Raw genomic sequence first — 111,696 nt, 5'->3', positions numbered from 1 at the left:
GCCAGGTCGTCGAGGTCGCCGGAGGTGTCGCGGGCGGCCCGGTCGAGCAGCGTCAGCCCGGCCCGTACGAGCTTGCTCTCGAGCCGGAACAGCAGCGCCGTCACCGCCTCGCCGACCTCCTCGCCGCTCAGCGTGACGCCGGGCCCGCGCAGCATCCGCAGGGCCAGCTCGGCGACCGGGCCGGGCGCGGCGGGCAGCAGCCGCAGGTAGTCGCGGACCTGTTCCTGGCCGGGGGCCGGATCGAGCAGGTCGTGCAGCCGTACGAAGAAGCGCAGGTCGGCGGCGGTGCCGCCGCGCAGGAAGCGGCTCAGGCAGCCCGCCACGAGCTGCTCGTGGCCGACCGGCGAGGCTTTGGCGAGCGCGCGCAGCCAGGACCGCCCGGCAGGGGCGTCGGCCCGGTCGTCGCGCAGCGCCCGGCCCACGCCCTCGGCCTCGAACAGCCGGGGGATCAGGTGCGGGGCGAGCGGGTCGGTGGCGAGGCGGGGCTCCATGGACGCCCAGGCGACGACCAGCGGCTCGTGCGCGGGCGGCTCGGCGCCGGTGCGGCGCAGCAGCTCCAGCGCCAGTCCGGCGGCGCCGTTGTCGAGCTGGGCGCGGGTGCCCCGCAGCCGGGCGGCCAGGCGCGTGGCGAGGTCGGCCTGCCACTCCGCGGGCCGGGCGGCGACGACCCGCAGCAGCGGCTCGATCGGCATCGTCTCGCCCCACTCGGCGAAGTCGCGCCTGAGCAGCCAGTCGGCGACTGCGGCCGTGCCGCCCAGCGTGCCCGCTCCCACGACGCGGAGGGGCGCGATCCAGACGTTGCGCCGGCTCCAGGGGACGCTGTGCCGGTGGTGGTAGTGGTCGGGACTCTCCCACCACCAGCGCTGCGCGACCTCCTCGGTCACGCCCCGGTCCACGTGCTCACTGACGAACTCCCGCCTGGCCTGCTCCTCCGCCTCCCGCGCCCGCTGCTGGGCCGCGTCGAACCGGGCGTGGGCGGCCTTGCGCGCCTCGCCGAGGTACGCGCGCAGCCGGCCGGCGATCTCGCGGCGCTCCTCCGCGCCGAGCCGCAGCACCACGTCGGCCGTCGCCGCCGCGTCACCGGCGGCGACGGCCTGCCGGACGGCGTCCCATCCGCTCGGGCTCGCGGAGATCTCGTCGGGGGGTGGGCAGGCGCGCTCGGGCGCCCGCTGAGCAGTCGTCATGGGCACGAACATTAGAGATCACCACCGACAGATCGAGAGAAGGGCTTGCCGGAGGCGAGAGCGGGTAGGAACCGGCGCGCCCGGCCTTCCGCCCGCACCGGGACGGAGGCGCCAGGCGTTCGCCGCGGATGGATGCCGAGTGGGGGAGCACGGTTGGCGCACGAGTTCCGGGTGTGGGCGCCTGAGCGCGAACGGGTGGAGCTGGTCCTCGGGGAGCGCCGGCTCCCCATGCGGCCTGCCGCCGGCGGCTGGTGGGAGCGCACGGTGGAGGAGGCCGGGCCGGGCACGGACTACGCGTACGCGCTGGACGGCGGCCCGCCGCGGCCCGATCCGCGCTCGGCGTACCAGCCGCACGGCCCGCACGGGCCCTCCAGGATCGTCGACCACGCCGCCTTCCCCTGGGCCGACGCCGCCTGGCGGGGCACCCCGCTGCCCGGCGCGGTCCTGTACGAGCTGCACGTCGGCACCTTCTCGCCCGAGGGCACCTTCGACGGCGTGATCGAGCGCCTGCCGCACCTGGCCGCGCTGGGCGTGGACGCGATCGAGCTGATGCCGGTCGCCGAGTTCTCCGGCCGCCGCGGCTGGGGCTACGACGGCGTCTCGCTGTACGCCCCCCACCACGCCTACGGCGGCCCCGACGGCATGAGACGCCTGGTGGACGCCTGCCACGCGCACGGGATCGGCGTCGTCGTGGACGTCGTCTACAACCATCTCGGCCCTTCCGGCAACTACCTGCCGGAGTTCGGCCCGTACTTCACCGGCCGCCACACCACCAACTGGGGCGACGGGGTCAACTTCGACGGGCCGGGCAGCGGCGAGGTCCGCGCGTTCGTCATCGACAACGCCCTCATGTGGCTGCGCGACTACCACTGCGACGGCCTGCGGCTCGACGCCGTGCACGCGATCGCCGACCACTCCGCCGCGCACGTGCTGGAGCGGCTCGCCGAGGAGGTCGCGGAGCTGGCCGCGCACGTGCGCCGCCCGCTGTTCCTCATCGCCGAGAGCGACCTCAACGACCCCCGCTTCGTCCGCTCCCGCGAGAGCGGCGGCTACGGCCTCGACGCCGCCTGGGCCGACGAGTGGCACCACGCCCTGCACGCGGCGCTGACCGGCGAGCGCGACGGCTACTACGCGGACTTCGGCCCGCTCGGCCTGCTCGCCAAGGCCCTGCGCCAGGCTTGGGTGTACGACGGCACGTGGTCGCCGCACCGCGGCCGGGTGCACGGGAGGTCACCGGCGGGGCTGTCCGGGCACCGGTTCGTCGCGTGCGCCCAGAACCACGACCAGGTCGGCAACCGGGCGCGGGGCGAGCGGTCCGGCGCGCTCATGAGCGAGGGACGGCTGCGGGTCGCCGCCGCGCTGCTGCTCACCGCCCCCTTCACGCCGATGCTGTTCCAGGGCGAGGAGTGGGGGGCGGGCACCCCGTTCCAGTACTTCACCGACCACGAGGACCCCGGGCTGGGCCGCGCGGTCAGCGAGGGCCGGCGCAGGGAGTTCGCGGCCTTCGGGTGGGAGCCCGGACAGGTGCCCGACCCGCAGGACCCCGCCACGTTCGACCGCTCCCGCCTGGACTGGGACGAGCCTGGCGAGGAGCCGCACGCCGGGCTGCTCGCCTGGCACCGCGAGCTGATCGCGCTGCGGCGGCGGCTGCCCGCGCTCACCGACGGCCGCCTCGACCGGGTCCGCGCCGACTGCGACGAGGCCGCCGGGCTGGTGTCCGTCGAGCGCGGGCCGGTCCTGGTCGCCGCCAACCTCGGGGACGGTACGCGGGTCGTGCCCGCCCGGGGCCGTGCCCGCCTGCTGGCCGCGTCCGATCCCGGGATCACGCTTTCCGGGGACGGCCTGACCCTGCCGCCCGACACCGTCGCGATCCTGGGAGGCTGAGCCGATGACCGACGCGTGGGGGATCGACCACGAGTACGAGGACGCCGCCGGCCGCCACCAGCGGGTGCCGCCCGAGACGGTCGCCGCCCTGCGCGCCGTCATCGGCGCCCCGCCCGACCTCGGCGGCGACGGCCCGGGGGTCCGGGGCCGCGGCGGTCCTGGGGAGCAGGGGACTCTGGCGCGGGGGCCCGGCGGTCCTGGGGAGCAGGGGACCCGGGCGCGGGGGCGCGGCGGCCCTGCGGAGCCGGAGACCCTGGTGATGCGGCGCGGCGACCAGGTCGGGGCCGCCGACCTCGTCCTGGAGGACGGCGCCGAGCTGCGCGTCGACGGCGCGCTCCCGCCCGACCTGCCGTACGGCTACCACACGCTGCGCCGCCCCGGCGAGGACACCGCGCACCGGCTCATCGTCAGCCCCGGCCGCTGCCGGCTGCCCGATCGCAGGGCCTGGGGGTGGGCCGTGCAGCTCTACGCGGCGCGGTCCCGTACGAGCTGGGGCGTCGGCGACCTCGCCGACCTGCGCAGGCTCGCGGGCTGGGCGGCGGGGCACGGCGCCGGGTTCCTCCTGGTCAACCCGCTGCACGCCACCGCGCCGGTCGTCCCCGTCCAGCCGAGCCCGTACTATCCGGCGAGCCGCCGCTTCCACAGCCCGCTCTACCTGCGGATCGAGGACGTGCCCGGCGCGGCGGCGGTCCTGGACGAGGAGACCGTGGCCCGCGGGCGCGCGCTCAACGACCGGCCCGAGCTCGACCGCGACGCCGCCTGGCGGCTCAAGCTCGCCGCGCTGGAAGGCGTCTATGCCGCCGCGCCGCCCGGCGGCGACTTCGAGCGGTGGCGGGCCGGCCGTGGCCGGGCGCTGGAGGAGTTCGCCACGTGGTGCGCCCTCGCCGAGCGGCACGGGCCGAGCTGGCGGGCCTGGCCGGCCGAGTACCGCCGCCCGGACGGCCCCGCCGTGGCCCGCTTCGCCGGCGACCACGCGGACCGGCTCCGCTTCCACGCCTGGCTGCAGTGGCTCGTCTCGCGGCAGCTCGCCACGGCCGCCGCCGAGCTGCCGATCATGCAGGACCTCCCCGTCGGCGTGGACCCGGACGGCGCCGACGCCTGGTCCTGGCAGGACCTGCTCGCCGAGGGCGTCAGCGTCGGCGCGCCCGCCGACGAGTTCAACGCGGCCGGGCAGGACTGGGGCCTGCCGCCGTTCGTGCCGTGGAAGCTGCGCCGGGCCGGGTACGCGCCGTTCGCCGAGAGCGTCCGCGCCGCCATCGCCGCCTCCGGCGGGCTGCGCATCGACCACGTGATGGGCCTGTTCCGCCTGTGGTGGATCCCTGCGGGCGAGAGCGCAGGACGGGGCGCGTACGTCCGCTACCCGGCCGGCGACCTGCTCGACATCGTCGCCCTGGAGAGCCACCGGGCCGGCGCGCCCGTAGTCGGCGAGGACCTAGGGACGGTCGAGCCCGGCGTGCGCGAGACGCTCGCCGGGCGCGACCTGCTGTCCTACCGCCTGCTCTGGTTCGAGCGGGACAACCCCGCCTCCTGGCCGGAGCGGGCGATGGCCGCCGTCACCACCCACGACCTGCCGACGGTCGCGGGCCTGTGGGACGGCGGCGACCTGGCCGAGCAGCGCCGGCTCGGGCTCGAACCCAACGAGGACGGCTCGCGCGCCCTGCGCGGCGCGCTCGCCGCCCACGGCGGCCTCGAACCGGACGCCGGCGCCGCCGACGCCGTCCTGGCCGCCTACCGGCGGCTGGCCCAGGCGCCGTCGCTGCTGCTGACGGCCACCCTGGACGACGCCCTCGCCGCGCCCGACCGCCCCAACATCCCCGGCGCCGACGGCCTGCGGCCTAACTGGCGGCTGCCCCTGCCGGTGCCGCTGGAGGAGCTGGAACGGCTGCCCCTGCCCCGCGAGCTGGGCGAACTGCTGTCCGGCGCGGTCCGCGGCAGCGCGAAAGGCGCCCTCGGGCGGTGAACGGCCCCGGTCAGCCGATGTTCCAGACGGAGGAGATCCGGTCGTTCCAGCCGCTGGGGACGAGGAACGAGCTGCCGGAGAAAGTTGATGTGCTCGTATTGACGCGCTGCCCGGCCTGAAGGCCGGAGACTCAGCCCGTACCGCGTGTGCGGCACCTCTGCGGCTTCCTGTTTCGCCGGGTCCTGCCCTCCGCTAGGCGGCGGGTCTTACAGTCCCTCCGCAGGCGTTTGGCCTGTCCGCCCGTCCGGCGGCCAGCTCGATGATCACCGCGCGTCCGGCGGCCAGAATGTTGATCGCCGCGTTGACGTCCCGGTCGTGGACCGCGCCGCACGGGCAGGTCCACGTCCGGACGTCGAGCGGCATGGAGTCGGCGACCGCCCCGCAGGCCGAGCACATCTTCGATGACGGGAACCAGCGGTCGATCCTCACGAAGAGACGGCCGTGGCGGGCGGCCTTGTAGGCGAGCATCCCGACGAACTGCGACCAGCCCGCATCATGAACGCTCTTGGCCAGCTTCGTGCGGGCCAGGCCCTTCACGCACAGGTCCTCCACGACCACCGTTTGGTTCTCACGGATGATCTGGGCGGACAGCTTGTGCGCGAAGTCCCGGCGCGCATCGGCCACCCTCGCATGCGCGCGGGCGACCTTGACAACGGCCTTCTCGCGATTGCTCGACCCCTTCGCCTTGCGCGACAAGGCCCGCTGCGCCTTCTTCAACCGGCGCTCGGCGCGCCGCAGAAACCGGGGATTGCCGATCTTCCGGCCGTCCGACAGCACCGCGAAATGCGTCAGCCCCAGGTCGATGCCGACCTCGCCGGCCGTCTCCGGCAACGGCTCATCGCCCGCCTCGACCACGAACGAGGCGAAGTACCGTCCCGCCGCGTCCTTGACCACCGTCACGCTGGAGGGCTCCGACGGCAGATCCCGCGACCACCGCACGTCCACGTCCCCGATCTTCGGCAGGCGCAGCTTCCCGCCCGCTGTGACCTGGAACCGGGCATTGCGGGTGAACCGGACCGCCTGCCGCCGGTCCCTCTTGGACCGATACCGGGGCGCGGCAACCCTCGGCCCTTTGCGCTTCCCGGCGAGGGAGGAGAAGAAGTTGCGGTAGGCGGAGTTCAGATCCGCCAGCGCCTGCTGCAGCACCACCACCGACACCTCACCCAGCCAGGCGCGCTCCGGCGTCTTCTTCGCCCACGTGATGACCCGCCTGGACAACTCGGCGTCCGAGACGTACGGCAGGCCGCCCGCGTGGGCTTGCTCCCTGGCGCGCAGAGCGTCGTTGTACACCGTCCGCGCGCACCCGAACGCCTTGGCCAGCGCCTGACGCTGACCCGGGGACGGGTAGATGCGGACGTTGTATCGAAGCTGCACCCCGTGATCCTACGGTTAGGGGTTGCGGTCGAGCATGGGAGCATCAGAACCGGTAGATACGGTGTTTTTGCCCAGCTCCTCCTCCTAGTGGTGCCAGAAGCGGAACGACCCCTGCCCGAGCCCGGTCGCCGGGCTGGTGCCCACCAGGCGCAGCGCGTCGTGGCCCACCCAGGGCCGGATGGCCGCGGAGATCGCCGCCCCCAGCTCGCCGGCGGCGATGCCCCGGCCCGTCATCGTACGCAGATCATGAAGCAGGCGATCCGGTGTCACCCGGCCAGGTGAACACGGACGGTCACGCTCCGCAACCGGATTGTTGCCGAAGGAATATGGTGACGTTCCAAAATGAGGTTTTTGCGCAAAACCACCGAGTGTTGTTCGATCTTGCTCCATCCTGGCCCGTGACGACGCCGCCACGTAAAGGAGCTCAATGATCAACCGACATCGGACGCTGCTCACGGCGGTGACCGCCCTGGTCACGCTGGGGACCGTCGCCGTCGCCCCGGCGCGGGCGTCCGCGGCCGCGCCGGTCAGCGTGACCTTCGCCGCGACGGAGGACGTCTTCGTCAGCCAGGCCGAGCCCGCCAAGAGCTTCGCCACCGCCACCTGGCTGAGCGTGTGCGGCTCCGGCTGCGGCAGCGCCACCGCGGGTCAGCGCCTGGCCCTGGCCCGCTTCAAGGTCACCGGCATCCCGGCGGACGCCGAGGACGTCAAGGTCACCCTGGACGTCGTCTCGGCCAGGACGACCGCCACCACCGTCTCCGCCCGCGAGGTCACCGGCTCGTGGACCGAGGCGGCCACGACCTGGAACACCCGCCCGACCGTGGGCTCCGAGGTGGCCGGCTCGCACAGCGGGTTCACGGCCGGGGCGACGGCCAAGCTGGACGTCTCCTCCGCCGTGGACGGCGACGGCACCTACGACTTCGCGCTCACCGGGACCTCCGACACCACGACCGTGCTCATGTCCTCCCGCGAGACCGGTGACCGCGGGCCGAAGCTGACGGTCACCTACACACCGGGCTCCGGGGACGAGCAGACCTCGGGGCCGCTGCCGTTCACGCTGCCGGGCGCGGCGGCGCTGCGGGCCTCGGGCAAGAAGGTGTTCGCGCACTACTTCACGCCCTACCCGGTCTCGCTCGACAACGCCGCTCCGGAAAACGATTACTACGCCCGCAACTACCTCAAACCGGAAGGGGAGAGCGGCAAGCACGCCGCCTACGGCGGGCTGCTGCGCGACCGGCCGGCCGGCCGCGCCCCCCTCACCGGCGACTACGCGCTGGCAGACCTCAAGACCGAGGTCAAGCAGGCCATCGCCGCAGGACTGGACGGCTTCACCGTGGACATCCTGTCGGTGACCAGCGCGCACTGGACGCGGGTGCAGAACCTCGTCAAGGCCGCCGAGGCGGTCGACCCCGGCTTCAAGATCGTGCTCATGCCGGACACGAACGGCCTGGCCTCGGTCGACGCCGCCACGCTCGCCGCGGCCATCGCCAAGCTGGCCGGCTCGAAGTCGGTCCTCCGGCTCGCCGACGACCGCCTCGTCGTGGCCCCGTTCAAGGCCGAGGGGCGGAGCGCCGCCTGGTGGGCCGACTGGATGAAGACCATGGAGAGCGCGCACGGCATCAAGGTCGCCCTGGTGCCCTGCTTCCTCGACTTCGGCAAGAACCGCGACGCCTTCGCCGCGATCAGCTACGGCTTCTCCAACTGGGGCGGCCGCAACCCCGCGGCGAACGCCAACCTGACCGCCAACATCACCACCGCCCACGGCCTGGGCAAGATCTGGATGCAGCCGGTGTCCGTCCAGGACGAGCGGCCCAACCAGGGCGTCTTCGACGAGGCCGGCAACACCGAGAACCTGCGGGCCACGTGGAAGGGCGCGATCGACGGCAAGGCCGACTGGGTGCAGCTCACCACCTGGAACGACTACTCCGAGAACACCCAGTTCGCCCCCTCCAGGAACGCCGGATGGACCTACCTGGACATCAACGCCTACTACCTGACCTGCTACAAGCTCGGCTGCCCGAAGATCACGAATGACGTGGCCTACCTCACCCACCGCGTCCAGCCGGTCGCGGCGGCGCCCGCGTACGCGCAGACCAAGCTGATGAAGCTGCGTAGCGGCAGCACCGCGGCCCGTGACACGGTCGAGGTGCTGAGCATGCTCACGGCCGCGGCCAGGGTGTCGGTCACGGTGGGCGGCACGACGCAGACCTACGACGCGCCCGCCGGGGTGTCGGCCCGGACGTTCCCGCTCAAGCCGGGAACCGCTTCGGCCACCGTCACCCGGAACTCGGCGACGGTGGCGAAGGTCGTCTCGCCGTACACGATCAGCGCGACGCCATACGTCCAGGACCTGCACTACCGCGCCGTCTCCAGCGACCGCTGAGCTGATCTACAACGTAAAGGCGGCCGCTGGGTGATCACCTTCGCCTGGCGGCCGCCAGGTCCGGTGGCGGGCTCGCGGTGATCTCGCCATCCAGCAGGGCCGTCCCCAGCGGGGTGCGGGTGTGCAGGACGGCGGTGCCGTCGCGGCGGGTCTCGATCAGCCCGGCCTCGCGCAGGACGGTGGCGTGCCGGCTGGCGGTGGCGGGGGAGACGCCCAGCATGCGGGCGAGCTGGGTGGTGGTGGCGCCGTGGTCGAGCGCCTGCAGCGCGGCCGCGCGGCTGGCGCCCATGAGCGCGCTCAGGCCCGCGCCGGTCCGCGGGGCGGCCGGCCGCCACCGGTGCCGCTGCTGGATCGGGTAGATCAGCACGGGCGGCAGCCCGGGGTCGGCCATCGACAGCGGCGTGCGCTGGCAGAAGTACGACGGCACGAGGCGCAGCCCGCGTCCGCCCAGCGTCAGGTCCTGGTCCACGACGTAGTCGACCTCGAGGACGGGCGGCGTCCAGCGCATCAGCGGCCCGAGCCCGGCGAGCAGCGCTTCGACGCCGCCGCCGAGCACGTCCCTCGCCCGGCTTTCGCGGTCGGCGGCGAACGCGGCGTCGATGGATTCCTGGAACGGGGCGACGGCGGCGGCGTGGTAGTCGCGGAGGGCGTCGGCGAGCCCGCCGACCGCGCCGGTGTCGCCCTCGGCGAGCGGCCTGGCCCAGCCGGGCAGCGGCCGGTGCCGGGCGAGTCGGCCGAGCTCGGTGGCCAGCCGCCGCCTGGGGGTGCGGCGCAGCGCCTCCAGCCCGTGGCCGAGGCCGCGGCCGGCCTCGTACGGGGTGAGGAAGTCGGGGAAGTACGGCCCGGCAGGCGCGAGCACGTCGAGCAGTTGCGCGCCGGACCGCATGCGGGCGGTCCTGGCCGGCTCGGCGTGCAGGGCCGAGAACCAGGGACGGAAGGTCAGCGGGCGCACCCGGTCGCGGAGCCGGAAGCGGGTGAAGACGACCTCCCAGAGGGGGTCGGGCTGGTCGGCGAGGGTGACGCGGGCCAGGTCGCCGGCGGTGAAATGGATCCTCAGCGTCCCCATCCGGTCCCTCACGCCTTGACTGCGCCTGTCACCTCGTACGACACCACGGGCGCACTGGACCGTCAACCCGAAATGTGGCATTTGTCGTTTTTGCGGCCAGAGGTAAAGGCTCTACCGCACGGCCCCTCCCGCCGGACACCATCGATCGCGTCGGAAGGAGGCGACCCCCCGTGAGGATCCCGCGTTCCGCCCGCCGCCTGACGGCCGCCGTGGCCGCCGTGTGCGGGCTCGTCCTGGCCCTGGCTCCCCCGGCGGCCGCCGCGCCCGCCCCCGTCACGGTCCGGCCGCTGCCCGTCAGCGCCGTCGCGCCGATGGGCGCCGAGGCCGCCGCGCAGACCGCCCGCGCCCGCGCCGGCCGGGCCCGCGCCGTCGCTCCCGCCGGCGCCGCGCGGGAAGGGCGCGCGGGGACACTGGCCGCCCGCCGTTTCCACGAGCTCCAGCTCAACCTCTGCAACAGCGGGCACGCGGGCTGCTATGCCGGGGGTCAGGCCGTCTACGAGGGCGGCGACCTGATCTACTACCTGGCGCCCGACCTGGTGACGCTCAACGAGATCTGCGCCGGCGACCTGCCGGCCTACCTGCAGCCGTCGCTCGCCGAGGCGTGGCCGGACGACTGGACGTACTCGCTGTTCTACCCGGCGCTGAACAAGCAGACCGGCGCGCCGATCACCTGCACGAACGGCGACAGCTTCGGCAACGCCGTGCTCGGCCGGGTCCCGGCCGCGCTCTGGCAGGGCGTCAACGGCTGGGCCGGCGAGTACACCACGCAGGACGGCGGCACCGAGAAGCGCACGTTCGCCTGCGCGTACGCGATCGGCGACCACCTGGCGTGCGCCACCCACCTGAGCTCGTCCAGCGAGCCGATCGCGCTGGCGCAGTGCCGGGCGCTGATGTTCAGCGCGGTGCCGGCGATCAGGTCGGCGGAGGGGATCTCGGGCCGGACCGTCGTCGGCGGCGACTTCAACCTCGAGTACGACACCTCGGACCCGGAGAACGCCCAGAACTGTGTGCCGGCCGGCCACATCCGCAAGGGCGACGGTGACGTGCAGCACGTGATCTTCAGCAACGATCTCACGTTCGGCAGCACCGGCAAGTACGGCCTGAGCCACACCGACCACGACGGCTTCCTGGTCCGCCTGACGAAGCCTTAGACGCGGCCTTGAAGGCGGGGGCGGGGGCGGGCGTGAGCCCGGGGCGCGCGGACGGCGCGACCCCGGGCTGCGCTCATGCGCCGCTCTCGGCGGCCACCGGAACCGGGACCGCGGGGACCGCATCCACGGAGTCCGAGTCCGCGGTAGTCGAGTCCGCCGGAACCGAGGCCGACGGGCGCGGGAGGACGGGATGGAGGGCCCGCCGCTCGGGACGGCGCGGGCGCGGGATCGGCAACCGGTGCGCCGCCCGGTGTCGCGGGCGCCGGCGCGGGGCGTGCGGAGTGCTCGCGGTGCCAGCAGTGCTCGGAGTGCTCGGGGTGCTCGCGGGGGAGCCGGGGCGTTCGAGGTCCGCGGGAGCCGGGGAGCCGGTTCCGGGGGAGACGCCTTCGGGGGTACGGGGGCCGGATGCCGGGGCGGAGGAGTCCAGCAGCGTCTCCTCCAGGACCTGCATGAGCATCAGGCCGATCAGGGCCAGGATCGGGATGGCCAGTGCCACGACGAGGATGATGTTCACCTCCCACGGAACGTCGCGTCTTCGCCCGCCCTGCCGGCCGGGCGTCGTGCGGCCACTACCTCGGATAATTCCAAATAAACCGGACATTTTGCGGGAACGAGGAGAGCCCTGCCCCAGGACACGAAGAAGGAGCCGACATGGCCGAGCAGCGTGACGTCATCGAGGTGCTGACGCACGACCATCGCGAGGTCGAGCAGATGTTCTCCGAGCTCGAAGACATGCGGGGCGCCATCGGCGAGCGGCCCAAGCTGCTGGCCGAGAACGTCGTCATCGAGCTCGTCCGCCACTCCGTCGCCGAGGAGCAGTACCTCTACCCGGCCGTGCGCGAGCACGTGCCCGGCGGTGACGAGCTGGCCGACGACGAGATCGCCGAGCACGCCGCGGCCGAGCGGACGATGAATGACCTCGAGCACCTGGAGCCCGGCGACGACCGGTTCTGGCCGGTGCTGGACCGGCTCATGGCCGAGGTCCGCCACCACCTCCGCGAGGAGGAGGACGAGCTGTTCCCCCGCCTGCGCGCGGCCTGCGACCAGGAACAGCTCGAAGAGCTGGGCGCGAAGGTCGAGCGGGCCAAGAAGACGGCCCCGACCCGCCCCCACCCCTCCGCACCGGACACCCCGCCGGGCAACCGCCTGCTGATGCCCGGCGCCGGGCTCGTGGACCGCATCCGCGACGCCCTCACCGGGCGCGGCCGGTCCTGACCGGGCCCGAGGTCACCACGTCCCCGGCGGGGGACCGACGATCGGCTCCGAGGGGCGGCCGTCCACGCCGACCGGGACCTCGCCGTGCAGCATGACCCGGTGCATCACGCGCGGCTGCGCGAGATGCCCGGTGTCGGCGGGCGCGAGGTGCATGGTGGCGCGGTTGTCCCAGAACGCCACGTCGCCCGGCTCCCACCGGAAGCGCACGGTGTACTCCGGGCGGGTCGCCTGCCCCAGCAGCAGCTCCAGCAGCGGCCCGCTCTCCAGCCTGGAGACCTCCGCGACGCGCTCCAGGTAGTAGCCGTTGACGAACAGCACCCGTTCCCCCGTCTCCGGATGGACCCGGACCAGCGGGTGCAGGGTCGCGATCTGGTGGGAGAGCAGGTGCCGCAGGTAGGCGTCGTCGCGGGCGCGCGGCTGGTAGCCGACGCCGAGGCGGTGCTCGGCGCGCAGGCCGTCCACGAAGCGGCGCACCGGCTCCGAGAGCCCGGCGTAGGCGGCGGCCAGGTTCGCCCACGTCGTGTCGCCCCCGTACGCGGGCACGCTCTCGGCCCGCAGGATCGTCGCGGCCGGCGGGTCGATCCGCGCGCCGTGGTCGCAGTGCCAGCCCCGCAGGTGCGAGTGCCGCCGCCGCTCCAGCCACTCCTCGCGCTCCATGCCGTACCGGCCGGCCAGCTCCAGCCGGTCGGCGGTGGTCTCGACCTCGGGGAACCCCTCGGGCGACGCCGAGCCGCGCCGGCTCAGGACGATCGGCTCGCCGAAGCGGCGGGCGAGGGCGACGTGCCCGGCGTGGTCGAGCCGCTGCCCGCGGAAGAACACCACCTTCCACCGGTGCAGCGCCTGCCTGATCGCCGCGACGGCCGCGTCGTCCGGCCCCTCCGCCAGGTCCACTCCGTCGATCTCCGCGCCGATGTGCCCCGCCACCGGCCTGACCCGTACGCCCGTCTCCGCCGTCACGCGGCATCTATACCCCGCCGCTTTGCCGGAACATGCACCCGTACGGGCGGGTCGATGGTTTTCCGTCGATCTACGACCGGGAACGGGACGATCTGCGACCCACGGACGAGACGGACGAGGCGGAGGCGGTGACATGCCGAGCAAGGAGCAGGTGCTGCGGCTGCTGGGCCTGGGGCACGGCTACGGCGAGATCGCCCGGCGGCTGGACGTCCCCGCCGGGCAGGTGTACCTCGTCGCGACCGGCATCCCGGCCGACGGCGGCGGCACCGTCACCCGCGCCCAGCGGCAGCGGCCCGGCATGCTGCGCTCCCGCACCCAGCGCCTGGTCAACCCGCGTGAGGTCAACCCCGTCGCACGGGAGGACGTGCACGCCTGGGTCCGCAGCAGGGCCCGGAGCGAGCGGGCCGCGGAAGCGGGCCGATGACGATGAAGCTACCTGGGAAGCTACCTGGCGGGCTGGGCTCCTGGCCGCTCCTGCGGCAGCTCACCGGCCCCGACCGGACCGGCCGGGGCGTGGCGGTGCGGTCGGCGCGCACCGACCACCTCACGGCGCGTACGGCCACGGCCGACCGCGTGGTCAAGTCGGTGTGCCCGTACTGCGCGGTGGGCTGCGCGCAGAACGTCTACGTCAAGGACGAGCGGGTCGTGCACATCGAGGGCGATCCCGACTCCCCGGTCAGCCGGGGCCGGCTGTGCCCCAAGGGCGCGGCCACGCTCCAGCTCACCACCGGCGAGAGCCGCCTGTACCAGGCGCTCTACCGGCCGCCGGGCGGCGCGGACTGGCAGGAGATCGACCTCGACCAGGCCATGGACATGATCGCCGACCGGGTCATCGGCACCCGGCGGGCGACCTGGGAGTGGGAGAAGGCCGGCAAGCGCACCGCCCGCACGATGGGCATCGCCAGCCTGGGCGGCGCCACGCTGGACAACGAGGAGAACTACCTCATCAAGAAGCTGCTCACCTCGCTCGGCGTGGTGCAGATCGAGAACCAGGCCCGCGTGTGCCACAGCTCCACCGTGGTCGGGCTCGGCACGTCGTTCGGGCGCGGCGGCGCGACCACGTTCATGCAGGACCTCCAGCACTCCGACTGCGTGATCATCCAGGGCTCGAACTTCGCCGAGGCGCACCCGGTCGGCTTCCAGTGGGTGATGGAGGCCAAGGCGCGCGGCGCGGTGATCATCCACGTGGACCCGCGCTTCACCCGTACCAGCGCGCTGGCCGACCTGCACGTGCCCATCAGGGCCGGCTCCGACGTGGCCTTCCTCGGCGGGATCATCAATCACGTCCTGAGCAACGAGCTGTACTTCCGCGAGTTCGTCCTCGCCTACACCAACGCGTCCACCATCCTGCGCGAGGACTACCGCGACAGTGAGGACCTCGACGGCCTGTTCTCCGGCTTCGACGCGACCCACCGCCACTACTCCAGCGAGACCTGGCAGTACGACGGCATGCTCACCGTGGCCGCCTCCGGCCGGCGCGACGAGGCCTACGACACCGACTACGACGAGCACGTGGCCGGCGGCTCCGAGACGCACGGCGCGATCGGCCACTCGATGGAGGGCACCCCGCGCCGCGACGAGACCCTGACCGACCCGCGCTGCGTCTTCCAGGTGCTGAAGCGCCACTTCGCCCGCTACACGCCGGAGCTGGTCGAGCGCGCCTGCGGCATCCCGCCGGAGCTGTTCGAGCAGGTGTGCCGCCACCTGACGGAGAACTCCGGGCCCGAGCGCACCGCCGAGTTCGTCTACGCGGTCGGCTGGACCCAGCACAGCGACGGCTCCCAGTTCATCCGCACCGCCTGCATCCTGCAGCTCCTGCTCGGCAACATGGGCCGGCCCGGCGGCGGCATCCAGGCGCTGCGCGGGCACGCCAGCATCCAGGGCTCCAGCGACATCCCGACCCTGTTCAACCTGCTGCCCGGCTACATCCCGATGCCGCACGCCCACCGGCACGAGACGCTGAACGCCTTCCTCATGGCCGACGCCGCGCACAAGGGCTACTGGGCCGACATGCCCAACTACCTGGTCAGCCTGCTGAAGGCGTGGTGGGGGCCGTCGGCCCGCGCGGACAACGACTTCCGCTTCGACTGGCTGCCCAGGCTCACCGGCAGCCACAGCACGTACGACACCGTGATGGCCCAGCTCGAAGGCTCCTGCAAGGGCTACTTCCTGCTCGGCGAGAACCCCGCCGTCGGCTCGGCCAACGCGAAGATGCAGCGCCTCGGCATGGCCAACCTGGACTGGCTGGTGGTGCGCGACTTCAGCCTCATCGAGTCGGCCACCTGGTGGAAGGACGGCCCGGAGATCGAGACCGGCGAGCTGCGCACCGAGGACATCGGCACCGAGGTGTTCTTCCTGCCCGCCGCCACCCACACCGAGAAGAGCGGCAGTTTCACCAACACCAACCGCATGCTGCAGTGGCATCACCAGGCCGTCGAACCGGCCGGCGACGCCCGCAGCGAGCTGTGGTTCATGTACCACCTGGGCCGCATCATCCGGGAGAAACTGGCCGGCTCCACCGACCCGATGGACGCGCCGGTGCTCGACCTCACCTGGGACTACCCGGTCGAGGGTGACCATGGCGAGCCGGTCGCCGAGGCCGTGCTCGCCGAGATCAACGGCTGGGACGAGCACGGCGACCCGCTGCCCGGCTACTCCGCGCTCAAGCCGGACGGCTCCACCTCGTGCGGCTGCTGGATCTACTGCGGCGTCTACAAGGACGGCGTCAACCAGGCCGCCCGCCGCAAGCCCGCCGAGGAGCAGAACTGGATCGCCGCCGAATGGGCCTGGGCCTGGCCGGACAACCGGCGGCTGATGTACAACCGGGCCTCCGCCCGGCCCGACGGCAGCCCCTGGAGCGAGCGCAAGAAGCTCGTCTGGTGGGACGCCGCCCAGGGCCGCTGGACCGGCTACGACGTGCCCGACTTCGACGCCACCAAGCCGCCGGACTACCGGCCGGCCCCGGACGCCACCGGCCACGACGCGCTCTCCGGCATCGACCCGTTCATCATGCAGGCCGACGGCAAGGGCTGGCTGTTCGCCCCGTCCGGGGTGGTGGACGGCCCGCTGCCCGTCCACTACGAGCCGCAGGACTCGCCGGTGCGCAACCCGCTCCACCCGGACCAGCAGCGCAACCCGGCCCGCATGCTGTTCCCGCACGAGCACAACCGCGCCAACCCCAGCGGCGACGACCCCGGCGCGGCGCTCTACCCGTACGTCGTCACCACCTACCGGCTGACCGAGCACTTCACCTCGGGGGCGATGAGCCGCACCGTGCCCTACCTGGCCGAGCTGCAGCCGGAGATGTTCTGCGAGGTCTCGCCCGAGCTGGCCGCCGAGCGCGGGCTCGTGCACGGCGACTGGGCCACGATCGTCACCGCCCGCAACGCCATCGAGGCGCGGGTGCTGGTCACCCGCAGGATGCCCGCCCTGCACCTGGACGGCAAGGTCGTGCACCAGATCGGGCTGCCGTTCCACTTCGGGCCGAACGGGGTGGTCACGGGGGACGCCGCCAACGAGCTGTCGTCGATCACCCTCGACCCGAACTCCCACATCCAGGAGGTCAAGGCGTTCTCGGCCGACATCCGGCCGGGCCGCCGCCCGCGCGGCCCCGGCCTGACCTGTCTCGTCCGCGACCAGCAGCTCCGGGCGGGCGTCACCGAGCACACCGGCATGGAGATCTGATGAGCGCCGACCCGGCGACCGCGAGCGGCTACACCACCCACCCGCAGCGGATGGGCTTCTTCACCGACACCAGCGTCTGCATCGGCTGCAAGGCGTGCGAGGTGGCCTGCAAGGAGTGGAACCACGTCCCGGACGACGGGATGACCTTCACCGGCATGTCCTACGACAACACCTTGAGCCTGAGCGCCGACACCTGGCGGCACGTCGCGTTCATCGAGCAGCCCGAGCCGCTCGGCCGCCAGGAGCCCGGCGTCGGCGGGATGGACTTCCGCTGGCTCATGGCCTCCGACGTGTGCAAGCACTGCACCCACGCGGCCTGCCTGGACGTCTGCCCCACCGGCTCGCTGTTCCGCACCGAGTTCGGCACCGTCGTCGTCCAGGACGACGTCTGCAACGGGTGCGGCTACTGCGTGCCCGCCTGCCCGTACGGGGTGATCGGCAAGCGGGAGAGCACCGGCGTCGCGGCCAAGTGCACGCTGTGCTACGACCGGCTCGGCGTCGGCCAGGAGCCGGCCTGCGCCAAGAGCTGCCCCACCGACTCCATCCAGTTCGGCGAGCTGGACGAGCTGCGCGAGCGCGCCGCGCGACGGCTGGAGCAGGTGCGCGCCGCGGGGGTGGACTCCGCCCGCCTGTACGGCCACGACCCGGACGACGGCGTCGGCGGCACGGGCGCGTTCTTCCTGCTGCTGGACGAGCCCGAGGTGTACGGGCTGCCGCCGGACCCGGTGGTGACGACGAGGGACCTGCCGTCGATGTGGCGGCAGGCGGGCATCGCCGCGGCCGTGCTGCTGGCCGGCATCGCCGCGGCCACATGGGGGAGCCGTACGTGAGCGAGGACCGACCGGGCGACCAGACCGACGTCCGCATGGACGACGACCTCGCGCTGCGGCCCGAGCGCGAGGCCGTCGTGGGCTCGGCGGGCGGACGCGAGCCGCGCGGCGACGGGCGGCGCGACAGGCGTGAGGGCCGGTGGCGGGGTGATCGGCGGCGCGGCGAGCGGGCGATGGTTCCTGAGGCCGACTTCCGTTCCTACTACGGGCTTCCGGTGCTCAACGAGCCGACGTGGCACGACTACGACATCGCCGGCTACCTGTTCCTGGGCGGCCTGGCGGGCGCCTCCTCGATCCTGGCGGAGGCGGCCGAGCTGACCGGCCGGCCGCTGCTCGCGCGGGCCGGCAAGGTGGGAGCCCTGTGCGCGATCGGCGGCTCCTTCTACGCCCTCATCCACGACCTCGGCAAGCCGGCCAGGTTCGTCAACATGCTGCGGGTGTTCAAGGTGACCTCGCCGATGAGCGTCGGCACCTGGATCCTCAGCGCGTACGGCCCGCAGGCCGGGCTCGCCGCGGTCACCGCCGTCACCGGCCTGTTCCCGCGCCTCGGCCGGGCCGCGAGCGCCGGGGCAGGGCTGACCGGGGCGGCGGTCGCCACGTACACGGCGGTGCTGGTCGCCGACACCGCCGTCCCGCTCTGGCACGACGGGCACCGCGAGCTGCCGCTGCTGTTCGCCGGGTCGGCCATGGCCGCGGCCGGCGGGCTCGGGCTGCTCGCCGCGCCGCTCGCCGAGGCGGGCCCGGCCCGCGGCACGGCCCTGCTCGGCACCGCGCTGGAGGCCGCCGCGGCCCTGCGCATGGAACGCCGGCTCGGCCCGGTCGCCGAGCCGCTCAAACAGGGCAAGGGCCGCCTGGCCCGGCTCGGCGAGGTGCTGTCGGCGGCGGGGGCACTGCTCGGCGCGACCGCCGGCCGCCGCAGCCGGGCCGCCGCCGTCGTCGCGGGCGCCGCGCTGCTGGCCGGCTCCGCCTGCACCCGGTTCGGCGTCTTCCACGCGGGCGTCGCCTCGGCGAACGATCCCGCGTACACGGTGGAGCCGCAGCGCGCCCGGCTGGCCGCGCGGGAACGGCAGGAGAACGGCGTGCGTGAGTAGGCGTTTCCCGGGCAGGAACCATCGCCATGGACCCCCTCGGCATCCTCGCCCTCGTCGCCCTGCTCGCCGGCATCCTGGTGGCGCTCTCGCAGAAGGTGTGGCCGGTCGCGCTGCTGTGCACCGGCCTGTTCCTCGCCGTGCTCTCCGACGCCGGGATCATCGCCGGCTGACCCCGCCGCCGGGGCGGCGGCGCTCTCCTCGGGCGAACGTGCGCCGTACGAGGTTGACGACGACCACGCCCAGCAGGAACCCCTCCATGAGCTTGCCGAGCAGCCGCCACGGCCCGCCCGGCGGCGCGTCCGCGTCGCGGCGGGCGGCCCGCCCCTTCGTGTCCCCGGCGTTGCCCATCAGGCCCCCGTTCCCCCGGCGTGCTTCTCCCCATCCGGTAGCCTGCCCCGCCTGACCGGCCGCATGCCGGGGCCGGGCGGCTCGCCACGCCAGCGACCTGGGGAAACTTGTCCCTGCTTGCCCGAGACGCGATCATGGAACTGCTTCCCCCGCCGACCTCGTCACGGGAGGAAGCCGTGCCCGCGAGCCGAATCGAGCGAACGTGACCGCCGCGCTCGGCACCGCCGCCCTGGGGTGCGGGCTGGCGGCCTCGCTGGTCTCCGCTCTCGCCTGGCATCGCGGCCGTCCCGCGGCCCTCGCCGTACGGGCCGGGCGGGCCGCGCTCGGGTGCGCGGCGCTGGCCGTGGCGCTCCAGGTGGCCGGGCTGATCGGGCACGAGCCGAGCGGGCACCAGGGGCACCGAGTGCCGCTCTCCGACACGGTGACGAGCCTGTGGTCGGCGCTCGAAGCGTCGCTGCTGCTGTGGCTGCTCGCCCTCACCGGCGTCGCCGCCGTCGCGGGGCGGCGGCACCGGCCTGGCGACCGGCTCCGGTCCGTCGCGATGGCGTCCGTCATGCTGGTGTGCGCCGTGTTCTTCGCCGTCAGCGCCCTCACCGGGCGGCCCGTCGTCCCGGCCGCCGCCGACGGGCCAGGCCCAGGCGCGCTGCTGCACCTCGGCTCGGCCGCGCTCGCCGTGCCCTTCGGCCACGGCGTGGCCTGCCTGGTGACCGGCCGGACCGAGATCGGGACGATCCGGCGCTGGACGCTGGCCGCCTGGGTGCCGCTGACCGCCGGGATCGTGCTCGGGGCGTGGTGGTCGTACCGGGCGCTGGGGTGGGGCGGCTCCTGGGAGTGGGACCCGGCCGAGAACGGGGCCCTGATGCCGTGGCTGCTGGCCACCGCGCTGCTGCACGCGGCCCCGTCACGCGCGATGCGGCCCTGGGTGGCGCCGCTGGCGCTGGCCGCGTTCCTGCTGGTGCCGCTCGGGATGTTCCTGGCCGCGAACGACGCCACGCCGCCCGGGACGGCGCTGCCGGTGACCGTGCTGCCGGTGACCGCGCTCGCGGGGGCCGCCCTGCTGGGGGTGCTGGTGGTGACGCTCGTGGGGGCCCGCGCGCTGCTCGCCCGGCGCGAGCCCCGCCACCCCGCGTGCCCGGATCCGCTGCTGCTGCTCGGCTGCACGCTGCTCGCCGTGCTGGCCGGGACGGTGCTGCTCGGTCTCCTGCTCCCGCCGGCCGTGGAGCTGCTGCGGGGCGAGCGGCCGGAGGCGGGACCGCCGTACTACGAAGGGACCCTGGTCCCCGGCCTGCTGGCCCTGCTCGCCCTGATGGGCGCCGCCGCCCGCGTCCGCCACCCGCGCGACGGCACCGCCGCGGGGGAGCGGCATGACGGCACGGCCGCGGGGGAGCGGCATGACGGCACGGCCGCGGGGGAGCGGCATGACGGCACGGCGCTGGGGGAGTGGCGCGACGGCACGGCGCTGGGGGAGCGGTTCGGGGGCGCCGCCGCAGGGGTGGGGCGTGGGCTGGCCTGGCCGCTGGGCGTGGGTGCCGGCACCGTGGCCGCACTGGCGTTCACCGGGCCGCCGCCGGTCATGGCGCTGGCCGCGTTCGGGCTGGCGGCGTTCGTGCTGGCCGCGGTCGCCGGGCGGCTGCTCGCCCGGACCGGCGGCGAGCCGATGGGGCTGCGCCGCGCGGGCGGGCTCGTGGCGCACGCCGGGATCGCCCTGGCCGCCGTCGCCGTCGCCGCCTCCTCCGGCTACGCCGAGGAGGCCACGGCCCGGGTGTGGACCGGCGGATCGGTCCTGGCGGGCGGCTACACCGTACGGCTGGAAGCGGTCGAACGCGACGCCCACGCCGCCGCGACGACGGTCACCGCCGTGGTCAGCGCCGCCCGCGAGGGCACGATCGTGGACGTCCTGCGCCCGTCGCTGACCACCTACCCCGCGAGCGGCGGCCCGCCGGTCGCCCGCCCGGCCGTCCGCAGCGTGCTCCTCCACGACCTGTACGTCTCCGTGACGGACGCCGGCGAGGACGGCAGGACGGCGGTGCTGCGCGTCGCGGTCAACCCGTTCATGAGCCTGCTCTGGGCGAGCGGCGCGATCATCGCGCTGGGCGGCCTCCTGGCGCTCATCGGCGGCCGGGGCCGCCCCCGCACGCCGCCTCCCGGCCCGGCCTCGGTGCCGCGCCCACGGCGGGCGGCGGCGATGTGACGCGGGACGGGTGGGGCCGTCAGGCGCAGGGGGTCCTGGCGTCGTCCGGGCTCGTCAGCAGCGACGCGGCGGCGGCGACGTCCTCGGTCGTGCGGAAGTGCTTGTCCAGCCCGGTCACGAGCAGGAGCCGCGACAGCCGGGGACGCAGCCCGCTGAGCACCAGCCGCCCGCCCGCGGACTCCACCGCGTTCGAGGCCCGGATCAGCGCGTTGAGCCCCGAGGAGTCGCAGAACTCCACCGCGGCCATGTCGGCCACGACCAGCGGCGGCGCGGCCTGCGCGATCGCCTCCGACAGCCCGTGCTGGAACTCGTCGGCTGAGGCGAGGTCCAGATCTCCTGCCGCGCTCAGCACGGCGACGCCGCCCTGTTGAGTGACGATCCAGGAGAAACCGGATTCATCCGCGTCTGCGTGCATCATGACGTTCCTCCGTCTTGCCGGCCTGCCTGCACCGGTGCGCGGCGGCCTGGTCCATCTTTGCACAGTGCAATAAGGGCAACGAGGACGAACGCGCACGCGCCGCCCCGCCGAGACCGGGTCACGGCTTCGTCCTCACCAGCTCGGCGAGCGCCTCCTCCAGCGTGTCCCGCGTCTCCACACCGCCGAGCGGCCGGGCCGGTTCGGGCTGGGCGGCGACGATCAGCCGGCCGCCGGCCTCGCGGGCGTGCCGCCCGGCGGCGGCGATGATGAGCAGGGCCTCGGCGTCGATCTCGCCCGCCCTGCGGGCGTTGAGCACGACGAGCGGGACGCCGCGCAGGGCCAGGGCCGTCGTCAGGCTCCGCCGCAGCACGAGCACGTCCGGCCCGGTGAACGAACCGACCAGGTCGAGGACCACGACCGTGCCGCACACCCACGGGCGCACCCGGGACGAGGTGCCCTCTCCGTGTGCGGAATCGGATGTCATCGTGAGCTTCCTCTGCGGGCACGGCGAAACGACGCCGACCAGACTTCCCGGCTCACCTGCAAGCCACCGTAGCAGAGCATTGCCTGATGCAAGAATGCCCGCCTCCGGTGCGTTCCCGCGTTTCCGCTGGTGCACATGGGGCAGTCGGCGCTCGTGCAGGACGACGGGGTACAGGACGACGTGGTGACCGTGACGCCGTGCGAGGACGGTCCGCTGCTGGTCCGGGGCGCGTTCATGCTGGTGACTCAGGACGGGGAGCCGATCGACCCGGGGCGGGCCACGGTGGCGCTGTGCCGGTGCGGGGGCTCGTCGACCAAGCCGTTCTGCGACGGCACGCACAAGGCGATCGGCTTCCGCGCCTCCAGCGCGCCGGACCCGCCCCCCGCCGCCTGACGGCGCAGCCATCGCGGCGAGTGGGCGGCGACCTTGAGCCTGCGCCCGGCGTACGGGACCCCGCCGCGCAGCGCCGCGGCGACGGCGAGCCAGCTGCACGTGCCCCGCTCCAGGATCCACACCGGGGCGAACAGCGACGCCTCCCACGGGAACATCCGCCGGCCGCCCGCGCGCCGCCGTCCCGCCTCGGCCAGCGCGACCGCGACGGCGGCCCCGGCGGCGGGCAGCCCCGGCCTGCCCCGCAGGAGCGCGGCGGCGCAGGCGGGCAGCACCGACAGGAACAGCGCCAGCCGCACCGGCTGCGCCAGGTCGTCGTACGCCTGCCGGACCCGCTGCCCCCAGAAACGGGACGCGGCGGGCGGCAGGCGGCGCACGTACAGGCCGGGTGGCGCCAGCTCGACCCCGCCGTGGGCGCGGACGGTGCGGATCAGCTCCAGGTTCTCGAACAGCACGTCGCCGTCGTAGCCGCCCATCCGCTCGAAGAAGGAGCGGCGCACGCCGAACGTGCCCGGGTAGTCCGCGCCCACGGCCCGGTTGAGCAGGGTGCGGGCGGTGTCCCAGCGGGCGTGCCAGGGCAGCGGGGAGAAGTAGTTCTGGGGGCGTACCAGGTCGGCGTGGCCGAGCAGGCGGCGGACGGCGGCGAGCCCTTCGGGGTCGTAGCGTACGTCGTCGTCGGCGATCACCACGTGCTCGGCGCGGGCCAGCCGCATGCCCGTCAGCACTCCGGCGACCTTGCCGTTGGCGCAGGTCAGGCCGGGGTCGGGCGGCACGTGGACGGCGAGCCCGCGCCAGCGGCGGGCGTGCCGGGCGAACAGGGCGGGCGGGCTGCCGTCCACGACGACGATCGCGGCGTGCCGGGACAGGCGGCGCAGGTACGCGGTCAGCTCGTCGAGGCCGTCGTCGTCGTCCCAGCGCAGCGGCAGGACGTAGGCGAGCTCCGGCGGGCGAGGGAAAGGCGTCGGACGACGGGAGGGCATCGGGCGGCTCCGGGCAGGCGGCGGACGGTCGTGTGCGTACGGCACCGGACCGCCCCGGGGGTCGGCGATGCTCCTGCCGTCTGGCGATACGGCCTGCCCGGGCACGAACCGCCCAAACGGCTATGATCTTCGCCATGACCGCCCTGCGCCCGCTCACGGACGCCGACGCCGCCGTGATCGCCTCCTGGATCGACAGCGGCGACGCGCTCGTCCTGTGGTCCGGGAAAGCCGGCTTCACCTGGCCGTTCGACGGCGGGCAACTGCTCGGCTTCCGCGCCGCCGACCCCGCCCGCCGGCTCCTCGTCGCGCCGGGGCCGGACGGCCGGCCGGTCGGCCACGTCATGCTCCGCCCCGACGGCACGCCCCGTTCGCTCCGCCTCGGCCTGGTCCTCGTCGCCCCCGGGTCCAGGGGGCGCGGCCACGGCGAGGCCCTGGTCCGCGCCGCACTCGACGCCGCCTTCGCCGACCCGGACGTCGAGCGGGTCACCCTGGGCGTCTACGCGCACAACCACGGCGCCAGGCGGCTCTACGAGCGGCTCGGCTTCCGCGAGGAGGAGGTCCACGCCGGCTCCGTCCAGGTGGGGGAGACGTGGTGGACGTCCGTCACCATGGCCCTGTCCCGGCCGGCCTGGCTCAGCGGGTGAGCACCTCGAGGTCGCCGGAGTCGCTGGAGACCTTGATCGAGCGCGGCGCCGACGCGTCGTTGGCGGCGGTGATCCGCTTGTCGCCGGAGTCGGTCCTGGCCTCCACCCGGTACGGCCCCGCGGGCACGCGCACCACCGTGTGGCCGGAGTCGGTCTCGGTCGTCACCGCGTCCGGCTGCCCGGCGAACTCGAGCGTCATGTCCCCCGAGTCGGACGTCGCCGTGACCCGGCCGCCCGCCAGGCCGTCGGCCTGGATCGTCCCCGAGTCGGAGCGCACCCGCACCTCGCCGGACAGCCCCGTCAGCGTCAGGTCCCCCGAGTCGGAGCCGACCTCCACCCGCACGCCCTTCGGCACCTCCACGCGGTAGCTCACCTCGCACTCGACGCCGACCGCGCCCAACCCGAACGTGTCAGGGCAGTCGTAGGCGAGATCCAGCGTGCCGCTCCGCACCTCGTGGCGGGTCTCCGGCTTGTTCTTGCGCCAGTGAAGCCGCTCGGTCACCCGCACGGTGCTCCGGTCCGAGCCCAACAACTCCACGGTGCCCGAGTCGACCTCGACCCGCAGTCCCGTCACCTCGCCGGGCACCTCGTAGGAGGACCTGGCTTGGGACGCGGGGCCCGCGATCCCGCATCCGGCCGCCGTCGCGGTCAGCCCCAGCACGCCTGCGATCAAGGTCGTCCTCTTCATGGTCATGTCGCTCGATTCTGGCTCGACGGACCGTACGTCACCGACTCTAGGGACGGGCCGTCGAGCCCGGCATTGCCGCCGTCCCCCGACGGATGGTAGGGAAAGCCCTACCACGGGCGTGGCTGGGCGCGCAGCCGGCGCAGCATGCGGGCGTCCTGGAAGCCGACCGCGCGGGCGGCCGCCTCTACCGTGGCGCCCTGGCCGATCAGGTGCTCGGCCCGCTCACGCCGCAGGAGCTGCTGGTAGGCCAGCGGCGTCAGGCCGGTCGCCCGCGTGAACAGCCGAGTGACCGTGCGCGGGCTGCATCCCGCGGCGGCGGCGAGGCCGGACAGGGGGAGCGGCTCGGTGAAGCGGGCGTCGATGAGGTCCTGGACGCGGTGTACGGCGTCGCTGAGGTGGGCGCGGTGCCTGAGCATGGCGCTGGCCTGCCGCTCGTCGCCGTTACGGCGGGCGTAGACCACCATCTCGCGGGCCACCCGGGCGGCCGCGCCGGGGCCGTGGCGGGTGGCGACGAGGTGCAGGGCGAGGTCGATGCCGCTGGCGATGCCCGCCGAGGTGATGACCCTGCCGTCCTCGACGTAGAGGACGTCGCGCACGACCGTCGCCTTCGGGTAGCAGGCGGCCAGCTCGTCCTGCAGCTCGTGGTGGGTGGTGCAGCGCCGCCCGTCGAGCAGCCCGGCGCGGCCCAGCGCGTCGGCCCCCGCGCACACGCTGGCCACCGTGCCCCCGGCCGCGTGGTGGGCGCGCAGCGCGTCCAGCGCGGCCGGGCCGAGCTCGCCCCATCCGGCCGGCGTGGGGCTCGCCCGCCAGCCCGGCACGACGAGCAGGTCGCCGGCGGCCGGCTCGGGCCAGGTCGTCCCCGCCGTCAGCGTGAGCCCCTGCGCGGTGGGGACGGACGCGCGCTCGGCGACGTAACTCAGCGTGTAGCCGAGGCCGAGGTCGCCGGCCGTGGAGAAGACCTGGGCGGGGCCGGCGAGGTCGAGCAGGTGCAGCCCGGGCACGAGGACGAAGGCGACGCGGGTCACGATCCGGTCAGCCTACCGGGCTCGGCGCCCCGGTCAGCTCGGCGACCGTCCTGATCGTGGCGAAGCGGCCGGCGAGCGCGTACTCGGTGCGCTCGACGATCGCCTCCACGCCGAGCGTGCGGGGGTCGGCGAGGATCTCCTCCACCGACGCCCCGGGCGGCGCGTCGCGGTGCGGGATCGGCGTCGTCGCGGTCGCGTCCGTGACGAAGGAGACGCCGAAGCCGAGGTCGTTGCCGATCCTGGCGGTCGTCTCGCAGCACTGCTCGGTGCGGATGCCGCACACGACCAGCTCGCCGACGCCGTGCCGGGTGAGGATCTGCTGCAGGTTGGTGGTGGTGAAGCAGTTGTGCGAGGTCTTGGTGATCCGTTCCTCGCCGGGCAGCGGGGTCAGGCCGTCCATCAGCCGGACGTACCCGAGCGCCGGGTCGAAGGCGTCGCCGGTGCCGGGCTCGCTGTGCAGCACCCAGACGACCAGGTCGCCCTCGGCGCGGGCCACGTCCACCAGCCGGGAGACCGGCCCGGTGATCCCCGGGTTGTACGCGGCCCGCCACAGGGGCCGCCGCAGGAAGGACTGTTGCACGTCGATGACGAGAAGCGCTCTGTTCACGCACCCAGTCTCGGCCGCGCCGCCGCCCCGCCGTAAGGCAGGATCGGGCCCCGATGCGGACGGATCCGGTCACGGCATCGGGGCTGTGCGAGGATCACGGACGACCAGGAAGGAACTCCTTGCCATGCCGACACCCTGGGCCACGCACCTCGACGGCCGCCCGGCGACCGCCGAGGACCTCGCCCCGCTCGCCTTCGCCGGCGACGCCCACTTCACCGCCATGCAGGTCCGCGGCGGCCGCGTACGCGGTCTCGACCTGCACCTGGCCCGGCTGCGCCGGGCCTCCGCCGAGCTGTTCGGCCGCGACCTGGACGACGAGCGGGTGCTCTCCTGCCTGCGGGCGGCCGTCACGGCCGGCCCGCCCGATCTGTCGCTGCGGGCCACCGTGTACGCCGCCGAGCAGGGCTCGGGACTGCGGATCCTGGTCCGCACCGGGCCGCCCGCGACCCCGCCGGAGGGCCCGCTGGCGCTGGCGGTGGCCGAGCACGAACGGTTCCTCCCCGCCGTCAAGCAGACCGGCGAGACGGCGAAGGCGTACTTCCAGCGCCGCGCCGTGGCGGACGGCTACGACGACGCCGCCTTCGTCGACCGCCGGGGCCGCCTCAGCGAGGCCACCATCTGGAACCTCGCGTTCTGGGACGGCTCCGCCGTGGTGTGGCCGGTGGCCGGCCGGCTGGAGGGCGTGACGATGGCGATCCTGCGCCGCCGGCTCGCCGCGAGCGGCGTCCCGCAGGCCGACCGCGAGGTCACCGTCGCCGATCTGCCCGGACTGTCCGGGGCCGTGGTCATGAACTCCTGGACGCCCGGCATCCCCGTACGCCGCGTCGGCGATGCGGACCTGCCCGAGCCCGGGGCGTTCGTGAAACTGCTGCACCAGGCATATCTGGACGAGCCGCTCGCCGGACTGGAAAAATCTTGCTCCCCCCGATGAGTTTTTCTGTCAGCGCGGGTCCATAGAGTGCGAGCGTTTCTCATAGGAGGCAATGATGCGAGACTTCAAGACCCACACCCTTGACGTGCCCGGCGCGGTCCTGCACTACGAGGTGCGCGAAGCCGTCGAGGAGTCGGGCAAGCCCGTGCTGCTGCTGGTCGGCTCGCCCATGGGGGCCGCGGGGTTCGCCGCGCTGGCCGAGCGGCTGCCGGAGCGCACGATCGTCACCTACGACCCGCGCGGCGTCGGCGAGAGCCGCAAGACCGGCGAGCCCGGCGAGAAGTCCACCCCCGAGCAGCACGCGGACGACCTGCACCGGATCATCGACGAGCTCGGCGGCGGGCCCGTCGACCTCTTCGGCAGCAGCGGCGGCGCGGTCAACGCGCTGGAGCTGGTGTCCCGGCACCCTGAGCAGGTGCGCACGCTCGTCGCGCACGAGCCGCCCGCCGCCCAGGTCCTGCCCGACCGCGAGCAGGCGCTGGCCGCCATCAAGGGCATCGGCAGGACCTACGAGCGGGACGGGTTCGGCCCGGCGATGGCGCAGTTCATCACGATCGTCGGGCTGAAGGGCGAGATCCCGGCCGACTTCGCCGACCAGCCCGCGCCCGACCCGGCCATGTTCGGGCTGCCGGCCGAGGACGACGGCAGCCGCGACGACGCCCTGCTCGGACAGAACCTCATCAGCTGCACCCACCACGAGCACGACTTCGCGGCGCTGCGGGCCGCCTCGACCCGCATCGTCATCGCCGTCGGCGCCGAGTCGGAGGGGGAGATGGCCTGCCGCGGGGGCCTGGGGGTCGCCGAGCGCATCGGCGTCGAGCCCGTCACCTTCCCCAGCAACCACGGCGGCTTCCTCGACGACACCTTCGGGATGCCGGGCGACCCCGACGGCTTCGCGCTGAAGCTGCGCGAGGTGCTGGAGGGCTAGGAGCTCGCTGCCCGGGGCCGGAGGACCACTCCGGCCCCGAGCGTGATAACGGGTGGGCCGGAGCGTCTGGGTTCTCTAGGGTTGGGCGTGGTTCGACCATGTCCCCCCTCCTAAGGAGACGTTCGCGTGAAGAACAAGCTTCTCGCCCCGCGAACCGGCCTCATCGCCGCCTTCGCCATGGCCGCCACCCTGGTCACGGCCTCCCCGTCCGGCGCCACGACGGTGAGCACCACCACGACCAGCGCCACCACGGCGAGCACCACCACGACGGCCGCGGCCCGCCCGCGCAACGGCGCCATCCTGTTCGACCGCATCAGCGGCGGCCGGGGCGTACTCAAGATCAAGAACGGTCTGCGCACCGACGGCGTCGTCATCCTGGTCCGGGGCAAGACCAAGGCCATCAGCATCTACGTCCGCGCCAAGTCGACGGCGAGCATCAAGGACGTGCGCGACGGCACCTACCGGCTCTACTTCACCACCGGCTACCGCTACAGCAAGTCCCGGCACCGCTTCACCCGCGCCGCCACCTACCAGCGCTTCAACGACCGGCTGCGCTACTACACGACCGCCACGGCCTCCCGGATCTACACGCTGACCCTGCACCCGGTGCGGGGCGGCAACGCCGGCACCCAGCACGTGAACCCGAAGGACTTCCCGGCCTGATAGTACATTTCCCGCATGCTGACCCATGAGCGGGAGATCACCGAGCCCGTGGACCTCTGCCTGCCCGACGGCCGCCTCAATCCGGCGGCCGTCGGCTGGACCCGACGCCCCCTGCACCAGGCCGAGCTGCGCGGGTGGGGCCGTCGCAAGCGCTGGGAATACTGGGGGATCGTGACGCCGACCCACATCATCGGGCTGGTGGCGTCGTCGCTCGACTACGCCGGCGTCCACGGCGTCTACGTGCTCGACCGCGCCTCCCGCGCGGAGGTGAGCCACGACGCCGTGGTGCCGCTGGCCCGCGGCGCGCGGTTCCCGCAGGTCAGCGGGGCGGGCCCGGTCCGGGTCGCGGGCGGCGGCGTCCGCGTCGAGATCGACCAGGAGCCGGGCGGCACCCGGCTGCGGGCGTACGCGCCCGATCTGACTCTGGACCTGGAGATCCCGCTGCCCGAGGGCCACGAGTCGCTGGGCGTCGTGGTCCCGTGGGGGCCGCGGCGCTTCCAGTACACCGTCAAGGACGTCGGCCGGCCGGTGCGCGGCCGGCTCGTGCTGGGCGGCGCCGAGCACGAGGTGGGCGAGGGCGCGTTCGCGGTGCTCGACCACGGGCGCGGCAAGTGGCCGTACTCCGTGGTCTGGAACTGGGCCGCCGGCCACGCCCCCGGGCTGTCGGTGCAGCTCGGCGGCAAGTGGACCGACGGCACCGGGTCGACCGAGAACGCGCTGTTCGTCCACGGCCGGCTGCACAAGATCGGCGCGGAGCTGGAGTGGGTCTACGACCGCTCCGACTGGCTCAAGCCCTGGCGCATCGCGGGCGACGGCGTCGAGGTCGAGTTCACCCCGTTCCACGAGAAGATCTCGCGTACGGAGCTGGGCGTCGTCGGCTCCGAGACGCACCAGTGCTTCGGCCACTTCGGCGGCCGGATCAGGGCCGGCGACGGCTCCTGGGTGACGCTCGACGGGCTCACCGGCTGGGCCGAGGAGGCACGCAACCGCTGGTGACCCGCCCCCGTGCGGCAGCGGCGGGCGCGGGCCGTATGCTCGCGCCAGGGAGCGGCCGCACGGCCGCGTCCGGGTCCGATGGAAGTCCGCGGGACGCACCGGTCGAAACCCGGGGGCGGGCCCGCGGGAAGTCTGCGGGAAAAAGGAGCGCCGTGACCGACATGCTCGCCGCCCGGCTGCACGTGCCCACCAACGAGCTGCGCATGGAGCGCGTCCCGGTCCCGGAGCCCGGCCCCGGGCAGGTGCGCGTCGCGGTGCGCGCCGCCGGGGTGTGCCTGTCCGACGTGCACCTGCTGGACGGCACCCTGCGGCCCGCGTGGCTCCCCGGCGACACGGTCACCCTCGGGCACGAGGTGGCCGGCGTGATCGACGCGCTCGGCGCGGGCGTGGACGCCTGGACGACCGGGCAGCGGGTGCTGCTCCAGGCCGGGGAGCTGGACCTGCGCGGCGTCGTGCTCACCCGCGGCGTCGACTACGACGGCGGCTACGCCGAGTACGCCCTGGCGAGCGCGACGACCGTGGTGCCGATCCCCGACGGGCTGCCGTTCGAGCAGGCGTGCGTCATCCCCGACGCCGTCTCCACGCCATGGGCCGCCGTGACCACGACCGCCGCCACCCGGCCGGGCGACGCCGCCGCCGTGTGGGGCGCGGGCGGCCTCGGCGCGCACGCCGTGCAGCTCCTGCGCCTGGTCGGCGCCGCCCCGGTGATCGCGATCGACCCGCTGCCCGCCGCCCGCGAACGGGCGCTCGCGCTCGGCGCCGACGCCGTGCTCGACCCGGCCGACCCGAAGCTCCGCGACACCGTCATGGACCTGACCGACGGGCTCGGCCTGGACGTCGCCCTCGACCTCGCCGGCGTCCCGGCCGTGCGCGAGCAGGCGCTGACGGTGCTCGGCCCGGCCGGCCGGCTCGTCGTCGTGGGCCTCGCCGGGCAGCCCATCACCATCCCGAACGACATCGGCCTCGCCTACTTCCGCCAGTCGGTGCTCGGCCACTACGGCTCCGCGCCGCAGGACGTCCAGCGCCTGGTCAGGCTGGCCGGGCGGGGGCGGCTGGACCTGAGCCGGTCCGTCAGCGACGTGCTGCCGCTCGCCGAGGCCCCGGCCGCGCTGGACCGGCTGGCCCGCAAGGAGGGCGACCCCGTCCGGCTCGTGCTCGTCCCCTGACCCGGCGTCTGACCCTGCGCCGCCGGGATCAGGGCTGGCCCTCGTCCGCCCGCGTCAGCAGGTCCTGCTCCAGGACCGCGTCGAGCTGGAGCTCGCGGTAGCCCGCCTCCTCGAACAGCACCGTCAGCCGGTCCTCGCCGCGCTGGATCACCTGGCCGGGACCCCACGTACGGTGCTCCACCCGCGCGTGCAGCGGGAACGGCCCGCCGCCGGGCGCGGGGGGCCGCGCGGCTGTTCCCGCCCGGCAGTTGTCGCAGTTGCCGCACGGCTCCGGCAGGTGCTCGCCGAAATAGCCGAGCAGGAAGCGGCGGCGGCAGTCCTCGGTCTCGGCGTAGCGGCGCATCATCTCCAGGCGGGTGCGCTCCACCTCGCGCCGCCGCTCGGCCAGCTCCCGCGCCAGCGCCGCGGCCTCGGCCGGCTCGGGCGCGCCTGGCACGGGGTCCACGCGCCGGGTGCCGAGCCGGGCCGCGCCCACCCGTTCCAGCAGGTCGAGCAGGCCCGTCAGGCGGCGCGGGGACAGGCCCGTACGCTCGCGCAGCTCCTTGCGCCCGGCGCCGGGCCCGGCCGCCACGACCGCCGCGGCCACCTCGGCCAGCGTCCCGGCGTCCGGCACGCCGCCGGTGAAGTAGCGCTGCAGCCCCAGGTCCTCCGGACGGTAGAACAGCACCGCGGCGGCCGGCTCGCCGTCGCGTCCCGCCCGGCCGATCTCCTGGTAGTACGAGTCCGGCGACCCCGGCGCCTCGGCGTGGAAGACGAACCGCACGTCCGGCTTGTCGATGCCCATCCCGAACGCGTTCGTCGCGACCACCACCTCCAGGTCGCCGCCCATGAACCGGTCGTGCACCTCGTCCCGCTCCCGGCGGCGCATCCCTGCGTGGTAGGCCGCCGCCCGCACGCCCGCCTCGTTCAGCAGGTCGCTCAGCTCGCCGGTGCGGCGGCGCGTGGTCGTGTACACGATCCCGGGCCGCTCCTGCTCCGCCACCGCCGCGACGATCTCCGGGGCCGGGTCGGCCAGCATCCGGCGGACCTCCAGCGAGATGTTCGGCCGGTCGAAGCCCTGCACGAGCTCCACCGGGTCGCGCATGCCCAGCCGTTCGACGATCTCCGCCCGCACCGGCGGGGCGGCGGTCGCGGTGAGCGCGGCGATCACCGGCCGGCCCAGCGCCTCGGCCACCGACCCGAGCCGCAGGTAGTCGGGGCGGAAGTCGTGCCCCCACGACGACACGCAGTGGGCCTCGTCCACCACCATGAGCGACGGGCCGGCGGCCTTCAGCTCGTGGATCACGTCGGGCCGGGCGAGCTGCTCGGGCGCGCAGAACAGGAACTCCGTCTCGCGCGCCCGCAGCGCCTCGAACGTGGCCGTACGCTCCCGTGCCGAGGTGCGGGCGTCCAGGCTGGCCGCGTCCTCGTCGTGCTCGCGCAGCGCCTCCACCTGGTCGCGCTGCAGCGCGATGAGCGGCGACACCACCAGCGTCGGGCCCTTCAGCAGCAGCGCCGGCACCTGGTAGATCGCCGACTTGCCACTGCCCGTCGGCATCACCGCGAGCGTGTCGCGGCCCTCCGCCAGCGCCGTCATGGCGGCGAGCTGGCCCGGACGCAGCTCCTCCAGCCCGAGCGCCTCCCGCGCCACCCGCTCGCACTCCGCCGCCGCCTCGCCCATGTCCCCACCTCGCCTGTCTTCCTCGTCCCACACCCCTGCCCGCCGGTCCCGCCTCCAGCCCCCCGGGGCGCTGGACGCCCGGAGCCGGGCGGATGCGAAGATCGTGGGATCGGCGTGACGGAGGTGCGGTGATGCCCATCTGGCTGGAGGCGGGGCTCTGGGGTGCGCTCGCCGGAGGCGCGCTGCTCATCGGGGCCGCGATCGCCTGGTTCCGGCGCGTCCCGCCGCGCGCGATCGCCACGATCATGGCCTTCGGCGCCGGCGTGCTCATCGCCGCGCTGTCGTTCGAGCTGCTGGACGAGGCCGAGCGCACCGGCGGGCTCGTCCCGACCGCGGCGGGCTTCCTCGGCGGGGCCTGCGCGTACGTGGCCGCCAACGCGCTGCTCGCCCGGCACGGCGCCCGCCACCGCAAACGTTCCGGCGCCCAGCAGCCGAGCGAGGCCGACGTCCAGGGCAGCGGCGCGGCGATCGCCGTCGGCGCCCTGCTCGACGGGGTGCCCGAGTCGGTGGTGCTCGGCCTGTCGCTGCTCGGCGGCGGCGACATCGGCCTCGCCGTGGTCGCCGCCGTCTTCATCTCGAACGTCCCCGAGGGCCTGTCCAGCGCCGCAGGCATGAAGCGGGCCGGCCGCGGCCCCGGCTACGTCTTCGGCATCTGGGGCGGCATCGCCCTGGCCAGCGGCCTGGCCGCGATGCTCGGCAACCTCGCGCTGGAGTCGGCCTCCCCGGCCACCATCGCCGTCATCATGGGCGTGGCGGCCGGGGCCATCCTCGCGATGGTCGCCGACACGATGATCCCCGAGGCGTTCGAGAACGCCCACCTGCTGACCGGCCTCATCACCACCGCGGGGTTCCTCACGGCCTTCGCCGTCGAACGGCTGGCCGCCTGACCTCCGTCAGGGGGACAGGAACATCGGGTTGTCGTGGCAGGTCCCGTCCGGGCGGCGGCGTACGGACGAGATGGCGTCGCCGAACTGCCACTGCTGCTCGTGCAGGTCGTAGAGGCTCTGTCCCGGCAGGACGCAGTACGACCTGCCGCGGTAGGTGTCGTGCTGGTAGACGACCCAGGCGTTGACGTCCTGGTTGACGATGGAGCTCACCCGGTCGCCCCCCGAGCCCGAGATGTCGCCGTTGGTGGCCGTGAACGACCAGGAGGTGCCGGCGAAGCCGCTGTCCTGGAACAGCACGAGCGGCCCGGCCGCCTGAGCCGGGACGGTGGCCGCCGTCACGGCGACCACCGCCGCGGCCGAGACCGCCGCGGCGATGCGGATGTTCCTGTGCATGGTGGTGCCCCCGTCGAGTAGTGGTCGGTCTTCCTACTCCCGCTGGGCGTTCCAGCACGTTCCACCCCGTTCCACGGACCCTGCTAAAATGGAGGAACACGTCGAGCCTTTCCGGCCGGAGCCGTCTCCGCAGCCCGGGGAGGCTTTTTTCATGTCCATTCAGCAGAACAGCGCAGGAACGTGGCGGCTCGGCGGCGAGCTGCCGGTCAACAGGATCGGGTTCGGCGCGATGCGCCTGACCGGCCGCACCGCCTTCGGCTCCCGGCAGGACCGGCCGACGGCGGCCGCCCTCCGCGAGCGCGCGATCGCCGTGCTGCGCCGCGCGGTCGAGCTCGGCGTCGACCACATCGACACCGCCGCCTTCTACTTCTCGCCCCTCCTGTCGGCCAACGAGCTGATCAGCCGGGCGCTCGCCCCCTACCCGGACAACCTGGTGATCGCCACGAAGGTGTGGGCGGGCCGCGACCCGTCCGGCGAGTGGTGGTGGGCCCGGCCTGAGCAGCTTCGCGGCCAGGTCGAGGAGAACCTGCGCCAGCTCGGCCGCGACCGGCTCGACCTGGTGAACCTGCGCGTCCCGCCGAGCCACAGGGACGCGCCGCTCGCCGAGCACTTCGGCGCCCTCGCCGAGCTGCGCGAGGCCGGGCTCGTCCGGCATCTCGGGCTCTCCAACGCCACCGCCGCGCACCTGGCCGAGGCCCGCGCCATAGCGCCCGTCGCGTGCGTCCAGAACGCCTTCGGCATCGGCGCCCCGGCCGCCGAGCGCGAGCTGCTGCGCGCGTGCGGCGAGCAGGGCATCGCGTACGTGCCGTTCTTCGCCATCGCCGGCGCCGGCCGTGAGGCGGGCGCCCAGGCGGCCGAGGACGCACGGGTGCTGGCCGTCGCCCGGGCGCGCGGGGCGACGCCGGCGCAGGTCAGGCTCGCCTGGACGCTCGCGCAGGGCCCGCACGTCCTCGCCATCCCGGGCACCGGCGACCCCGTCCACCTGGCCGAGAACGTCGCCGCCGGAGCACTGCGGCTGTCCGCCGAGGACCTGGCCCTCCTCGGCTGAACCCCTGCGGCCCGCTCACTGGACCCCGAAGGTCTCCTCCAGGTAGGCCATCGCGCCGACCGGCTCCTCGGCGAAGAACATCAGCTCGGTGAGCGGGCGCGGCAGGAAGCCCTCGTCCTCCATGCGCTGGAACTGCTGCTTCAGCCCGTCGTAGAAGCCGGCCGTGTTCAGCAGCACGACCGGCTTGTCGGTGTGGCCGTGCTTCTTCAGCTCCAGGATCTCGGTCGCCTCGTCCAGCGTGCCGGTGCCGCCCACCATGATGACCACCGCGTCGGCCTTCTCCAGCAGCAGCCGCTTGCGTTCGGCCAGGTCGGCGGCGATCACCATGTCGTCCACGCCGCGGCGCGCCTTGTGCGCGAGGAAGTGCACCGACACGCCCATCAGCCGCCCGCCGGCGGCGTGCACCCCGTCCGCGACCACCTTCATCAGCCCGGCGTCCGAGCCGCCCCACACCAGGGTGTGCCCGCCCTTGCCGATCAGCTCGGCGAGCTCGCGGGCGGGACGGGTGTAGGTGTCGGCGAGGTCGGCGGCGGAGAGGAAGACGCAGATGTTCATGCGCACACCCTAGGCCCGCCGCGTCTGCCGGAGAGCCGTCAGGGACCGGCCTCGACGCGGGTGCCGGTGACCAGCTCGGGATGGATCCGGACGACCACCCCGATCTTCTCGCCCGGCCACGGCCGCAGCAGGCGCAGGGCGCGGGCGATCTCCTCGTCGCTCTCCACCAGCCCGGCGCGGCCGGTCAGCACGATGCTCCACCCGTGGCGGGTCGCCGTGTCCAGCACGTCCGCCTCGTACACGACCGGCGCGACCTGGGAGAGCAGCGGGACGACCGGGCAGTCCTCCGGCAGGCCGACGAGCACGTCCTCGCCGTCCATGACGTGGCTGACCAGCCGGATGCCGGGCAGGGCGCGGCTGATGAACACGAGCCTGCCGAAGGTCACGTTGCCGAGCAGGCGCAGGCCCTCCGGGCGGGTCAGCGGGCGGCTGACGGTTCTTGGCTGGGTCGATCGGTACGGCACACCGAAACCTTCCTGCAGCCGGGCCCGCCGCCGGTAGGGACCAAAGTCCCTTGTTCGGGACGCTCCGGGTCACCCCGCCCGCGCCCGGCCCCGGCGGGCGCGATAGAAGAGTGGCCATGCCGTTCCACCCCGAGCTCGCCAGGAAGCTGGCGCCGCTGCGCGGCGTGACCCGCGAGGACCTGGCCACGGACCCGGAGGCGCAGCGCCTGTTCGCCGAGTACGTCCGCGACCCGGCCGAGTGGTCCCTGCCGGCCGGCGTCACCGTCGAGGACGTCACCCTCGACGGGCCGCACGGCCCGATCCCCGTCCGCACCTACCGCACCACCGGCACCCCGGGCAGGGCCCTGCTGTGGGCGCACGGGGGCGGGTTCGTCTTCGGCGACCTGGACAAGCCCGAGGCCCGCGTGGTCAGCGCCGAGCTGGCCGCGCGCACCGGCGCCTTCGTCGTCTCGGTCGGCTACCGGCTGGCCAGGGACGGCGTGCGCCATCCCGTGCCGATCGACGACGTGGACGCGGCCTGGCGGTGGCTGACCGGCGAGGCCGCACCGGGGGTGCCCGCCGCGCTGGGCGGGGCCAGCGCGGGCGCGGCGCTCGTCCTGGCCACCGCCCTGCGCGCCCGCGACCGCGCAGCCGACGGGGGAAAGGCCCCGGACCTGCTGCTTCTCGCCTATCCGTTCGCGCACTACCCGAACCCGGCCCTCGACGACGACGTGGCCGCCGAGATGCGCGAGCTGCCGCCGTTCACGCGCTTCCACCCCGCCGACGTCGAGCGGATGGTCCGCGCCTACGTGGGCCGGATCAGCGACGTCCCGCCCGACGCGCTGCCCGGGGCGGCCCGCCTCGACGGCCTGCCCGCCACCCGCATCCTGCTGTCGGAGTACGACGACCTGCGCGCCTCGGGCGAGCTCCTGGAGCGCCAGCTGCGCGAGGCCGGGGTGCCGGTGAGCACGTACCTGGCGTGCGGCATGCCGCACGGGCACCTCAACCGGACCCCGGCCCTCGACGAGGTCGACGCCTCGCTCGGCTACTTCGCGGCCGCGCTCGCCGCCGGCTGACCGCCCTGCTCCGCCGCCGTCTCCGCCGGGGCGGGGCGGCGCAGGACGGTGACCGCCACCGCGAGGGCCGCGACCAGCAGCCCGGCCGCGATGCCGAACGCGAGTCGGTACCCGCCGGTCAGCGCCTCCGCCTGCGACGTCCCCGCGGCCAGCAGGTCGCCGGTGCGCCCGGCGGCCATCGTGGACAGCAGCGCGACGCCGACCGCCATGCCGACCTGCTGGGTGGTGTTGAACAGCCCGGAGGCGAGCCCCGCGTCGCTCTCCCGCGCCCCGGACATGCCGAGCGTGGCCAGGGCGGGCAGCACCAGGCCGCCGCCCGAGATCAGCAGCATGGGAGGCAGCAGGTGGACCGCGTACGCGGCGTCCGCCGGCACCTGGGACAGCAGCGTCATGGCCGCCACCAGCATGGCCAGCCCGGTCACCAGCACGGCGCGGGCGCCGAACCTGGCGGCGAGCCTGGCGGAGGCGAACAGCGAGATCGAGCCGATGCCGACCGCGGCCGGCAGCATCGCCAGGCCGGTCTCCAGCGCCCCGTAGCCGAGCACGCGCTGCATGTAGAGGGCGACGAGGACCTGGAAGGCGAACATCCCGGACAGGGCCAGCATCTGCGCGAGGTTGGCCCCGACGACGTTGCGCGAGCGCAGGATCCGCAGCGGCATGAGCGGCGTGCGGGCCGTGGCCTGCCGCGCGACGAACCCGCCGAGCAGGGCCAGTGAGAGCGCGCCGAGGCCGAGCGTGTGGGCCGACAGCCAGCCGTGCTCCTCCACCTTGACCACCGCGTAGATGCCCAGCATCAGGCCGGAGGTGACCAGCGCGGCGCCGAGGACGTCCGCGCCGGCCCGCAGCCCGGCCCCCCGGTCGGCGGGCAGGGCGCGCAGCGCGAGCGCCAGGGTGACCACGCCGATCGGCACGTTGACCAGGAAGATCCACGGCCAGCTCAGGCCGTCGGTGAGCACCCCGCCCAGGACCTGCCCGATGGACGCGCCGGCCGCGCCGGTGAAGCTGAAGATCGCGATGGCCTTGCCGCGCTCGGCCGGCCCGGAGAACAGCGTCACCAGGATGCCCAGCACCACGGCACTGGCCAGCGCGCTGCCCACGCCTTGGAGGAAGCGGGCGGCGATGAGCACGCCGGGGCCGGTGGCCAGGCCCGCCAGCAGGGAGGCGGCCGTGAAGATCGCGTTCCCGGCCAGGAACATCGCCCGCCGCCCGATCAGGTCGCCGAGCCTCCCCGCCAGCAGCAGGAGCCCTCCGAAGGGGATCAGGTAGGCGTTGACCATCCAGCTCAGACCGGCGGCCGAGAAGCCCAGGTCGTGCTGGATGGCCGGCATCGCCACGGTCACGATGCTGCCGTCGAGGATGGTCATCAGTCCCGTCGCGGACAGCACTCCCAAGGCTGTCCAACGCGAGTCGAGCATGTTCCGCACAGGTCTCTCCCGTCTCGTGACAGGTGAGACCTTAACAGATAGTTCCGTTGTAGACGATCCTCTTCGGATCTATTTTGCGCGCTCCCGTGCCCTGCGGGCCTGCACCGGGCCTTCGACGGGGGCGGCCAGATGGCCGGTGACCAGGCGGTTCAGGGCGCGGACCAGGACCTCGCGCTCGTCGTCGGGCAGCGTCTGCAGGGCGTCGCGGTGCACGCCGTCCACGACCTCCTGGCTGCGCCGGGCGATTGCCGCGCCCTTCTCGGTGACCGCGATGATGCGCGCCCGCCGGTCGGTGCTCGACGGGCGGCGCTCGGCGTAACCGGCCTTCTCCAGCGCGTCCACCGTCACCACCATCGTGGTCTTGTCCATGTCGCCCAGCTCGGCGAGCTGGATCTGGGTGCGTTCCGCCTCCAGCGCGTGCACCAGCACGCAGTGCATGCGCGGCGTCAGGCCGATCTCGGCCAGCGCCGCCGCCATCCGCGAGCGCAGCGCGTGGCTGGTGTGGTCGAGCAGGAAGGACAGGTCGGTCTCGGCGCGGGCGGGTGCCATGGCGGTCATGTTCCTCAGCGTACCCACACCGTCCCGCTGCGGATTATCCGTGACCTGACTATGCGCTGTCGGCCGGGGCGGGGGAGCGCAGGGCGGCCTCGGCGATGCGCAGCGCCTCCTCCGCGCCTAGCCCGAGCGCGGCGACCGTGGCGGCGTAGTCGGCGGCGGCCCGCCGGGCACGTTCCCGCGTCTCCTCGCCGGCCGCCGTCACGAACGACCCGGCCCGCCCCCGGGTCTCGATCAGCCCCGCCTCCTCCAGCTCCCGATAGGCCCGGCCGACCGTGTTCACGGCGAGCCCCAGGTCGGCCGCGAGCCGCCGGATGGTCGGCAGCCGCGCCCCCACGGCCAGCGTCCGGTCGTGGATCTGCCCGGCGAGCTGGGCCCGCAGCTGCTCGAACGGCGGCACCGGCGAGCCCGCGTCGATGACGATCATCCCAGGCTCACGATCCGCCTGGCCATGGCCGCGCTGTCCGGCGTACGGGTCTGGATCACGACGAGGGCGGCCAGCCCCAGGAGCACCAGGCTGAGCGAGGCGGCCCGCCACCAGCCGGGCGCCATGCCGAACAGCAGCACCATCGGCAGGCACCACACCGTGCCCGGCGACGTGCTCTCGCGGGCGTCCTCGATCCGCATGATCACGTCGGCGGTCAGCGACAGCTCGTCCTCGGCCACCACCGGCCGCGCCAGCAGGTCGCGCACCTGGAGGAGGGCGACCGCCCCAACGCCGGCCAGGGCGACGAGCAGGACGAGCGCCGCCTGGCGGACGCCGGCGCCGTCGAGGGTGAGCGCGCTTCCCGTCAGTGCCAGGGCCGCCGCGTACGTGCCCGCGGCCCAGAGGGCGTACGGCCGGCCGAGCAGGACCCGCCAGCCGGGCTGCACCGGGTGCGTGGCCCGCCGGGCCAGCGCCGCACCGGCTCCCCGGTCGATCCGGCGTACCCATGCCTCCAGCAGGGTCCGCGTCACCAGCAGCGCGGCGACCAGCCCGGCCAGCATCAGCAGCGGCCACCACGTCCAGGACTCCGATCCCGGCCCGCCGGGCGCGGCCAGGAAGAGGTTCAGCTGCGCCAGCGCCGCCGCGATGATCAGCACGGCCAGCATGAGGTGGTCGGCCAGCCGCGCGCGGCGCCGCGCCGCCAGCCGGGCGGCGAGCAGCGGCGTCGGCCGCGCCTCGCCGAGGCCGTGCCGGGCCAGCCAGTCCCCGGCCTGGCGCACGTCTCCGGGCCGTACGCGCACCCCTTGCCCGCCTGTTCGCTCGTCCGTCATGACCCGCTCCCGTTTTGTCGCAAGCTTTGTCTCATCATAGTGAGACAAAAGGTGCGACAAAGTCAACGGGCGAAAAATCCGGTTGCCCGGCCTCCGGCCGCTCCCGTAAGGTTGGGGACATGCGCCTTTACCTGTGATCCGCGCTCAGCGGCGACCAACCCGACGTCTCAGTTCAGCCCAGACGCGGCAGCCGTGCGTGTTGCCCGACCGGCGTGAGCCGCGTCCCCGATCCCGGTGAAGGAGCTTCCTCATGCGTGCCCGCTCAGGCAAGACCAGCAAGAACGACAAGACCCTGCCCGGCCTCCCGGCGCCCCGGCGGCTGCCGAAGCTGCCCGCGCGGCCGATCGCGCCGCCGCGCCGCATTCCGTCCAAGGGTCGCTGACCTGCGACGACGACGCCGCCCGCGCCCCGTGCCGGCGGGGGCGGCGTCATGTCCGCCCCACCCGCGGCAAGATCGTCGCTAGATTGCGGGGATGGCCTTACCCCTCCGGCGGACCGGCGCGATGATCCTCGCGGCCGGCCTCGCGCTCACCACGACCACTCCCGCCCTCGCCGCGGCCGACCGGGTCCTGCGGGTCTACCAGGACAACATCGAGAACCTGGTGCGCAACAACCCCGACGGCACCTGCACCCGCGTCTCGGGCCCGGACCACCTCACGTCCATGCTGGTGGACGACGACGGCAGGACCGGCACCAGCGGCGTCCGGCCGCCCGACCTGCTGATCGTCCAGCAGGTACGCGGCGCCGGCCAGGCCACCGCCTACGCCGACCAGCTCTCCGCCAAGTTCGGCTACCCCGCGGGCACGTACCAGGCGATCGTGGCCTGGGACGACCCCGAGCCGTGGGGCGGCAGCCACAAGTGCAGCGTCCAGTCGCTCGGCGACCTGAAGAAGAAGCAGACCAACGGCATCCTCTACAACACCCGCACGCTGAGCCTCGCCGCCGGCGACGTGTCGAAGTACTGGAGCGCGGGCTGGCTCAAGCCGGGCACCGCGTACGCCGGCGGCGCCGGCTGCACGCTCTACAAGCCGCCGAGCAACGACGACGGCAGCGCCTACACCCACAAGTGGAAGCGCACCAGCGCCATCGCGGCCCGCTTCACGATCAAGGAGACGGGGACGGCGGTCTTCGCCGCCACCCTGCACCTGCCGGAGCAGAACGGCGCGAACGCCTGCGGCGGCGCCGGCTCCACCGGCATCGGCGGCACCGGAATCCACGTCGGCGCGGACGCCACGAGCCTCATGAACGCCTCCGCGATCCGCGTGCTCGGCGTGGACGCCAACCGCACCGGCATCGCCCGCACCGCCCTGTCCGGCTTCGGCATGACCGGGTACGGCGCGAAGCCGACCATGGGCTCCAGGAAGATCGACTACCTGTTCGTCAAGGGCACGGTGCGGCCGTCGGCCGTCGACCATACCGTGAGCGGCACCAAGTCGGACCACCTCGCCCTGTACGCGTTCATCGACCACTGAATCGACCACTGAGTCGGCCACTGGATCGACTACCGGACGGCGCTCCCTGACACGGGGCGCCAGCCGGGCGGCGGGTCCTCGCCGGTCACCCCGTCCACCGCCTCGCGCAGCAGGTCGGCGTGGCCGGTGTGGCGCCCGTACTCCTCGATCACGTCACAGAGCAGCCGGCGCAGGCTGAGCCGGCGCCCGTCCGGCCAGGCGAGGTGGACGAGCCGGCCGGGCCCGCCGGCGGCCAGCGCCTCGCCGACCCGCGCCCGCGAGCGCTCGACGGCGGCGTCGTAGAGCGCGTAGAGGTCCTCGGGACGGTCGGCGGCGGCCGAGGTGAAGTCCCAGCCGGGGTCGGCCGCCCAGTCCACGGCGTCCCACGGCGGGCCCAGCGGCGCACCGCTCAGCCGGGGGCCGGACATGTGGTCCTCGACGAACGCGAGGTGCTTGAGCAGGCCGCCCAGCGTCAGGGACGAGGCGCCGACGCGGGCCCGCAGCCCGGCGGCGTCGAGGTCGTCGGCCTTCCACCGGAAGGTGGCGCGCAGCCGGTCGAGCGCGCCGACGAGCTGCTCGGCCTCGGTGCCCGCGACCGGCGGCTCCCACCAGGGGTCGTCGTGAGTCATGCGGCCACCGTAGAGGCCGTTCCGGACGTTCCGCTGCCGGTAAAGGTCGGGTCTGTGGCTCCCCTCGTAACTTGAACTGTTCCAGTTTAGGGGGATATGTTGTGGGCATGGCGTCCGACTTCGAGGTACAGCTCCGAGCGGCCTCGCTGCGCGTGACCCGGCCGCGGCTGGCAGTGCTCGGGGCGCTGCGCGACCACGCTCACGTCGACACCGACACGGTGATCTCCCTGGTACGGGCCGAGCTCCCCAGGGTCTCCCACCAGGCGGTCTACGACGTGCTGCGCGCGCTCACCACGGCCGGCCTGGTGCGGCGCATCGAGCCCGCCGGCGCGGCCGCCCGCTACGAGTTGCGGGTGGGGGACAACCACCACCACCTCGTGTGCCGCTCCTGCGGCATGATCGCGGACGTCGACTGCGCCGTCGGCGAGGCCCCTTGTCTCACCGCCTCGGACGACCATGGCTTCGTGATCGACGAGGCGGAGGTCGTCTACTGGGGCACCTGCCCCGACTGTACGAACCAACGCAGTGCCCAGTGATGTGGCAGTTCGGAAGGAAATAGATGAGCGACACGCAGGACAACAGGCCATCGAGCGCGCAGGGCGTGGACCGCAAGGAAGCGGCCGGCTGCCCGGTCGCGCACGACTCGGTGACCTCGCACGGCAGCGAGAGCGAGAACCCGGCGATCGACTCGCCGAGCGCCAAGAGGCACGGCCGTCCGCGCACGAACCGCGACTGGTGGCCCAACCAGCTCGACCTCTCGATGCTGCGCGCGCACTCGTCCAAGAGCAACCCGCTCGGGCAGGGCTTCGACTACGCCAAGGAGTTCGAGAAGCTCGACGTCGAGGCGCTCAAGCGCGACATCACCGAGGTGCTCACCACCTCGCAGGACTGGTGGCCCGCCGACTTCGGCCACTACGGCGGCCTGATGATCCGCATGAGCTGGCACGCCGCGGGCACCTACCGCATCCACGACGGCCGCGGCGGCGCCGGTGACGGCGGGCAGCGCTTCGCCCCGCTCAACAGCTGGCCCGACAACGCCAACCTCGACAAGGCCCGGCGTCTGCTGTGGCCGGTCAAGAAGAAGTACGGCCAGAAGATCTCGTGGGCCGACCTGCTCGTGCTCGCCGGCAACGTGGCCCTGGAGTCGATGGGCTTCAAGACCTTCGGCTTCGGCTTCGGCCGCAAGGACGTCTGGGAGCCCGAGGAGATCTTCTGGGGCCCCGAGGACGCCTGGCTCGGCGACGAGCGCTACGTCTCCGAGAGCGAGATGGTGCCGGAGGTCGGCGCCACCGAGATGGGCCTCATCTACGTCAACCCGGAGGGCCCGCGCGGCAACGCCGACCCGGCCGCGGCCGCGCACTTCATCCGCGAGACGTTCGGCCGGATGGCGATGAACGACGAGGAGACCGTCGCCCTCATCGCCGGCGGCCACACCTTCGGCAAGACCCACGGCGCCGGCGTCGCCGACGACCACGTGGGCCCGGAGCCGGAGGGCGCGCCGCTGGAGGCGCAGGGCCTCGGCTGGCTGAGCACGCACGGCAGCGGCAAGGCCGGTGACACGATCACCAGCGGCCTCGAGGTGACGTGGACCGACAAGCCCACCCAGTGGAGCAACCGCTTCTTCGAGATCCTCTTCGGCTACGAGTGGGAGCTCACCACGAGCCCCGGCGGCGCCAAGCAGTGGGTCGCCAAGGACGCCGAGGAGATCATCCCCGACCCCTTCGACCCGGCGAAGAAGCACAAGCCGACGATGCTGACGACCGACCTGTCGCTGCGCGTCGACCCGATCTACCGCGAGATCTCGCTCCGCTTCCTCAACAACCCGGACGAGTTCCAGCTCGCCTTCGCCAAGGCCTGGTACAAACTGCTGCACCGTGACATGGGCCCGGTCAGCCGCTACCTCGGGCCGTGGGTTCCGGAGCCCCAGCTGTGGCAGGACCCGGTGCCGGCCGTCGACCACGAGCTCGTGAGCGACGCCGACGTGGCCGCGCTCAAGGAGCAGATCCTGGCCTCCGGTCTCACCACCGCGCAGCTCGTCACCACCGCGTGGGCCTCGGCCGCGAGCTTCCGCTCCACCGACAAGCGCGGCGGCGCCAACGGCGCGAGGATCCGCCTTGAGCCGCAGCGCAACTGGGAGGTCAACCAGCCCGAGCAGCTCGCCGCGGTCCTGCCCGTCCTCGAGGACATCCAGCGCAAGTTCAACGAGGGCGGCGGCGCGAAGATCTCGCTGGCCGACCTGATCGTGCTGGGCGGTTCGGCCGCGGTCGAGAAGGCGGCCCAGGAGGCCGGCGTGCCGGTGACGGTGCCGTTCCACCCGGGCCGCACCGACGCCTCGCAGGAGCAGACCGACGTCGAGTCCTTCCGCGTCATGGAGCCGCGGGCCGACGGGTTCCGCAACTACGTGAGGGCCGGCGAGAAGACCCAGCCCGAGGTGCTGCTCGTGGACCGGGCGTACATGCTGGACCTGACCCCGCCGGAGATGACCGTCCTCGTCGGCGGCCTGCGCTCCCTCGGGGCCAACTACGGCGGCGCCAAGCACGGCGTCCTCACCGACCGGCCCGGCGTGCTCACCAACGACTTCTTCGCCAACCTGCTCTCCCCGGGCACCCGGTGGAAGGCGTCGGAGTCGGAGGAGAACGTCTACGAGATCCGCGACGCGGCCACGGACGAGCTGAAGTGGACCGCCACGGCGGTCGACCTCATCTTCGGCTCCAACTCGCAGCTGCGCGCCCTCGCCGAGGTCTACGCCAGCGACGACGCCCGCGAGAAGTTCGTCACGGACTTCGTCGCGGCCTGGACCAAGGTCATGGAGCTCGACCGCTTCGACCTGGCCTGATCCGCACCACACCGCCGAGCCCGGCCGATCACGATGATCGGCCGGGCTCGCCCGGTCTGTGTGGTCCGGGCAACGCCACCGGTCACTCGTCCGGCTCGTGCACGGTGACGGCCTGGCTGGCCTCTGCTGCTCCGGTCCGGCTGTCGCCTCCCCATCGCACGGTGTAGGTGTACTCACCGACGTCCGGGGTGTCGTCGAACATGTACGACCCGAAAGCGGTGATCCCCTCCTGCCACCGGACGGTGTCGCCGTCGGCATGGCGGGTGCGCTGGATGGTGATCCAAACCTTGCGCGGCGGAGTGGTGCCCTCGGCCTGCAACTCACCGCTGAATATCAGCGCGTTGCCGACGACCGCGCTCGTCGGCCCGGACAGCGTCAGCGTGGTGCCGTACCTGACCGCAGCGGTGGCCGAGGCCTTGCTCCACCGGTGCCCTGAACCGCCGTCCCAGCGCACGGTGTAGGTGATCTGCCCGCCGACGGGTGGCGTGTCGGTGAAGGTGAAGGTCCCGTCCGCCGCGGACGTCGCGGGGGGCAGTTCCGCGCTGGTTCCGTCAGGCAGGGTGCGGGTCACGATGAGTGGCCGCGCGCCCGGAGCCGTTCCGTCGGCGAATGCCAGCCGGCCTGTCAGGGTGAGCGGTTCACGCGCCGTCCCGCCAGGCGCGGCAGTCAGCGTCAGTGTGGACGGGGGCAGTGTCACGTCGTGGAGCCGCCACAGGATCAGCTGGTCCGTGGGCGTCTTCAGCAGGCTGAAGACGTCCCGGCCCGAGAACGCCACGCTGCCCCGCACCACCTCGCCCACAGGCGTGTCCTCGGTGCGGATCACCGCCCCCGAGGCCGCGTCGTACAGCGTCATCGCCGTGCCGATGTCCCGCGCTCCCGCGATGAAGGATCCGTCGGAGCTGATGGCGACGGCCATGGGATAGCCGTCGAAGGAAGGCCCCTGGTAGCCGCGTACCTTCGTCAGAGTAGTAGCGTCCCAGACGTCGAACGAGTACGGGATCGCGAAGGCCGAGATCACGTGCGAGCCGTCCGGAGTGACGGCGACATCCGCCAGCCGATGGTTGTCCTGGGCGTGCCCGTCGATCTCGCCGCGTAGGACGGGATGAGCGCCGCTCAGGTCGTAGACGAACAGATCGGTCGGACTACCTGCGCCTTCGCCGACCACCAGCGTGTCTCCCGCCGCGGCGAGGAGCGGGCCCACCGGGAGGGGATTTCCGAACGGCGACGGTTGTGGCACCGCCGCCGACAGGTCGAGGCCGAGAACACCCTTATCCCCGCCGCAGCCGCCGTAGCCGACCCACAGCCGCTCACCGGTGAGTGCCAACGTCGACGGGCACGGGAAGTCGGAGAGGTCGATACGTCGAGTGATCTCCCGAGTCGCAGTGTCGATCTCGGCCACCTCGTTCGAGCCTTGCGATGCCGCGTACAGGCGGCTGCCGTCGGCCGTCATGGCGAGGCTGAACGCATCGGAAAGGCCGGTGACGACGCCCTCGATCTTGCCGGTGGTGTCCGCCATGACGATGCGGTCGCCCGCGGCGACAGCGACCTTGCCGCCTCCGACGACCAGATCACCGTTGCTGCCGGTCACGCCGAGGTCGGTCATCGAGTCCTCGGCCGTGGCCGTGGAGGCCAGGGCGACGAGGAAGCCGAAGGCCATGGTCAGCACGCCGCCGAAGGCGAGCCGGGCGAGCCCGCGACTGCCCGGGGACAAGAAGCGCACGTGGTTCTCCGCTCGTGACAGATGGATGAGGAACGGAACAGCTTGATCAACTCAAAGGACGCGCCACCGGTCAAGATCTGAAGCGGCATCCGCCCTTCCGGCAGGGCTGTCCTCGATGATCTTCGGGGCTGGTCGGCGCTCGCCGGCCAGGTGGCCGTTCGATCTCCACCAAGATCGAACGAGGCCACGTCTGTGCTTAGATCTCCTGATAATTCAGCACAGCTGTCGCGGCCCTCTGGAGCCACCTTTGATCCGTCGCCTCCTCCACGCCCTCCCGGTGGCCGCGATCCTCATCGGCGCCTGGTGGGGTTACGGCGCGCTCACCGCACAGTCGGACGCGGCCCTGCGCGCCCAGCGTCCCGTCTGGGAGCGCTGCCCCGGCAGCCTCGACGTGCAGTGCGCCCGCATCCAGGTCCCGCTCGACCACGGCGCACCCGAGGAGCACACGATCGACCTGGCGCTCGCACGGCTGCCCGCCCGCCATCCGGAGCAGCGGCTCGGCTCGCTCGTGGTCAACTACGGCGGTCCCGGCATCTCAGGCGTCAGGTCGTTTCTCTGGGACCCGGAGCCCTTCAACGGGCTGCGCGCCCGCTACGACATCGTCGCCTTCGACCCGCGCGGCGTCGGCGAGAGCAGCCCGCTGAGCTGCCGCCCCTCCGGCGAGCCCCTCCCTTATCTGCGGGTGGACCGGACGCCGGAGACACCGCAAGAGATCACGGCCCTGGTCAAGGCCAGGAACGAGTACGCCGACATGTGCCGGGAGCAGGAGAGCTTCCACCTGCCGCATGTGACGACCAAGGCGACCGCCCGCGACCTGGACATCCTGCGATCCGCGCTGGGCGAGTCCACGCTCAACTTCCTCGGCTCGTCCTACGGCGGCGGCCTCGGCGCCGCTTACGCCGAGCTGTACCCGGACAAGGTCGGGCGCATGGTCCTGGACGCTCCGGCCACCAGCCACACGCCATCCCTTCACAGCGGCACCGCCGTTTCCGACGAGTCGATCAGAGCCTTCGTCGAGGACTGCGCCGGACGGCCGGACTGCCCGCTGGGACACGAGGTGGACGCGGGGCTCGAAACGCTCAGGGCGTTCGTGGCGGGGCTCGACTCTCGTCCCCTCGACGTCTCCGGCGACAGGCTCGACGACGCCGCGGCCGTCGAAGGCATCCAGCAGCTGCTGCGCGACGACTGGCCCGGACTCCGCACGGCGCTGGCCAAGGGACTGAAAGGCGACGGCTCGCCGCTCCACGCCGCGGCCACGAGCCTCAACGGGGACGTGTTCTTCTCCCGTGACGCCCACGCCGCGATCTCCTGCGCCGACGACGCGGCCCGGCCCGATCCCGAGGACGTCGCGCGGCAGGCCGAGATCGCGCGCCGCACCGCGCCCATCACCGGTGCCCTGACCGTGTGGAGCGCGCTGTACTGCCAGGGCTGGGACCCGGTCCCGGGAGCGGCTCTGCCGAGCCGGCTGTCCGACGGACCCGCGAAAGTGCCGCCCATCTTGGTGGTCGGCGTGGACGGCGATCCCGTCGTCCCCTACGAAGGGGTGCGGGAGCTCAGAGCCACGTTGACCGGCTCGGTGCTGGTCACGCTGCGCGGCCACGGGCACACCGCCTACAGGAGCGGGCTGCGCTGCGTGAACGAGGCGGTGGACGCGTACCTGCTGGAGGGACGGCTCCCCGCCGCTGACGTGGAGTGCGGGCCGGCGGACGACGGCGGGAGCTAGCCGCGCCCCGGCGTCCGAGCACCAGACCGGAGCCTGGAACGCCGGCCTGCGTCAGACCTCGTGGCGGAGCGGGCTGAGCCAGATCGGTATCCAGCTGAGCGCCATGAGCGCCGCGCCTGCCCACATCGCCGTCCCGATGCACCAGACCTCGCCGAGAAGGCCCGCCAGCAGGCCGCCGACGCCGACCGCACCCATGAGGATCAGGCGCATGGTGGCGTTCATCCGGCCGAGCATCGGGTCGGGTGTGACCTTCTGCCTGAAGCTGACGAGCAGCACGTTGTTCACTCCTGTCCGGAAGGACAAGATGCCCCACGCGGCCGCCGAGATCCAGACGCTCCAGCCGACGAACGGCACCAGCAGTGCGAACGGCGCGGTGGTCAGGCCGACGATCCACACGGCCCGCCCGTGGCCGAACCGTCGCCCGATCAGGTGAGCCGTCGAGGAGCCGGCCAGCACACCGAGCCCGCCGACGGCAAGGTAGGCCCCGAGCACCCAGGCGGGATGCCCGAGCTCGTCGACGAGCAGCACGGGCAGCAGCGTCGAGCAGAGCGGGAAGGCGAGGTTCGTCATGCCGCCTTGGGCCGCGATGGCGGTGAGGACCCGGTGGCCGAAGAGGAATCGCACCCCCTCGCCGATCTGCCGTCCGAGTCGCTCGCCGGGCACGGGGGCGGGCGCGGGCTCGGGCTTGCTGATCCGGCACAGCCACACGGCCGACCACAGGTAGGTGAGCGCGTCGAGCAGGATCGCCACCGGCGCGCCCGCGAGAGCCACCAGCACCCCGGCGGAGCTTCTGCCGCCCACGTCCATCGCCGCGTTCGTGCCGACGAGCACCGAGTTCGCGGCGGTGAGCCGGTCCCGGCCGACCAGGTGCGGGACCGTGCTCTGCGAGGCGACGTCGAAGAAGAGCGTGCCGACTCCCGTCGCGACGGCGACGCCGTACAGCTGGGTCATCGTGAGGGCGTCCAGCCACCACGTGACCGTCACCGACAGCAGAAGCGCGGCGCGGACCAGGTCCGTCGCGATCATCACCGGGCGGCGCCTGACCCGGTCCATCCATGCTCCGGCGGGCAGGCCGAGCACGAGCACGGTGATGGTGGTGAGGGCGCTGAGCAGTCCCACTTCGCCGGGCCCGGCGTCGAGGGCGATCACCGCGAGCAGGGGCATCGCCACGTAGCCGACCTGGCTGCCGAACTGGCTGACCGCCGACGCCAGGTAGAGGTTTCTGAAGGAGGGGTCGTGCAGGAGCGGAGGCTCGGCAGCGGTTGTCATGCCGTCTAGATGCTGGAATCGTCGGTCCGGGCGCTATTGATTAAGCAGAGGACGAATCGGATGGGCCTTGAGCTGACGTTCACCGCACGGGATGCGGCCAATGTCCGTTTCGCGGTTTCTCCTCTGTGGGAGGTCGTCGCCAGCGTGCGGGTGGTGAAGAATCCGGCCGCGCATGCCGTGCTCAAGCCCTGGGCCGAACGGGTGCGGCGGCGGCTCGCCGATGTCGACTGGCGGTTGCTGTCCGACCTGGTGCCGGTGCCGACGATCTCGATCGTCGGCTTCGTCTGTCCGCCGCCCGCGACCTCCGTGCCCGACCTGGAGGTCGAGCTGGCCGGAATGGCGGCGATGGCACCCCTGGTCCAGGAGGGTTTCGACGCCTGGGACGGTCCGCGCACCCGAGCACTCCAAGAGCTCTACGCCGACCCCGTGGGCGGCCTCGAACGGCTGGCCGAGGAGATCCGCGGCTACTGGGAGGCGGCCATCGCGCCCTACTGGCCGCGCGTACGGGCCTTGCTCGAAGGCGACGTGCTCTACCGCGCCAGATTGCTGGCCGAGGGCGGCCTGCGGCGCATGCTCAGCGACCTCGACCCCGCCGTGACGTGGGAGGGGGAGACGCTGCGCCTGCCCAAGACCGTCTGTGAAGGTGTGCGCCCGCTGGGCGGCCTGGGACTGTTGCTCGTGCCGTCGGTGTTCACCTGGCCGCGTGTCTTCTCCATCACGTCCCCGCCCTGGCAGCCCACGATCCGCTACCCCCCGCGCGGCGTCGCGACGCTTTGGGAGCGCCGCGAGAGCGATCCGCCACAGGCGCTGGCCGCCGTGCTCGGCCGGACCCGCACCCGGCTGCTGGCCGAACTCGACCAGCCCGCCTCGACCAAGGAGCTGGCCGCCCGCCTCGACCTGTCGGAACCGGGCGCGAGCCAGCACCTCACCGCTCTCCGCAGGGCCGGGCTGGCCAGCGCGCACCGCACGGGGAGATACGTGCTCTATGCCCGTACGGCCGTCGCCGAGACGCTGCTCGCCGGCGACGCGAGCCCTGCACCGAGCGGTCACGAGCAGGGACAGGCGGGAACCGCCGAACTCCCCGGCCCACCCGGCGCCCACTGACGACCGAGCGCCGGGTTCCCGGAGGGTGAGCGTGTTCCGGCCGGCTCGGCACGTCACGGGTCATCGACGTTCTCGGGGTTACCTCTTGACGCAACAAATGAACGCTCTTTTAATTCGCACATGGGGCGCATCGCCGGCGTCAGCGCCGCGGAAACCCGGGAGAGGCTGCTGCTCGCCGCCGCGGAGGTGTTCGCCGAGCGCGGCTACGACGGCACGCGGGTCGCCGACATCGCCGCCGCCGCGGGCGTCAGCAACGGGGCGATGTACGCCCACTTCGGCTCCAAGGCCGAGCTGATCGTGGCGGCGCTGCGCGCCCACGGGCGGCAGACGCTGGCCAGGCTGGTCGCGGCCGACCCCGACCGTACGGCCACCGAGCTGCTGCTCGTCCTCGGCAGGAACCTGCCGCGCCGCCGCGACGCGCCCGGTTACCTCATCGTGGAGGCCCTCACCGCCGCCCGCCGCGACGAGGACATGGCCCGCCCGATGCGCGACTACGTCGGCGAGCGCGCGGAATGGCTCGCCGGGCTGGTCCGCGCCGCCCAGGACGACGGCGAGCTCGACCCCGCGCTGCCGGCGGGCGCGCTGGCCCACTTCTGCCTGCTCCTCGCCATGGGCAGCGCGCTGATCACCCCCGACCTGCACGCCGTCGAGGACGAGGAGTGGACGGCGCTGCTCACCCGCATCGTCCGGGCGTTCGCCCCGGCAGAGAGCGGGACCCCACCAGAGAGCGGAGCACCGCAGTGAAAGTGAAGATCGACCCGGAACGCTGCCAGGGGCACGGCCGCTGCTACGACCTGGCTCCCGCGCTGTTCGCCGAGGACGACGAGGGCTACGGCCAGGTCGTCGGCGACGGCGCCGTGCCGGAGGGCGAGGAGCGCACGGCGCGCCTGGCGGTGGCCAACTGCCCCGAGCGGGCGATCGAGATCCTCTAGGAGGCGTGGCATGACCGTTGACGACCGCTTCACCCAAGGCTTCCGTGAGCCCCACGAGGACGAGCCGCTCGGCACCCGCAACGAGGTCATCACCGGCCCCGTCTCCGACTGGGCGACCGACTTCTCCCACATGGAGCCGGAGTGGGCCGCGGACCCGTACCCCATCCAGGACGATCTGCGTCAGCGCTGCCCCATCGCGCACACCGACCGGTTCGGCGGCGGCTGGCTGCCCACCCGCTACGAGGACGTCGCGGCCATCGCCTACGACACCGAGCGCTTCTCGTCCCGGTCGATCATCATGAGCAACTTCCGCCCGCCCAAGGAGCTGGCCCCGGTGGGCGGCACGCCGCCGATCTCCTCCGACCCGCCCTTCCACCACGACGCCCGCAAGCTGCTGCTGCCGGCCTTCACCAAGACGGCCGTCTCCCGGATGGAGGGGCCCACCCGGGCCTTCTGCCACCAGCTCATCGACGCCTTCGAGGGCCGCGACGTCGTCGACGCCGCCCGCGACTACGCCCAGCACATCCCGGTCCGCGTCATCGCCGACATGCTCGGCTTCCCGCAGGAGGACGGGCCCCGGTTCCGGGAGTTCATCGAGAGCTCGCTCGAAGGCGTCAACCTGCCGCCGGAGGAGCGGATCGAGCGGATGGACGAGCTGTTCGACTACCTGCTCGCCCAGATCCGCGACCACCTCGACCACCCGCGCGACGACCTGACGACGTACCTCATCGAGGCCGAGCTGTACGGCCGCAAGCTCGACCCGTCCCACGTGGCCGGCACGATGGCGCTGCTGCTCATCGCGGGCATCGACACGACCTGGAGCGCCATCGGCGCGTCCCTGTGGCACCTGGCGAAGACGCCCGCCGACCGCGAGCGGCTGGTCGCCGAGCCCGGCCTGGTGCCGACCGCGATGGAGGAGTTCCTGCGGGTGTACGCGCCGGTGACGATGGCCCGGCTGGTCAAGGAGGACATGCACTGGAACGGCGTGGACATGAAGGCCGACGACTGGGTGCTGCTGTCGTTCCCCGCGGCCAACCGCGACCCCGCGCAGTTCGAGCAGGCGGACGAGGTCGTCATCGACCGCAAGGTCAACCGGCACGTGGCCTTCGGCCTCGGCATCCACCGCTGCGTGGGCTCCCATCTGGCCAGGATGGAGCTGCGGGTGGCGCTGGAGGTGTGGCTGGAGCGGGTGCCGGAGTTCGGGCTCGCCGACCCGGCCGGGGTGACGTGGGCGGCCGGCCAGGTACGCGGCCCGCGCAGCCTCCCCCTGCGCCTCGGCCGCCCGTAGGAGGCGGGGCCGGGAGCCGTCCGGCGTGGAAAGCGGATGACGGGGCACATCACAGCGGGACCGTCCGGTTCCCCCGGGATCGACCAGCGCTGAGGTGAGGCCAGAACATGCCGTCCGTCGTACTGATCGGCACGCTCGACACCAAGGGCGAGGAGTACGCGTGGCTGCGCAACCGGCTCGTCGAGCTGGGCAGCGACGTCGTCGTGATCGACGTGGGCGTGGGTGAGCACGGGGACACCCTGCTCGCCGACGTCCCCGCCGGGCGGGTCGCCGAGGCGGCGGGCGCGGACCTGCGGGCGCTGCGGGAGGCGGGCGACCGGGGCGCGGCCGTCGCCGCGATGGGGGAGGGCGCGGCCGTCGTCGTCGACGGGCTGCACGGCGACGGCCGGGTGGACGCCGTGCTGGCGCTGGGCGGCAGCGGCGGCTCCTCGATCGCCGCGCGGGCCGTCCGCGACCTGCCGATCGGGCTGCCCAAGCTCATCGTCTCCACGATGGCGGCCGGGGACGTCTCGCCCTACGTCGGGGCCAGCGACGTCACGATGATGTACAGCGTGGTCGACATCGCCGGGATCAACCGGCTCTCGCGCGCCATCCTCGGCAACGCGGCGGCCGCCGCCGCGGGCATGGCGCGGGCCTACCAGCTCGCCAAGGCCGTGCAGACCGCGGGGCTGCCGGACCGGCCGCTGATCGGCGCGTCGATGTTCGGGGTCACCACCCCGGCCGTGGACGCCGCCCGCGACCGGCTCGCCGAGCTCGGCTACGAGGTGCTGGTCTTCCACGCCACCGGCTCCGGCGGCCGGGCCCTGGAGGGCCTGGCCGGCAGCGGCATGCTGGCCGGGGTGCTCGACCTGACCACCACCGAGCTGGCCGACGACCTGGTGGGCGGCGTGCTGTCGGCGGGTCCCGACCGGCTCACCGCCGCCGGGCGGCACGGAGTGCCGCAGGTCGTCGCGCCCGGCGCGCTCGACATGGTGAACTTCGGGCCGCAGGACAGCGTGCCCTCCGAGTTCACCGGCCGCCTGCTGTACGCGCACAACCCGACCGTGACGCTGATGCGCACCACGCCGGAGGAGATGGCCGAGCTCGGCCGCCGCGTGGCCGCCAAGCTGCGCCGGGCGCGCGGCCCGGCCGCGCTGTTCCTGCCCCGGCGGGGAGTCTCCGCGCTGGACGCGCCCGGCGGCGCGTTCGCCCGCCCCGAGGCCGACGCCGCCTGCTTCGAGGCCCTGGTCGAGGGCCTGCGCGGCTCCGCCGTCGCCGTCGAGGACCTGGACATGCACATCAACGACCCCGCCTTCGGCCGGGCCATGGCCGACCGGCTGCACGAGCTGATCACCGGAGGTGCCTCTTGAACCGGCAGGACGTCCTTGCCAGGCTGCGCGCGACGGTCGCCGCCGGCCGGCCCGTGATCGGCGCGGGCGCCGGCACCGGCCTGTCGGCCAAGTGCGCCGAGGCCGGCGGCGTGGATCTGATCATCATCTACAACTCCGGCCGCTACCGCATGGCGGGGCGGGGCTCCCTGGCCGGGCTGCTGCCGTACGGCGACGCGAACCAGATCGTCGTGGAAATGGCCGCCGAGGTGCTGCCGGTCGTCCGGGACACGCCGGTGCTGGCCGGGGTGTGCGGCACGGACCCGTTCCGTGTCATGCCGTACTTCCTCGACCAGCTCAAGGCCATGGGCTTCGCCGGCGTGCAGAACTTCCCGACCGTCGGCCTGTACGACGGCACCTTCCGGCAGAACCTGGAGGAGACCGGCATGGGCTTCGACCTGGAGGTCGAGCTGATCCGGCTGGCCCGCGAGCGTGACCTGCTCACCGCCCCCTACGTCTTCGACGAGGAGCAGGCGCGGGCCATGACCGAGGCCGGGGCCGACGTGCTGGTGCCGCACGTCGGGCTGACCACCAAGGGCAGCATCGGCGCCGGCACCGCGCTGAGCCTGGACGAGGCCGCCGAGCGGGTGCAGGCCATGCGGGACGCCGCCGTCGCGGTCCGGCCCGACGTGCTGGTGCTCTGTCACGGCGGGCCCATCGCCGAGCCGGAGGACGCTGCGCACGTGCTGGCGCGTACCGAGGGGGTGGCCGGGTTCTTCGGGGCCTCGTCGGTGGAGCGGCTGCCGACCGAGCGGGCCATCACCGAGCAGGTCCGCGCCTTCAAGTCGCTGCGCCCGGGGGCGTGACGAGGGGCCGCGCGGCCGGCTCGCCTAGCATGGAACGGGATGGAACGCCCTCCCCCCGGACGCTCGCACCACACCGGGAGGGACCTCATGGGGACGACACCGCATCCGACCGCCGGACTGGCGGAAGTGAAGGAACGCCAGCGGCTGGCCTGGGAGTCCGGCGACTACGCCCGCGTCGGCGTGACCCTGCAGCCGATGGCCGAACGCCTCGTCGAGGCGGCCGGTGTGCGCGCCGGGCAGCGCGTGCTCGACGTGGCCTGCGGCCAGGGCAACGCCGCACTCGCCGCGGCCAGGCGCTTCGCCGAGGCCACCGGCCTCGACTACGTGCCCGCCCTGCTGGAGCAGGGGCGCGGGCGGGCCGCGGCCGAGCGCCTGGAGGTGGCGTTCGCCGAAGGGGACGCCGAGGCGCTGCCGTTCCCCGACGCCGCCTTCGACGTCTCGCTCAGCACCGTCGGCGTGATGTTCGCGCCCGACCAGGAGCGGGCCGCCGCCGAGCTGCTGCGCGTGACCCGGCCCGGCGGCACGGTCGCGCTGGCCGCCTGGACGCCCGACGGGCTGGTGGGCGAGATGTTCCGGACGATCGGCAAGTACGCCCCGCCCCCGCCGCAGGTCCGCTCGCCCATGCTGTGGGGGACGCCGGAGCGGCTGCGCGAGCTGTTCGGCGGCGAGGTCGAGTGGACCGCGCTCACCACCCGTACGTTCGAGTTCGCCTTCCACTCGCCCGAGCACTTCGCCGAGTGGTTCATCGCCTACTACGGGCCGATCCACCGGATGGCGGGCACGCTCGACGAGGACACCCGGCGCGGCTTCGCCGCCGAGCTGGCCGGGGTGCCGGTCGCCTTCAACCGGTCCGGCGACGGGACGCTGCTGGCGGCCGGCGACTACCTGGAGGCCGTCGGGACCCGCTGCTAGACCAGGGCCAGGTAGGCCGCGAGCTCTCCGGCGGAGTCGGTGGCGATCCCGACGTACCCGTCGGGCCTGATGAGGGTGTGCCGCCTGCCGCCGTACGGCTCGGCGGGCGCGTACGCCCGCACCTTCGGCCCGCCGGGGACGGCGGGCGCGGGGTCCGGCGACAGCAGGGTGAAGTGCGGCCCCCTCAGCAGGTCGAACATCCGCGCCCGGCGGCCGTCGGCGAGCCGCACCGGCCCGTCGGGCACCCGGTCGCCGCCGGCGCGGGCCAGCGTGCCGCCCCGGTAGCCGAGCTGGAGCTGGTAGGTCTCCTCGTCGCGCCGGAACGTCTTCCTGTCGTGCAGGCCGGTGCTGAGCCCCAGCACGCGGGCCGCGATCGGGCGGCGCTCCTCCTCGTAGGTGTCCAGCAGCGCGGCCGGCGCGCCGGAGAGGGCGCGGGCGAGCTTCCAGCCCAGGTTGTACGCGTCCTGCACGCCGGTGTTGAGCCCCTGCCCGCCCGCGGGGGAGTGCACGTGCGCGGCGTCCCCGGCGAGGAACACCCGCCCGGCCCGGTAGCGGTCGGCCAGCCGGATGTTGACCCGGTGGAGCGAGGACCACGACAGCTCGGTGACCCGCGCCCGGCGCTGCATCGAGCGTTCGGCGAAGACCCGCTGGAACCCGGCCAGGGTCAGGTCGGGCGCCACGCCCGGCCGGAGCGGCGCGAGGAGCTGGAACGTGCCGGCGCCCGCCATCGGGTAGAGCGCCAGCATGCCCCGGCCGGGCCGGAGCCAGACGTGGATGTGGTCCCGGTCGAGCCCGTCCACCCGTACGTCGCCGAGCATCATGCGCTCCTCCTCCCGCGTCTCGCCCCCGAAGCCGATGCCGAGCGCCTTGCGCACCGGGCTGCGGCCGCCGTCGGCCGCCACGAGGTAGCGGGCCCGGACCGTCGCGCCGGTGCCCAGCCGGGCGGTCACGCCGTCCGCGTCCTGCTCGAAGCCGGTCAGCTCCGCGCCGTGCTCGACCTTCCCGCCCAGCTCCGCCAGCCGCTCGCGCAGGACCTCCTCGGTGCGCCACTGCGGGTGCATCAGCACGGTCGGGTACGGCACCGCCTCGCTCGCCGCCGCCCGCCGGTGCATGCGGCCCTGGTACAGCGGCACCCTGCCGACCCTGACCCGCAGCGGCGGGTACGGCGCCGCCGTCGCCAGCACCCGCCCGATCACCCCGAGGTCGTCGAGGATCTCCAGCGTGCGCGGCTGCAGCCCTTTGCCCTTCGACCCGGCCGAGGGCTCCGGCGCCCGCTCCACCAGGCGGTGCTCGATGCCGCGTCTGGCCAGCTCCACCGCGAGCGTGAGCCCCGTGGGCCCGGCGCCGGCGATGAGCACGTTCGTGTCATCCGTCATACGCCCCACGGTGTCGAACGTTGCTGCCGGATCTCTGTCAGCCCGCTGCCGGGGCGCCCGCGCGGAGCTGGCTGCGCAGGTCCACGGCGCGGTGCAGGTAGTGGGCGGCCAGCATGGGCCGCCCGGCCGCCCGGTACAGCTCGCCGAGCGCCTGGAAGGCGTCCGCCTCGCCGCTGCGGTCGCCGAGCTGCTGGAAGATCTCCAGCGAGCGTTGCAGCTCGGCCGAGCCGTGCGAGCGGTCGCCGCGCGCCGCGTGCAGCCCGCCGAGGCTGCGCAGCGCGTACGCGCCGCAGTGCCGGTCGCCCAGCGTCTCGAAGATGTCCAGCGCCCGCCCCTGGAACCGCATCGCCTCGTCGGGCTCGGCGGCGAGCGTGTGCAGACGGCCGAACTGCATGGACACGCAGCCCTCGCGGTGGTCGTCGCCCAGCTCGCCGGCCAATCGCAGCGCCTCGCCGAGCCAGCGGGACGCCTGCCCGAGGTCCTGCAGCGACAGGTGGACGCGGCCGATCGCCTGCCGCGCGTACGCCTCCCCGTCCGCGTCGCCCTCGGCCAGGAACATGGCCAGCGCGTGCCGGAACCAGCCGAGCGCCCGACGGTGCCGGCCGGAGAACTCGTCGGCGGCGCCCAGCCCGCAGATCGAGATCGCCTCGCCGCGCGCGTCCCCCAGCTCACGGAAGATCACCCGGGCGCGGCGCAGCATGCCGGCCGCCTCGGCGTAGCGGTCCTGGTAGATGCTGACCTGGGCGAGGCCGCGCAGCATGGCGGCCTCGCCGCGCCGGTCGCCCGCGGCGGCGGCGCTGTCCAGGGCGACCTGGTGGGTGAGCCGCCACTCCTCCAGCCGGCAGTGCAGGTCGAAGTAGGGGACGAGGGCCGCGGCCAGCCCCCACGCCGCCTGCGCGGGGCCGTGGCTCGCGGCCAGCCGTACGGCCTCGACCAGCGCCTCCCGTTCGGCGTCGAACCAGGTGAGCGGGTCGGCGGTGAGGCGGCCCAGCAGCTCGTCGGCCGGGCGCCAGCGGGGCGCGGCGCCGGCCGGGACGCTGAACAGCGTGGTCGGCAGGCGGGCCGCGGCGTGCTCGGCGGCGCTCGTCCAGCCGCCCAGCACCCGCGCCAGGGCCTGGCGCTCGGCGTCGCCGTCGGCGCGCTCGCGCGCGGTGCAGCGCACCAGGTCGGGCAGCCGGTACCGGGGCTGGCCCAGGGGATCGGTGCCGACCAGGCGGAGCAGGCTGACGTCCACGAGCGCGTCCACGACGGCGTCGCTGCGGTGCCGGTCGAGCACGGCGTCGGCCACCCAGCCGGGTACGGTCCCCGGCCCGAGCAGGCCGAGCGCGCGCAGGGTCAGGGCGGCCTCGCCGGGCAGGCGGCGGTAGCTGAGCTCGACGGAGGCGCGTACCTCCAGGTCGCCGGCGCGCAGCTCGTCCAGCCGGGTGCTCTCGTCGTCGAGCCGCCGGCGCAGCTCCTGCAGCGACCAGCCGGGACGGGCGGCCAGCCGCGCCCCGGCGACGCGGAGCGCCAGCGGCAGACCGGCGCAGGCGGCCACGATGGTCCGGGCCGCCTCCGGCTCCGCCGCCACCCGGTGCGCCCCGGCGATCCTGGCCAGCAGCTCGCCGCCCTCGGCGGGGGTGAGCGCGTCCAGCTCCAGCAGGACGGCGCCGGGCAGCTCGGTGATGCGGCGGCGGCTGGTCACCAGGACGGCGCAGCCGCTGCCGGGTAACAGGGGGCGTACCTGGGCCGCGTCGGCGGCGTCGTCCAGGAGGACCAGCACGGGGCGGCCGGCGAGGAGGGAGCGGTAGAGCGTGGCGCGCTCGTGCGCGGAGGCCGGCAGCGCGCTCTCAGCCACGCCCAGCGAGCGCAGGGCCTCGGCCAGCAGGTCGGCGGGGGCGGCCGGGGCCTCGGCCGTGCCGCCCAGCGACAGGTGGAGCTGGCCCTCGGGGTAGGCGTCGCGGACGGCGTGCGCGCAGTGCACGGCCAGCGCCGTCTTCCCGATCCCGGGCGGCCCGGTCACCACGACGACCACCGGCGGCCCGGACGGCGGCAGGGGAGCCGGTTCCGACAGGAGGCGGGTCAGGGTGGTCACGTCGGTGGCGCGGCCGGTGAAGTCCGGTACGTCGGCGGGGAGCTGGTGCGGCACGGGCGGCTGGTAGCCGAGCCGGCCCGGCTCCTCGTCGGCGAGCACGGCCGCGTGGGCGTCGCGCAGGTCCGGTCCCGGCTCTATGCCGAGGTCGTCCACGAGCTGCCGCCGGATCTCGGTGTAGGCGTGCAGCGCCTCCGCCCGCCGCCCGCCCCGGTGCAGCGCGACGATGAGCCGCTGCCACAGATCCTCCCGGTACGGGTGCTCGCCGATGAGCCCCCGCAGGTCGTCCACGGCCGCCGCGTACTCCTCGCGGGCCAGTTTCACCTCCGCCAACTCCTCGGCGGCGGCCAGCCTGGCCTGCACCAGGGCGCGCAGCCGCCCGTCCCACACCGGGCTGGCGGGCAGGTCGGACAGCGGCGTGCCGCGCCACAGCGCCAGCGCGTCGCGCAGGTGCCGGGCCGCCTCCCCGGTGCGGCCGGCGGCCCGCGCCCGCTCCACGAGCTCCTCGAACAGCAGCATGTCGAGCTGCCCGGCCGCCAGCTCCACCGCGTACCCGGAGGGGTGGGTGACGATCCGGCCGCCGGCGGCGGAGACGGGGCCGCGCAGGGCGCTGACGTACGTCCGCAGGTTCGCCACCGCCGACGACGGCGCCCGCGCCGGCCACAGCACCTCGATGAGCGCGTCCGAGCCGACGATCTGGTTGGCCTCCAGCAGCAGCGAGGCCAGCAGCAGCCGGGGCTTGCGGCCGGCGACGCGCAGCGCCTGGCCCGCCCTGCGGACCAGCAGGGGCCCCAGGACGCCGAAGTTCGGCTGGTCAACCACTACGAACGCACCTGCTCCTCCGGTGGCGCCGGAGCGCCTGTACGTCGGGTCGTCGTTCATGCCGGTTCGGTCTTTATACCGATTTTGGAGGTTCTCTGTATGCCGTACCCGCAATCTTGGTCGCCAGCAGAAAGCGCAGCACCAGCTGATCCAGAAAGGATCCGTATGAGATCCACGCGGGTACTTACGGTGGGCTTTGTCCTGCTTGCCGGGCTCATCGGCGGCCAGACCGCCTCGGCCGCGCCGACCTCGGCATCGGACCCGAACGACCCGCCGAACCAGGTGAAGGTCCCGGAGGTGTCCACCCTGGCCGCGCCGAGCTTCCAGCTCCCGTTCCCCTGCGGCCAGTCGTGGACCGGCAACTCCAGCAACAGCAGCGCCCACCAGTCCTACGAGATCGACTTCAACCGCGGCAGCACCGCGGACGCCGACCTCGGCGACACCGTCGTGGCCGCCGCGGCCGGCACCGTCGTGATCTCGGCCCACCAGGGCTCCGTCAACGGCTACGGCAACCTGGTCAAGATCGACCACGGCGGCGGCTGGACGTCGTACTACGCCCACCTGAACGTGCGCTCGGTCAGCGCCGGCGCCCAGGTGAAGCAGGGCCAGAAGATCGGCACGGTGGGCAACACCAGCAAGCCGGGCAACAACATCAGCCCCCACCTCCACTACGAGGTCCGCGAGGGCGACGGCTACCCCGGCAACATCCGCAAGGCCGTCTTCGGCGGGACCACCTTCGGCTACCCGACCCAGACCCTGACCTCCAAGAACTCCTGCTCCGGCAGCACCAACCCGCACACGCCCGAGGAGGTCTGCGGCTCCGGCTACAAGGTGATCGACTCGGCCGCGCTGGGCACGGCGGGCACCGCGTACCTGCTGTACAACTCCGGCAACGGCTACAACTGTGTGGCCACGCTGAAGAAGACCTCGCTGGGCACCGCGACCGCGACCAGCGCCTATCTGGAGGTCCAGGGCAAGGCGCGGGTGACCGACAGCGGCAACTTCGCCTACTACGCCGGTCCGGTCCGCGCCGCGGCCGAGAACAAGTGCGTCAAGTGGGGCGGCAAGGCCGGCTCGTCCAGCTACGACAGCCCCTTCGAGCACTGCGGCTGATCCCGGGAGCGATCCCGTGGCCGGCCCCCGGCCGGAGCGGCCGCCGCCCCCCTCCACACCCGCGGCGGCCGCTCCTTCCCCCCGAACCCCGTTGAGGAGAACTCCGTGCAGTCCCGACTCCGCCGCCGCGCCGCCGTGCTCCTGGCCGGCGCGCTGATCCCGCTCACCGCGCCGCCCGTCACGGCGCACGCAGCCCCCGCCGCCCGCACGGTCACGGCGGGCGCGCTGGCCGCCGCGTTCGCCGGCGCCGCGGCCACGTACGAGGTGCCCCGCGACCTGCTGGTGGCCCTCGCCTACGCAGAGACCCACCTGGACGGGCACGACGGCGCGCCCAGCGCCAGCGGCGGCTACGGCGTGATGCACCTGGTCAGCAACCCCGCCAACCGCTCGCTGGAGCGCGCGGCCACCCTGACGGGCAAGCCGGCCGCCACGCTGAAGAAGGACGACGCGGCCAACATCGCGGGCGGCGCCGCCGTGCTCCGCGCGTACGCCGACGACCTCGGGCTGAGCGCCGCCGCCCGCAAGGACCCGGCCCAGTGGTACCAGGCGGTCGCCAAGTACGGCGGCGCCGCCTCGGCCGACGTCGCCCGCCTGTACGCCGACACCGTCTACGACCTGCTGGCCGCCGGCGTGCGCGCCACGACGCCCGCCGGCGAGACGGTCACCGTGCCGGCCCGCGCGGTGCAGCCGCAGCGCGGCCCGTACGCCAAGGCCGAGGACCTCGACGCGCCCAACACCCTGGCCGCGGCCGTCGACTACCCCGGCGCGACCTGGGCCGCCGCGAACAGCGCCAACTACGCCGTCTCCAGCCGCCCGTCGAGCGACGCGATCGACCGCATCGTCATCCACGTCACGCAGGGCTCCTACGCCGGCACCATCTCCTGGTTCCAGAACCCCAGCGCCAAGGTCTCGGCCCACTACGTCGTCAAGTCCTCCAACGGCGCCATCACCCAGATGGTGCGCGAGAAGGACCGCGCCTTCCACGCCGGCGACTACAACCGCCGCTCGGTCGGCATCGAGCACGAGGGCTACGTCAGCGACGCCTCCTGGTTCACCGACGCGATGTACCGCGCCTCGGCGGCCCTGACCAGGAACATCGCCGACCGCTACGGCATCCCCAAGGACCGCTCCCACATCGTCGGCCACAACGAGGTCCCCGGCGCCGACCACACCGACCCCGGCTCGAACTGGAACTGGTCGACGTACATGAAGTACGTGACCGGCAGCACCACGCCCACCAACCCGCACACCCCCGAAGAGGTCTGCGGCTCCGGCTACAAGGTGATCGACTCGGCCGCGCTGGGCACGGCGGGCACCGCGTACCTGCTGTACAACTCCGGCAACGGCTACAACTGCGTGGCCACGCTGAAGAAGACCTCGCTGGGCACCGCGACCGCGACCAGCGCCTATCTGGAGGTCCAGGGCAAGGCCCGGGTGACCGACAGCGGCAACTTCGCCTACTACGCCGGTCCCGTTCGCGCCGCGGCCGAGAACAAGTGCGTCAAGTGGGGCGGCAAGGCCGGCTCGTCCAGCTACGACAGCCCCTTCGAGCACTGCGGCTGAGCGTCCGTCACGTCAGGCGGCGGTTCACCGCCTCGCTCACCATGGTCACCGCCGCCGCGCTGCCGGGCAGCACGTTGACCAGGGTGAAGAAGGCGTGCATCTGGCCGTCGAAGCGCCGGGACTCCACCGGCACTCCGGCGGCCCGCAGCCGCTCGGCGTACGCCTCGCCCTCGTCGCGCAGCACGTCGTGCTCGGCGGTCAGGACGACCGCGGGCGGCAGCCCGGACAGGTCGGCGGCGCGCAGCGGCGAGGCGTCCGGGTCGGCGCGGTCGGCGGGGTCGGGCGCGTAGTGGTCCCAGAACCACACCATCGAGTCGCGGCTCAGCATGAGCTGGTTCGCCGGGTCGGTGTAGGAGCCGTTGTCCAGGTCGCAGTCCGTCACCGGATAGACCAGCACCTGCAGCAGGATCTCCGGCCCGCCCTCGTCGCGGGCGCGCCGGGCGGTCACCGCGGCCAGGTTGCCGCCCGCGCTGTCCCCGGCCACCACGATCGGCCGGCCGGGGAACGTGGCCGCGGCCCAGGTCAGGGCCGCGTAGGCGTCGCGGGCGGCGGTGGGGTAGCGGTGCTCGGGGGCCAGCCGGTAGTCCACCAGCACCACCGTGCAGCCCGTGCGGGCGGCGAGCTGCCGGCCCAGGGTGTCGAACTCGTCGATGCCGCCGATCACCCAGCCGCCGCCATGGTAGTAGAGGAGCACGCCGCGCGGCGTCTCCGACGGGACCAGGACCCGCGCGCCGAACGAGCCGCCGTCCTCGCCGTCGATGACCGCCTCCTCGACGCGCACCATCTCCGGCCCGGGGCCGTAGAGATCGCGGAGCGCGGCGAACGTCGTGCGCGCCTCGTCCGGCGTCATCTCGTGCAGCGGCTTGACCCCGGTGTCGCCCATCTGCAGCAGGAACTGGGTCGTCGCCTCGTCAAGGGCCATGCACGCACCTCACTGCGGGAGCCGGGAGCGGTGGGGGACACCCGTGAACGCCTCCCCAACGTAAGGTCCGGGCCCCGCCGCGTCAACGGACGGTGCCCGTCCGTTTTCCCGGCCCGCTGAACCGTTCACCCGGCCCGCCCGTGACGTCCTCCGGCGCGGGCCGATCGCCGTCCGGTCCGCCGGCCCGCCCGGCCGCCATCTGACCCGGACGGCAATTTGTCACGGAGCACACCGGTCGTTGTTTCCGGAAACTTTCCGGCAAATTGCTGTCATCGGTGATCCCTATTGGCGCGCTGACCCGCGTGAACGTCAACAACTCGCGCAGCAACATAGCAGCCTTCCACCCTCTTGACACGCGTCAAGCGGGCCCCTAAGTTGCCGCAATATTAACGGATCTTCGCGAAAGTTTCGGTTGGCGACATGACGGCCGGAAGGATGGCATGAGGGGTCAGGAACCATTCGACGACACCGGCCCGACTTCGGTGCTGGTCCAGAAGGCTGAGACCGGTTTTCCCGACCCCACTGGGAAAACGCTTCCCAACCGTCGGGAAGGCCGGGCCCGGACGGGCTCCTGGCGGCGCGCGCTCGGCCGCGACTGGCAGCTCTACACGCTGGCGGTGCTGCCCCTGGCGTTCTTCGTGCTCTTCCGCTACGTGCCGATGCTCGGCAACATCATCGCCTTCCGCAAGTACGAGCCCGGCGGCAGCCTGTTCGGCGAGACCTGGGTGGGCCTGCGCTACGTGAAGATGTTCCTCGCCGACCCCTCGTTCTGGAACGTCTTCACCAACACCCTCGTCCTCGGCGCGCTCACCCTGCTGTTCTGCTTCCCGCTGCCGATCGTGCTGGCGCTGCTGCTCAACGAGGTGCGCAACGCCAAGATCAAGCGGTTCCTGCAGTCGGTGTCGTACCTGCCGCACTTCCTGTCGGTGGTGATCGTGGCCGGCCTGGTCATGCAGCTCGTGGCCATCGACGGGCCGGTGAACCAGCTCGTCAAGGCCCTCGGCGGCGAGCCGACCGCGTTCATCCAGAAGCCGGAGTGGTTCCGTACGATCTTCGTCTCCTCCGAGGTCTGGCAGACGGTCGGCTGGGGGACCATCCTCTACCTGGCCGCGCTGACCACCATCGACGAGCAGCTCTACGAGGCCGCGCGCATGGACGGCGCCGGGCGGTGGCGGCAGATCTGGCACGTCACCCTGCCCGGCATCCGGCCCACGGCCGTCACGCTGCTGATCCTCAACATCGGCACCTTCATGACCATCGGCTTCGAGAAGGTGCTGCTGCTGTACAACCCGCTGACGTACCCGACCGCCGACGTCATCACCACGTTCCTGTACCGGATGGGCGTGGAGTCCAGCAACCTCAGCTACGCCGCCGCGATCGGCCTGTTCGAGGCGCTGGTCGGCGTGGTGCTGATCGTGTCGGCGAACCTGATCTCCCGCCGAGCAGTAGGGACGAGCCTGTGGTGACCTTGGACCGCACCCGCGGCTACCGCGTCTTCCAGGGGATCAACGCCGTCATCCTGACCGGCGTGGTGATCGTGACGCTGTACCCGTTCGTCAACATCGTGGCGCGCTCGTTCAGCGAGGAGCGCTACATCGTGGGGGGCCAGGTCAACCTGATCCCGCGCGGGTTCAACATCGAGACGTACAAGCTGGTCGTGTCGGACCCGATGTTCTGGACGAACTACCGCAACACGGTGGTCTACACGGTCGTGGCGACCGCGATCGCGATGTTCCTCACGACCTGCTACGCGTACGTGCTGTCGAAGAAGCACCTGAAGGGCCGCACCTTCCTCATCTGGGTGGCGGTCTTCACCATGATCTTCTCCGGCGGCCTGATCCCGAACTACGTGCTGGTCAACAGCCTCGGCCTGACCGACACGATCTGGTCCGTCGTCCTGCCGAACGCCATCAGCGTCTTCAACCTCCTGGTCATGAAGACGTTCTTCGAGGGCCTGCCACGGGACCTGGAGGAGGCCGCCGCCATCGACGGGCTCAACACCTACGGCGTCCTGTGGCGGATCGTGCTGCCGCTGTCCAAGGCGGTCATCGCGACCATGGTGCTGTTCTACGCGGTCTCGTTCTGGAACTCCTGGTTCACGGCGTTCCTCTACCTCAACGACGGCGACCTGTTCCCGGTGACCATCTACCTGCGCAACCTCATCGCCGGCGCGACCGGCGCGGAGGCCGCGGGCGCGGGGATCGCCGAGGCGTCGGCCGCCGCGGCCAACATCCAGGCCGTGACGATCATGCTCACCGTGCTGCCGATCCTGGCGGTCTACCCCTTCGTCCAGAGGTACTTCGTCTCCGGCGTCATGCTCGGCGCCGTCAAGGGCTGATTCCTCCGTACCGTCCCTCACCAAAGGAAGCTCCCCCCATGCGCGACATCTCACGGCGTCAGGCGATCATCGGACTGGGCGCGTTCACGCTCGTGCTCGCCGGCTGCGGCGAGGACGAGACTCCGAAGAAGGCCGCCGACGTGTCGGGCAACCGGGCCGCCGCGATGGCCAACTACGGCGTCAACCAGCAGTTCAAGGCGACCGAGCCGATCTCGTTCGACGTGCTCTACAACAACCACTCGTTCTATCCGAACAAGAACGACTGGCTGCTCTGGCAGGAGCTCACCAAGCGCACGAACGTGACGCTGAAGCCGGTGGAGGTGCCGCTCAGCGACTACGAGAAGAAGCGCGGCCTGCTCGTGGGCTCCGGCCAGGCCCCGCTCGTCATCCCGAAGACCTACCACCCGCAGGAGGAGGCGTTCGTCGCCTCGGGCGCGATCCTGCCGGTCAGCGACTACTTCGATCTCATGCCCAACCTCAAGGACAAGATCGCCAAGTGGAACATGGGCCCCGACCTGGACACCCTGCGCCAGGCCGACGGCCGCATCTACCTGCTGCCGGGCCTGCACGAGGAGGTCTGGGTCGACTACACGCTGGCCGTCAGGACCGACATCCTGGAGAAGCTGAAGCTGGAGGTCCCCAAGACCTGGGACGACCTCTACACGGTGCTGAAGGCGATGAAGGCGGAGTATCCCGACCTCTACCCGATGACCGACCGCTGGGGCGTGCCGACGCCGGGCGGCAACCTGCTCAAGCTCGTCGCCCAGGCGTACGGCACCAAGGGCGGCTGGGAGTACCAGCACGCGACCTTCGACACCGCGAGCGGCAAGTTCGTCTACACCGGCGCGATGCCGCAGTACAAGCAAATGATCGAGTATCTCGCCAAGCTGGTGAAGGAGAAGCTGCTCGACCCGGAGAGCTTCACCCAGCAGGACGAGCAGGCCAAGCAGAAGTTCAACTCCGGCAAGTCGTTCGTCATCAGCACCAACGCCCAGACGATCATCAACGACTACCGGCCGACGCTGACCAAGCTCGTCCCCGACGCCGAGATCGCCAAGATCCCGGTGCCGATGGGCCCGGTCGGCGAGTACAAGATCGGCACCCGCCTGGAGAACGGCGTCATGATCTCCAAGAAGGCGCTGGAGAACAAGAACTTCGTCGCCATGATGCAGTTCATCGACTGGCTCTGGTACTCCGACCAGGGCCAGGAGTTCGCCAAGTGGGGCGTCGAGGGCGTCACGTACACCAAGGACGGGTCCGGGGCGTACCAGCTGGCCAAGGACGTCGACTTCGTCGGGCTCAACCCCGGCGCGCCCAAGCACCTGCAGAAGGACTTCGGCTTCTCCAACGGCGTGTTCGCCTACGGCGGCACCACCGCGCTGCTCAACTCCACCTTCTCCCCGGAGGAGCTGGAGTTCCAGAAGGTGATGAACGCCCGCAAGGCATGGCCGATCGAGCCGCCGCACCCGTTCAACGAGGAGGAGCGCGAGCAGGCGACGCTCTGGGAGACCCCGCTGAAGGACTACGTCACCCAGCAGACGCTCAAGTTCATCCTCGGCGAGCGCGACCTCGGCGAGTGGGACGCCTACGTCAAGGAGCTGGAGGGCAAGAACATGACCTCCTACGTGAACCTGGTCAACACCGCCTACGAGCGTTTCAAGAAGGAGCACGGCTGAGCGCCATGAACACCCGGACGGGGGGAGCGGCGGCCGGATCGCGCTTCGGAGAGGGGCCGCTCTCCCGCGCCGCCGCGCTCATCTACACCCTGATGGTCGTCGAGGCCATGTTCCTGCTCGCCGCCGCGCCGGGCCTGGCCGCGCTGACCCTGCTCGGCGGCGACGCGAGCAACGTGCCGCTGGCGGCGCTGTGCGCGCTGCCGCTGGGCCCCGCGCTGTCGGCCGCCCTGTACGCGCTACGCCGGCGCAGCCGGGACCTCGCCGACCTGCGCCCGGCGGCGGCGTTCTGGCGCGGCTACCGGGCCAACGCCGCCGGGGCGCTGAAGATCTGGGCGCCCTGGCTGGCCGGCGTGGCGGTCGTCGGCACCACCCTGGCCAACTTCGGCGCGGCCGGGGTGCCCGGCTGGTGGGCCGGGCTGCTGGTGCTCGTCGCGCTCGGCGGCCTGCTCTGGGCCGGCAACGCGCTGGTGATCACCTCGCTGTTCGCCTTCCGCGCGGTGGACGTGGCCCGCCTGGCCTCCTACTTCCTGCTGCGCCATCCGAAGGCGGCGCTGGCGAACACGTCCCTACTGGTCGTGGCCGCCGGCGTCACCATGATCGGCACCGAGCTGCTGACGGCGCTGCTGGCCTCGGCGTTCGCGGCCGCGCTGCTCAGGAACAGCCGGCCGGTGACCGCCGAGGTCGAGGAGCGCTTCACCGCCTGAACCTCAGTGGATGCGGCGGCCGCGCGCGTCCGGGACGCCCGACTTGCGGAAGAAGTAGGTGTTGACCTGGTCGCGCCACTCCTCGGCGGAGCGCTGCTGCTCGGCCAGCAGCTCCGTGACGCGGGCGTGGTACGCCGGGTCCACCAGCCCCGAGCCGTCCAGCTTGTCCCAGTGCGCCCGCATCGCTGAGACCTCCTCGACCCCGGCGAAGTGCGTGTCGTAGATGTGCTGGATCACCGTCGAGCCGCCGCGCAGCACATGCCCGTACGGGACGTGGTGGAAGAAGAGCAGCAGCTCGTCCGGGCAATGCTCCAGGGACTCGTACACGTCGGCCCACGGCCGCGGGTACTGGCCGGTGAAGCCGGTGCCCGTGGCCCGGGTGCGGTCCACGCCGACGCCGTCGCGGTCGGCGAAGTGGTAGGTGCCCCACGGGGTGTACTCGTAGCCGTCCACGTCCGGGCCGTAGTGGTGGCCGGGGCGGACCATGAAGCCGACGCCCAGCGGGGCCGTGTAGCGCTCGTACGTCCGCCACGACCCGTCCATGATCGCGTGCAGCGTGCCGCGCAGCTCATCCGCGCTCCCCGGGAAGGTCAGGTCCGCCCACTCGTCGAGGATGGCGGCCGGGTCCAGGCGGGGGTCCCAGGCGAGCCGGCCGAAGGCGTACAGGTTGGCCTGGGCCAGGGGATGGCCGGTCCAGTAGGGGTCGTCGCCCGCGTTGGAGACGGCGACCAGCCCGCCCCCGTGCACGGCCACGTCCGCGACGGCGCGGCCCTCCTCGCCCCACGGGCGGAAGGCCAGCAGCTCGCTCCACATCGGCGCCAGGTAGCACACGTGCCGCTGCTGGCCGGTGTACTCCTGCGTCACCTGGAGCTCCACCGCCAGCTTCGTGGCCGGCATGGCGGCGATCACCGGCGAGACCGGCTCACGCGGCTGGAAGTCCATGGGGCCGTGCTTGACCTGGAGGATCACGTTGTCCGCGAACCGCCCGTCGAGCGGGGCGAAGTGGTCGCAGGCGGCGCGGGCGCGGTCGGTGGAGCGGTCGCGCCAGTCCTGGCGGTGGTCGTAGACGAACGCCCGCCAGTGCACCACCCCGCCGTGCGGGGCCAGCGCGGCGGCGAGGACGGCCGCTCCGTCGGCGTGGCTGCGCCCGTACGCGAACGGCCCCGGCTGCCCCTCGGAGTCGGCCTTGACCACGAACCCGCCGAAGTCCGGCACCGCCGCGTACACCCGATCGGCGGCGGCCGCCCACCACCGGCGCACCTCCTCGTCCAGCGGATCGGCGGTGGGCAGGCCGCCGAGGACGACGGGGGAGGCGAAGCCGACCGACACGTGCGCGCGGATCCCGTACGGGCGCAGCTCGGCGGCGATGGCGGCCACCTCGCCGAGGCGGTCGGTCAGCAGGCGGGCCTCGGTGGCGTGCACGTTCACGTTGTTGATCGCGACGGCGTTGATCCCGGCGGCGGCCAGCAGCCGGGCGTAGGCGCGCACCCGCGTCAGGTCCTCGCGCAGCTCCCCGTCGCGCCAGAACAGCGAGCCGCCCGCGTAGCCGCGCTCGACCTGGCCCATCACGGGGTGCACGGCGATGTTGTCCCAGTGGTCGAGCATGCGCCGGGCCGTGGCGGGCGCGTGCCGCTCGACCGGCCGGTCCCCGGGCGCGAAGGCCGTCTCGCCCAGGCGTACCAGGTGGAACAGCCCGTACAGCAGCCCGGCGGGGGCGTCTGCGACGACGACGGTGACGCCGTCGCGGCGGGCCAGGGCGTACCCTTCCGCGCCGGTGGGCCCGGCCTCGGCGGCGACCGCCCGCGCCGGCTCCGGCAGGCCGTCCGCGCCGCTCAGCGCGAGCACGCAGCCGGCCGGCCCCGCGCCGGCCCGCCCGCCGCCGTGGCGGGCCGTGGCCGCCGCGACCTCCTCGCGGACCGTCTCCACCAGCGCGCCCTCGCCCAGCACGAGAACCTGGCGCGAGCCGATCGCCCGGAACGCCTCCGGCGGCAGCCACGCCGGATGCACGTCGGTCAGCTGAGGAACGGTCACGGGACTCCTCCGGGTGACGAACACATTGATCAGTCCGAATCTACCGAAAGGGGATCATCGTCGCAGTAGTCTGCCGGCGTGCGCGTACGAGGCGACTGGCGAGAGCCGGGATCGAGGTCACCGGCTGATCCAGGGGGGCGCGCGTGAGGGTCACCATCGTCGGCGGTGGCGGGTTCCTCGGGGGCGAGCTCGTGCGGCAGGCCGGGGCGGCCGGTCACCGGGTGGCCGCCACCTGCTTCAGCCGTCCCGGGCGGGCGGCGGAGGCCGAGTGGCGGCCGCTCGACGTCCGCGACCGGGACGCCGTGGCCGCCGTGCTCGCGGCGCTGCGCCCCGACGTCGTCGTCAACGCCGCCTACCGGCAGGACGACTGGGCCACGACGGCGACCGGCGCCGCCCACGTGGCGCTCGCCTGCGCCGCGCAGGGGGCCCGCCTGGTCCACGTGTCGAGCGACGCCGTCTTCTCGGGCAGGGCGGTCACCTACGCCGAGGACGCCGAGCCCGACCCGATCTCCCCGTACGGCGCGGCCAAGGCGGCGGCCGAGGTGGCCGTAACCGCCATCGACCCGGCGGCGGCGGTCGTCCGCACCTCCCTCATCATCGGCGACGGCGGCTCGCCCCAGGAGGCCCGGGTGCACGCGCTGGCCTCGGGCCGGGCGGCCGGGGTGCTGTTCACCGACGACGTACGCTGCCCCGTGCACGTGAGCGACCTCGCCGCGGCCCTGCTGGAGCTGGCCGCGTCCGGGCAAGCCGGCGTCCACCACGTGGCCGGCCCCGACGCGGTGAGCCGCCACGAACTCGGCCGCCTGATCGCCCGCCGCGACGGGCTCGACCCGGCCCGGCTGCCGGCCGGCCTGCGCGCCGGGTCGGGCGTGGCCGGCCCCGCCGACGTACGCCTCGACTGCACGGCGACCAAGCGACGGCTGCGCACCAGGCTGCGCGGCGCCCGCGAGTTCCTCCGCACCACCATCTGATCTTCAAGCCTTCTCCGGCGGGCCCGGCGCCCGCCGCGCGTGCTACATTGAATGAACGTTTACTCAACGAGGTGAGGGCATGGCCAGGTCACGAAGCGAGCAGGCGGTATGGCGCCGGGAGCAACTGCTGGACGCGGCCTTGCGCGTGTTCGCGGAGAAGGGCGTGGACGGGGCCACGGTCAAGGACGTGGCTCAGGCCGCCGACGTCACCCCGGGCCTGCTGTACCGCTACTTCGACAGCAAGGAGGCGATGGTGGAGACGCTGCTGTCGGAGCGGGGCTTCCTGCCGCGCCTGCGGGAGCTGCGCGTGGAAGATCACGACACCCGTCCCGCCGTCGTGGTGCTGACCGAGCTGCTGGAGGCGTTCGACCGGCTGCTGGCCGACAACGCCGAGCTGATGGCGGTGTTCTTCAGCACCGTCCAGGCCCGCGCGCCGCTCGCGGCGCTGGTGGGCGAGGGCCAGCGGCTCATCGGCGACTTCCTGCTCGCCCGCATCGACGCCGGCGAGCTGCGCCCGCACGACACGGTCACGGCCGCCAGGACGCTGTTCGCCACCGTCGCCGTCAACCGGCGGCTGGGCACCCCCATCGACATCGCGGCCCTGGTCGGGCTGCTGTTCCCGGAAGAAGGATGAGATGCGCGCACAATGCTGTGTCGTCGGCGGCGGTCCCGCGGGCATGATGGCCGGGCTGCTGCTGGCCCGTCAGGGCGTCGAGGTGGTCGTCCTGGAGAAACACGCGGACTTCCTGCGCGACTTCCGCGGCGACACCGTCCACCCCTCCACCCTGCAACTGATCGTCGAGCTGGGCTGGATCGAGGAGTTCCTGGACCTCCCGCACGCCAAGATGCCGCAGGTGGCGGTCAACATGGGCGGCCGGGACGTCACCTTCGCCGACTTCAGCCGGTTGAACGTGCGCTGCCCCTACATCGCGTTCATGCCGCAGTGGGACGTGCTGGACTTCCTGGCCGGCAAGGCCACGGCCTACCCCTCCTTCCGCCTCCTGCGCCGCGCCCGGGTCACGGAACTGCTCACCGACCGGGGGAGGGTGACCGGCGTCCTGGCCGACACCGCCGACGGTCCCGTCGAGGTGCGGGCCGACCTGGTGATCGGCGCCGACGGCCGCCACTCCACCGTACGGGCCCGCGCCGGCCTCACCCCCGTCGCCTCCTCGCCTCCCATGGACGTGCTGTGGTTCCGCCTGCCCCGCCGCCCGCAGGACCAGGTGCCCTTCTTCCAGGGCGGCAAGGGGGCACTGATCTCCATCGACCGCGGCGACTTCTGGCAGCTCGCCTACGCGATCCCGGCCGCCGCCTTCGACGAGCTCAGGACCGCCGGGCTGCCGGCGTTCCGAGACCGGGTGGCGCACCTGGCCCCGGCCCTGCGCGACCGCGTGGAGGAGATCCGCGACTGGGAGGCGGTGCACCAGCTGAGCGTACGGGTGGACCGGCTACCCCGCTGGCACCGGCCGGGTCTGCTGTGCATCGGCGACGCCGCCCACGCCATGTCGCCCGCCGGCGGCGTGGGCATCAACCTGGCGGTCCAGGACGCCGTGGCCGCCGCCAACCTGCTGGGCCCGCTCCTCGCCCGGGGCGGCACGCCGCAGGACGCCGACCTGGCCCGGGTGCAGTCACGCAGAGAGCGCGCCGCGAGGATCACCCAGGCCTTCCAGCTCGGCATCCTGCGCGACCTCTATCCCAAGGACCTGGGCGACGACACCACCCGGCACGTGCCTGCGATCTTCACGGCGTTCCGGACGCTGCCGCCGCTGCGCCACCTGATGGGCCGCTTCATCGGCCTGGGCGTCCGCCCGGAGCACATCGCCGCATGACGGTCGGGCGGCCGGTGTGCGATCGCTTGACGTGGAGGCAAGTCTGCAAGTTAATGTGAACATGAAGTCAAGCGAGTGGATGCAGATCGGAGAGCTCGCGGAGCGGTTCGGCCTCGCCCCGCACGTCCTGCGCCACTGGGAGGCCATGGGCCTGCTGACCCCTGCCACCAGGGTCAACGGCCGCCGCCGCTACACCCGGGACCACGTCGTGCGCGTCCTGACGATCATTCGCGCCAAGGCGGCGGGCATGAGCCTGGAGCAGATCAGGGATGTCCTCGCCGTCGCTGGTCGGGCCGAGTGCCAGGCCCTCCTCCAGCGGCACCACGCCGAACTGGAACGCCGGCTCCAGGAGATCGCGGCATCCAAGGCGCTGATCGAGCACCTCATGCGGTGCACCGCCGACGACTTCACCCAATGCCCCGACTATCGGCGGATGGCGGAGAGCGCGGCCGGATCCCTCGCCCTCGGCAAGGACGGCTGCGTGATCCGAGAACGCGGCTAACGGGCGATCAGCTTGTCGAGGGTGAGCGGCGGCGCCGGCGGCAGCGGCACGGCGTGCTCGGCGCGGAACGACTGCAGCAGGTAGGCCACCAGCCGCCGCGACGCCGCCGCGGCCTCCTCCTCGGGCCCGGTGGCGATCGCGCAGTTGGCCTTGAGCAGCAGCATCAGGTCGGCCATCGCGAAGTCGGCGCGCAGCCGACCGGCCGCCTTGGCCCGCCGTACGACCTCGCCGAAGTGCTCCTCGACCCGCGTGCGCTCGCGCTCGTAGTCGGCCGCCTCGGGGAACGCCGTCAGGAACGCCTCGGTGAAGCCCCGGTCGACGACCTGCATCGCGCAGACCTTCTCGATCGCCGCGCAGAACCCGCGCCAGGGGTCGGGGTCGGCCAGCGCCTCCTCCACCAAGGACGCGCACGCGGTCAGCTCGTCGGCGAACACCTCCGTGATCAGCGACTCCCGCGAGGGGAAGCGCCGGTAGAGCGTCGCCATGCCGACCCCGGCCCGCCGCGCGACGGCCGCCATCGGCACGCCGAGCCCGCGCGCGGCGAACGCCTCCCTGGCCGCGTCGAGGATGCGCTGCCGGTTGTCCCGCGCGTCCGCCCGCAACTGAGAGGGATGACCAGGCATGCTTCTCACCTTAACGTAAATGGACAGCGCTATCCGTTTAGTTGGCTAGCGTCCCGTTCATGGACACAGCGAGTGAGATGCGCGCGGCCCTCTTCGACCGGTACGGGCCCCCGGACGTGCTCTACGTGGGCGAGCTCCCGAGGCCGGTCCCGGCCCCGGGCGAGGTGCTGGTGCGTGTGCGCGCCGTCAGCGTCAACGGCGGCGAGCTGTACGGGCGGGCGGGTCGGCTGCGGGCGGTGACCGGGCTGATGGGCCGTGGCTTCCCGAAGCGCGTCGGCCTCGACCTCGCCGGGGAGGTCGTCGCCGTCACCCCCGGCGTACGCGGGCCCAAGGTGGGCGACCTGGTCTGGGGCGGGCCGGGACGGACGTTCGGCACCGCCGCCGAGTACGTCGCCATCCGCCCCCGCCACCTGTCCCCGGCCCCGGCCGGCCTCGACCCGGCCGAGGCCGCGGCCCTTGTCGTGGGGACCACGGCGATCACCGCCCTGCGCGACAAGGCGCGCCTCCAGCCGGGCGAGCGCCTGCTCGTACGCGGCGGCAGCGGCGGCGTGGGCGTCGTCGCGGTGCAGCTCGGCCGGGCGCTCGGCGCCCACGTCACCGCCCTGGCCGGGGCGCGCAACCTCGACCTCGTACGCGAGCTCGGCGCGCACGAGGCCCACGACTACCGCACCACCGGCCCGGCCGACCTGGCGCCCTTCGACGTCGTCCTGGACACCGTGGGCACCGAGCACCCCGCCTACCGCCGTCTCCTGACGCCGCGCGGCCGGATGGTGGCGATCGCCTTCGACCTCGACCGGACCGCCGCGTCGCTGGCGTACGTCGTCCTCTCCGTCGTGCACGGCCGGCGGCGGGTGCGCGTCTTCAGCGGGACCCAGGACCACCGGCTCCTCGCCGACCTCGCCCGCTACGTCGAGTCCGGCGCGATCAGGCCGGTCGTGGACACCGTGTACCCGCTGGCGGACATCGCGGAGGCGCACCGGGCCCTGGAGGCGGGCGGCGTGCGGGGCAAGGTCGTCGTCCGGCTGGACTGAGCCGGAGGGCTCAGCCGGTGACGAGCGCGTTGACGACCAGCGTCTCCTCGCCCGCCGCGCCGTTCACCCGCAGCGACACCTCCCAGGCGCCGCTCATCAGGAACAGCTCGCCCTCGGCGACGAAACGGCCCGGCGCCGTCGCGCGGGCGGACAGCTCCGACGTGGCATGGCCCATGCCGGTCATGACCGCCGAGACCGCCACCGTGTAGGCGTCGCCGGAGGTCACCCCGACCTCGACGGTGATCGGGCCGGTCGTGGGCCTCTCGATGACGACGGTGGCGGCGTAGTGCGCGCCGGCGACCGACGCGCGCAGCGGCTCGGCCGCCGTGCCCCGGCCCACGACGAAGATCACCACGGCGGCCGCGACGAGGGCGGCGGCGATCAGGGCCCGCCGCCTCATCGCGCGTTCTCCTGCGCGCTCACCTCTACTGTGAACGGCACGGTCACGATGCGGTCGGCCAGCGCGTACTGGACCCAGGCCAGGTAGCTTCCCTCGGCCGGGAAGCTGAAGGTGAAGCGCAGGCGCCGGGAGCCCGGCGAGCCCATCTCGTGCACGTGACCGAGGAAGGCGCCGTCGCGGTCGCGCACGATCAGGTGCCCGGCCATGCCCAGCCACGGCCGCACCGGCCCGGTCGCGTCCATCTCGATGGTCGCCGGCCGCCCGGCGACCGGAACAGCGGGCGTCACCACCGGCACCGCCCCGCCCGTCCCCGCGCCACCGCCCACGTCGCCGCCCGTGCTGTCGCTCGCATCGCTGCCCGCGCCGCCGCCAGTGCCGTCGCTCTTGCCGGCGTTCGCGTCGCTGCCCGTGCCGTCGTCGGCGGTTGACTGCGCGCCTGAGCGGTGCACGTCGAAGCTCGCCGCCAGGAGCTGGCCGCCGGAGTCCTCGCGTTCCAGCTCGGCGTGCGCGAGGTAGCGGCCCGGCCGGTCGGCGCGCAGCCGGACCTCCAGCCGCCCCGGACCGGTACGCAGCGGATGGACGTGGCGGAAGTAGCTCCCGTCCTCACTGGTGACGACCAGATGGGCGAGCGCCTCGTGGTGGGCGGTCAGGTCGTCCACGGGCCGCCCGGTGGAGCCGTCCACCAGATCCACCCGCAACGTGAACTCCTCTCCCGCGACCGGCCGCGCCGGCTCCGTCGCCACCCGTTCCTGCACGTACGGCCGCCCCCCGCCGGCCAGGGCGGTGACCGGCGGCGCGGCCCCGTCGGGCGGCCCCGGCGGCACCATCGGCTCGAACACGATGACCATCGCCGCCACCGTCACCCCCGCCGCGGCCCCGGCCGCCACCGCCATCGCCGGCCCCGGCCGGGCCAGGGCCCCGGTGAGCAGCCCGCCCACCAGCAGCACCCCGGCCACGAAGAACCCGCCGTAGATCAGGAGCTCCGCCCCCGACCCCCGCTCCACCAGGACCCGGAACGGCACCACGGCGCTCTCGCCGCCCGCGCGCAACGTGAGCACGTGCGGCCCGGTCCGCTCCACCCGCAGCTCCGCGTAACGCGGGTCGGCCGCCGCCACCGCCTCGCCCGTCACCGTCCGCCCGTCCTCGGCCGACCGCACCTCCAGGGCGACCGGCAGGCCGGTGACCGGCTGGTAGGCGATGATCCCGATCCGCAGCGGGCCGGGCACCCGCGTGGTGCCCTTGACCACGACCGTGAGCTCCGTGCCCGCGATCGTCTGCGCGATGCGCAGGTCCGCCCCGGCCGAGACGTTGTGCGCCGCGGCCGGGGACGCTCCCGTCGACAACAGGGCCGCCAGGAGCGCGGCGAACGCGAGCAGCCGGGCGAGCCTCATGCCTTCTCGACGCCGCCGCCCGTGCCGACCGCGCCCCCGCCGCCCGTACCGGCCCCGGCCCCGCCGGCTGGGGCGGGCACGGTCGCGTTCGGCAGGAACAGCACGCCGAGCACCAGCCCGATCAGCCCGGCCACGATCGGCGCGCCGGTCCACAGCTCGGGCACGGCCGGGAGGCCGCCGCCCGCCGCCGAGGCCGCCCCGATGTACAGCGCCCACGTGGCGAAGCCCGACAGCCCCGCGAACGTCCAGTACTCCCGGCGCCGCGCCGCCGACGGCCGCAGCCACCGGATCAGCAGGTCGCCCACCAGGCCCCCGCCCACCACGGCCAGCAGGACCGGCGCGTTCCCGAACTCGGTCTGCGCGCCCGACATCAGGGTCGCCACCGCGTACATGAGGGTCATCGCGCCGAAGGGCAGCTCCCAGCGGCGCAGGAGCAGCAGCACCGGGGCCAGCAGGATGACGTTGCTGATGACCATCGCCGTGGCCAGCCGCTCGGCCCCGCCGTCGTCCATGATGGAGAACGCCTCGACGATGCGGGCCGGCCGCCACTGCATGGCGTCACCGTACGACAGGAACAGCGACACCAGCGTGGTCGCGAACGCGAGCCCCACCAGCGCGGGCAGCAGCCGCCCGAGCGACGGGCGCGCGCCCACGTCGGGGGCGTTCCAGGCGGAGCGGAGTGGCGTGGTGATGATGAGCAGCATCGTCGTGATCAGCCCCAGGTGCGACGGGCTGAACAGGATGTCCACGGTCGTCTCGATGCCGAGCAGCGTGTGCCACATCATGTCGGCGAAGCCGAACGCGGCGAATGCCGGAATCGCCACGAGTCCCGCCAGATATCCGCGCGGCACGGCGGCGAGGCCCTGCCGGCCCGCGCGTACGTTGCGCCACGCCTGCCACACCATCCAGCCGGACACCGCCGCGAATCCCGAATAGAAAACGGCGTGCCAGGGGGTGAAGAACGTCTCCAGCTCGCCCGCGAGATTGGTGTGCGCCCAGGCGTCGATCATCAGGCCGATGCCGAACCACACGCCCAGCAGCGCCGTGACGAGGTCCGTCCGTGGGCTCACCCAGTCCCGGGGCTCGCCCGTGTCCACGAGCAAGCGTCGTAAGCCGACATTCGCCAATGCCATCACAAAAGCCTCCCTTCGCTTCCTTCGATCCTTCCAGACGCGGCCGAAAGACGAGCGCCCGTATTTCGCTTCGTAAGTGACATGGCGTCATCCCGGAATTGCTTTGCGTGGAAATGACGCGATGTGTTTTCGGCGGATGACGGAACGTCGATTTCCGGACCGTTCCCAGCAATGCACTGTGACGCATGTCACCCTCCCGATGGTCACGCCCGCGCGTCGCTGATCGTCAAAAGGGTGTCCTCCGCACGGGGGCGAGCTGAAGGAGTGATGGGAAATGACGCACACCGAGTTGCGCACGGTCGCCGAGGGCCGGGTGCTGCTGCCCGGTGACGACGGGTTCGAGCAGGCGTCCCGGCCGTGGAACCTGTCGGTGGAGCAGCGGGTGGCCGCCGTGGTCGAGGCGGCGGGGGCCGCCGACGTGGCCGCGACCGTCGCGTACGCGCGCCGCCAGGGGATCGCCGTGGCCGCCCAGCCGAGCGGACACGGCGCCTCCGGCGCCGCCGACGGCGTGATCCTGCTGCGCACCGGCGCGCTGGACGAGGTCGGCGTGGATCCGGAGGCGCGCACCGCCCGCGTCGGCGCGGGCGCGAAATGGGGCAAGGTGCTGGCGGCGGCCGGCCCGCACGGCCTCACCGGCCTGGCCGGGAGCAGCCCCGTGGTCAGCGTGACCGGCTACACCCTCGGCGGCGGCCTGAGCTGGTTCGGCCGCCGGCACGGTTTCGCCGCCGACAGCGTGCGCGCCTTCGACGTGGTCACCGCCGACGGCGAGCAGGCCAGGGTCACCGCGGACTCCGACCCCGACCTGTTCTGGGCGCTGCGCGGCGGCGGCGGCGACTTCGCGCTGGTCACGGCCGTCGAGTTCGACCTGTATCCGGCGCCCGCCCTGTACGGCGGCCGCATGATGTGGCAGGGCCACCGCGCCCGCGAGGTGTTCGACGCCTTCCTGGAGCTCACCGCCGAAGCGCCGGACGAGCTGACCGCCTGGTTCGGCCGGGTACGGCTCCCGCAGGCCCCGCCCATGGTCGGGATCGACGTCGCCTTCCTCGGCGACGAGGCCGAGGGCCGGGCGCTGCTTGCCCGCCTCGGCCGGATCGGCGACCTGGCCGTGGACGACCGGGGTCAGGTCGCGGTGGCCGACCTGGGCGACATCGCCGGCGACCCCACCGACCCCTCGCCCGGCCGCGGGCGCACCGAGCTGCTCACCGCCGTGGACGAGGTGACCGCCAAGGTGCTGGCGGAGGAGCCGGTCGAGCCGATGTTCGGGCTGCAGGTGAGGCACCTCGGCGGCGCGCTGGCCGTGGAACGTCCCGGCGCGGGGCCGAGCGGGCCGGTCACGGAGCCGTACCTGGTCTACATGTTCGGGCCGGCGGCCGAGCCCGCGCAGGCGGCGGCCGTCGGCGCCCGGCAGGCCGCGCTCGCCGAGGAGCTGGGCGGGGTGGTCAGCGGGCGCAAGCCGTACACGATGCTGGGCGTCGGCGAGCGGGCCGAGCAGGCCTTCCCCGCGGCGGCGCTCGACCGGCTGAGGGAGATCAAGCGCGCCCGCGACCCGCACGGCGTGCTGCGCGCGAACTACCCCGTCCTGGGGTAGCCGGACCGGTCGTCTGACCTCTCAGGACGGAGGGGTCAGACGACCGTCCCCTCGATCTCGGCGCTCGACACCGCGAGGACGCCCTCGACCTCCGCCAGCTCCGCGATGAGCGGGCCGATCGCGCCCGAGCCCTGCACGACCAGCCAGATCGAGATGACGTGCGGGTCATGGCCCTCGCGGTGGCGTTCCATGCTCAGCTCCGCGATGACGAACCCCCGCTCCGTGCACAGGGACAGCACCTGCCGCAGCGCCCCCCGGCGGTCCAGGTACGTCACGCGCAGCCGCGCCTGGCTGTAGCGCGAGCGCGCCAGCCGGGCCTCCAGCGGCGGGAAGCCGAACGCCACGAGGAAGTGACCGGCGGTCACCACGACGGCCAGCAGCCACAGGCCGGAGCCGGCGGCCATGCCCACCGCGCAGGTCAGCCAGACCACCGCGGCCGTGGTGAGACCCCGCACCGCGTCACGCCGGACGAAGATCAGGCCGCCGCCGATGAAGCCGATCCCGGACACGATCTGGGCGGCCACCCGTGAAGGGTCCAGCGTGACGTGCTCGCCGAGGACGTCGGAGAAGCCGTGCTTGGACACGATCACGATGAGCGCCGAGGCGAAGCCGACCAGCGTGTGCGTACGCAGCCCGGCGCTCTTCTGCCGGGATTCACGCTCCAGCCCGATCAGCGCGGACAGCAGCAGGGCCAGGGCCAGCTCACCCAGCTGGATCCAGCCCTGCCCGGCGAACCATTCCGCGGCGCCGGCCGCCCCCATGCCGACCATTCCCATCCGGGCAGGTCTCCCCGCGACCGGCCCCGCTCACACCCCGTCAGGAGGGCGCGGCGCTGCGCAGGAGCAGCAGGGCGCTGTCGTCCGTACGCCGCTCCTCCTCGCCGGCCGCCGCGATGAGGTCGTCCGCCAGGTCGTCCAGCGAGTGGCCGGGGGTGGGCGCGAACCGGGCGGCCAGGGCGGCGATGCCGTCGTTCAGGTCGCCGCCGGGCACCTCCACCAGGCCGTCGGTGTAGAGGGCGAGGGTGGCCCCGGGCGGCACGTTCACGGTCGTGGTGGCGTACTCGGCGTCCGGGTCGATGCCGAGCAGCAGGCCGGAGGCGGGGTCGATGATCTCGGCGGAGCCGCAGGGCAGGCCGAGCACCGGTGGCAGGTGCCCGGCGCTGGCCAGGAGGGCGACGCGGCGGCGCAGGTCGAAGGCGACGTACAGGCAGCTCGTGAAACGTTCGGGGGTCTGCGCGGTGAGCAGCCGGTTGGTGCGCGCGAGCACCTCTCCCGGGCTCGTGCCGGCCGCGGCGTGGGCGCGGATGGCGGTGCGGGCCTGGCCCATCAGCGCGGCGGCGGTCATGTCGTGGCCCTGGACGTCGCCGATGACCGCCCCGGCCAGGCAGTCGTCGAGCCGGATCAGGTCGTAGAAGTCGCCGCCGATGTCCATGCCCGGCGTCAGCGGGACGTAGCGGGCGGCCACCTCCAGGCCGGGGAACGCGGGCAGGTCCTTCGGCAGCAGGCTCGACTGGAGGGACTGGGCGAGCTGGTGCTTGTGGTCGTACAGCCAGGCCCGCTCGAACGCCTGGGTGACCAGCCCGCCGATCGCGCTCAGCATGGCCCGTTCCTCCGCACCGAACTCGTGCGGGCGGTCCCACGCCAGCAGGCACATGCCGATCGAGCGGCCCAGCGCCACGAGGGGCAGCATCGTCCAGGCGTTCATGCCGCCGGTGGGCCCCGCCTCGGGATGGGCCGCGCGGAGCTCGTCCTCGCTGCCGTAGAACGCCGGGGCCGCCTCGTCGCCCTGCGCCACGAGGCCGACCGGGCGCCCGTTGAACGACTCCAGGTCCTCCGGGCCGTAGCCGCGCGCGGCCACCACCCGCATCCGGCCGCTGTCCCAGGTGAGGATGGCCATCGCCTGCGCCTCGCAGGCCGGCAGGACCCGGTCGGCCACCAGGGCGACCACGTCCTGCGCGGTGGTCGCCCTGGCGAGGGCGGTGGCGAGCTGCAGGAGGTCGTGCAGGCCGGTCACGCCGGCCCGGTCGCCGGCGTCCTCGGCGACGGGCCCGTGGTCGTCGGCGGGCGTGATCCGCAGCGTGACGCCGGGCAGGCTGGGATAACAGTGGAACGACAGCAGCCGCCCGTCGGGCCTGCGGGCGGTGAACGCCGTGGGCCGGTGGCTGATGATCGCCGAGCGGTAGCCGTCCTCGTGGACGGGGTCGTCCAGCCAGGGCAGCGCCTTGCAGAAGCGCCTGCCGAGCATCTCCGACGGCCGGCAGGCGAGCAGCTCGGCCGCCGCCGCCGTCACGAGCGTCACCTGGCCGTGCCCGTCCAGATGGCAGTAGCCCTCCGGCAGGCTGCTGAGGCAGCTGATCGCGGTCAGCCCGGCGTACGGGCCGGGTGGGTGCGCCCGGACCGGGTCCAGCACCCGGGGCTGCGGATGCGGGGCGACCGGCTGGCCACGCGCGTGCGCCTGCTGGAGCAGGTGACCCATCCGCGCGCCGACGTCGTCGATCGCGTCGCGCAGGCGCCGGGGGAGCTCGCTCTCGCCGCCGGTCGGCCAGCCCAGGATCAGAGCGCCCCAGGCGGCCCCGTCGGCGCACAGCGGGACGGCGGCGAGGCCGAAGTGGTAGGGCAGCGCCAGCGCCGCCGCGGGGAAGGCACGCGCCAGGGCCACCCGGTCGCCGAGCCAGAGCAGCCGCCGCTCGCGTACGGCGAGCGCGACGGGCGCGGGGTCGCTCGTCCGCAGCCGCGCCCACGCCTTGGCCGTGGCGACCGGCACCCCGACCGAGGCCTCCATGTTCAGCAGCCCGTCGCCGGGATCCAGGACGTAGACGGCGCCCAGGTGGGCCCCGACGCTGAACACGGCCTCGATCAGCAGGTCGTCCAGGCGGGACGACGCGATCGCCGCGCCCGGGATCGAACCGCTGTCACCCGGCCGCACCATGGCTGGTCCGGCTGCACGTCATAGGGCCAGCCTACGGGCGGCCGGGTATCCGGCTCGTCAAGACCGCCCCAGGCCCGCTCAGGGCCCGCCCGCGGGCGTCACCTGCGAGGAGCGGCGGTGCTCTCGCGGACGACCAGCTCGGTGGCGAGCTCGATCCGGCTCTGCGGCAGCGGCTCGCCGTGCGCGAGCGCCAGCAGCATGGTGGTGGCCGCCGCGGCCATGGCCGTGAGCGGCTGGCGGATCGTGGTGAGCGGCGGAAGGGTCCAGCGCACTGACGGCAGGTCGTCGAAGCCGACCACGCTCAGGTCGTCGGGGATGCGCAGGCCGAGCCGGTGGGCCGCGTGGTAGACGCCGATCGCCTGGCCGTCGTTCGTGGCGAAGATGGCCGTCGGCGGATCGGGCAGCCGCAGCAGCCGCTGCGCCGCCGCGAGGCCGCCCTCGATGAGGAAGCTGCCGCAGGCGACGAGATCGGGGTCGGCGGGCACGCCCGCCATGTCCAGGGCCGTGCGGTAGCCGTCCAGCCGGGCCCGGCCGGGCAGCGCGTAGCCGGGGCCCGTGATGACGCCGATCCTGCGGTGCCCCAGCTCCAGCAGGTGGCGGGTGGCCGCCAGCCCGCCGTTCCAGTTGCCCGCGCTCACCGACGGGATCCCCCTGCCGGGGTCGTCGGCCGGGTCCAGCAGGACGAGGGGGATCTCGCGCCGGGCGAGCCGCTCCCGCTGCGTCTCGTCGAGGCTGGAGAACACCGCGATCACGCCGACCCCGGTCGTGCGGCGGCGTAGCACGCCCTCCAGCCAGTCCTGCTCCGCGGGGTCGGAGCGGTGCAGCTGCGACACCGACACCGTGAGCTGGTGCTCGCGCGCCACCTCCTCGACGCCCTTGATGATCTCGACCGGGTAGTCGCCCTCCAGCGCGTGGAAGACCACCTCGACCACGGCGGCCGGCGCGGGCCGCCGGCGCTGCCTGCGGTAGCCGTGCCGCCGGATCAGGGCCTCGACGGCGGCCCGCGTCTCCGGCGAGACCTCGGCGCGGCCGTTGACGACCTTGGAGACCGTGGCGGTCGAGACCCCCGCCAGCTCGGCGAGCTGCGCGAGGGTGAGGGGGGTCGACTCTGCGGTCATGACCGCAGTTTAGCCACGAGGGCGCGGCGGGCGGCCGTGGTCGGTGTCCGGTTCGCCGGGTAGTGCCGGGCGCGGTGGAACCGCGCCGCCCGGTGGTCACCGCCGGATCAGGGGTTCTTCCCCATCGCCTGGCGGATGACGTCGCGGACCCGGTCCATCATGGCGGCCGGAGTGCCCATGAGGATGTTCTTCTTCGCCGACTCCACACCGGGGTGCGGGTGCGTGGGGGCCATGGCCTCGGCCGCCTTCACGCCCGCGGCCATCACGCGCCGCTCGGCCTTGGTGGTGTGGGCGTACAGCTTGGTGAACTCGTAGCGCTCCTCGGCGCGCGCGTGCGCCTCCACCGCGGCGCGCAGCATGAGCAGGTTCTTCATGAAGTCGGGCGCGTCCGCCCCTGCCCGGTCCATGCGCTGCAGCAGCTCCTTGGCCTCGTGCTCCTCGGCCAGGCGGTCGTCCACGATGCCGTCGCCGCCCTCGAACGCGTGCCGCGCGCGCGGGTGGACGATCTCCTCCTCGGCCGTCTCGTGCACGGCCAGCAGCCGCACGAGCCGGGTGAACGCCTCCGCCCGCCGGTCCGCGGACGCCTGCTCGACCTCGTCGAACAAGTTCCTGATCATGCCGTGCTGCGCCTGCAGCAACTCGATGACGTCCGCCTCGGCCATCTTCTCCGGCGCGGTCTGCTGTGCTGTCATGATCGTCCTCTCTCGGTCACGCAGCGTGCCTACCCCTGCACCCGGCCGCCACGCGGGGCATTACCAACTCGCGGTGAACGGTGACCTGTCCCCGGGGTGGCCCGCAGCGCAACGGACTGACCGCGGCGGCGGAAGGTCGGGCCGGGGGCGTTACCGGCGTGATCTGGCGGGCAACCGCTCTGCATGCTGCGCAACGTGATGAAAGGCGCTCTGGGCGGGACGGCCGCCACCGCCACGATGAGTCTGGTCATGCTCGCCGGGAGCCGCATGGGGCTCATGCCGGACCAGCCGCCCAAACGCATCGTCCGGGCGATGCTGCCCGGTCACCGGCATCGGGTCAAGCCGGGGGAGGGGGTCGCGGGGGCGCTCGCCCACTTCGGTTTCGGCATCACCGCCGGCTCCCTGTACGGGCTGCTGACCCGGGGACGGCACACCCCCGCGCCGCTCGGCGCCGGCTACGCGCTGGCGATCTGGTTCTCCAGCTACCAGGGCTGGATCCCGCGGCTCGGCATCCTGCCGCCGGCCGGCAGGGACCGCCCCGGCCGCCGGGCGGTCATGATCGCGGGACACCTGGTGTACGGCACCACGCTGGCTCTCGCCCTCAACCGGCTCAACGCCCGCACCGGCGACTCGGAGCCGTCCTGACCGGCGCCGTCAGCCCAGGGACTGGACGCGGTAGACCGCGTGCCCCGAGGCGCTGTTCGGGTCCTCGACGGCGGTGACCAGGCCGAGCGGGCCCATGAGCTCGTCCAGGGCGCGCGAGGCGCGTTCCCGGTCGAGCCCCGACCGCCGGGCGATCTGCTCCAGGTCGCCCGGCCCGGTGGGGCCGCTCTCCAAATAGGAGACGGCCTGGAAGACGGCCGCCTGGTCGCCGTTCAGATCGGCGATGCCGTGATCGGGCTCGCTCATGGCTCTTCCCCTCCGCGTGCCGGCGCCGACGCCTGCGCACCTGCCCGGCGGCGGAGGGCCGAACCCTCTCTAGCGGCGGTACCCGTGACGACCACGACGCGACCGCCCTCCAGCAGGCAGGGCATCGGGTCAAAAGAACCTCAAGTCCGCTTGCGTGGCGCCGGGCGGGGCAGCGGAGCCCGTGGCGTGACGGGGTCGGTGATCCCGGCACGCGGCCTTGCCGGAGGAGAGGATCCCGCGAATGACCACTGTGACGGCCGACGCCTCCGGGCGCTTCGAGATCGACGGCGTCCTCGGCGTCAATCGCCTCGGCTACGGCACGATGCAGCTCACCGGCCGCGGCGTGTGGGGGCCGCCGGACGACGAGGACAACGCCGTACGGGTCCTGCGCCGGGCGGCGGAGCTCGGCGTGACCCTCTTCGACACCGCCGACTCCTACGGCCCGCTGGTCGCCGAGCCGCTGCTGCGCCGCGCCCTCGCCCCGTACGACGAGGACATCGTCATCGCGACCAAGGCCGGGCTCACCCGGCAGGGCCCGGACCAGTGGACACCCGTCGGCAGGCCGGCCTACCTGCGCCAGCAGTGCGAGATGAGCCTGCGCGTCCTCGGCGTGGACCGGATCGCGCTGTTCCAGCTGCACCGCGTCGACCCCGACGTGCCGATCGAGGACCAGGTCGGCGAGCTGAAAGCGCTCAAGGACGAAGGGAAGATCGCGCACATCGGCCTGTCGGAGGTCAGCGTCCAGCAGATCGAGCAGGCTCAGGCCGTCGCCCCGATCGCCTCGGTCCAGAACCTGTACAACCTGGCCAACCGCTCCGCCGAGGACGTGCTCGACCACTGCGAACGCCACCAGATCGCCTTCATCCCCTGGTTCCCGCTGGCCACGGGCAGCCTGGCGAAGCCGGGCGGGCCGCTCGCGGACCTCGCCGCCCGGCTGTCGGCGACGCCGTCGCAGCTCGCGCTCGCGTGGCTGCTCCGCCGCTCGCCCGTCATGCTGCCCATCCCCGGCACGTCGTCCGTCGAGCACCTGGAGCAGAACGTCGCCGCCGCGGGCCTCCAGCTCAGCGAGGACGACGTCGCCGAGCTGACCTCGGTCGTCGCGTAGCCCCCGATCAGGGGACGCGCAGCGCCAGCATGGCCACGTCGTCGTCGTTGTCCTTCGGCCGCACGCCCTCCAGCAGCAGGTCGCAGAGGGCGTCCAGCGGCTGGCGGGCCAGGTCGGCGGCCCGCCCGCGCAGCCGGCCGAAGCCCTCGTCGAGGCTGTGCGTACGGGACTCGACCAGCCCGTCGGTGTAGAACAGCAGGGCCGAGCCCGGCGGCAGCTCGATCTCGGCGTCGGCGCGCGTGGGCCGCAACCCGGTGCCGAGCAGCGGACCGTGCCCCGCCTCCAGCAGACGGGTCCGCCCGTCGTCCTCGACGAGGAGCGGCGGGGGATGGCCGGCGTTGGCCCAGCGCACCAGCCAGCGCCCGTCATCGGTGTGCTCCAGATGAGCGAGGATGACCGTGGCCATCGTGACCTGAGCCATCCGCATCACCGCCCGGTCCAGCCGGTCCAGGACCGTGCTGGGCAGCTCCCGCTGGGCTCCGGCGTAGGCGCGCAGCATGTTGCAGATCTGCGCCATGCCGGCGGCCGCGTCGAGGTCGTGGCCGACCACGTCGCCGATCACCAGCGCGGTGCCGCCGCCCGGCAGGTGGAAGGCGTCGTACCAGTCGCCGCCGACCTGCGAGGCATGAGGCGCGGGCACGTAGCGGGCGGTCATCTGCACGCCGGGCACGACCGGCAGCTGCGGCAGCAGGTGGCGCTGCATGGTCTCGGCCACCCGGCGCTGTCGCTCGTACAGGCGGGCGTTGTCCAGGGCCAGCCCGGCGCGGCGGGCGATGTCCTCCACCAGCAGCAGGTCGGCCGTGGTGAAGGCGCCCGGCTGGTCGGCCCGCCCGAGGGTCAGCGCCCCCACCACCTCGCGCACCCCGCGGATGGGCGCGATGCACGCCGAGTGCATGCCGGTGGCACGGAACAGCTTGCGCTGCGCGACCGCGATGCGCGAGTCGGGCGTCCCTTGGTAGGTCTCGGGGCCGACCAGCGTCGCGGTGACGCCGCGCAGCGCCCGCGACAGCGGCATCGGCGACTCCTCCGGCACCGGCGGCATCGGCCCCTGGAGGTCCTCCCGGTGGATCACGACGCCGTTCTCGTGGTGCGCCACCACGGCACGCGACACGCCGTGGTCCTCGGTGAGCAGGTCGACCACCGCCCAGTCGGCCAGCAGCGGCACCGTGAGCCGGACGAGCTGGCGCAGCGTCTCCTCCACCTCCAGGCTGGAGGTGAGGGTCGTGGTCGTCTCCGCGAGCAGGGCCAGCCGGTCGAGCTCCGACATCGAGGCCGACGCGCCCTCCGGCCCCGGCGGGGCGGGGACGGCCGTCTCGGTCCGGTAGAAGATGACCAGCGAGCCGGTGCGTCCCGCGCCGACCTCGCACGGAGTGAGCAGCCAGGAGACCGGCAGCAGCGTGCCGTCCCCGCGCTCGAACCACTCCAGCTCCCCCTGGCCGCTGCCCCCGGCGAGAAGGGGCTGCCGCATCGTGCACCGGCTGCGGGGCAGGCTCTCGCCGTGCCGGCCGCGATGCAGCAGGTCGTGGGCGTCCCTGCCGAGCAGCTCGTCGGCCGTACGTCCGAGCAGGCGCTGCGCCTGGGCGCTGACCTCGATGATCCGGCCGCGGTCGTCCACCAGGTAGGTGCCGGCCTGGCGAAGCTCACGCAGCTCGTGAGGCCGCCAGTCCGCTGCCGTCCGGCACAGCCGCTCGTCGCCGTCGGGCGCTTCCATGGGAGCACTCCCTTTCCTCCGCGGCCTCCGGTCCGAGGGCTTGCCTATCATCCTCGGCCGTCTGACGCACACTCCCGCAGTGATCGCCGGGTCCGGAAGGGACGATCGAGCACGGATCAGTACGCTCGTACACATGATGCCTGAGGGAAATCGGTCCCACGCCCCCACGGACGACCCGTGGACGCGTCTCCGACCCTGAAGAAGCCCGAGCGGACCCGCCGCTCACCCTGCTGATTCCGGGTGCTGAATCCGGGTGCTGAATCCGTGCTGGTTCCCGCGCCGGACCGCCGCCCGCCCGCCCCCGTCACCGTGATCGGAGAGCCGATGCCCGCTGCCGCCCCTCCCTCCGCGCCCGGTCGCCAGGCGCGCCAGGCCCGTGCCGCCGTCGCGGCGCTGTTCCTCACCAACGGCGCCGTGTTCTTCAACGTCGTCCCGCGCTACCCGCAGATCAAGGCCGACCTCGGCGTGAGCAACGCGGTCTTCGGCGGCGCGGTGGCCGGCTTCCCGATCGGCGCGCTGCTGGCCGGGCTGCTCGCCGGGGTGTTCGTGCGCAGGTTCGGCTCGGCCCGCGTGGCGGTGTTCGGGACCGTCGTCACCACGCTCGCGATCCTGGCGATCCCGTTCGCGCCGAACTGGATCGTCTTCGGCGGCGTGCTGTTCGTCGTGGGCGCGCTCGACGCGGTCGTGGACGTCGCGCAGAACGCGCACGGCCTGCGGGTGCAGCGGCTCTACCAGCGTTCCATACTCAACTCGCTGCACGGGGTGTGGAGCATCGGCGCGGTGCTCGGCGGCCTGATGGGCTCGGCCGCCGCCGGGCTCCGCCTGCCCCTGGCGGTGCATCTCGGGATCTCGGCCGCGCTGATCAGCGTCGTCGCCGTCGTCGCCCACCGGTTCCTGCTGCCTGGCGGGGAGGACGCCGAGCGCGCCGCCGCCCCGCCCGCCGGCGACGGCCACCCGCCCGCCGACGACGGCCACCCGCCCGCCGACGACGGCCACCCGCCCGCCGACGACGGCCACCCGGCCACCGCCCACGGTCGCCCGGCCGCCGCCGCCGACGGCGATCCGGTGGCTGCGGCCGGGCGGCGGTCGTTCGCGCGGCCCGCCGTGTGGATGCTCGCCGCGCTCGGCCTGCTGGCCGCGTGCGGCGCGCTCGTCGAGGACGCCGGCGCGTCCTGGGGCGCCCTCTACCTGACCGGCCTGCACGCCGACGCCGCCACCGCCGGACTCGCCGTCGTCGCCTTCCAGACCGCCATGACCATCGGCCGGCTGTCCGGCGACCGCGTGGTGGACCGGTTCGGCCAGCGGACGGTGACCCGTCTGGGCGGCCTCCTGGCCGCCGCCGGGATGGGCGCCGCGCTGGCCGTGCCGTCCGTCCCGTCGGCGCTGGCCGGGTTCGTCCTCGCCGGGCTCGGCACGGCCACCCTCGTGCCCGCCGCCATGCACACCGCCGACGAGCTGCCCGGCCTGCCCCCCGGCACCGGCCTGACCGTCGTGAGCTGGCTGCTGCGCGGCGGGTTCCTGCTGTCGCCGCTGCTCGTCGGGTTCGTCGCCGACCTCGTCAGCCTGCGCGTCGGCCTGCTGTCGGTGGTCATCGCCGGGCTCGTCACCTTCGTCCTGGCGCGCGTCCTGGTGAACGACGCCGGACGCTAGGACGCCGTCAGCTTGGCGAAGTCGGGGGCGTACACCGTCATCCAGTGCGGGCGCAGCCGGTAGTAGACCACGTCCTTCTCCCAGTCGAAGGCGTCGGCGCCGTAGAAGTCCTTGAAGTACGCGAGCAGCTCCGGCCAGTCCGGGTGGGGCTCGCCCTCCAGGGGGTTGAGGACCTCCACGGTGCCGTGCGTGAACACGCCCAGGTCCTCCCCGCGCAGGTGCGCGATGCTGGCCGCGGGACGGGCGGCGAGGTGGCGGGCCTTGGCGGCGTCGCGCGAGGTGCCGAAGTGCCACCTGCCGTGCAGGAAGTGCCCGTCCGCGCCGCTGATCCGCGGCTCGCCCTTCGCCGTCACGGTCGACAGGGCGAGCGTGCACATGCCGGTCAGGACCTGGGTGAGCTGCTCGGCGGTGAGCGTGCGCTCGGAGACGATCGAGCGGAGGTGCGTGGTGGAGCGGGAGAGCGAAGCGTCGAGGAGGGACTGGAGCTGCTTCAGCTCTTCTGGTGTCTCGTGCATCGAGGTCCTTGGGTCGGTGTCGTACGAAAGCATCAACCTTCCCCCCGAAACCCGACACCTGCTGTCATGTTATCGCGGATGTGGTGTAGTGATCTTCGTCCGTACCGGCAGAAAGGACCACATGCCCGAGGAATCGATCAACCGGCGCAGGCTCATCACCATGGGTTCGGCGGCGGCCGCGAGCGCCCTGTTAGGTCCGTCACTCGTCCCGGCCGAAGCCCGTGCGGCGGCGACGTGGGAGAACCTCGTCGAGAAGTCCTCCTTCGCCAGCGCCACGGCCTTCGCCCAGGAATGGAACCACGGCTATCCCTGGGGCGACGTCCACAACGGCGCCGCCAGGATGCTCAGCAGCAAGGTCTCGCTCTCCGGCGGTGTGCTCACCCTCACGGCCACCCGGCTCGCCCAGCCTGACGGGCAGAGCGCGAGCCCGCCGCACGCGCCGCTCTGGTACCACTCCGGCGCCGTCCACGCCAAGGAGCAGATCGTCGTCAACGACCAGTTCCCCGAGTACGACATCGAGGGCGAGTTCCGTACGCAGACCGGCCAGGGCATCTGGCCCGCCTTCTGGACCACCGGCATCGCGCCGGACTGGCCCCCGGAGAGCGACATCCTCGAGTACGTCGGCGACTCCACGAACCTGTTCAACACCTGGACCAAGGACGCCGGCGAGAACGACCCCGCCGAGCGCACGCGGCTCAGCGGCCACAACCCCGACGCCTGGCACAAGTACCGGCTCTGGATGGAGAAGGACGGCGACGACGTCCTGCTCGACTACTACTTCGACGGCGTGTGGCAGGCGACCCACCGGGGCGTGGGCTGGGCCGGCGTACCGCAGTACCTGATCATCAACCTGCAGATGGGGTCCTGGGCCTCCGGGATCGAGCCGGGCGACGCGCTCTGGAGCCGGCAGCCGGGCCCCTCCGGCAACTCCTACTTCCGGGCGCGCAACGTGTGGTTCGGCCGCACCCGCGCCTGGTGACGCCGGCGCCCGTCCGGTGAGCTGACGACCGTCCCGGCCCGGGCCGCCGGGCCGGGACGAGATCGGGTCTAGGCGACTTTCCTGTGTGCCATTACGTTCCTTACAGCACCATCGCGGGGGAATTGTCGCGTCCCGTCAGACCCAAAAGGAATGGCATGAGATCACGTCTGCTCGCCGCACTCACCACCGTGACCCTGGCCTTGGCCGGCGCTCTCACCGTCGCGCCCGCGCCGGCCTCGGCGGCGCTCGCCGTGCCCGACATCCCACTGGCCGGCGTCAAAGCGCACCTGACCCAGTTACAGAGCATCGCCACCGCCAACGGCGGCAACCGCGCCCACGGCCGGCCCGGCTACCTCGCCTCGGCCAACTACGTCAAAGGCCGCCTCGACGCGGCCGGGTTCACCACCACCCTGCAGTCGTTCACCTACAACGGCGCCACCGGCTACAACGTGATCGCCGACTGGCCCGGCGGAAACGCGAACGACGTCCTCATGATCGGCGCCCACCTCGACAGCGTGACGGCGGGTCCCGGCATCAACGACAACGGCTCCGGCAGCGCCGCGATCCTGGAGACCGCGCTGGAGGTCTCCCGGCAGGCGCTCCAGCCCGCCAAGCACCTGCGCTTCGCCTGGTGGGGCGCCGAGGAGCTGGGACTGCGCGGCTCGCAGTACTACGTCTCCAACCTGGCCGCGACCGAACGCGCCAAGATCAAGGGGTACCTCAACTTCGACATGGTCGGCTCGCCCAACGCCGGCTACTTCATCTACGACGGCGACAACTCCGACGGGGTCGGCTCCGGCCCCGGCCCGGCCGGCTCCGCCGAGCTCGAACGGGTGCTGCAGGACTACTTCACCTCGATCGGCGTGCCCACGCGCGGCACCGACTTCGACGGCCGCTCGGACTACGGCCCGTTCATCTCCCAGGGCATCCCGGCCGGCGGCACCTTCACCGGCGCGGAGGGCGTCAAGAGCAGCGCCCAGGCGCAGCTGTGGGGCGGCACGGCGGGGCAGGCCTTCGACCCGTGCTACCACCGCTCCTGCGACACGACGGCCAACATCAGCGACACCGCGCTCGACCGCAACGCCGACGCGATCGCGTACGCGGTCTGGACCATCGCCACCGCCGTGCCCCCCACCGTGGTCTGGTCGGACGACTTCGAGACCGACCGGGGCTGGACGACCGTGGCCGGCACCGCCACGAGCGGCCTGTGGGAGCGGGGAGACCCCGAGGCCACCACCTCCAGCGGCGCCAAGCAGCTCGGCACCACGGTCAGCGGCGTCAACGACCTGGTCACCGGCCGGCTGGCCGGAGCGTCGGCCGGCGACCACGACGTGGACGGGGGCCTGACCTCGATCCAGTCGCCGCCGATCACGTTGCCGGCCGGGGCGCCGAAGCTGTCGTTCTCCTGGTACCTCGCGCACGGCAGCAACTCCTCCAGCGCCGACTACCTGCGGGTCAAGGTGGTCGGAAGCACGACCAGCACCGTGTTCCAGCAGCTCGGCGCGGCCGGCGACCGTGACGGCGCCTGGGCGGTCGCGACGGTCGACGTGTCCGCGTTCGCGGGCCAGAGCGTACGGGTGCTCGTCGAGGCGGCCGACGCCTCGACCGCGAGCCTGGTGGAGGCGGGCGTCGACGACGTGAAGATCCTCCTGTAGCGGGACCGGCGGGGGCTGCGGCCCCCGCCGGATTGCCGTTCATATAACCATCTGGCAATATGTAGGGCATGAGCGCCTACGCAGCCTTGGCGGAGCCGCACCGCAGGCGGATTCTCGACCTGCTCCGCACCGGTGAGCGGCCCGCCGGTGAGCTGGTGGAACACCTCGACCTCAGCCAGCCCGGCGTGTCCAAGCACCTCAAGGTGCTCCGCGAGGCCGGGCTCGTCGCCGTGCGCACGCACGGCAAGCAGCGCGTCTACTCGCTGCGCCCCGAACCCCTCGCCGAGGTCGCGGAGTGGCTGGAGCCCTACCGGATGCTCTGGTCCCAGCGTCTCGACGCCCTGGAACGACACCTGGAGGACAACCCATGACCGACGGCACCCTGGAGACCATCGGCGGCCGCCCGGCGCTGCGCTTCGAGCGCGTGCTCGCCTTCCCGGTCGAGCGCGTGTGGCGGGCCGTCAGCGTGCCGGACGAGCTGCGGGCCTGGTTCCCCGCCGCCGTCGACTGGACGCCGGCGGTCGGCGAGACCTTCGACGCCGGCGGCGCGACCGTCGAGGTGACCGAGGTCGATCCGCCGCGCCGCCTGGCCTGGACGTACGCCGGCCAGCCGTACAGCTTCGACCTGACCGCCGAGGGCGACGGCTGCCGCCTGGTCTTCGTGCACGTCATCGACGACCTGGGTCTCGCGGCGCAGACCGCCAGCGGGTGGGACGCCTACCTGTCGCGGCTGGAGCCGTACCTGTCGGGCCGGGCCGTCACCGAGGAGGAGGCTCACCAGGGCTGGGCGGAGACGCACGAGCGTTACGCCGCCCGCTTCGGCGTCGACCCCGAGCCGGGCCGCCGCTTCGCCGCCGCCCTGCGCGCAGACGCCGGCGCATAGTGGGCCTGTGCCGGCGCCCGGGAAGCGGGCATGCTGAAGGGCGGGACGGGGTGTCCGGCACGACGCGGCACGCACTGGCGGTGGCATGAGCAACTTCCTTCCCGAGCCCGAGCTCGGCGAGGCGGCCCAGCGGCTCTACGACGAGGACCTGGCCGACAACGGATACGTGATGAACCTGTCCCGGCTGTGGGCCCACCAGCCGGAGGCGCAGGAGAAGCTGTTCGGCCTGATCGGCGAGGTCGCCGCGGCCGGCGGGCTGACGCTGCGGCAGCGCGCCGTGCTGGTCACCGCGTGCGCCTCCACGATCGGTGACTCCTACTGCTCGCTGGCCTGGGGGACCAGGCTGGCGGCGGTCGCCGGGGCCGAGACGGCGGGCGGGCTGCTGCGCGGCGACGACGCCGGGCTGGAGGAGCCCGAGCGCGCGATGGCCGCGTGGGCGCGGAAGGTGGCCCGCGACCCCAACGCCACCCGCGCGGAGGACGTCGAGGAGCTGCGGGCGGCCGGGTTCGGCGACGGGCAGATCTTCGCGATGACGGCGTTCGTCGCGTTACGGCTGGCGTTCTCGACGGTGAACGACGCGCTCGGCGCCCGCCCCGACGCCGCCCTGCGCGCCGCGGCGCCCGAACCCGTACGCCGCTCCGTCACCTACGGCCGGCCCGCCGAGACCGCCCCGTAGCGGCCGTCCGATGAGTTTCCGCGCCGCCGCCGGTCTGCACCGGCATGACGACTTACGCGCTCATCCACGGCGGCGGCGGAAGCGCCTATGACTGGCATCTGGTCGAGGCCGAGCTGCGCGACCGCGGCCACGACACGGTCGCGGTGGACCTGCCGACGTCCGACCCCGAAGCGGGACTCTGGGAATATGCCGACGCCGTCGTCCGGGCGGTCGCCGGGCGCGGGCCGCTCGTGGTGGTGGCCCACTCCTGGGGCGGCTTCGTCGGCCCGCTCGTCTGCGCGCGCGTGCCGGCCGCCGCGCTCGTCCTGGTGACCGCCATGATCCCGGCTCCCGGCGAGCCGCCGGGTGACTGGTGGGAAAGCAGCGGGCGGCCCCCGTCCGACATCGACGACGAGCACGAGCTCTACTTCCACGACGTCCCCCGCGACCTGGCCCGGCGGGTGCTGGACCACGACGGCGCGCTCGCCGCCCACATGAACATGGACCGGGCGTGCGCCGAGCCCTGGCCCCTGCCGGCCTGGCCGGACGTGCCGACGCGATACCTGCTCTGCCGCGACGACCGGCTCTTCACCCCGGACTTCGTCCGCCGCCACGTCGGGGAACGGCTCGGCGTCACCCCGGACGAGATGCCCGGCGGCCACATGGTGATGCTGTCGCGACCGGCGGAACTGGCCGCCTACCTGGCGGGAATCCTAGCCGCCGCCCCCTGACGCCACGACGGCCGCCGGTTTGTCGGTCGGTCCCGCCATACTCACCGCTGACGATCAAGAAGACCGGCACGGCGTGGAGGTATCGGCATGACCGCACACGAGGGCGACGAGGACCGGCTGACCTGGCCGGCGGCCTGGCTGCGCGCGCTCCATCCCCGGCGGGGCGGCGTCGAGGTGGCGGTGAGACGGCTCGACCCGACCGCGCCCGACCGGCTCGCCGCGAGACTGGACGGCCACCGTCAGCAGGTCCTCGACGCGCTGGCGCGCTGCCCCGACCCCGAGCTGCGCGCGGCCGGCCTCGCCTGCATCGGGGGCGAGTCCCCGGCCACGCCTCTCGGCGCGGCGGTGGTGGCCGAGGTGGTGTCCGCGTCCCTGCCGTACGAGGACCGGACCTGGCAGCCGCTGCTCGCCGACGCCTGGCTGGCGGGACCGGGCCCGGCGTTCGCGGCGTCGGCCGTGGCCGAGCAGGCCTGCCTGAACCCGGTGCCCACCGAGCACGGCTGGCTGGTCCGGCGGCTGGACGACGCGAGCACTCCCATCCACTGGATCGCCTGGAAGCGGATCGAGGCCGCCGCGCGGGTCCGCGCCGCCCTCGCGGCCGCGCCCGACGCCACGTACGCCGAGGCCGTCGCGGCGCTGGCCGCATCCCGTGACGGCGGGCTGCACCACCGGGTGGCCGCCTCCTTCCTGGCGCCCACCGAGACCGCCTGGGTCGAGGCCGACTGCGCCGAGGTGAGCAGCGTCAACCCGCGGCTCTCCGTCCGCATGCTCGCCGCGGTCGGCACGCCGGAGCAGGCCGCGCTCGTCGCCGGCCACGTGCACGGCTCCGACGTGCTGCACTCCCTGACCACGCCCGCCACGCTCGTCGACGGCCTGGGCCCGGCGGCCGCCCTGCCGCTGCTGATCGGCTGGTTCGGCCAGTACTACGACGCCGACAGCGAGCGCCGGCTGCTGGACGTGCTCGCCGACCTGCCGGGCGACGCGGCCATGCAGGCCATCCTCGACCGCATCGACGCCAGACACGCCCAGGCCGCCTTCCTGCACGCGGCGGCCCGCTTCCCGCGCCGGGCGATGCGCCTGCTCGCCGCCGCCCAGGGCAAGGCCGTGGACGGGCTGCTGCGCGCCCACGTGCTCGCCCACCGGGACCTGGTGCCCGAGGTGGTCCCGGCGCTGGGCGAGGCCGCCGCCCAGCGGATCGGCAAGATCGCCTCGGCCCCGGCCGTCGCCGTCGCGCCGCCGGAGGCCCTGCCCGAGGTGCTGGTCAGCCCGCCGTGGACCCGTCCGCGCACGACGCGCAAGCCGGTCGTGGTGAGCGGCCTGGCCTGCCGGGACGAGCGTTCCGTGGTGTGGGGGCCGGGGGAGCGGGACGCCTGGCTCGCCGCCCCGCCCGACCACTGGCGCCGGGTCCACGGCCGCACCTGGAAGGACATCGCCGACGGCCGCGGGCGGTACGACTGGAGCGACGTGGTCACGCTGTTCATCGCCGGGCCCGAGGAGCTGGCCGCGCCGCTGATCTCCACCTGGCGGCTTGGCGACCACTGGCACTGGGGCACGGCCGACTGGCTGCCCGGGGTGGCCGCCAGGTTCGAGCTGGCGGCGCTGCCCCTGCTGCTGGACACCGCCCGGCACAGCCCGAGCGGCGCCGGCCCGTCGCTGCTCCCGTTCGCCGCACCGGAGATCGCCCTCCTCATGGCCGACTGGCTGACCCGGCTGAAGTCCGTCCGCGCCACCGCGCTGGCCTGGCTGTCCCGCCACCCCGACGCGGCCGCCAAGGCGCTCGTCCCCGCCGCGCTCGGCAAGCCGGGCGCGGCCCGCCGGCAGGCCGAGCGGGCGCTCACGGCCCTGGTCACGGCCGGCCATCACGACGCCGTCACCCGGGCCGCCGCCGGCTACGGCCCCGCCGCCGAGGCCGCGATCGGCGACCTGCTCGCGGCCGACCCGCTCGACGCGCTGCCCGCCAGGACGCCCGTCCTGCCCGAATGGACGGACGTCGCGGTCCTCAGCCCGATCCAGCTCCGCGGCGACGCCGGCGCCCTGCCCGCCGAGGCGGCCCGCCACGTCACCACCATGCTGGCGATCTCCCGGCCCGGCGAGCCGTACGCCGGTCTCGACGCGGTGCGGGAGGCGTGCGACGCCCGCAGCCTCGCGGACTTCGGCTGGGCGCTGTTCCAGCGCTGGCAGGCGGCCGGCCACCCGTCCAAGGAGAGCTGGATCATGGACGCGCAGGCGCTGATCGGCGACGACGAGACCGTACGCCGGCTGGCTCCGCTGATCAGGGCCTGGCCCGGCGAGAACGGGCACGCGCGCGCCGTCGCGGGCCTGGACCTGCTGGCCGGCATCGGCTCCGAGGTCGCGCTGATGCACCTGCACGGCATCGCGGAGAAGGTCAAGTTCGGCGGGCTGAAGAAGCGGGCCCGCCAGAAGATGGACGAGGTCGCCGCCGAGCTCGGCCTCACGCCGCAGGAGCTGGCCGACCGGCTGGTGCCCTCCTTCGGGCTGTCCGCCGACGGCAGCCTCACCCTCGACTACGGCCGCAGGCGGTTCGTCGTCGGCTTCGACGAGCAGCTCAAGCCGTACGTCACCGACGCCGCGGGCAAACGGCTGAAGAACCTCCCCAAACCGGGCGTCAACGACGACCCCGAGCTCGCGCCCGCCGCCCACCGGCGCTTCGCCGGGCTGAAGAAGGACGTGCGCGCCGTCGCGGCCGACACCATCCGCCGCCTGGAGCGGGCCATGGCCGACCGGCGCCGCTGGAGCGCCGCCGACTTCGAACGGCTGCTCGTCGGGCATCCGCTGCTCTGGCACATCGTCCGCCGCCTCGTGTGGGGCCGCTACGACTCCTCCGGCCGGCTCGCCGGCGCCCTGCGCGTGGCCGAGGACCGCACCTTCGCCGACGCCGCAGACGACCCGCTGACGCTGCCCGGCGACGCCGTCGTCGGCGTGGCGCACCCGCTGGAGCTGGGGGAGGAGGTGGCCGCCTGGGCGGAGGTGTTCGCCGACTACGAGATCCTGCAGCCGTTCCCGCAACTGGGCAGGGAGACCTACACCGCCGACGAGGCGCTGCTGGCCGAGATCCGCGCGGCCAAGATCCCCACCCACGCGGTGCTCGGCCTGGAACGGCGCGGCTGGCGGCGGGGCCACCCCCAGGACGCCGGCTGGCAGGGCTGGATCGAGCGGGACGTCCCCGGCGGCCGCACCGTCACCGTCAGCCTCGACCCGGGCGTCGCGATCGGCTGGATCGACATGGACGAGACGCAGACGCTCGTGGACGTCAGCCTCGACGGCCTCGACCCGATCACCGCCTCCGAGATCCTGCGCGACCTGAAGGAGATCACCAAATGAGCGAGCGCGCACAGCGGCCCCCCGCCGAGGTCCGCCACGCCGACGAGCTGGCCCGGCTGCGCGAGCACGACACCGACGACCGGCCGCCCGGCTGGGCGCTCAGCCTGCGGGCCGCCCGGCGCTTCATCCTCGGCGACGACGCCCTGGGCGTCAGCCGCAAGTTCGTGGGCGACCCCTCGCTCATCGACCGGTCCCTGGTCGCGCTCGCCACCCAGCGCGGCCTGATGCTGGTGGGGGAGCCGGGCACCGCCAAGTCGCTGCTGTCGGAGCTGCTCGCCGCCGCCGTGAGCGGCACCTCCACGCTCACCGTCCAGGGCGGCGCGGCCACCACCGAGGACCAGATCAAATACTCGTGGAACTACGCGCTGCTGGTCGCCGAGGGCCCGTCCCCGCGGTCGCTGGTGGCCGCGCCGCTGCTGCGCGGCATGGCCGAGGGCAAGGTGGTGCGGTTCGAGGAGATCACCCGCTGCCCGCTGGAGGTGCAGGACTGCCTGCTGTCGCCGCTGTCGGACCGGGTGCTCGCCATACCGGAGCTGACCGGCCCCGAGTCGATGGTGTTCGCCCAGGAGGGGTTCACCGTCATCGCCACCGCCAACACCCGCGACCGCGGCGTCAACGAGATGAGCGCCGCGCTCAAGCGCCGCTTCACCTTCGAGACCGTCTTCCCCATCGCCGACTTCGACACCGAGCTGCAGCTGGTGGAGTCCGAGGCCACCGCGCTGCTGCGCCGCTCGGGCGTCACCACGCCGCCGCGCCGCGACGTGCTGGAGGTGCTCGTCACCACCTTCCGCGAGCTGCGCGAGGGCCACAACGCGCGCGGCGACGTCACCGACCGGCTGTCCGGTGTGATGAGCACCGCCGAGGCCGTCTCGGTCGCCCACGCCGTCGGGCTGCGCGGCTGGTTCCTGCGGGGCGAGCCGGGCACCGCCGCCGACCTGGTCGCCTGCCTGGCCGGCACCGCCGCCAAGGACAGCCAGGAGGACCTCGCGAAACTCCGGCGCTACCTGGAGCGGCGGCGGCACGGCGACCAGTGGAAGGCCCTGTACGACGCCCGTCACCTCCTGCCGGGCTGACGATGACGGTCACGTTCCTCGGCGTGCGGCACCACAGCCCCGCCTGCGCCCGGCTGGCCGCCGACACCATCGCCGCCGTACGGCCCGCGTACGTGCTGGTCGAGGGCCCGGCGGACATGAACGACCGGATGGACGAGCTGCTGCTGGGCCACGAGCCGCCGATCGCGGTGCACACCGGCTACCGCGACCCCGGCCGCCGGCACGGCTCGTGGACGCCGTTCTGCGACTACTCCCCGGAGTGGACGGCGCTGAACGCGGGCCGCGCCGCCGGCGCCGCGCTGCGCTTCATCGACCTGCCCGCCTGGCATCCCGCGCTGGCCGGCGTACGCAACCGGTACGCCGACGCCGAGGCCCGCTACGGCGAGGTCACCGCCCGGTTGTGCCGCGACTTCGCCGTGGACGACGCCGACGCCCTGTGGGACCACCTGTTCGAGATCGAGCCGGCCGACGGGCTGGCCGAGCGGCTGGCCGTCTACTTCGACCTGCTGCGCGGCGACACCGAGGCGGGGCCGGACGACACCGCCCGCGAGGCGTACATGGCCCACTGGGTCAGGGCAGCCGCCGCCCACGCGGACGGGCGGCCGGTGGTCGTGGTCACCGGCGGCTTCCACCGCCCGGCGCTGATCCGGCTCGCCGAGGACGGGGACCGGAGCTGGCCGGAGGTGCCGCGGCCGCCCGACGGCGCGACGGCCCGCAGCTACCTGGTGCCGTACTCGTTCCGGCGGCTCGACGCCTTCGACGGCTACCAGGCGGGCATGCCGTCGCCCGGCTACTACCAGCACCTGTGGGAGCACGGCCCCGCCGGGGCCGGCCGGCTGCTCGCCGAGACGGTCGTCGCCCGCCTGCGGGCCCGTCGCCAGCCGGTCTCGACCGCCGACCTGATCGCGGCCCGCGCCGCCGCCGACGGGCTCGCGCTGATGCGCGGCCACCGCCACCCGGCCCGCGTGGACGTGCTCGACGGCCTGGCCGGCGCGCTCGTCAGCGAGGCGATCGAGACGCCGCTGCCCTGGGCGAGCCGCGGCCCGCTCCAGGCGGGCGCCCATCCGGTCATCGTCGAGATGATCGCCGCGCTCAGCGGCGACCGTACCGGCCGGCTGCACCAGGACACCCCGCTGCCGCCGCTGGTCCACGCGGTCCTCGCCGTCCTCGGCGAGCCCGGCGAGGAACGCCTCGACCTCGGCGAGGAGGCCGGCCGCGAGCGCAGCCGGCTGCTGCACCGGCTGCGCGTGCTGGGCATCCCCGGCGTGCTGCGCATCTCGGGGCCGAGCCCGGCGGGCGGCACGGAGCTGACCGAGCGGTGGGAGCTGTCCGACTCCGAGGACCGCCTGCCCGCCCTCATCGAGGCCGGGGCGTACGGCGTCGATCCGCAGGAGGCGGCGGCGGCCGTACTCGCCGGGCGCGTCCCCGGCGCGGACCTGGACGAGCTGGCCGGCGTCCTGCTCGACGCGGCGCTGTGCGGCGTCGGCGAGCTGACCGGGCAGGTGCTGGACGACCTGGCGCGGGCCGTCGGCCGGGCCGCCGACCTGGGCGCGCTGGGCCGCACCCTCGCCGTCGTCCTCGCCATGTGGCGCCACGGCGAGCTGTTCGGCACCAGCGGCAGCGACCTCCTCGGCGCCGTCGTACGGGCCACGGCGGAGCGGGCGCTGTGGCTGGCCGAAGGCGTACGCGGCGGGCCCGCGCCGGCCGACCTGCGGCGGATCGAGGCCATGGCCGCCGTCCGCGACGCGCTCAGGCACGCCGGCCCGCCGCTCGGCCTGGACACCGAGGCGGCGCTCGGCGTCGCGGACCGGGTGGCCGCCTGCCGGGACGCGCCGCCCGACCTGCGGGGCGCGGCGCTGGGCCTGGCCTGGTCGCTGCGCGGCCACGCCGCCGGCGACCCCGGACGGGCGGTACGCGGCGCGTTCGTCCCCGCCACGGCGGGCGACTGGCTGGCCGGGCTGTTCGCGCTCGCCCGCGAGGAGGTCCTGCACACCGCCGGCGTGCTGGAGCTGCTGGACGAGCTGGTCGCGGCGCTGGCCGACGACGACTTCCTGGTGGCGCTGCCCGCGCTGCGCCAGGCGTTCGGCTTCTTCCCGCCCCGCGAGCGGCACCTCATCGCCACCCGGCTGACCGCGCTGCGCGGCGGCGGCGCGTCTCCTTACGACCTGATGAGACTGGACGCGGCCCCGGAGCTGGTGGCCGCCGGCATGGCGCTGGACGAGCGGGTCGACGCCGCACTGCGCAGGGAAGGACTGATCCCCCGATGACCGACCCCACGCTCGAACGCTGGCGGCTGCTGCTCGGCGAGCCGGGCGCCGCCTGCCTCGGCGGGCAGCCGCTCAGCCCGCAGGCCGCGGCCCGCGACGCCGCACTCGACTGGCTCTACGGGCGCGACGAGGACCTCCGCAGGCGCGGCGTACGCCGGCAGGGCGGCACCGGGCCGTCGTCGCTGACCACGTTCGGCTGGCTCGACGACATCGCCCGGCTCTTCCCCAAGGAGACCGTCGAGCGGCTGCAGCGCGACGCCGTCGAACGCTACGAGATCCACGACATCGTCACCGACCCCGACGTGCTGGCCCGCATCGAGCCCAACCCCGCGCTGCTCCAGGCCGTGCTGCGCACCAAGCACCTGATGAACCCGCAGGTGCTGCGGCTGGCCAGGCGGATCGTGGAGCAGGTCGTCGGGCAGCTCATGGACCGGCTCGCGACCGAGGTCCGCAGCGCGTTCACCGGCGCCAGGGCGCGCCGGGCCGGGCGGCTGCGGCGGGCCCGCGACTTCGACGTGGTCCGGACCGTACGCGGCAACCTGGGGCGCTACCAGCCGGAGACCGGCAAGCTGGTGATCGAGACGCCGCTGTTCTTCTCCCGCACCCGCCGCCACCTCCAGCCGTGGCAGGTGATCCTGCTCGTCGACCAGTCCGGGTCCATGGTCGAGTCGGTCATCCACTCGGCGGTCACCGCGGCCTGCCTGTGGGGGCTGCCCGGCGTGCGCACCCACCTCGTCGCGTTCGACACGGAGGTGGTGGACCTCACCTCCGACGTCGACGATCCCGTGGAGCTGCTGATGAAGGTCCAGCTCGGCGGCGGCACCGACATCGCGCGCGCGGCGGCGTACGGGGCCGGCCTGGTGGAGCAGCCGCGCCGGGCGATCGTCGTGCTCATCTCCGACTTCTACGAGGGCGGCGATCCGTACCGGCTCGTACGGGTCGTGCGCGGTCTGGCCGAGCAGGGCAGCAAGGTGCTGTGCCTGGCCGCGCTCGACGAGCAGGCCGACCCCGCCTACGACCGGGAGCTCGGGCAACGCCTGGCGAACGCCGGCGCGCACGTGGGCGCCATGACGCCCGGCGAGCTCGCGTCCTTCGTCGCGGAGCACGTGGGCCGATGAGGACCGACCTGCTCGCGCTCACCACCGACTCCCTGGCCGCGCTCACCAACCGCGGCCTGGTCAAACGGGCGGCCAAGGAGGCCACGCCGGAGCTGCGGCTCGACGCCGACGGCACCGTGCACGGCGGCTTCCCCGGCGGCCCCGACACGAGCCTCCCGCCGGGGGGCCTCGACGCGGGCCACTGCACCTGCGGCGCGACCGGCGTCTGCCGGCACGTGATCGCGGTGATCCTCACCTACCAGAGCCTGCATACCGCCCCTGCCTCCCCGGTGCCGGGTTCTGACGCCTCTGGTTCTACGGAGCCCGGTTCCGCGACGCTCGGCCCCGCGAAGCCCGCGTCTGTGGCGCCGAGTTCTGCTGCGCCCGGTTCCGAGGTCCCCGGTTCCGCAGCGCTCGGCTCTGCGGAGCCTGGTTCTGCGGTCCTCGGCTCAGCGGCGCCGCGTTCTGGGGCGCCTAATTGTGCGGCGCTCGGCTCAGCGGTGCTCGGTTCCACAGCGCCTGGCTCAGCGGCGCCTGGCTCAGCGGCGCCTGGCTCAGCGGCGCCTGGCTCAGCGGCGCCTGGCTCAGCGGCGCCTGGCTCAGCGGAGCCTGGTTCTGCGGCGCTTGGCTCGCCGGCCGCGCAACCGTCCGGGACGCCCGTACTGCCGGGGGAGGAACCAGCGCCCTGGTCGCCGGGACAGGTCACCGACGACGAGCTTGCCGCCAGGCTCGGTGCACGGCTGATGAGCGCCGCCCGCCGCACCGAGCGCGCCGGCTACACCGCCCGGATCCGGCGGGCGACCCCCGCTGAGCCGGTGCCGCAGGTCGAGCTGCCCACCGCGACCGTGCGCTTCCTGGTTCCCGGCGACCTCGGGTTCGTACACACCGACGCCGTCGCGGGCAGCCGTGACGACGTCATCGCCCTGGCCGTGTGGGCGTTCCGGGTCGCCGACGAACTGCACCCCGGCGTTCCCGACGTCCGGGTCGATGTAGGCGGGCAGGCCGTGGCCGGGGCGGTAGCCGGGCTGGAACGCGCCCTCACACTGGCCGGCACCGTCCTGCGCGAGGGCGCGGCGCACCTCGGCCAGGGCTTGGAGGCGACCGTCGCCGACGTTTCACGCCACCTGGAGGCCGGCGGGCTGCGCTGGCCGCTGCTGGCCGTCGGCGATCTCGCCGAGCAACTGGCCGCCTACCGCGACCGCGCCGCCCACTACCGTCCCGAACTGCTCGCCGGGCACCTTGCCGAGCTGCACGCCCGTCACCGCGCGGCGACCCGCCAGGACGCCGCCCCGCGCAGCAGCGTGCTCGGCACCACCGAGGCCGCTGAGACCCCGCTGCGCCGGGCCCGGCTGGAGGCACTCGGTTGCCGGGTCCGCGCTCTCGGCGACCGGCGGATCGCCGAGATCTACCTGGCCCACGCCGACGCCGCCATGGTGCTGGTCCTGCGCCGCCAGTGGGAGGGCGACGACGACGGGGCGGCGCTGGCCCGGCGGCGGATCGCAACGTCCACGCTGGCCGGGCTGGCCGCCGGCACCGTGGTCACCGAGTCCGCCGTACGCAGCGCCAGCCGTACGGTCAGGCTGGCCACCGGGCGCGTCTCCAGGACCGAGGTGAGCGCGTCGCGGGGCGACTGGGACGCCCTGCCGCCGTCACTGAAGGTGACGGACCTCGCGGTGCTCGGCCGCGAGCTCGACGCCCTCCCGCTCCGCCCCGTCCGGCCGCGCGTCGAGGCCGAGCTCGTCAGGGCCGTCGCCATCGCGGGGGTCGAGTCCATCGCGTACGCGCCCGGCGACCAACGGCTCGATGCCGTCGTCGCGGACCGGGCGGGCAACCTCGCCACGGTCAGCGCCACCCATGCCGCCGCCGCGCCCGGCCGGCTCGACGCGCTGGCCGCCGTACTCGCCGGGGAGGAGGGGGAGCCGCGCTTCGTCAGCGGCGTCGTCGGCAGGGCTGGGGGCGGCCGGGCAGGGGCCGGGATCGTCATCGAGCCGATCGGGCTGGCGGCCGGCGACCGCGTGATCGTCCCCGACCTGCGGCCCGCCACCGGCGGCACGCTGACGCCTACATGGGACGAGGAGCCAGAACCGCCGCTGACCGCCGCACTGACCCACGCCCGCGCGCTGCTCGCCGAGGCCGCCCACCACGGCCTGTCCCACCTGCCGCCCACCTACGACACCCGGCTCGACGCCGCCGCGCACCGGTTGACGGCGCTCGGCCTGCACCGCGTCGCGGCGGCCCTCACCGCCTTCGCCTCCGCCCGCACCACCGGCTCCGCCGAAGCGGCCGACCAAACCTGGGCCGACGCCTACCTGCGCGCGGAGATCGCCCTGGAGCTGAGCTGAACTGAGGACGTAGGACGCCAGGATTGTGACGCCGGGCCGAAGGCGTCAGGCCCGGGACAAGGCCGGGAGGCGTCGGGCCCGGGCGCCTCAGCCCGGAAAGGCCGGCAGACCCCGGACCCGAAAGGCGTCAGGCCCGGGGTGACGCCGGGAGACCTCACGACCCCGGGCGTCAGCGTTGGTCGAAGCGGGACAGTAGGTCGTCCACCGCCGCGAACCCGGCCACCACCTCGGCGGCCGGCCGTTCGCGTCGCACCAGGCCGACCGCCTGCCCCGCGTACACGTACGCGGCGTCGTAGTCGCCGTCCCGCCGTGCGGCCGCCAGTTCGGCCCGTGCCGCCTCGTCCGCGCCCAGCTCCTCCTCCCTGCCGTGCCACCGGTCGAAGAAGGCGTTGCGCAGGGCCCGCCCTCCGTACTCGGGCGGCCAGGCCAGGCGCTGGGCCACGTCGAAGACCCGCCCGTACGCGGTGCCGGTCTCGGCGGCGGCCAGCACCCGCGCCCGCGCCGGCCCGGCGAGGGTCGTCTCGGCGCAGCCGAGGAACGCCGTCCCCGCCCACCCGCCTTCGGCGCCCGCCGCGAGTACGGCGGCCAGGCCGCGCGCCGTGGCGATGCCGCCGGCCGCGAGCACCGGGACGTTCACCGCGTCCAGGACGCTCTGCAGCAACGGCAGCGTCGCCACCTCGTCGCGCCCGTGCCCGCCGCCCTCGCCGCCGCGCGCCACGACGACGTCCACGCCGGCCCGCTCGGCGGCCAGCGCCTCCTCGGTGGTGCCCGCCTGGACGGCGACGGTGATGCCCGCGCCGCGCAGCGGCTCCACGTACGGGCCGAAGTCGCCGTAGCTGACGGAGACGAGCGCGGGACGGGCGGCGAGCACCGCGTCGAGCTGCTCCGGACTGTCCGGCAGCGCCCACGCCATCAGCCCGACCCCGTACGGCCGCCCGCTCCCGGCGGCGACGGCGGCCTGCTCGGCCACCCACGAGCCCGGCGCGTTCGCCGGCACCCCGAACATGCCGAGCGCGCCCGCCGCGGACACGGCCGCCGCGAGCCTCCCGTCGCTCACTCCCGCCATCGGCGCCCCCACCAGCGGCACGTCCAGCCCGAACCGATCGGTCAACCACGTACGCGGCATCGCTCTGCTCCTTCGTCTCACCCGGCAGCGACGGAAACTGTCGTACCCGCCTGCGACACTTCCGGCATGCTGAACGTGGATGAGCTGAGGCCGCTGCTGCGCGCCGCCTGGGGGCCGGACACCTGCGATCCCGCGAGCCTCGACGAGTGGCGGCCGGACAACCCGGCGAGGGGCCAGTGCGGGACGACGGCGCTGGTGGTGCAGGACCTGCTCGGCGGCGACCTCATCCTCGGCGAGGTCCACGTCGACGGGGCCAGAACCTCCTACCACTACTGGAACCGGCTGCCCGACGGCACCGAGACCGACCTCACGGCCGAGCAGTTCGGCCCCGACGAGGTCGTCTCCGGCGGCACCGTCCAGCAGCGGCCGCCGGAGGGTCCACGGCGCTGCCGCGAGCAGTACACGCTGCTGCGGCAGCGGGTGCTGGCCGCCCTGCCCTAAGGGGCCGTGGGGAGTCCTGGGGGCCTTGAGGGTGAGGGAGCCGTCGGGGCCCTGAGGGGCCCTGAGGGTGAGGGGGCCGTCGGGGCCTGAGGGGCCGCGAGGGGGCAATGAGGGCCGAGCCGCTACGGTCGCGACCAGGGCACGAGAAGGTCGCTCACGGCCGACAGGATCGCCCGGGTGAACGGCGACACGCTCGCCGGCCCGTGGAAGGGCCGCGTCCCGCCCCCGGTCACCCCCTCCAGCGTGCCCAGATCGGCCCCGGGATGGCAGGCGACGTCCGGCCCCGGCAGGTCGGCCAGCAGAAACTCGCCGTCGTCGCAAGCGGCCTGCGCCGCATGCGCGGCGCGCCGCACCCAGCGCGCCCGCCCGTCCCGGTCGAGCCGGTAGACGCCGGAGCCCTGCCCGCCCGCCATCCGCGCGGGCGGGCCCTCCGCCAGGCGCAGCCGCACCGCGAACGGCCCGCCGGGCTGGGTGGCGCGCAGCAGCGTGAGCTGGTTGAACTCCGCCGCGTCGCCGAGCCAGCCCACCGGCCGGCCGAGCATCACCGCGAGCTGCCCCAGCACGAACGGCGGCAGCCCCACCGCCTGCTGGTTGGCCGCCTCCACCTCGTCGCGCCGCTGCCGCCGCCACCGCAGCGCGGTCAGGTAGATCCGCTCGTCCGGCGTGAGGAGCGCGTCCAGGCCGAACATCCCGGCGGCCCCGTACCTGCGCCAGGCCCAGAGCGCCACCCGTTCGGCGCACTCGATGAGCAGCGCGGCGGCGGGCGCGGGCCAGGGCCGCGACCAGTCGGCCCCGGCGGCGCTCACTGGGCCGGCGGACCGCTCGGCAACGCCGGTCGTCAGGTGCGCGGGCCGGTCGGCGTACACCCGGACGCCGCCCCTGTCGTCCGGGACGCTGAGCACGGTGATCGCGACCGGCCAGCCGTCCACGTACGCGGCCACCCGGTACGGCCCGAGCAGCCGCGCCGCGCGGCCCATGTCATCCTCCCCGGACACGACCACCGTGCCGCTCCCGCCGGGCCCGCCCGCCTGCACCACCACCCGCTCGGTCCCGACCGCGCGGCGCAGCTCGGCCGGCGACGGCAGCCGGTCCACGTGCACGCTGCGGACCCGCGACACGGTCGGCACCCCGGCGGCGCGCAGGAGGTCGTCGAGGAGCGGCTTGGACTCCAGCGTGACCCGTACGCCGGGATCGATCGAGGCGGCCGTGCTGCCGGGACCGGTCAGCTCGTCCAGCCGGACGTCCGCGCCGCCGGTGACGACGACCGGCGGGCGGTCCAGCTTGAGCAGGTGCCTGGCGGCCTCGTGGCGCACTCGGCGCGGCCAGCCGTGGCGCTCGGCCACGGAGCGGACGCGGGTGCGGTCCTCGGCGGCGACGACCAGGTCCGCCAGGGCGGGGTCCCAGGCCGCGTAGCAGCCGATGGCGAGCGCGGGCCGCAGCGCCGCCACGGCGGACGGGCCGGTGTAGCCGGTGCGCAGCGCGCTGGTGCACCGGTCTACGACGACCAGCGGCCGGCCGCCCAGGACCTCCTCCCGCACGGCCTCCGCGTCCCACCGCGCCGCCCAGGGGTCTTCGTCCGGACGTCTGTCCCGCACCACGCCGGGGTCGCGGTCCCTGTCGACGACCGCGCCGGTGTGACGGGACGATCGTTTCTCCGGCTCTCCGTACATGTCGCCGCCCCCGCCATAAATCGTCCTTCGGAATGCTGTGTCACGTTCCGCACTATTGACGGTGCTCTGCGTGGAGCGCAGAGTCGAGGGCACCAGGATGTGAAGCGATGTGAAGCCGCGATGCCGCCCCGCCGCACCCACCCCGTCGCCAACCGGGCCCTGGCCGCGCTGATCGAGCAGGCCGCCTGGACCCACGCCGCGCTCGCCCGCCACGTCAACGCGGCCGCCGCCGCGAACGGCGACCCCCTTCACTACGACCGCTCGGCCGTCGGGCACTGGCTGACCGGCACCGTCCCGCGCCCGGAGGGGGTGGTCGCGGTGCTGGAGGCGTTCCGGCGGCGGCTGGGCCGTCCCGACCTCGCCGCGGCGCACCTCGGCTGGCCGGACCCCGGCGCCGCGCCGCCCGACGACCCCTGGCACGGCGATCCGGTGGCCCGCCTGGCCACGCTGGGGGAGGACGACCTGCTGAACCGGCGCGCGGTGCTCACGGCGGGCACGTTCACGCTGGCCGCGCTCTCGAGCCTGGCCGCGGGGACGCGCGTCCCGGCCGCCGCGAAGGTCGCCGCCGGGGTGGCCGCGCGGATCACGTCCGGCGGACGGGCTCCGGCCAGGGCGGGCGCGGCCGACGTCACCAGGATCCGCGCCGCGACCGCCGGCTTCGCCGACCTCGACGACCAGTACGGCGGCGGCCACGCCCGCGCCGCCGTGGCCGCCTACCTCGCGCGGGAGGTCACGCCGCTGCTGCACGGCACGACCGGCCGCCGCCGCCCCGACCTGTTCGGGGCGGCGGGCGAGCTGAGCTATCTGGCCGCGTACATGGCGATGGACGCGGGCGCGAACGCCCTGGCCCAGCGCTACTACATCAGCGCCGTCCGGCTCGCCGACGAGGCCGGCGACCTGGTGTCACGCGCGACCGCCCTGCGGAGCATGGCCGTGCAGGCCGCCGAGCTGGGCCACGACGAGGAGGCGCTGGCCCTGGCCGAGGCGGCCGCCTCCGCGCTCGGCGGCCACGGCCCGCCGCGTACGCAGGCCTGGGTCACCGGCATGCGCGCCGAGGCGCACGCCGCCGCCGGCACCCGCCACGACGCGCTGAGCCTGCTGCATCGTACGGAGACGCAGCTCGAACGCGCCGACTCCCGCCCCGAGTCGGAGTGGACCGGCAACTACCGGCGCGAGTCGCTGGAGCACCAGATCGGGCTGACCCTGACCAGGCTCGGCGACCACGCGGGGGCGGCCCGCCACTTCGCCGCCTCCATGGACGCCCGCCGCCCGGTCGAGCGGCGCACCCGCACCCTCATCGGGCTGCGCGCGGCGCACGCGTTCCTGCGCGCCGGGGACGTCGAGCGGGCCGCGGTGACCGTGCTCGGGCTGAGCGAGGACGTCCGGCTGGTGGCCTCCGCCCGCGTCCGGGGCGAGCTGCGCGCGCTGCGGACGGCCTGGCAGCCGTACCGCAAGAGTGCCCTCGTCGCGGAGGCCGACCGGGCGGTGCGCGGCGCGTGAAGGACCGCGCGCCGGCTAGACGTCGCGGGTCCAGAGGGTCAGCAGCTCCTCGGCCGCGGCGGTGCGCGGCGTGACGCTCTTCTCCTCGTGGTCCACCTCGATCTCGACGGGACGCAGGTCGGGGACGAGCCCGCTGCCGAGCGCCTGCTCCTCGGGCAGGTCCTCGTGCGGGCCGGGCCGCCACCAGTAGACCTGCGGGGTGAGCGGGTGCTCGCCCTGCTCGACATGCGTACGGCTGAGCGTCTGCATCGTCTCCATCGCCGCGACCAGGTGCACGTCGCCGATGGCGTGCACCAGCACGTACTCCGGGACGGGGAACGACACCAGGGCCCCCAGCCCCACGTGCGGCAGATGCCGGTCGAGCACGTGCGCGTGGGCGCCGATGTAGCGGTGGGTCTGCCCGATGTGCATGATGGGCACGCCCCAGAGCTGATGGGTCTCGACGTAGTGCGGCTCCCGGTGGATGGAGGCGCGCAGCGCGGCGCCGAACACCTCGTTCTCGGTGCGGTGGCCGAGGTCGGAGCGGTTGAGCGGCACGATGGAGTCGGGCAGGTCCATGACCACCGTCTCGACCAGGCCCGGCGCGAGCGGGCGGGTGGTCAGGGCGGCGAGCAGGCCGGGTGGGTCGGCCAGCGCCTGCTCGGTGTAGAGGCGGATCCGCAGGGAGTCCT

Annotated in this window: 103 protein-coding genes and 1 pseudogene (2 of these 104 cut by a window edge); 62 read left to right on the top strand and 42 right to left on the bottom strand. The window is 73.9% G+C overall.

Annotated features, from left to right (window positions below; translation table 11 throughout):
• A protein-coding gene (locus ABD292_RS38850; protein WP_344216538.1) for a hypothetical protein crosses the window boundary here: on the bottom strand, positions 1–1,184 show its start. 1,543 nt of this gene lie to the left of the window's left edge; the window shows 1,184 of its 2,727 coding nt (coding positions 1–1,184); the start codon lies at positions 1,182–1,184; its stop codon lies off the left edge, out of view.
• Between the two features lie 132 nt (positions 1,185–1,316).
• Between ABD292_RS38850 and treZ the strand changes: the two genes are divergently transcribed.
• Complete coding sequence (gene treZ / locus ABD292_RS38845; protein ID WP_425565236.1) at positions 1,317–3,068, top strand: malto-oligosyltrehalose trehalohydrolase; 1,752 nt, start codon at positions 1,317–1,319, stop codon at positions 3,066–3,068.
• Positions 3,069–3,072: 4 nt separating this feature from the next.
• Positions 3,073–5,028: a 4-alpha-glucanotransferase gene (gene malQ, locus ABD292_RS38840; protein ID WP_344216534.1), complete on the top strand. Its 1,956-nt coding sequence runs from the start codon at positions 3,073–3,075 to the stop codon at positions 5,026–5,028.
• 192 nt (positions 5,029–5,220) lie between these two features.
• Here the strand turns inward: malQ and ABD292_RS38835 are convergent, their stop codons facing one another.
• Together ABD292_RS38835 and ABD292_RS38830 are read right to left on the bottom strand one after the other, a co-directional pair.
• On the bottom strand, positions 5,221–6,402 hold the full coding sequence (locus ABD292_RS38835; protein ID WP_344216532.1) for an RNA-guided endonuclease InsQ/TnpB family protein: 1,182 nt from the start codon (positions 6,400–6,402) through the stop codon (positions 5,221–5,223).
• 84 nt (positions 6,403–6,486) lie between these two features.
• The gene (locus tag ABD292_RS38830) at positions 6,487–6,672 is read right to left on the bottom strand and encodes a hypothetical protein (RefSeq protein ID WP_344216530.1); all 186 of its coding nucleotides are present in this window, start codon (positions 6,670–6,672) and stop codon (positions 6,487–6,489) included.
• 157 nt (positions 6,673–6,829) lie between these two features.
• On the opposite strand from ABD292_RS38830, the gene ABD292_RS38825 reads away from it, so the two are divergent.
• Positions 6,830–8,785 (top strand): glycoside hydrolase family 71 protein, encoded by a 1,956-nt coding sequence (locus ABD292_RS38825; protein WP_344216528.1) that lies wholly within the window; start codon positions 6,830–6,832, stop codon positions 8,783–8,785.
• A gap of 34 nt (positions 8,786–8,819) precedes the next feature.
• Here ABD292_RS38825 and ABD292_RS38820 read toward each other — a convergent pair whose 3' ends face one another.
• Positions 8,820–9,851, bottom strand: a complete 1,032-nt coding sequence (locus tag ABD292_RS38820) for an ArsR/SmtB family transcription factor (RefSeq protein ID WP_344216526.1) — start codon at positions 9,849–9,851, stop codon at positions 8,820–8,822.
• A 170-nt stretch (positions 9,852–10,021) separates the two neighbouring features.
• Here ABD292_RS38820 and ABD292_RS38815 point away from each other — a divergent pair, with 170 nt between their 5' ends.
• A complete protein-coding gene (locus ABD292_RS38815; protein ID WP_344216524.1) occupies positions 10,022–11,002 on the top strand; it encodes an endonuclease/exonuclease/phosphatase family protein in 981 nt (326 codons plus the stop codon).
• 73 nt (positions 11,003–11,075) lie between these two features.
• Here the strand turns inward: ABD292_RS38815 and ABD292_RS38810 are convergent, their stop codons facing one another.
• Complete coding sequence (locus tag ABD292_RS38810; protein WP_344216522.1) at positions 11,076–11,498, bottom strand: hypothetical protein; 423 nt, start codon at positions 11,496–11,498, stop codon at positions 11,076–11,078.
• 155 nt (positions 11,499–11,653) lie between these two features.
• On the opposite strand from ABD292_RS38810, the gene ABD292_RS38805 reads away from it, so the two are divergent.
• A complete protein-coding gene (locus ABD292_RS38805) occupies positions 11,654–12,217 on the top strand; it encodes a hemerythrin domain-containing protein (RefSeq protein WP_344216520.1) in 564 nt (187 codons plus the stop codon).
• 12 nt (positions 12,218–12,229) lie between these two features.
• On the opposite strand, the gene ABD292_RS38800 is transcribed toward ABD292_RS38805, so the two are convergent.
• On the bottom strand, positions 12,230–13,174 hold the full coding sequence (locus ABD292_RS38800; protein ID WP_344216518.1) for a TauD/TfdA dioxygenase family protein: 945 nt from the start codon (positions 13,172–13,174) through the stop codon (positions 12,230–12,232).
• Between the two features lie 133 nt (positions 13,175–13,307).
• On the opposite strand from ABD292_RS38800, the gene ABD292_RS38795 reads away from it, so the two are divergent.
• From ABD292_RS38795 to ABD292_RS38775, 5 genes are read left to right on the top strand one after another with little or no spacing between them, the layout of a single operon-like run.
• Positions 13,308–13,598, top strand: a complete 291-nt coding sequence (locus ABD292_RS38795; RefSeq protein ID WP_344216516.1) for a hypothetical protein — start codon at positions 13,308–13,310, stop codon at positions 13,596–13,598.
• A 2-nt stretch (positions 13,599–13,600) separates the two neighbouring features.
• Positions 13,601–16,858: a formate dehydrogenase gene (gene fdh, locus ABD292_RS38790; RefSeq protein WP_344216635.1), complete on the top strand. Its 3,258-nt coding sequence runs from the start codon at positions 13,601–13,603 to the stop codon at positions 16,856–16,858.
• Positions 16,858–17,688 (top strand): 4Fe-4S dicluster domain-containing protein, encoded by an 831-nt coding sequence (locus ABD292_RS38785; protein ID WP_344216514.1) that lies wholly within the window; start codon positions 16,858–16,860, stop codon positions 17,686–17,688. Before fdh ends, ABD292_RS38785 begins: the two co-directional genes overlap by 1 nt.
• 35 nt (positions 17,689–17,723) lie before the next feature.
• Positions 17,724–18,779 carry an NrfD/PsrC family molybdoenzyme membrane anchor subunit gene (nrfD, locus tag ABD292_RS38780; protein WP_371247580.1) on the top strand — a complete coding sequence of 352 codons (1,056 nt, stop codon included), beginning with the start codon at positions 17,724–17,726 and terminating at the stop codon, positions 18,777–18,779.
• A 26-nt stretch (positions 18,780–18,805) separates the two neighbouring features.
• Entirely contained in the window at positions 18,806–18,949 is a 144-nt protein-coding gene (locus ABD292_RS38775) for an FXYD domain-containing ion transport regulator (RefSeq protein WP_344216510.1), read from the top strand.
• On the opposite strand, the gene ABD292_RS38770 is transcribed toward ABD292_RS38775, so the two are convergent.
• Positions 18,936–19,127, bottom strand: a complete 192-nt coding sequence (locus ABD292_RS38770) for a hypothetical protein (RefSeq protein ID WP_344216508.1) — start codon at positions 19,125–19,127, stop codon at positions 18,936–18,938. The two genes, ABD292_RS38775 and ABD292_RS38770, sit on opposite strands and share 14 nt — an antisense overlap.
• 202 nt (positions 19,128–19,329) lie before the next feature.
• On the opposite strand from ABD292_RS38770, the gene ABD292_RS38765 reads away from it, so the two are divergent.
• Positions 19,330–21,318: a cytochrome c-type biogenesis CcmF C-terminal domain-containing protein gene (locus ABD292_RS38765; RefSeq protein WP_344216506.1), complete on the top strand. Its 1,989-nt coding sequence runs from the start codon at positions 19,330–19,332 to the stop codon at positions 21,316–21,318.
• A 19-nt stretch (positions 21,319–21,337) separates the two neighbouring features.
• Here ABD292_RS38765 and ABD292_RS38760 read toward each other — a convergent pair whose 3' ends face one another.
• Positions 21,338–21,736, bottom strand: coding sequence for an STAS domain-containing protein (locus ABD292_RS38760; protein WP_344216504.1), 399 nt, complete (start codon positions 21,734–21,736; stop codon positions 21,338–21,340).
• Between the two features lie 118 nt (positions 21,737–21,854).
• Complete coding sequence (locus ABD292_RS38755) at positions 21,855–22,220, bottom strand: hypothetical protein (protein ID WP_344216502.1); 366 nt, start codon at positions 22,218–22,220, stop codon at positions 21,855–21,857.
• 135 nt (positions 22,221–22,355) lie between these two features.
• Here ABD292_RS38755 and ABD292_RS49080 point away from each other — a divergent pair.
• Positions 22,356–22,502 (top strand): annotated as a pseudogene (locus tag ABD292_RS49080) (hypothetical protein); the annotation flags it as partial.
• Here the strand turns inward: ABD292_RS49080 and ABD292_RS38750 are convergent.
• Positions 22,466–23,590, bottom strand: coding sequence for a glycosyltransferase family 2 protein (locus ABD292_RS38750; RefSeq protein WP_344216500.1), 1,125 nt, complete (start codon positions 23,588–23,590; stop codon positions 22,466–22,468). The pseudogene ABD292_RS49080 and the gene ABD292_RS38750 overlap by 37 nt on opposite strands.
• A 134-nt stretch (positions 23,591–23,724) precedes the next feature.
• On the opposite strand from ABD292_RS38750, the gene ABD292_RS38745 reads away from it, so the two are divergent.
• A complete protein-coding gene (locus tag ABD292_RS38745) occupies positions 23,725–24,234 on the top strand; it encodes a GNAT family N-acetyltransferase (RefSeq protein WP_344216498.1) in 510 nt (169 codons plus the stop codon).
• Here ABD292_RS38745 and ABD292_RS38740 read toward each other — a convergent pair.
• The 3 genes from ABD292_RS38740 to ABD292_RS38730 form a co-directional block, all read right to left on the bottom strand.
• Positions 24,224–24,928 carry a DUF4097 family beta strand repeat-containing protein gene (locus tag ABD292_RS38740; protein ID WP_344216497.1) on the bottom strand — a complete coding sequence of 235 codons (705 nt, stop codon included), beginning with the start codon at positions 24,926–24,928 and terminating at the stop codon, positions 24,224–24,226. The two genes, ABD292_RS38745 and ABD292_RS38740, sit on opposite strands and share 11 nt — an antisense overlap.
• 101 nt (positions 24,929–25,029) lie before the next feature.
• Positions 25,030–25,947 carry a GlxA family transcriptional regulator gene (locus tag ABD292_RS38735; protein WP_344216495.1) on the bottom strand — a complete coding sequence of 306 codons (918 nt, stop codon included), beginning with the start codon at positions 25,945–25,947 and terminating at the stop codon, positions 25,030–25,032.
• Between the two features lie 7 nt (positions 25,948–25,954).
• Positions 25,955–26,554: a cysteine hydrolase family protein gene (locus ABD292_RS38730; RefSeq protein WP_344216493.1), complete on the bottom strand. Its 600-nt coding sequence runs from the start codon at positions 26,552–26,554 to the stop codon at positions 25,955–25,957.
• 124 nt (positions 26,555–26,678) lie between these two features.
• Here ABD292_RS38730 and ABD292_RS38725 point away from each other — a divergent pair, with 124 nt between their 5' ends.
• The 5 genes from ABD292_RS38725 to ABD292_RS38705 all read left to right on the top strand — a co-directional run bounded on the left by ABD292_RS38725 (position 26,679) and on the right by ABD292_RS38705 (position 31,238).
• Positions 26,679–27,485: an aminotransferase class IV family protein gene (locus ABD292_RS38725; RefSeq protein ID WP_344216491.1), complete on the top strand. Its 807-nt coding sequence runs from the start codon at positions 26,679–26,681 to the stop codon at positions 27,483–27,485.
• A 52-nt stretch (positions 27,486–27,537) separates the two neighbouring features.
• Positions 27,538–28,413: an alpha/beta fold hydrolase gene (locus ABD292_RS38720; RefSeq protein WP_344216489.1), complete on the top strand. Its 876-nt coding sequence runs from the start codon at positions 27,538–27,540 to the stop codon at positions 28,411–28,413.
• Positions 28,414–28,539: 126 nt separating this feature from the next.
• Positions 28,540–29,076, top strand: coding sequence for a hypothetical protein (locus ABD292_RS38715; RefSeq protein WP_344216487.1), 537 nt, complete (start codon positions 28,540–28,542; stop codon positions 29,074–29,076).
• Positions 29,077–29,091: 15 nt separating this feature from the next.
• Complete coding sequence (locus ABD292_RS38710; RefSeq protein WP_344216485.1) at positions 29,092–30,072, top strand: DUF2804 domain-containing protein; 981 nt, start codon at positions 29,092–29,094, stop codon at positions 30,070–30,072.
• 161 nt (positions 30,073–30,233) lie between these two features.
• Positions 30,234–31,238, top strand: a complete 1,005-nt coding sequence (locus ABD292_RS38705) for a zinc-binding dehydrogenase (protein WP_344216633.1) — start codon at positions 30,234–30,236, stop codon at positions 31,236–31,238.
• A gap of 28 nt (positions 31,239–31,266) precedes the next feature.
• On the opposite strand, the gene ABD292_RS38700 is transcribed toward ABD292_RS38705, so the two are convergent.
• Entirely contained in the window at positions 31,267–32,898 is a 1,632-nt protein-coding gene (locus ABD292_RS38700; protein WP_344216483.1) for a RecQ family ATP-dependent DNA helicase, read from the bottom strand.
• Positions 32,899–33,029: 131 nt separating this feature from the next.
• On the opposite strand from ABD292_RS38700, the gene ABD292_RS38695 reads away from it, so the two are divergent.
• Positions 33,030–33,785 (top strand): ZIP family metal transporter, encoded by a 756-nt coding sequence (locus ABD292_RS38695; protein WP_344216481.1) that lies wholly within the window; start codon positions 33,030–33,032, stop codon positions 33,783–33,785.
• A gap of 6 nt (positions 33,786–33,791) precedes the next feature.
• Here the strand turns inward: ABD292_RS38695 and ABD292_RS38690 are convergent, their stop codons facing one another.
• Entirely contained in the window at positions 33,792–34,178 is a 387-nt protein-coding gene (locus tag ABD292_RS38690) for a beta/gamma crystallin-related protein (protein WP_344216479.1), read from the bottom strand.
• A 151-nt stretch (positions 34,179–34,329) separates the two neighbouring features.
• On the opposite strand from ABD292_RS38690, the gene ABD292_RS38685 reads away from it, so the two are divergent.
• On the top strand, positions 34,330–35,226 hold the full coding sequence (locus ABD292_RS38685; protein ID WP_344216477.1) for an aldo/keto reductase: 897 nt from the start codon (positions 34,330–34,332) through the stop codon (positions 35,224–35,226).
• Positions 35,227–35,241: 15 nt separating this feature from the next.
• Here ABD292_RS38685 and ABD292_RS38680 read toward each other — a convergent pair whose 3' ends face one another.
• Together ABD292_RS38680 and ABD292_RS38675 are read right to left on the bottom strand one after the other, a co-directional pair.
• A complete protein-coding gene (locus ABD292_RS38680) occupies positions 35,242–35,781 on the bottom strand; it encodes an LOG family protein (RefSeq protein WP_344216475.1) in 540 nt (179 codons plus the stop codon).
• 38 nt (positions 35,782–35,819) lie between these two features.
• Positions 35,820–36,245, bottom strand: a complete 426-nt coding sequence (locus ABD292_RS38675; protein ID WP_344216473.1) for a pyridoxamine 5'-phosphate oxidase family protein — start codon at positions 36,243–36,245, stop codon at positions 35,820–35,822.
• 50 nt (positions 36,246–36,295) lie between these two features.
• Between ABD292_RS38675 and ABD292_RS38670 the strand changes: the two genes are divergently transcribed.
• Positions 36,296–37,300, top strand: a complete 1,005-nt coding sequence (locus ABD292_RS38670; protein ID WP_344216471.1) for an alpha/beta hydrolase fold domain-containing protein — start codon at positions 36,296–36,298, stop codon at positions 37,298–37,300.
• Here the strand turns inward: ABD292_RS38670 and ABD292_RS38665 are convergent.
• The 4 genes from ABD292_RS38665 to ABD292_RS38650 all read right to left on the bottom strand — a co-directional run bounded on the left by ABD292_RS38665 (position 37,270) and on the right by ABD292_RS38650 (position 40,536).
• The gene (locus tag ABD292_RS38665; protein ID WP_344216469.1) at positions 37,270–38,664 is read right to left on the bottom strand and encodes an MFS transporter; all 1,395 of its coding nucleotides are present in this window, start codon (positions 38,662–38,664) and stop codon (positions 37,270–37,272) included. The two genes, ABD292_RS38670 and ABD292_RS38665, sit on opposite strands and share 31 nt — an antisense overlap.
• A 129-nt stretch (positions 38,665–38,793) precedes the next feature.
• Complete coding sequence (locus ABD292_RS38660; protein ID WP_344216467.1) at positions 38,794–39,282, bottom strand: MarR family winged helix-turn-helix transcriptional regulator; 489 nt, start codon at positions 39,280–39,282, stop codon at positions 38,794–38,796.
• 49 nt (positions 39,283–39,331) lie between these two features.
• Positions 39,332–39,706, bottom strand: coding sequence for a GntR family transcriptional regulator (locus ABD292_RS38655; RefSeq protein WP_344216465.1), 375 nt, complete (start codon positions 39,704–39,706; stop codon positions 39,332–39,334).
• On the bottom strand, positions 39,703–40,536 hold the full coding sequence (locus ABD292_RS38650) for a hypothetical protein (protein ID WP_344216463.1): 834 nt from the start codon (positions 40,534–40,536) through the stop codon (positions 39,703–39,705). Before ABD292_RS38650 ends, ABD292_RS38655 begins: the two co-directional genes overlap by 4 nt.
• Before the next feature lie 250 nt (positions 40,537–40,786).
• On the opposite strand from ABD292_RS38650, the gene ABD292_RS38645 reads away from it, so the two are divergent.
• Both ABD292_RS38645 and ABD292_RS38640 read left to right on the top strand, forming a co-directional pair.
• Complete coding sequence (locus ABD292_RS38645; protein WP_329576677.1) at positions 40,787–40,918, top strand: hypothetical protein; 132 nt, start codon at positions 40,787–40,789, stop codon at positions 40,916–40,918.
• A 91-nt stretch (positions 40,919–41,009) separates the two neighbouring features.
• Positions 41,010–42,008 (top strand): hypothetical protein, encoded by a 999-nt coding sequence (locus tag ABD292_RS38640; protein WP_344216459.1) that lies wholly within the window; start codon positions 41,010–41,012, stop codon positions 42,006–42,008.
• 29 nt (positions 42,009–42,037) lie between these two features.
• Here ABD292_RS38640 and ABD292_RS38635 read toward each other — a convergent pair whose 3' ends face one another.
• A complete protein-coding gene (locus tag ABD292_RS38635; RefSeq protein WP_344216457.1) occupies positions 42,038–42,616 on the bottom strand; it encodes a mycothiol transferase in 579 nt (192 codons plus the stop codon).
• A gap of 107 nt (positions 42,617–42,723) precedes the next feature.
• Between ABD292_RS38635 and ABD292_RS38630 the strand changes: the two genes are divergently transcribed.
• Positions 42,724–43,152 (top strand): Fur family transcriptional regulator, encoded by a 429-nt coding sequence (locus ABD292_RS38630; RefSeq protein ID WP_344216455.1) that lies wholly within the window; start codon positions 42,724–42,726, stop codon positions 43,150–43,152.
• A 23-nt stretch (positions 43,153–43,175) separates the two neighbouring features.
• Complete coding sequence (gene katG / locus ABD292_RS38625; RefSeq protein WP_344216453.1) at positions 43,176–45,452, top strand: catalase/peroxidase HPI; 2,277 nt, start codon at positions 43,176–43,178, stop codon at positions 45,450–45,452.
• A gap of 82 nt (positions 45,453–45,534) precedes the next feature.
• Here katG and ABD292_RS38620 read toward each other — a convergent pair whose 3' ends face one another.
• Positions 45,535–47,118: a hypothetical protein gene (locus tag ABD292_RS38620; RefSeq protein WP_344216451.1), complete on the bottom strand. Its 1,584-nt coding sequence runs from the start codon at positions 47,116–47,118 to the stop codon at positions 45,535–45,537.
• Positions 47,119–47,419: 301 nt separating this feature from the next.
• On the opposite strand from ABD292_RS38620, the gene ABD292_RS38615 reads away from it, so the two are divergent.
• Complete coding sequence (locus ABD292_RS38615; RefSeq protein ID WP_344216449.1) at positions 47,420–48,895, top strand: alpha/beta hydrolase; 1,476 nt, start codon at positions 47,420–47,422, stop codon at positions 48,893–48,895.
• Between the two features lie 51 nt (positions 48,896–48,946).
• Here the strand turns inward: ABD292_RS38615 and ABD292_RS38610 are convergent, their stop codons facing one another.
• A complete protein-coding gene (locus ABD292_RS38610; RefSeq protein WP_344216447.1) occupies positions 48,947–50,164 on the bottom strand; it encodes an MFS transporter in 1,218 nt (405 codons plus the stop codon).
• Positions 50,165–50,224: 60 nt separating this feature from the next.
• Between ABD292_RS38610 and ABD292_RS38605 the strand changes: the two genes are divergently transcribed.
• The 7 genes from ABD292_RS38605 (at position 50,225) to ABD292_RS38575 (ending at position 56,573) form a co-directional block, all read left to right on the top strand.
• Positions 50,225–51,268, top strand: coding sequence for an ArsR/SmtB family transcription factor (locus ABD292_RS38605; protein WP_344216445.1), 1,044 nt, complete (start codon positions 50,225–50,227; stop codon positions 51,266–51,268).
• Positions 51,269–51,388: 120 nt separating this feature from the next.
• On the top strand, positions 51,389–52,012 hold the full coding sequence (locus ABD292_RS38600; RefSeq protein WP_344216443.1) for a TetR family transcriptional regulator: 624 nt from the start codon (positions 51,389–51,391) through the stop codon (positions 52,010–52,012).
• A complete protein-coding gene (locus tag ABD292_RS38595; protein ID WP_091085938.1) occupies positions 52,009–52,200 on the top strand; it encodes a ferredoxin in 192 nt (63 codons plus the stop codon). Before ABD292_RS38600 ends, ABD292_RS38595 begins: the two co-directional genes overlap by 4 nt.
• A gap of 10 nt (positions 52,201–52,210) precedes the next feature.
• Positions 52,211–53,488, top strand: a complete 1,278-nt coding sequence (locus ABD292_RS38590; RefSeq protein WP_344216441.1) for a cytochrome P450 — start codon at positions 52,211–52,213, stop codon at positions 53,486–53,488.
• Between the two features lie 107 nt (positions 53,489–53,595).
• Positions 53,596–54,837, top strand: a complete 1,242-nt coding sequence (locus ABD292_RS38585; RefSeq protein WP_344216439.1) for a Tm-1-like ATP-binding domain-containing protein — start codon at positions 53,596–53,598, stop codon at positions 54,835–54,837.
• Positions 54,834–55,661: a phosphoenolpyruvate hydrolase family protein gene (locus ABD292_RS38580; protein ID WP_344216437.1), complete on the top strand. Its 828-nt coding sequence runs from the start codon at positions 54,834–54,836 to the stop codon at positions 55,659–55,661. The genes ABD292_RS38585 and ABD292_RS38580 overlap by 4 nt, the downstream gene beginning before the upstream one ends.
• 87 nt (positions 55,662–55,748) lie before the next feature.
• The gene (locus ABD292_RS38575; RefSeq protein WP_344216435.1) at positions 55,749–56,573 is read left to right on the top strand and encodes a class I SAM-dependent methyltransferase; all 825 of its coding nucleotides are present in this window, start codon (positions 55,749–55,751) and stop codon (positions 56,571–56,573) included.
• Here ABD292_RS38575 and ABD292_RS38570 read toward each other — a convergent pair.
• The gene (locus ABD292_RS38570; protein ID WP_344216433.1) at positions 56,570–57,949 is read right to left on the bottom strand and encodes an FAD-dependent monooxygenase; all 1,380 of its coding nucleotides are present in this window, start codon (positions 57,947–57,949) and stop codon (positions 56,570–56,572) included. The genes ABD292_RS38575 and ABD292_RS38570 overlap by 4 nt on opposite strands.
• A 37-nt stretch (positions 57,950–57,986) precedes the next feature.
• Entirely contained in the window at positions 57,987–60,842 is a 2,856-nt protein-coding gene (locus ABD292_RS38565) for an AfsR/SARP family transcriptional regulator (RefSeq protein ID WP_344216431.1), read from the bottom strand.
• Positions 60,843–61,031: 189 nt separating this feature from the next.
• Between ABD292_RS38565 and ABD292_RS38560 the strand changes: the two genes are divergently transcribed.
• Together ABD292_RS38560 and ABD292_RS38555 are read left to right on the top strand one after the other, a co-directional pair.
• A complete protein-coding gene (locus ABD292_RS38560; RefSeq protein ID WP_344216429.1) occupies positions 61,032–61,955 on the top strand; it encodes a M23 family metallopeptidase in 924 nt (307 codons plus the stop codon).
• Positions 61,956–62,060: 105 nt separating this feature from the next.
• The gene (locus ABD292_RS38555; protein ID WP_344216427.1) at positions 62,061–63,518 is read left to right on the top strand and encodes an N-acetylmuramoyl-L-alanine amidase; all 1,458 of its coding nucleotides are present in this window, start codon (positions 62,061–62,063) and stop codon (positions 63,516–63,518) included.
• Between the two features lie 7 nt (positions 63,519–63,525).
• On the opposite strand, the gene ABD292_RS38550 is transcribed toward ABD292_RS38555, so the two are convergent.
• Positions 63,526–64,401 (bottom strand): alpha/beta hydrolase, encoded by an 876-nt coding sequence (locus ABD292_RS38550; protein WP_425565239.1) that lies wholly within the window; start codon positions 64,399–64,401, stop codon positions 63,526–63,528.
• A gap of 479 nt (positions 64,402–64,880) precedes the next feature.
• Here ABD292_RS38550 and ABD292_RS38545 point away from each other — a divergent pair, with 479 nt between their 5' ends.
• From ABD292_RS38545 to ABD292_RS38530, 4 genes are read left to right on the top strand one after another with little or no spacing between them, the layout of a single operon-like run.
• Positions 64,881–65,906 (top strand): ABC transporter permease, encoded by a 1,026-nt coding sequence (locus ABD292_RS38545; RefSeq protein WP_344216423.1) that lies wholly within the window; start codon positions 64,881–64,883, stop codon positions 65,904–65,906.
• Complete coding sequence (locus ABD292_RS38540; RefSeq protein WP_344216421.1) at positions 65,900–66,778, top strand: carbohydrate ABC transporter permease; 879 nt, start codon at positions 65,900–65,902, stop codon at positions 66,776–66,778. Before ABD292_RS38545 ends, ABD292_RS38540 begins: the two co-directional genes overlap by 7 nt.
• Before the next feature lie 38 nt (positions 66,779–66,816).
• Entirely contained in the window at positions 66,817–68,454 is a 1,638-nt protein-coding gene (locus ABD292_RS38535; RefSeq protein WP_344216419.1) for an ABC transporter substrate-binding protein, read from the top strand.
• Positions 68,455–68,459: 5 nt separating this feature from the next.
• Complete coding sequence (locus ABD292_RS38530; RefSeq protein ID WP_344216417.1) at positions 68,460–69,158, top strand: YesL family protein; 699 nt, start codon at positions 68,460–68,462, stop codon at positions 69,156–69,158.
• A 3-nt stretch (positions 69,159–69,161) separates the two neighbouring features.
• Here the strand turns inward: ABD292_RS38530 and ABD292_RS38525 are convergent, their stop codons facing one another.
• Entirely contained in the window at positions 69,162–71,189 is a 2,028-nt protein-coding gene (locus tag ABD292_RS38525; protein ID WP_344216415.1) for an alpha-glucuronidase, read from the bottom strand.
• Positions 71,190–71,332: 143 nt separating this feature from the next.
• Here ABD292_RS38525 and ABD292_RS38520 point away from each other — a divergent pair, with 143 nt between their 5' ends.
• From ABD292_RS38520 to ABD292_RS38505, 4 genes are all read left to right on the top strand, one after another.
• Positions 71,333–72,160 carry a sugar nucleotide-binding protein gene (locus ABD292_RS38520; RefSeq protein WP_344216413.1) on the top strand — a complete coding sequence of 276 codons (828 nt, stop codon included), beginning with the start codon at positions 71,333–71,335 and terminating at the stop codon, positions 72,158–72,160.
• A 79-nt stretch (positions 72,161–72,239) separates the two neighbouring features.
• Positions 72,240–72,794 (top strand): TetR/AcrR family transcriptional regulator, encoded by a 555-nt coding sequence (locus ABD292_RS38515; RefSeq protein ID WP_344216411.1) that lies wholly within the window; start codon positions 72,240–72,242, stop codon positions 72,792–72,794.
• Between the two features lies 1 nt (position 72,795).
• A complete protein-coding gene (locus ABD292_RS38510; protein WP_344216409.1) occupies positions 72,796–73,989 on the top strand; it encodes an FAD-dependent oxidoreductase in 1,194 nt (397 codons plus the stop codon).
• A 61-nt stretch (positions 73,990–74,050) separates the two neighbouring features.
• Positions 74,051–74,491, top strand: coding sequence for a MerR family transcriptional regulator (locus ABD292_RS38505; protein WP_344216407.1), 441 nt, complete (start codon positions 74,051–74,053; stop codon positions 74,489–74,491).
• Here the strand turns inward: ABD292_RS38505 and ABD292_RS38500 are convergent.
• Complete coding sequence (locus tag ABD292_RS38500; protein WP_344216405.1) at positions 74,488–75,114, bottom strand: TetR/AcrR family transcriptional regulator; 627 nt, start codon at positions 75,112–75,114, stop codon at positions 74,488–74,490. The two genes, ABD292_RS38505 and ABD292_RS38500, sit on opposite strands and share 4 nt — an antisense overlap.
• Positions 75,115–75,191: 77 nt before the next feature.
• Between ABD292_RS38500 and ABD292_RS38495 the strand changes: the two genes are divergently transcribed.
• Entirely contained in the window at positions 75,192–76,145 is a 954-nt protein-coding gene (locus ABD292_RS38495) for an NAD(P)-dependent alcohol dehydrogenase (protein ID WP_425565238.1), read from the top strand.
• 10 nt (positions 76,146–76,155) lie between these two features.
• On the opposite strand, the gene ABD292_RS38490 is transcribed toward ABD292_RS38495, so the two are convergent.
• From ABD292_RS38490 to ABD292_RS38480, 3 genes are read right to left on the bottom strand one after another with little or no spacing between them, the layout of a single operon-like run.
• Positions 76,156–76,545, bottom strand: a complete 390-nt coding sequence (locus ABD292_RS38490) for a hypothetical protein (RefSeq protein WP_344216401.1) — start codon at positions 76,543–76,545, stop codon at positions 76,156–76,158.
• Positions 76,542–77,936 carry a hypothetical protein gene (locus ABD292_RS38485; RefSeq protein WP_344216399.1) on the bottom strand — a complete coding sequence of 465 codons (1,395 nt, stop codon included), beginning with the start codon at positions 77,934–77,936 and terminating at the stop codon, positions 76,542–76,544. Before ABD292_RS38485 ends, ABD292_RS38490 begins: the two co-directional genes overlap by 4 nt.
• Positions 77,933–79,033: a hypothetical protein gene (locus tag ABD292_RS38480; protein ID WP_344216397.1), complete on the bottom strand. Its 1,101-nt coding sequence runs from the start codon at positions 79,031–79,033 to the stop codon at positions 77,933–77,935. The genes ABD292_RS38485 and ABD292_RS38480 overlap by 4 nt, the downstream gene beginning before the upstream one ends.
• Before the next feature lie 310 nt (positions 79,034–79,343).
• On the opposite strand from ABD292_RS38480, the gene ABD292_RS38475 reads away from it, so the two are divergent.
• Positions 79,344–80,657, top strand: a complete 1,314-nt coding sequence (locus ABD292_RS38475) for an FAD-binding oxidoreductase (RefSeq protein ID WP_344216395.1) — start codon at positions 79,344–79,346, stop codon at positions 80,655–80,657.
• Positions 80,658–80,692: 35 nt separating this feature from the next.
• On the opposite strand, the gene ABD292_RS38470 is transcribed toward ABD292_RS38475, so the two are convergent.
• From ABD292_RS38470 to ABD292_RS38455, 4 genes are all read right to left on the bottom strand, one after another.
• Positions 80,693–81,433 carry an MgtC/SapB family protein gene (locus ABD292_RS38470; RefSeq protein ID WP_344216393.1) on the bottom strand — a complete coding sequence of 247 codons (741 nt, stop codon included), beginning with the start codon at positions 81,431–81,433 and terminating at the stop codon, positions 80,693–80,695.
• Between the two features lie 40 nt (positions 81,434–81,473).
• Positions 81,474–83,585, bottom strand: a complete 2,112-nt coding sequence (locus ABD292_RS38465; RefSeq protein ID WP_344216391.1) for a SpoIIE family protein phosphatase — start codon at positions 83,583–83,585, stop codon at positions 81,474–81,476.
• A 98-nt stretch (positions 83,586–83,683) separates the two neighbouring features.
• Positions 83,684–84,703 carry a LacI family DNA-binding transcriptional regulator gene (locus ABD292_RS38460; RefSeq protein ID WP_344216389.1) on the bottom strand — a complete coding sequence of 340 codons (1,020 nt, stop codon included), beginning with the start codon at positions 84,701–84,703 and terminating at the stop codon, positions 83,684–83,686.
• A 107-nt stretch (positions 84,704–84,810) separates the two neighbouring features.
• Entirely contained in the window at positions 84,811–85,395 is a 585-nt protein-coding gene (locus ABD292_RS38455; RefSeq protein ID WP_344216387.1) for a hemerythrin domain-containing protein, read from the bottom strand.
• 198 nt (positions 85,396–85,593) lie between these two features.
• On the opposite strand from ABD292_RS38455, the gene ABD292_RS38450 reads away from it, so the two are divergent.
• Positions 85,594–86,040 carry a DUF6789 family protein gene (locus ABD292_RS38450; RefSeq protein ID WP_344216631.1) on the top strand — a complete coding sequence of 149 codons (447 nt, stop codon included), beginning with the start codon at positions 85,594–85,596 and terminating at the stop codon, positions 86,038–86,040.
• 9 nt (positions 86,041–86,049) lie between these two features.
• Here the strand turns inward: ABD292_RS38450 and ABD292_RS38445 are convergent, their stop codons facing one another.
• Positions 86,050–86,304: a hypothetical protein gene (locus ABD292_RS38445; protein WP_344216385.1), complete on the bottom strand. Its 255-nt coding sequence runs from the start codon at positions 86,302–86,304 to the stop codon at positions 86,050–86,052.
• Positions 86,305–86,545: 241 nt separating this feature from the next.
• Here ABD292_RS38445 and ABD292_RS38440 point away from each other — a divergent pair, with 241 nt between their 5' ends.
• Positions 86,546–87,409 carry an aldo/keto reductase gene (locus ABD292_RS38440; protein WP_344216383.1) on the top strand — a complete coding sequence of 288 codons (864 nt, stop codon included), beginning with the start codon at positions 86,546–86,548 and terminating at the stop codon, positions 87,407–87,409.
• A 7-nt stretch (positions 87,410–87,416) separates the two neighbouring features.
• Here the strand turns inward: ABD292_RS38440 and ABD292_RS38435 are convergent, their stop codons facing one another.
• Positions 87,417–89,120 (bottom strand): SpoIIE family protein phosphatase, encoded by a 1,704-nt coding sequence (locus ABD292_RS38435; protein ID WP_344216381.1) that lies wholly within the window; start codon positions 89,118–89,120, stop codon positions 87,417–87,419.
• A gap of 264 nt (positions 89,121–89,384) precedes the next feature.
• Between ABD292_RS38435 and ABD292_RS38430 the strand changes: the two genes are divergently transcribed.
• Positions 89,385–90,770 (top strand): MFS transporter, encoded by a 1,386-nt coding sequence (locus tag ABD292_RS38430; protein WP_344216379.1) that lies wholly within the window; start codon positions 89,385–89,387, stop codon positions 90,768–90,770.
• On the opposite strand, the gene ABD292_RS38425 is transcribed toward ABD292_RS38430, so the two are convergent.
• A complete protein-coding gene (locus ABD292_RS38425) occupies positions 90,767–91,285 on the bottom strand; it encodes a pyridoxamine 5'-phosphate oxidase family protein (protein WP_344216377.1) in 519 nt (172 codons plus the stop codon). The two genes, ABD292_RS38430 and ABD292_RS38425, sit on opposite strands and share 4 nt — an antisense overlap.
• A gap of 121 nt (positions 91,286–91,406) precedes the next feature.
• On the opposite strand from ABD292_RS38425, the gene ABD292_RS38420 reads away from it, so the two are divergent.
• From ABD292_RS38420 to ABD292_RS38370, 12 genes are all read left to right on the top strand, one after another.
• Complete coding sequence (locus ABD292_RS38420; protein ID WP_344216375.1) at positions 91,407–92,264, top strand: glycoside hydrolase family 16 protein; 858 nt, start codon at positions 91,407–91,409, stop codon at positions 92,262–92,264.
• Positions 92,265–92,419: 155 nt separating this feature from the next.
• Positions 92,420–93,919 carry a M28 family peptidase gene (locus tag ABD292_RS38415; RefSeq protein WP_344216373.1) on the top strand — a complete coding sequence of 500 codons (1,500 nt, stop codon included), beginning with the start codon at positions 92,420–92,422 and terminating at the stop codon, positions 93,917–93,919.
• 68 nt (positions 93,920–93,987) lie between these two features.
• On the top strand, positions 93,988–94,290 hold the full coding sequence (locus ABD292_RS38410; protein WP_091085867.1) for an ArsR/SmtB family transcription factor: 303 nt from the start codon (positions 93,988–93,990) through the stop codon (positions 94,288–94,290).
• Positions 94,287–94,802, top strand: coding sequence for an SRPBCC domain-containing protein (locus tag ABD292_RS38405; protein WP_344216368.1), 516 nt, complete (start codon positions 94,287–94,289; stop codon positions 94,800–94,802). Before ABD292_RS38410 ends, ABD292_RS38405 begins: the two co-directional genes overlap by 4 nt.
• Positions 94,803–94,887: 85 nt before the next feature.
• A complete protein-coding gene (locus ABD292_RS38400) occupies positions 94,888–95,478 on the top strand; it encodes a carboxymuconolactone decarboxylase family protein (protein WP_344216366.1) in 591 nt (196 codons plus the stop codon).
• A 44-nt stretch (positions 95,479–95,522) separates the two neighbouring features.
• A complete protein-coding gene (locus ABD292_RS38395; protein WP_344216364.1) occupies positions 95,523–96,188 on the top strand; it encodes an alpha/beta fold hydrolase in 666 nt (221 codons plus the stop codon).
• Between the two features lie 87 nt (positions 96,189–96,275).
• Entirely contained in the window at positions 96,276–99,530 is a 3,255-nt protein-coding gene (locus ABD292_RS38390; RefSeq protein WP_344216362.1) for a DUF4132 domain-containing protein, read from the top strand.
• Positions 99,527–100,603: an ATP-binding protein gene (locus ABD292_RS38385; RefSeq protein ID WP_344216360.1), complete on the top strand. Its 1,077-nt coding sequence runs from the start codon at positions 99,527–99,529 to the stop codon at positions 100,601–100,603. The genes ABD292_RS38390 and ABD292_RS38385 overlap by 4 nt, the downstream gene beginning before the upstream one ends.
• Before the next feature lie 2 nt (positions 100,604–100,605).
• A complete protein-coding gene (locus ABD292_RS38380) occupies positions 100,606–102,849 on the top strand; it encodes a DUF5682 family protein (protein ID WP_344216358.1) in 2,244 nt (747 codons plus the stop codon).
• Positions 102,846–103,967, top strand: a complete 1,122-nt coding sequence (locus ABD292_RS38375; protein ID WP_344216356.1) for a VWA domain-containing protein — start codon at positions 102,846–102,848, stop codon at positions 103,965–103,967. Before ABD292_RS38380 ends, ABD292_RS38375 begins: the two co-directional genes overlap by 4 nt.
• 457 nt (positions 103,968–104,424) lie before the next feature.
• Positions 104,425–104,757: a pentapeptide repeat-containing protein gene (locus ABD292_RS49075; protein ID WP_425565235.1), complete on the top strand. Its 333-nt coding sequence runs from the start codon at positions 104,425–104,427 to the stop codon at positions 104,755–104,757.
• The gene (locus ABD292_RS38370) at positions 104,690–106,288 is read left to right on the top strand and encodes a hypothetical protein (protein WP_344216354.1); all 1,599 of its coding nucleotides are present in this window, start codon (positions 104,690–104,692) and stop codon (positions 106,286–106,288) included. Before ABD292_RS49075 ends, ABD292_RS38370 begins: the two co-directional genes overlap by 68 nt.
• A 169-nt stretch (positions 106,289–106,457) precedes the next feature.
• Here ABD292_RS38370 and ABD292_RS38365 read toward each other — a convergent pair whose 3' ends face one another.
• A complete protein-coding gene (locus tag ABD292_RS38365; protein WP_344216352.1) occupies positions 106,458–107,414 on the bottom strand; it encodes an NAD(P)H-dependent flavin oxidoreductase in 957 nt (318 codons plus the stop codon).
• 66 nt (positions 107,415–107,480) lie between these two features.
• Between ABD292_RS38365 and ABD292_RS38360 the strand changes: the two genes are divergently transcribed.
• Positions 107,481–107,855, top strand: a complete 375-nt coding sequence (locus ABD292_RS38360; RefSeq protein ID WP_344216350.1) for a YunG family protein — start codon at positions 107,481–107,483, stop codon at positions 107,853–107,855.
• Between the two features lie 122 nt (positions 107,856–107,977).
• Here the strand turns inward: ABD292_RS38360 and ABD292_RS38355 are convergent, their stop codons facing one another.
• Complete coding sequence (locus tag ABD292_RS38355; RefSeq protein WP_344216348.1) at positions 107,978–109,525, bottom strand: hypothetical protein; 1,548 nt, start codon at positions 109,523–109,525, stop codon at positions 107,978–107,980.
• Between the two features lie 120 nt (positions 109,526–109,645).
• Between ABD292_RS38355 and ABD292_RS38350 the strand changes: the two genes are divergently transcribed.
• Positions 109,646–111,025, top strand: a complete 1,380-nt coding sequence (locus ABD292_RS38350) for an NsdA family TPR-like regulatory protein (RefSeq protein WP_344216346.1) — start codon at positions 109,646–109,648, stop codon at positions 111,023–111,025.
• Positions 111,026–111,040: 15 nt separating this feature from the next.
• On the opposite strand, the gene ABD292_RS38345 is transcribed toward ABD292_RS38350, so the two are convergent.
• Positions 111,041–111,696: the 3' portion of a hypothetical protein gene (locus ABD292_RS38345; protein ID WP_344216344.1), read on the bottom strand. 289 nt of this gene lie beyond the right edge of the window; only the last 656 of its 945 coding nucleotides appear in the window; the start codon falls outside the window, past its right edge; its stop codon occupies positions 111,041–111,043.

The sequence above is a fragment of the Nonomuraea bangladeshensis genome (genome assembly GCF_039529455.1).
Lineage (GTDB): Bacteria > Actinomycetota > Actinomycetes > Streptosporangiales > Streptosporangiaceae > Nonomuraea > Nonomuraea bangladeshensis.
The sequence above is the reverse complement of the archived record's forward strand: the minus strand, read 5'-3'. Positions and strand labels throughout refer to the sequence as shown.

Bases quoted from the DNA above. Each gene is read 5' to 3' on its own strand.
- ABD292_RS38400 (WP_344216366.1), top strand. From the start codon at position 94,888: ATGAGCAACTTCCTTCCCGAGCCCGAGCTCGGCGAGGCGGCCCAGCGG.
- ABD292_RS38700 (WP_344216483.1), bottom strand. From the start codon at position 32,898: ATGGGCGAGGCGGCGGCGGAGTGCGAGCGGGTGGCGCGGGAGGCGCTC.
- malQ (WP_344216534.1), top strand. From the start codon at position 3,073: ATGACCGACGCGTGGGGGATCGACCACGAGTACGAGGACGCCGCCGGC.
- ABD292_RS38825 (WP_344216528.1), top strand. From the start codon at position 6,830: ATGATCAACCGACATCGGACGCTGCTCACGGCGGTGACCGCCCTGGTC.
- ABD292_RS38530 (WP_344216417.1), top strand. From the start codon at position 68,460: ATGAACACCCGGACGGGGGGAGCGGCGGCCGGATCGCGCTTCGGAGAG.
- ABD292_RS38760 (WP_344216504.1), bottom strand. From the start codon at position 21,736: ATGATGCACGCAGACGCGGATGAATCCGGTTTCTCCTGGATCGTCACT.
- katG (WP_344216453.1), top strand. From the start codon at position 43,176: ATGAGCGACACGCAGGACAACAGGCCATCGAGCGCGCAGGGCGTGGAC.
- ABD292_RS38740 (WP_344216497.1), bottom strand. From the start codon at position 24,928: ATGACCATGAAGAGGACGACCTTGATCGCAGGCGTGCTGGGGCTGACC.
- ABD292_RS38655 (WP_344216465.1), bottom strand. From the start codon at position 39,706: ATGATCGTCATCGACGCGGGCTCGCCGGTGCCGCCGTTCGAGCAGCTG.
- ABD292_RS38495 (WP_425565238.1), top strand. From the start codon at position 75,192: ATGCGCGCGGCCCTCTTCGACCGGTACGGGCCCCCGGACGTGCTCTAC.
- ABD292_RS38600 (WP_344216443.1), top strand. From the start codon at position 51,389: ATGGGGCGCATCGCCGGCGTCAGCGCCGCGGAAACCCGGGAGAGGCTG.
- ABD292_RS38470 (WP_344216393.1), bottom strand. From the start codon at position 81,433: ATGGGAATGGTCGGCATGGGGGCGGCCGGCGCCGCGGAATGGTTCGCC.
- ABD292_RS38785 (WP_344216514.1), top strand. From the start codon at position 16,858: ATGAGCGCCGACCCGGCGACCGCGAGCGGCTACACCACCCACCCGCAG.
- ABD292_RS38720 (WP_344216489.1), top strand. From the start codon at position 27,538: ATGATGCGAGACTTCAAGACCCACACCCTTGACGTGCCCGGCGCGGTC.
- ABD292_RS38490 (WP_344216401.1), bottom strand. From the start codon at position 76,545: ATGAGGCGGCGGGCCCTGATCGCCGCCGCCCTCGTCGCGGCCGCCGTG.
- ABD292_RS38425 (WP_344216377.1), bottom strand. From the start codon at position 91,285: ATGCACGAGACACCAGAAGAGCTGAAGCAGCTCCAGTCCCTCCTCGAC.
- ABD292_RS38505 (WP_344216407.1), top strand. From the start codon at position 74,051: ATGAAGTCAAGCGAGTGGATGCAGATCGGAGAGCTCGCGGAGCGGTTC.
- ABD292_RS38355 (WP_344216348.1), bottom strand. From the start codon at position 109,525: ATGTACGGAGAGCCGGAGAAACGATCGTCCCGTCACACCGGCGCGGTC.
- ABD292_RS38445 (WP_344216385.1), bottom strand. From the start codon at position 86,304: ATGAGCGAGCCCGATCACGGCATCGCCGATCTGAACGGCGACCAGGCG.
- ABD292_RS38695 (WP_344216481.1), top strand. From the start codon at position 33,030: ATGCCCATCTGGCTGGAGGCGGGGCTCTGGGGTGCGCTCGCCGGAGGC.
- ABD292_RS38370 (WP_344216354.1), top strand. From the start codon at position 104,690: ATGAGCGCCGCCCGCCGCACCGAGCGCGCCGGCTACACCGCCCGGATC.
- ABD292_RS38585 (WP_344216439.1), top strand. From the start codon at position 53,596: ATGCCGTCCGTCGTACTGATCGGCACGCTCGACACCAAGGGCGAGGAG.
- ABD292_RS38605 (WP_344216445.1), top strand. From the start codon at position 50,225: ATGGGCCTTGAGCTGACGTTCACCGCACGGGATGCGGCCAATGTCCGT.
- ABD292_RS38705 (WP_344216633.1), top strand. From the start codon at position 30,234: ATGCTCGCCGCCCGGCTGCACGTGCCCACCAACGAGCTGCGCATGGAG.
- ABD292_RS38680 (WP_344216475.1), bottom strand. From the start codon at position 35,781: ATGAACATCTGCGTCTTCCTCTCCGCCGCCGACCTCGCCGACACCTAC.
- ABD292_RS38550 (WP_425565239.1), bottom strand. From the start codon at position 64,401: ATGGGCGACACCGGGGTCAAGCCGCTGCACGAGATGACGCCGGACGAG.
- ABD292_RS38380 (WP_344216358.1), top strand. From the start codon at position 100,606: ATGACGGTCACGTTCCTCGGCGTGCGGCACCACAGCCCCGCCTGCGCC.
- ABD292_RS38390 (WP_344216362.1), top strand. From the start codon at position 96,276: ATGACCGCACACGAGGGCGACGAGGACCGGCTGACCTGGCCGGCGGCC.
- ABD292_RS38535 (WP_344216419.1), top strand. From the start codon at position 66,817: ATGCGCGACATCTCACGGCGTCAGGCGATCATCGGACTGGGCGCGTTC.
- ABD292_RS38805 (WP_344216520.1), top strand. From the start codon at position 11,654: ATGGCCGAGCAGCGTGACGTCATCGAGGTGCTGACGCACGACCATCGC.
- nrfD (WP_371247580.1), top strand. From the start codon at position 17,724: ATGGACGACGACCTCGCGCTGCGGCCCGAGCGCGAGGCCGTCGTGGGC.
- ABD292_RS38475 (WP_344216395.1), top strand. From the start codon at position 79,344: ATGACGCACACCGAGTTGCGCACGGTCGCCGAGGGCCGGGTGCTGCTG.
- ABD292_RS38510 (WP_344216409.1), top strand. From the start codon at position 72,796: ATGCGCGCACAATGCTGTGTCGTCGGCGGCGGTCCCGCGGGCATGATG.
- ABD292_RS38440 (WP_344216383.1), top strand. From the start codon at position 86,546: ATGACCACTGTGACGGCCGACGCCTCCGGGCGCTTCGAGATCGACGGC.
- ABD292_RS38485 (WP_344216399.1), bottom strand. From the start codon at position 77,936: ATGAGGCTCGCCCGGCTGCTCGCGTTCGCCGCGCTCCTGGCGGCCCTG.
- ABD292_RS38545 (WP_344216423.1), top strand. From the start codon at position 64,881: ATGAGGGGTCAGGAACCATTCGACGACACCGGCCCGACTTCGGTGCTG.
- ABD292_RS38665 (WP_344216469.1), bottom strand. From the start codon at position 38,664: ATGACCATCCTCGACGGCAGCATCGTGACCGTGGCGATGCCGGCCATC.
- ABD292_RS38820 (WP_344216526.1), bottom strand. From the start codon at position 9,851: ATGGGGACGCTGAGGATCCATTTCACCGCCGGCGACCTGGCCCGCGTC.
- ABD292_RS38795 (WP_344216516.1), top strand. From the start codon at position 13,308: ATGCCGAGCAAGGAGCAGGTGCTGCGGCTGCTGGGCCTGGGGCACGGC.
- ABD292_RS38590 (WP_344216441.1), top strand. From the start codon at position 52,211: ATGACCGTTGACGACCGCTTCACCCAAGGCTTCCGTGAGCCCCACGAG.
- ABD292_RS38350 (WP_344216346.1), top strand. From the start codon at position 109,646: ATGCCGCCCCGCCGCACCCACCCCGTCGCCAACCGGGCCCTGGCCGCG.
- ABD292_RS38405 (WP_344216368.1), top strand. From the start codon at position 94,287: ATGACCGACGGCACCCTGGAGACCATCGGCGGCCGCCCGGCGCTGCGC.
- ABD292_RS38415 (WP_344216373.1), top strand. From the start codon at position 92,420: ATGAGATCACGTCTGCTCGCCGCACTCACCACCGTGACCCTGGCCTTG.
- ABD292_RS38360 (WP_344216350.1), top strand. From the start codon at position 107,481: ATGCTGAACGTGGATGAGCTGAGGCCGCTGCTGCGCGCCGCCTGGGGG.
- ABD292_RS38650 (WP_344216463.1), bottom strand. From the start codon at position 40,536: ATGACGGACGAGCGAACAGGCGGGCAAGGGGTGCGCGTACGGCCCGGA.
- ABD292_RS38725 (WP_344216491.1), top strand. From the start codon at position 26,679: ATGCCGACACCCTGGGCCACGCACCTCGACGGCCGCCCGGCGACCGCC.
- ABD292_RS38435 (WP_344216381.1), bottom strand. From the start codon at position 89,120: ATGGAAGCGCCCGACGGCGACGAGCGGCTGTGCCGGACGGCAGCGGAC.
- ABD292_RS38385 (WP_344216360.1), top strand. From the start codon at position 99,527: ATGAGCGAGCGCGCACAGCGGCCCCCCGCCGAGGTCCGCCACGCCGAC.
- ABD292_RS38750 (WP_344216500.1), bottom strand. From the start codon at position 23,590: ATGCCCTCCCGTCGTCCGACGCCTTTCCCTCGCCCGCCGGAGCTCGCC.
- ABD292_RS38395 (WP_344216364.1), top strand. From the start codon at position 95,523: ATGACGACTTACGCGCTCATCCACGGCGGCGGCGGAAGCGCCTATGAC.
- ABD292_RS38610 (WP_344216447.1), bottom strand. From the start codon at position 50,164: ATGACAACCGCTGCCGAGCCTCCGCTCCTGCACGACCCCTCCTTCAGA.
- ABD292_RS38410 (WP_091085867.1), top strand. From the start codon at position 93,988: ATGAGCGCCTACGCAGCCTTGGCGGAGCCGCACCGCAGGCGGATTCTC.
- ABD292_RS38455 (WP_344216387.1), bottom strand. From the start codon at position 85,395: ATGACAGCACAGCAGACCGCGCCGGAGAAGATGGCCGAGGCGGACGTC.
- ABD292_RS38450 (WP_344216631.1), top strand. From the start codon at position 85,594: ATGAAAGGCGCTCTGGGCGGGACGGCCGCCACCGCCACGATGAGTCTG.
- fdh (WP_344216635.1), top strand. From the start codon at position 13,601: ATGAAGCTACCTGGGAAGCTACCTGGCGGGCTGGGCTCCTGGCCGCTC.
- ABD292_RS38635 (WP_344216457.1), bottom strand. From the start codon at position 42,616: ATGACTCACGACGACCCCTGGTGGGAGCCGCCGGTCGCGGGCACCGAG.
- ABD292_RS38660 (WP_344216467.1), bottom strand. From the start codon at position 39,282: ATGACCGCCATGGCACCCGCCCGCGCCGAGACCGACCTGTCCTTCCTG.
- ABD292_RS38515 (WP_344216411.1), top strand. From the start codon at position 72,240: ATGGCCAGGTCACGAAGCGAGCAGGCGGTATGGCGCCGGGAGCAACTG.
- ABD292_RS38575 (WP_344216435.1), top strand. From the start codon at position 55,749: ATGGGGACGACACCGCATCCGACCGCCGGACTGGCGGAAGTGAAGGAA.
- ABD292_RS38375 (WP_344216356.1), top strand. From the start codon at position 102,846: ATGACCGACCCCACGCTCGAACGCTGGCGGCTGCTGCTCGGCGAGCCG.
- ABD292_RS38630 (WP_344216455.1), top strand. From the start codon at position 42,724: ATGGCGTCCGACTTCGAGGTACAGCTCCGAGCGGCCTCGCTGCGCGTG.
- ABD292_RS38690 (WP_344216479.1), bottom strand. From the start codon at position 34,178: ATGCACAGGAACATCCGCATCGCCGCGGCGGTCTCGGCCGCGGCGGTG.
- ABD292_RS38755 (WP_344216502.1), bottom strand. From the start codon at position 22,220: ATGACATCCGATTCCGCACACGGAGAGGGCACCTCGTCCCGGGTGCGC.
- treZ (WP_425565236.1), top strand. From the start codon at position 1,317: ATGCCGAGTGGGGGAGCACGGTTGGCGCACGAGTTCCGGGTGTGGGCG.
- ABD292_RS38745 (WP_344216498.1), top strand. From the start codon at position 23,725: ATGACCGCCCTGCGCCCGCTCACGGACGCCGACGCCGCCGTGATCGCC.
- ABD292_RS38420 (WP_344216375.1), top strand. From the start codon at position 91,407: ATGCCCGAGGAATCGATCAACCGGCGCAGGCTCATCACCATGGGTTCG.
- ABD292_RS38645 (WP_329576677.1), top strand. From the start codon at position 40,787: ATGCGTGCCCGCTCAGGCAAGACCAGCAAGAACGACAAGACCCTGCCC.
- ABD292_RS38365 (WP_344216352.1), bottom strand. From the start codon at position 107,414: ATGCCGCGTACGTGGTTGACCGATCGGTTCGGGCTGGACGTGCCGCTG.
- ABD292_RS38465 (WP_344216391.1), bottom strand. From the start codon at position 83,585: ATGGTGCGGCCGGGTGACAGCGGTTCGATCCCGGGCGCGGCGATCGCG.
- ABD292_RS38685 (WP_344216477.1), top strand. From the start codon at position 34,330: ATGTCCATTCAGCAGAACAGCGCAGGAACGTGGCGGCTCGGCGGCGAG.
- ABD292_RS38775 (WP_344216510.1), top strand. From the start codon at position 18,806: ATGGACCCCCTCGGCATCCTCGCCCTCGTCGCCCTGCTCGCCGGCATC.
- ABD292_RS38770 (WP_344216508.1), bottom strand. From the start codon at position 19,127: ATGGGCAACGCCGGGGACACGAAGGGGCGGGCCGCCCGCCGCGACGCG.
- ABD292_RS38640 (WP_344216459.1), top strand. From the start codon at position 41,010: ATGGCCTTACCCCTCCGGCGGACCGGCGCGATGATCCTCGCGGCCGGC.
- ABD292_RS38710 (WP_344216485.1), top strand. From the start codon at position 29,092: ATGCTGACCCATGAGCGGGAGATCACCGAGCCCGTGGACCTCTGCCTG.
- ABD292_RS38460 (WP_344216389.1), bottom strand. From the start codon at position 84,703: ATGACCGCAGAGTCGACCCCCCTCACCCTCGCGCAGCTCGCCGAGCTG.
- ABD292_RS38570 (WP_344216433.1), bottom strand. From the start codon at position 57,949: ATGACGGATGACACGAACGTGCTCATCGCCGGCGCCGGGCCCACGGGG.
- ABD292_RS38500 (WP_344216405.1), bottom strand. From the start codon at position 75,114: ATGCCTGGTCATCCCTCTCAGTTGCGGGCGGACGCGCGGGACAACCGG.